Below are 87,821 nucleotides of genomic sequence, written 5' to 3' on the forward strand. Positions count from 1 at the left end.
GGCTGATCGCGAAACGGCTCGGCATCCCGTTCCACCTGTCGCCCGAGCTCATCGCGGGGTTGAACGAGCACGTCGTGCCGCACGCCGACGAGTGGCGCCAATGGGGTGTGTTCCCGCCGGCGATCGAACCGCCCGCGGGTGCCGACGACGAGACGCGGCTGCTGTGCGCGGTGGGGTACTGGGAGTCCTGAGCCTCAGCGTTCGTGCACGGCGAGCACGTTGCCGGCCGGGTCGCGGAACCATGCGATCACCGGCCCGCCCGTCTCGCGCATGATGCCCTTCGAGTCGGTGGGCATGTCGTCGTAGATCGCGGTCTCGACACCCTTCGCGTTGAGCTCGTCGACGGCGGCGTCGACGTCGTCGACGGGGAAGTTGAGGATCGTGAAGTCGGCGGGCCCGTGGTGCGGCTTCGCATAGATGAGCACAGCGGCTCCCGACGCCAGGCGGAGCTGCAGGAAGCCGTTGTCGAGTGTGACGACCTCCAGGCCGAGGGTGTCGGCATAGAACTCTCGCGCCGCCTCGATGTCGTCGACCGCGAAGCCGCTGGACGCGCCGTCTACCCGGAACATGGTCGTCTCCTTCGCCGAGGTGTGCGACCAGGGTCCCGCTGCGGCTGGGAGTTATCCAGGGTCAGTCGTTGCCGTTCTCGGCGTCGCTCGGTGAGGAGAAGACGGGCACGGATGCCGGTCGTCCTGAGGCGACAGCGAGGAGCGCGACGATGCCGAGACCGAGGGTGCCGGCGAGGAAGCCGATCATCCCGAGGGCGGAGACGAGTCCGACGGTCTGCATCGCGGTCGCCTGATCCATCATGAGGAGCTGGCCGAGGGCGACCGATGCCACCTGCACACCGAGGGCGATCGCCGGCATCCACCGCCACCGGCGCGGGACGACGCCCGCGCGTGCGATCTGAACGACGGCGACGAGGCTGAGCGCGAGCGGGACGAGGATCGTGACCTCCCACGGGACGATCGGCGTCGGGTTCGTCGGGTCCTGGAACAGGCCGATGACCCGCATCGCGGGCGACCAGAGCGCGAGGAGGATGAGCGCGATCGTGCCGAGCGGCCTCCGCGCGGTGACGCTGTCGTGCGACGACGAGCCGATCGCGAACACGAGGACCGACTCTGCCCACAGGATGTCGACGAGGAGGGCGAGGGTGCCGGTGAGGGGCGTTCCCAGGGCGGCACCCTGCAGCATCCCGGCGACACCCGCGGCGATCAGTCCGACGCCGCCGATCGTCCAGGTGAGTCTGCGCCCGCGCATGCCTGCACGCTAGCGCGTGCCGTCGCGGAGAGGTGTGGTTCGGGCAGGGGCGGCGTTCCCCTGTCGCAACACGCCGCGGTGGCCTGCGGCACTTTGGGACGGGGGAAGGCGGGGGGCGTGGTTCGCTCGCCTGTCGCAACATGCCGCGGTGGCCTGCACTTCGTGACAGGGGAGCGGTGGTGGAGAGGCCCGGTGCCGTTCAGGGGAAGGGGGATGCCGGGGGCGGCGAGGCTGGCGGTTCGGGGTGTCGAGCGCGAGGCCACGGTGCCGAAAGCGATGTCGGAACCCCCTCCTAGTCTGGGACTATGTCCAGTTCGGTTGAGGGTCGCGATGAGGTCCCGGAGGGGATCCCGTCGACGCTGGACTGGGTGGTGATGTGCGCCGATATGGCGACCGTGCACGCCGCGCAGCGGTACGCGTGCATCGTCGAGTTGTGGGATGACGCGATCGCCGACGCCCGCCGCCGGGAGGAACCCGTCGCGTTCGTGGAACGGGCGGTGCGGCTCGAAGTCGCAGCCGCGTTGCGGATCACCGAGCACGCCGCGGGACGGTTGATGGGTGTCGGGCACGCGCTGATGCGTCGGTACCCGCAGGTGTGGGAGGCGATGAGCCGCGCGGACATCACCGACACCCACGCGACGATCATCGTCGACGGTTTGGATCAGCTCGACGACGTGACGGCGGGGTTGGTTGCTGAGGTGCTGAGCCTTGCGGAGGAGTTGCCGACGGGTCCGTTCCGGCGGGCGATGAAACGCATCGTCGACCGGGAGCAGGAAGCGACCCTCGCTGAGCAGCACGCCGCCGCGGTCGCGCACCGGTACGTGCGGGTGGATGCGGGGGTGGATGGGATGGCGTGGCTGAGCGCGCACCTGCCCGCGGTGGAAGCGCACGCGATCGCCGGCAGGCTCACCGCGATCGCGAAGACCCTCCACTCCGCCGACGATGAGCGCACCCTGGACCAGAAACGCGCGGACGTGTTCGGAGACCTCCTCCTCGACGGTGAGACCGACGCGCTCCCCGATACCGCGCGAGGGATCCGCCCGACTGTGGCGGTCACCGTGCCCGCCCTCACCCTCCTCACCGGCGACGGCCCTGCCGCCCAGGTCGACGGCGTCGGCCCCATCCCAATCGACCGCGCGAGGGAACTGTGCGGAGCAGCATCCGGGTGGATGCGGGTGCTCACCCACCCCGAAACCGGTGTCGTCCTCTCTGTCGGGCGAGACACCTATCGCCCACCGGCAGACCTGCGACGGCTGGTCACCTGGCGGGCCGCCCGGTGCATGGCACCCGGCTGCGGGATCCCCGCCGACCGGTGCGACCTCGACCACACCATCGACTGGCACCACGGCGGGACCACCGCCGCCGACAACCTCGCCCCGCTGTGCCGCGGGCATCACACCCTCAAACACCACTCCGACTGGCAGGTCAGAGCCAAACCCGGCGGCGCACTCGAATGGACCTCACCCGCCGGCCGGGTCTACCTCGTGAGGCCCGAGCGCCGCATCCCCACCTTCGCCACCGACCCACCCGGACCGCCACCGTTCTAGCCGAGGGTCAGTCCGTCACCTCTACGGTCACGATGAAGCCATCGTCAGATACGTCGATGAGGCGGTCGGTGTACAGCTCGATGACGTCACCCGCGTCGTCTTCGTCCATCCCGCGGAGGGCGCGCCCGCTGGGCACTCGTGCGATCGTCGTACGCGAGCCATCTCGCTCGATGGCCTCCAGCTCCACGATCGTGCCGGTGACGTCGGTGACCTTGAGGCCCTCCGTCTCATCCAAGCCGTGATGCGTCTCGACGAGCCGGCCATCGGGCGCTGCCATCACGGTCCACTCCACGTTCGTGAACCGGACGAGCTCAGGGCCGCAGCAGCCGTGCTCCCAGCCACCGACCTCGATCTCGAGGCGCATCAGGCCCCTCAGGCCCGGTGGTCGCGGTAGTACTCCAGCAGCGCCTTGGTCGAGGCATCCTGCGACTCGAACGCGTCGCTGTCGCCCTCGATCGCCGGTGCAATCTGCATCGCGAGCTGCTTGCCGAGCTCCACACCCCACTGGTCGAACGAGTTGATGCCCCAGATCACGCCCTGCGTGAAGGTGATGTGCTCGTACAGCGCGACGAGCTCGCCGAGCACCCGCGGCGTCAACGACGGCGCGAAGATCGACGTCGTCGGACGGTTGCCCGGGAACGTCCGCGCCGCGACGAGCGCGCCGGTCGTGCCCTCGGCCTCGACCTCCTCGGCCGTCTTGCCGAACGCCAGCGCCTTCGTCTGCGCCAGGAAGTTCGCCAGGAACAGCCCGTGCACGTCACGATCACCGTCCGTCAGCGCGTACGCCGGGTTCGCGAACGCGATGAAGTCCGCCGGGATCAGCCGCGTGCCCTGGTGGATCAGCTGGTAGAACGCGTGCTGCCCGTTCGTCCCCGGCTCACCCCAGAACACCTCGCCGGTGTCGGTCGTGACGGGGGAGCCGTCCCACCGCACCGACTTGCCGTTCGACTCCATCGTCAGCTGCTGCAGGTACGCGGCGAACCGACTCAGCTGCTGCGCGTACGGCAGCACCGCGTGCGACTGCGCGCCCAGGAAGTTCGTGTACCAGACGTTCAACAGCCCCATCAGGACCGGGACGTTCTGCGCCAGCGGCGTCGTCCGCACGTGCTCGTCCACGGCGTGGAACCCGGCCAGCAGCTCGCGGAACGTGTCGGGTCCGAACTCGATCACGAGCGACAGCCCGATCGCCGAATCCACCGAGTAGCGGCCACCCACCCAGTCCCAGAAGCCGAACGCGTTCGCCGTGTCGATCCCGAACTCCGCGACCTTGTCGAGCGCCGTCGACACCGCGACGAAATGGTGGGCGACGGCATCCTTCTTCTGCTCGTCGCTGCCGTCGATCGCCCCCGCCGACGCGAGGCCCTCCCACAGCCAGTCCCTCGCGAGGCGCGCGTTCGTCAGCGTCTCGAGCGTCGTGAACGTCTTCGACGCGACGATGAACAGCGTCGTCTCGGGGTCGAGGTCCTTCGTCTTCGACGCGATGTCGAACGGGTCGATGTTCGAGACGAAGCGTGCCGAGATGCCGGCATCCGCATACGGCTCCAGCGCCGCCGAGATCATCACCGGGCCGAGGTCCGACCCGCCGATACCGATGTTGACGACCGTCTCGACCTTCTTGCCCGTGATGCCGGTGAACTCACCCGACCGCACCCGTCCGGCGAACTCCGCCATCGCGTCGAGCACGCCCTGCACATCGGCGTCCACGTCCTGGCCATCGACCGTCAGCGACGGCACGGCGTCGGCCGGACGGCGCAGCGCGGTGTGCAGCACGGCGCGGTCCTCGGTCGTGTTGATGTGCTCGCCCGCGAGCATCGCGGCGTACCGCTCGGCGACACCGGTCTGCTCGGCGAGACGCACCAGCGCGGCGACGACCTCGTCGGTCACGAGGTTCTTCGACAGGTCGACGTGCAGATCCGCGACGTCGTGCGTCAGCTTGGCGACGCGCTCCGGGTCCGACGCGAACCAGCCGCGGAGGTCCGGGGTGAAGCCCGCCTTCAGCGACTCGAGTTCAGCCCAGGCGGAGGTGGTGGTGGCATCGATCGGAGCGTTGGTCACCCCTCAACGCTACTCACGTTCTCGAGGCTCCGTCCACGCATGACAGACGCGCCGATCCGGCCCTCCGCCAGTGTCACCACCTCATCGACCTCCCCGAGTTCGCCGAGGTCGTGCGTCACGACGACGACCGCCGCGCCCCTGCCCGTCGCGACGCGCAGAGCGGATGCCGCGGCCCGCCGCGACGCGTCGTCGAGACCGCTCGTCGGCTCGTCGAGCAGCAGCAGAGCCGCGTCCTGCGCGAGGGCCTCGTCGTCGTCGACCTCGAGACGGACGAGATCGTGCACACCGTCGCCCCCGACCACGTCCCCAACGAGATCGCCGTCGTGGGCTGACCCGCACAGCGTCGAGCCGACGCGAAGTGCTGCCTCCACGGGGTGTGGAGCGCACGTCGCGTCGGCTCGTGGCGCGAGGCGGGTCAGTCGGCGGGGCGGAAGGTGGCGGAGCCGGCCGAGACCTGCACGTCGACGGTGCGGGTGGCGCCGTCGGACGTGTCGAGCTGGTTGTCGAACGAGCCCGCCGAGACGTCGGAGGTCACGTCGTACGGCTCGTTCGGGACGGTCGCAACGAGGGTGCCGGCGCTGACGTCGGCTCGGATCTCGTCGAGCGCAGTGCCCGTCAGGTCGGCGATGATCTGGCCGGCGCCGATCGTGAGGTTCGCGCGCGCGGCGCCGTCGACGCGCACATCCGCCTCGCCGGCGCTCACGTCGACCCGCACGTCGTCGGCGGTGCCCGAGACGTCCGCATCGCCCGCGCCGACGTGCAGCTCCAGGCGCCCGTAGGTGCCATCGGCGGTGAGCGAGCCCGCCGAGACGTCGAAGTCCGCGTCGAGCCGCTGCTGCTCCATCGCGGCGGGGAGGGTCAGGGTGGCCCGGTTGTCGTCCCAGCCGAACCCGACCTGGAACGCCCACCAGGGGCGGTCGTTGCTGAGGCTGAGGGTAGCGTCGCGACGCTCGAGTCTCCAGTTCCCGTCGCCGCCGGCGACGTCGAGGATCGCCTGGTCGACGTCGGCGTACTGCACCACCACGTGGCCCGCCGAGACGTCGAGCGACAGGGCGTCCACCCCGCTCGTGTCGGCGGTTCCGCCGCCGGTGCCGCGAACGGACGCGGCGTAGGCGATCGAGCCGATTCCCGACACCAGTGCGCCGAGCAGCAGCACGCCGCCCAGGCACATCGCGATGATGGCGACGATCTGCGCCGACGGGCGCGGCGGCTGGGGCTGCGGCGGCTGCGTGCCGGTGGGTGCCGACGCGGTGGGCGGGGGAGTGAGGTCGATGCTCATCGGAGTGTTCCGTTCTGATCGGGATGCCCGGGGGCGGGCGGTGCGCTGTGTTCGAGGTGGACGAGCGCCGCGAGCACCCGTCGGTTGCCGTGCTCGTCCTGTTCGAGGCCGAGCTTCTGGAAGAGGGAGGTGATGTACTTCTCGACGCTCGCCTCCGAGACGAACAGCGCCGCCGCGATCGCGGCGTTGCTCTTGCCCTCGGCGATGAGCGCGAGCACCGAGCGTTCGCGATCGGTGAGGCGCGACATCCGCTCATCCCGGGCGCGGCGCGTCAGCAGTTGCGCCACCACCTCTGGGTCGAGGACCGTCGCGCCGGCGGCGATCCGATCGATCGAGTCGAGGAAGTCCCGCACATCGGCGACACGGTCCTTCAGCAGGTACCCGAGGGCGGCGTTCTGGCCGGTGATGAGGTCGCTCGCGTACCGTTCCTCGACGTACTGGCTGAGCACCAGGACGGGGAGGGTCGGATGCTGCGCCCGCAGCGTCAGCGCGGCCCGGATGCCCTCGTCGGTGAAGGTCGGCGGCAGCCGCACGTCGAGGATGCAGAGCTCGGGCCCGGTCTCGGTCACCGTGTCGACGAGGGCGTCGGCGTGGGGGAGGGCTGCGACGACGGTGTGACCGGCGTCCTCGAGCACGCGCACCAGGCCTTCGCGCAGCAGCGTGGAGTCCTCGCAGATCAGGATGCGCACGGGACCGTCACCTCCAGGGACGTCGGCCCACCGGCCGGGCTGTCGAGTGTCGCGGTGCCGCCGGCGGCGAGCACCCGGTTCATGATCCCGTCGAGGCCGCCGCCGGGGAGCACACGCGCTCCGCCGATGCCGTTGTCCTCGACGCGCGCCCAGATGAGCCGGCCGGTCTGGGCGTCGCCGCGGCTGCGGACCACGACGCGCACCTCGGTGGCGCGGGCGTGCTTGGCGGCGTTGGTGAGGGACTCGGCGATGACGAAGTAGACCGCCGCCTCCGAGGTGGCGCTGCACCTCTCGTCGAGGCGGACGTTGAGGGCGACGGGCACGTGCGACCGTGCCGCGAGGGCCGAGAGGGCGGCATCCAGTCCCCGGTCGTCGAGGACGGACGCATGGATGCCGCGGGCCAGCTGTCGTAGCTCGGTGATGGCGGCCTTCGTCGAGGTGTGCGCCTCGTCGATCAGCGCCTTCGCGGCGACCGGGTCGGAGTCGATCTTCTGCTGCGCGAGCCCAAGGGTCATCCCGACCGAGACGAGCCGCGGCTGGACGCCGTCGTGCAGGTCGCGTTCGATGCGGGTGCGCTCGACCTCGCTGGCCCGCACGGCGCCGGCCCGCTGGGCTCCCGCGGTGCGTGCCTGTTCGGCGAGGACGGCCTCCCGCGAGGGGACGAGGATCGACCGGGTCAACAGGTCGTCGAGGAGCGAGATGCCGAACAGGATGCCGAGGCCCACCAGGGCCGCGACGATGCCCCCGGCGACGGCCCAGCCGTCCGCGACGGCGATCCCGGTAAGGGGCAGCGTGCCGCCCGCATCCCCGGTCAGCGGTGAGAACGCGAGGCTGACCGACCCGATGACCGCCCACGTCGCCCCGATGACGATCCAGCCGAGGACGGTGGCGATCGCGAGGCTGCCGATGCCGCGCCACATCCCGCCGTCGACGAACTGCAGCCACAGGGTGCGGAGCAGTCCGCGGAACCCGGGCTGCCCGCTCGTGCGGATCCGGAGCGGCGGGATGCCGTGCCGGTACAGGCCCTCGGCGCGCTCGTGCTCGAGCCACGACGCCGCCCACGCGAGGTACAGCGCCGCGATGAGGAAGAGGATGCCGATGCCGAGGACGAGCACCGTACCGATCCCCGTGCTGACCAGGGTGACGACGGTGGTGAGGATGCCGGTGCCCGCCACCGCGACGGCGGCCAGCTGCGCGAGGGCGCCGAGGCGCCGCAGCGGCCGGAGCCGTCGGGGCGGGACGGAGGTGTCGGAAGTCATGTCACCACGCTAGGGGCGGGGTCCGCGGGCCACATCGGGGCCGTCCGGAGACCTCCGTTCGGGTTATCCCCCGGCCTGGGCGAGGCCGTCGGCGTGGCCGCGGGCGTACGCCTCGCGCGTTCCCTCACCGAACAGGTCCCGCTCGGCGGGCCGCACGATCGAGCGGGCGCCGGGCAGGTCGAGGTCGCCGACGAGGTCGCCGCGGCCCCGGACGACGGCCACCGGCATCCCGCTCGACTTGCGCTTGACGAGGTCGGCCGCGCCGGCGAGCTCGTCGGCGACGCAGGGGAGCGTGACGGCGAGGGGGCGGCCCGAGGCATCCGTCGCGCCGCGCAGGTCCTCGATGACGACCACTCCGGCCGCGCCGATCGCGCTGTCGGTCTGGCCTTCGCGCCACGCGCGGCCCAGGGTGTCCGAGACGATCACGCCGATGCGGGCGCCGGTCCGTTCGCGGATGCCGGCGGCCAGCGCGCGCCCCGAGGCGTCGGGGTCTTCGGGCAGCAGCAGGATGAGCCCGTCGGGGGTGTTGCTCGCGTCGACGCCCGCTGCGGCGGCGACGATGCCGAGGCGGCTCTCGACGATGCGGACCGTGCCGGCGTCGTTCTCGGCCACGATCCGCACGGTCTCCTCAGCGATCGCGGCATCCCGCTCGGCGGCGGGACGGTAGCGGCCCTCGGCCTTGGAGACGATCTTGCTCGTGACGACGAGGATGTCGCCGTCCGCGAGCGTGCCGGCCGCGGCCCGGACGATCTCGTCGACGAGGTCCACGCCGGGCGTGATCTCGCCGATGCCGACGAGCGGCCAGACAGTGAGCGGGGCGGGGGTGTCGGGCATCGGCCCAGGATACGGCGACCGTACCCTGGGGGAGTGCCCCCGACTGCTGCGCCCCGCGTCGTCCTGCTCGCCGGCGGTGTCGGCGGCTCGACCTTCGCCACCGGCCTCCGCGACGAGCTCCGGGCTCGGGGCGGCGAGCTCGCCGTCGTCTGCAACACCGGCGACGACCTGTGGCTGAGCGGGCTCCGCCTGCAGCCCGACGTCGACTCGATGCTCTACGCGCTCGCCGGCGTGAAGGACCTCGCGCAGGGGTGGGGGCGCGCCGGCGACTCGCGCCGCGTCGCCGATGAACTGGCCGCGTGGAACGTCGGCTGGGAGTGGTTCCTGCTCGGCGACCTCGATCTCGGCGCGCACATCGCCCGCACGTCGTGGCTGCGCGAGGGCCTCACCCCGACCGAGGCGATCGCGCGGCTGCAGGCCCGGTGGGACCTCGGCGCGACCCTCCTGCCGATGACCGACACCGAGGTCGACACCCACGTCGTGCTGGATGCCGGGCGCATGCACTTCCAGGAGTGGTGGACCCGCCACCGCGCCAGGCTCGAGCCCGTCCGCTTCGAGAGCCCCGGCATCGATGCGTCCGTCCCCGCGCCCGGCGTGCGGGACGCGATCGCGGCGGCCGACGCGATTCTCGTCGCCCCCTCGAACCCCATCGTCTCGATCGGTCCGATCCTCGCCGTCCCCGGCCTGGCCGACGCGCTCCGTGCCGCGTCCGCGCCGGTCGTCGGGGTCTCGCCGATCATCGGCGACGCGCCCGTCCGCGGCATGGCCGACGTGTGCCTGCGCGTCGCGGGCGTGCCCTGCACGGCGGCCGGCGTCGCCGGCCACTACGGCGCGCGCGGCGGCGGCGGCGTCCTCGACGCGTGGCTCATCGCCGAAGAGGATGCGGCGGCCGCGGCATCCGTCGACGCCCTCGGCATCGCGGCGCATGTCGAACCGCTCTGGATGTCGGATGCCGCCCGCACCCGCGCGCTCGCCGTCGCCGCGCTCGGCGCCGCGGGGCTCTGAGCGCGAACGCCGCCCTCAGCCCACCGCCGGGGCCTGCGCCGCCTCGGCCAGCGCCTCGGCGACCAGGCGCACGTTCGCGGTGAGGGCACCCGCGGTGACCCGGATGTGCGGCGTGGTCACCTCGTCGGTCGGCGCGCGGTAGGGGGCGCCGGCCGAGACCGCGATGCCCGAGACGGCGAGCCGCATCCGGGCGGCGCGCTCGTCGACGACCGGCACCCACAGGTTGATGCCGTCCGGGTCGCCGACGTCCACGCCGAACCGTCGGAGTGCAGAGGCCATGCTGTCGAGGCGGTCGCGGTAGATCAGTCGTGCGGTGCGCACCCGCGCGACCGCGCCAGGGTCGGTGAGCAGGCCCAGCAGCACGGTCTGCAGCAGGCGCGAGGTCCACCCGGGGCCCAGCATCCGCCTCGCCACGAGACGCTCGACCACGCGCGCCGGGCCGCCCAGGGCGGCGATGCGCAGGTCGGGGCCGTGGGATTTCGAGAAGCTCCGGACGTGCACGACCTGCCCCGGGATCCATCGTGCGAGGGTCACATCGGGGGCCGACGATATGAGGGCGGAGTGGTCGTCCTCGATCACCGTCACGCGACGCCCGTCGGGGGTGTTCATGATGAGCTGCGCGAGCACGCGGGCGCGCTCGACGGTCATCGAGATGCCGGTCGGGTTCTGCGCCCGCGGCTGCAGCACGATCGCGGTGGGCTTCCGGGCGAGCGCTCGCGAGAGCGAGCCGGGCGTCACGCCGTCGCGGTCGAGGGCCAGCGGGATCGGCTCGGCGCCGAGGGCATCGAGCAGGTCGAAGAAGTACGGGAAGCCGGGGGACTCCACCGCGACGCGGTCACCGAAGCGGACGACCTGCTCGAGGGTCCGCGAGATGCCGTCGAGGGCCCCGTCGACGACGGTGAAGGTCTCGATGCCCGGCGCCGGCCACGTCTCGGCGATGTGCGCGTGGAGCTCGGGCAGCACCGGCAGGTCGTGGTAGCGACCGGTGTCGGCGCGGGGCGCCACGTGCGAGAAGGCGTTCTCGAGCGCCGGGAGCATCGCCGGGTCGGGTGTGCCGTGCGAGAGATCCAGCCGCACCGGCTGTGCGCTCCCGGCGAGGCCCTGCACGCGCGGGCTCAGCCACTCGCGCGGTTCGGCGCGCACGAAGCTGCCGGCGCGACCGCGCGAGACGATCGTCCCGGCATCCGACAACGCGCGCCACGCGGCCGCGATCGTGCCCGCCGAGACACCTAGGGCCGCCGCCATCTCGCGCACCGTCGGCAGACGCTCGCCCGGCTCGAGCGAGCCGTCGGCCACGAGACGCGCGATCTCGCCCGCCATGCCCAGCGGGGTGCGGGACTCGAGCGACTCGGGGCGCAGCATCCGTCGTCCTCACGTACGGGGAGGTGTCCAGAGGATTAACGACCGCGACACATCCGGAAACTGTCGAGAAATGTTCAAGCAGGACAGTAACAGAACCGAGGGAAGGAAGACCGAGATGGCAACGGTGAGAGCGGCGATCACGCAGACGACGTGGACCGGCGACAAGGAGTCGATGCTCGACAAGCACGAGCAATTCGCGCGGGAGGCCGCAGCGCAAGGCGCTCAGGTCATCTGCTTCCAGGAGCTCTTCTACGGTCCGTACTTCGGCATCACGCAGGACAAGAAGTACTACCGCTACGCCGAGCCCGTCGACGGCCCCATCGTGCAGCGCTTCGCCGCGCTCGCGAAGGAGCTGAACATGGTCATGGTCCTCCCCATCTACGAAGAGGCGCAGACCGGCGTGTACTACAACACGGCGGTGGTGGTGGATGCCGACGGCACGATCCTCGGCTCGTACCGCAAGCACCACATCCCGCACGTCGAGAAGTTCTGGGAGAAGTTCTACTTCCGTCCGGGAAACCTGGGGTACCCCGTCTTCGACACCGCGGTCGGCAAGGTCGGCGTCATCATCTGCTACGACCGGCACTTCCCCGAGGCGTGGCGCGAGCTCGGTCTCAACGGCGCCCACCTCGCCTTCAACCCGAACGCCACCAAGCCCGGTTTGTCGAACCGGCTGTGGGAGGTCGAGCAGCCCGCCGCCGCCGTCGCGAACGGCTACTTCGTCCTCGCCCCCAACCGCGTCGGCCGCGAGGACAACGAGTACGGCGACGAGGCGGTCACCTTCTACGGCACCAGCCAGATCGTCGACCCGCGCGGCAACTACGTCGGCGCGCTCGGTTCCGGCACGGACGAGGAGATCCTCATCCGCGACCTCGACATGGACCTCGTCCGCGAGATGCGCGACGACTGGCAGTTCTACCGCGACCGCCGCCCCGACTCGTACGCCGAGATCGTCGCCCCGTAATCCACGGCCCATCGGAGGACCCATGCCCACCACGCTCATCACCGGCGGCACCGTCGTCTCGTCGACCGGCCGCGGCCCCGCCGACGTCCTCATCGACGGCGAGACGATCGTCGCCGTGCTGACGCCCGGCTCCACCCTGCTCGGGCACGACCTCGCGGCGTCCGTGGACACCGTCATCGACGCGACGGGGAAGTACGTGATCCCCGGCGGCATCGACGCGCACACGCACATGCAGCTGCCCTTCGGCGGCACGAGCGCCTCCGACACCTTCGAGACCGGCACTCGCGCCGCCGCCTGGGGCGGGACGACCACGATCGTGGACTTCGCCGTGCAGCGCCAGGGCGAGCGGGTCGAGGACGGCCTCGCCGCCTGGCATGCGCTCGCCGCGGGGGAGTGCGCGGTGGACTACGGCTTCCACCAGATCATCGGCGGGGTGGACGAGCACTCGCTCGCCGCGCTCCCCACCCTGATCGATGAGGGCATCACGAGCTTCAAGATGTTCATGGCCTACCCGGGGGTCTTCTACGCCGACGACGCGCAGATCCTGAAGGCCATGCAGGTCTCGGCCGAAACGGGACTGCTCACGATGATGCACGCCGAGAACGGCCCGGTCATCGACGTCCTCGCCGAACAGCTCGTCCGCGCCGGCAACACCGACCCGTACTTCCACGGCAAGGCACGCGTGTGGCAGGCCGAGGAGGAGGCGACCCACCGCGCGATCATGCTGTCGAACATCACCGGTGCACCGCTCTACGTCGTGCACGTGAGCGCGAAGCAGGCCGTCGAGCAGCTCGCCTGGGCGCGCGACAAGGGGCAGAACGTCTTCGGCGAGACCTGCCCGCAGTACCTCTACCTGTCGCTCGAGGAGCACCTGGGCGCCAGGAGCGAGGAGTGGGGGTCGTTCGAGGGCGCCAAGTACGTCTGCTCGACGCCGCTCCGCTCCCGCGCCGAGGGCCACCAGGACCACATGTGGCAGGCGCTGCGAACGAACGACCTGCAGATGGTCTCGACCGACCACTGCCCGTTCTGCATGAAGGACCAGAAGGAGCTCGGCAAGGGCGACTTCCGGGCGATCCCCAACGGCATCGGGTCGGTCGAGCACCGCATCGACCTCATGTACCAGGGGGTCGTGACGGGCGAGATCACCCTCGAGCGCTGGGTCGAGCTCACCAGCACGACCCCGGCGCGCATGTTCGGCATGTACGGCAAGAAGGGCGTCATCGCCCCGGGTGCCGACGGAGACGTCGTCATCTACGACCCCAACGGTCACACCTCGATCGGCTACGAGAAGACCCACCACATGAACATGGACCACTCCGCGTGGGAGGGCTTCGAGATCGACGGGCACGTCGACACCGTCCTCTCGCGCGGCAAGGTCATCGTCGACGACGGCGCCTACCTCGGGCGCAAGGGCGACGGCCGCTTCGTCAAGCGCGGTCTCAGCCAGTACCTCATCTGACCCGAACACCCGAAAGAGGACCCATGGACTTCGGCGTCGTCCTGCAGACGAACCCACCCGCCTCGCGCACCGTGCAGCTGTCGACGCTCGCCGAGGCGCACGGCTTCAGCCACGTCTGGACCTTCGACTCGCACCTCCTCTGGGAGGAGCCGTACGTCGTCCACTCCGCGATCCTCAACGCGACCAAGCGCATCACCGTGGGGCCGTTCGTCACGAACCCCGCCACCCGCGACTGGACCGTCACGGCATCCGTCTTCGCGACCCTCAACGAGATGTACGGCAACCGCACGATCTGCGGCATCGGCCGCGGGGACTCGGCGGTGCGCGTGACCAACGGCAAGCCGGTGACGATGCGGGAGCTGCGCGAGTCGATCCACGTCATCCGCGAGCTCGCCAACTCCCGGCCCGTCGAGTACAAGGGGGCGACGCTCCAGTTCCCCTGGAGCCGCGGATCCGAGCTCGACGTTTGGGTCGCCGCCTACGGCCCGATGGCGCTGAAGCTCACCGGCGAGGTCGGGGACGGGTTCATCCTGCAGCTGGCCGACGTCGACATCGCCGCGTGGATGATCAAGGTGGTGCGGGATGCCGCCGAGGCCGCCGGCCGTGACCCCGATTCGATCGCGTTCTGCGTCGCCGCCCCGATGTACATCGGCGACGACTGGGAGCACATGCGCGACCAGTGCCGCTGGTTCGGCGGGATGGTCGGCAACCACGTCGCCGACATCGTCGCGAAGTACGGCGCGGACGGCGATGTGCCCCAGGCCCTCACCGACTACATCGCGGGCCGCACCGGGTACGACTACAACTCGCACGGCAAGAGCGACAACGACCACGTCGACTTCGTCCCCGACGAGATCGTCGACCGGTTCTGCCTGCTCGGCACGGCCGAGGACCACATCGCCAAGCTCGAGCAGCTCAAAGCGCTCGGCGTGACGCAGTTCGCCGGCTACCTGCAGCACGACAACAAGGAGGAGACGATGCGGGTCTACGGCGAGACCGTGATCCCCGCGCTCTCCGACCACATCGCGGCCAAGTCATGACGCGACGCACAGCAGCCGCGTGGGGGTGGGGCGTCGTCGGCGTCCTCGCCCTCGTCGCGCTGTGGGAGGCGTACAAGTGGCTCGGACCCGCCGACGGTCTCGTCCTCGGTGGCGAGGACGGCCTGCGCGTCCTGCCGCGCACCCACGACCGTGCGATGCCCCACGTCACCGACATGATCGCGCGGCTGTTCGACCCCACCAGCGGCGCCGCGACGCCACCGCTGTGGGCGACCGTCGCGAGTGCCGGCCTGCTCACCCTCGGCATCGCGCTCGTCGGGTGGGTCATCGGCGTCGTCGTCGGCGTCGGCTTCGCCCTGCTGATGCAGCGCTGGCGCATCGTCGAGCGCGGACTCCTGCCCTGGATCGTCGTCTCGCAGACCGTGCCGCTCATCGCCTTCGCCCCCCTCGTCGCCCGCATCGGGTCGCAGATCGACCGAGCCGGGCTGCCCTGGCCGGAGTGGCTGTCGGTGGCGGTGATCGCCTCGTACCTGGCCTTCTTCCCGGTCTCGATCGGTGCGCTCAAGGGCCTGTCGTCGCCCGACGCGATCCATCTCGACCTCATGCGCAGCTACGCCGCCGGTTACGGCCAGACCCTGCGCCGGCTGCGCTTCCCCGCCGCGGTCCCGTACCTGATCCCCGCAGCCCGTCTCGCCGCGGCGAACGCCGTCGTCGGCGCCATCGTCGCCGAGGTGTCCATCGGCATGCGCGGCGGCCTCGGACGGATGCTGCTGCAGGCCGCGCAATCCGCCTCCGCCGACCCCGCACTCCCGTGGGGCCCCATCTTCGGCGCGGTCCTGCTCGGCCTCCTCGTCGCCGGGGTCGTCGCGCTGCTCGCGACGGGACTTCGCCGTTACCGCCGCGGGGAGGCATCCGCATGATCCCCCACCCTCACCCGAGAGGAACGTCCGCATGAGCGAGATCGCCGTCCGCGCCACCGGCGTCGGCCGCACCTTCGGAGGCCGCCGCACCGCTGAGGTGCACGCCCTCACCGGGGTCGACCTCGAGATCGCGGCAGGCGAGTTCGTGTCGCTGATCGGTCCGTCCGGATGCGGCAAGTCGACGCTCATGCGGCTGATCGCCGACCTCGATCAGCCCACGGCGGGCTCGCTCGAGGTCTTCGACAAGACGCCGAAGAAGGCGCGCCTCGACCAGGACTACGGCATCGCCTTCCAACAGGCCGGGCTCTTGCCGTGGCGGACCGTGCTCGAGAACATCGTGCTGCCCCTCGAGCTGCACGGCGTCGGCGGCGCCGAACGACGGGCCCGCGCGGCAGAGCTCGCCGAGCTCGTCGGCCTCACCGACTTCGGCAAGCGGTACCCCGACGAGCTGTCCGGCGGCATGCAGCAGCGCGTCGCGATCGCTCGCGCCCTCGCCGCGCGGCCGAAGCTCCTCCTCATGGACGAGCCGTTCGGCGCGCTCGACGAGATGACGCGCGAACGGATGCAGACCGAACTCACCCGCATCACCGGGGAGACCGGCGCCGCCGTCGTTTTCGTGACGCACTCGATCCCCGAAGCCGTCTACCTGTCCGACCGCGTCGTCGTCATGTCGCCGCGACCGGGCCGCATCACCGATCTCGTCGCCGTGCCGTTCGGGCACGATCGTCCCGACCTCCTGCGGGAGTCGCCGGAGTTCTTCGAGAAGGTGACCGAGGTGCGCGAAGCGCTCCACGGCACGCCCGTCGCCCGAGCGAACGAGCGGTGACGGCATCATGACCGCGACCGAGCGGATCGCCCGCATCGCTGCACCGGTGGCCACCGGCATCCTGCTCCTCGTCCTGTGGCAGGTGCTCTCGGGCGTCAAGATCGGGCGGCTCGCGCTGATCCCCGCCCCCGCCGACGTCGCCGAGACCGCCTTGCGGATCGGCGGCGTGGTCGCCGAGGACGCGCTGGTCACCGGGGGCAACACGCTCGTCGGGCTCGTCGCCGGTACGGTGCTCGGCGTCGCCCTCGCGGCGCTCGCCGCGTGGCTGCGTCCGGTCGACGGCATGCTCGCGCCCCTCGTCGCGGCGATCGCGGTCGTTCCGATCGTCGCGCTCACCCCGCTGCTGAACACGATGCTCGGGGCCTCGGCGCAGACGGGACGCCAGGTGGTCGCCGCGGTCGCCGCCTTCGTGCCGGTCTTCGTCAACGTCCTCCGCGGCCTGCGGCAGTCCCGCCCCGTGCAGCGAGACCTCTTCCTCGCCTACGCGGCGACTCCCGGCCAGCAGTTCCGCGGCCTCACGCTCCCCGTCGCGCTGCCCTACCTCGTCACCGGCATCCGCATCGCCAGTTCGGTCGCCGTCATCTCCGCGCTCGTCGCCGAGTATTTCGGCGGTCCCACCGACGGCCTCGGCACGGCCATCGCCAGTTACGCCAAGACCGGGAACGCGGCCGTCGCCTGGACCTACGTCGGCGCGGCCATCGCCGTCGGTCTCGTCTTCTTCCTCGTCACCGTGCTCCTCGAACGCATCGTGACCAGGCGGAGGCCGGTCTGACACCCGTCGGCCCGGTCCGCTCCACCCACCCACCGCACCACCCGCACCATCCGAACCCGAAAGGAACACCATGCGTCACAGCACCCGACGCCGGTTGGCAGTCGTCACGACCCTGACCGCCGGCGCCCTCGCCCTGTCCGCGTGCGCGGGCACCACGAGCACCACACCCACCGCCGGCGGTGATGACGCCGACTTCACGCCGATCACCGACATCAAGCTGCAGCTGCAGTGGCTGCCGCAGGCGCAGTTCGCCGGCTACTACGTCGCGCAGGAGAAGGGCTACTTCGAGGAGGAAGGCTTCGACAACGTCGAGATCGTGCCCTCGGGCGGCGACATCGTGCCGCAGGACGCGCTCGCCGCCGGTGACGTCGACTTCGCCGTCGCCTGGGTCCCCAAGGTGCTCGGGACCATCGAGTCCACGGGCGTCGAGCTCACCGACATCGCGCAGGTCTTCCAGCGCTCGGGCACGACGCAGGTCTCATGGAAGGGCGACGGGATCACCGACGTCGCGGACTTCGAAGGCAAGCGCATCGGCTCGTGGGGCTTCGGCAACGAGTGGGAGATCTTCGCCGCGATGGCGGCGGACGACCTCGACGCCTCCACCGTGTCGATCACGACGCAGGACTTCTCGATGAACGCCCTGCTCGACGGCGACGTGGATGCCGCGCAGGCGATGACCTACAACGAGCTCGCCCAGGTGCTCGAGGTCGTCAACCCCGATACGGGCAAGCTCTACACGCTCGACGACCTCGACGTCATCTACTACGAGGACACCGAGGGGGCCATGCTGCAGGACGCCATCTGGGCCGACACGCAGCGGCTCGCCGACGACCCGGCCTACGCCGATGCGGCGGTGCGGTTCCTCAAGGCGGTCGCGAAGGGCTGGCTGTACGCGCGTGACAACGTCGAGGACGCCGCCTCGCTCGTGTGGGACGTCGCCTCCAATGCAGAAGCGGCCTTCCCGGTCGGACCGGTGCACCAGCTGTGGCAGCTCAACGAGGTCAACAAGCTCATCTGGACCGACGCGCCCTTCGGGACCGTCGAGCAGGACAAGTGGGACCAGACGGTCGACGGAGCCCTCGCCGCGGTGAACCAGGACGGCATGAACCTCATCACCGAGGAACCCCCGGCATCCGCGTTCTCGAACGAGTACATCGAGAAGGCGATCGCCGAGCTGGAGGACGAGGGCGTCAGCCTCGACGGGGAGTACACGCCCATCGACGTGACCCTCACCGAGGGTGGACAGTAGCAGCACCACCACGACGGTCCCGGGGTGCGAGCCCCGGGACCGTCCTGACAGAGAGCACTCCTCAGATGACCTCCGAAGACCTTGATCTCCGTACCCGCGAACTCGACCGCGCCCACGTCTTCCACTCCTGGTCGGCGCAGGCGCTCATCGACCCGTTCCCCCTCGCGGGCGGATCGGGGGCGACCGTGTGGGACCACGCCGGCACACGCCTGCTCGACTTCTCGAGCCAGCTCGTCAACGTGAACATCGGGCACCAGCATCCCGCCGTCGTCGACGCGATCAAGGCGCAGGCCGACATCATGACCACCGTCGCCCCCTCGACCGCCAACCTCGCCCGGGGCGAGGCGGCGAAGCGGATCGTGGATCTGGCGCCCGACGGGTTCTCGAAGGTGTTCTTCACGAACGGCGGAGCGGACGCGAACGAGAACGCGATCCGGATGGCGCGGTTGCACACCGGGCGGGACAAGGTGCTCTCGCGCTACCGCAGCTACCACGGCAACACCGGGGCGGCGATCGTCGCGACGGGGGATTGGCGCCGCATCCCGAACGAGTACGCGCGGGGCCACGTGCACTTCTTCGGCCCCTACCTGTACCGGTCGGAGTTCTGGGCGACCACCCCGGAGGAGGAGTGCGAGCGCGCGCTGCACCACCTGCGTCGGGTCATCGAGGCGGAAGGCCCGAGCTCCATCGCGGCGATCCTGCTCGAGTCGGTGCCGGGGACGGCGGGCATCATGATCCCCCCGCCCGGCTACCTCGCGGGGGTGCGGCGTCTGGCCGACGAGTTCGGCATCGTCCTGATCCTGGACGAGGTGATGAGCGGGTTCGGCCGAACGGGCCGGTGGTTCGCGTTCGAGGGTCACGACGTGGTCCCGGATCTGATCACGTTCGCGAAGGGCGTGAACTCGGGGTACGTCCCGATCGGTGGGGTGATCATCTCGGATGAGATCGCGGCGACGTTCGACGAGCGGGTGTTCCCGGGCGGGTTGACCTACTCGGGGCATCCCCTCGCGGCCGCATCGGTCGTCGCGACGCTCGACGCGATGCGGGAGGAGGGCATCGTGGAAGGCGCCCGCCGCATCGGGGAGACCGTCCTCGGTCCCGGGCTGCGCGCTCTCGCCGAGAAGCATCCGATCATCGGGGAGGTGCGGGGTGAGGGGGTCTTCTGGGCTCTCGAACTGGTCGCCGACCCCGTCACCCGCGAACCCGTCGCCCCGGCCGTGATCGGCGCGCTGAAGAAGGACCTCATGGCCCGGGGCCTGTTGCCCTTCACCGCCGACAACCGCCTCCACGTCGTCCCGCCCTGCGTCGTCACCGACGACGAGGTGCGACGCGCGCTCGAGATCTACGACGCGGCGCTCGCCGCGCTCTGACCCACCCCATCGGAGGAACCATGACCGACCAGCCTGATGTCGCCGTGCTCGAGCACTGGGTCGACGGCGCCGCGTGGAGCGGCGAGTCCGACCGCACGGCCCCCATCCACAATCCCGCCACCGGAGTCGTCAGCGGCCGGGTCCGCCTCGCGAGCACTGCCGACGTGGGCGCCGCGGTCGACCGTGCCGCCGCCGCCCTGCCGGCGTGGCGCGACGCGAGTCTCGCGAAGCGGCAGGGCGTCATGTTCTCGTTCCGCGAGATCCTGAACGCGCGCAAGGACGAGCTCGCCGCGATCCTCACGGCCGAGCACGGCAAGGTGCTCTCCGACGCCCTCGGCGAGATCGCCCGCGGGCTCGAGGTCGTCGAGTTCGCCTGCGGGGCGGGTCACCTCCTCAAGGGCGAGTACTCCGAGAACGTCTCCACGGGCGTCGACGTCTACTCGGTGAAGCAGCCCGTCGGCGTCGTCGGGGTCATCAGTCCCTTCAACTTCCCCGCGATGGTGCCGCTCTGGTTCCTTCCGATCGCGCTCGTCTCGGGCAACACGGTCGTGCTGAAGCCGAGCGAGAAGGATCCGTCGGCGTCCGACTGGATCGCGCGTGCCCTCGTCGAGGCGGGGCTGCCGGCTGGCGTGCTCAACGTCGTCCACGGCGACAAGGAGGCCGTCGACGCGCTCCTCGACCACCCCACGGTGCGCGCGATCTCGTTCGTCGGGTCCACCCCGATCGCCCGCTACATCTACGAGCGGGCGAGTGCGCAGGGCAAGCGCGTGCAGGCCCTCGGCGGCGCGAAGAACCACATGCTGGTGCTTCCGGATGCCGACCTCGACCTGGCCGCCGACGCCGCCGTCAACGCGGGGTTCGGGTCGGCGGGCGAGCGCTGCATGGCGATCTCGGTGCTGCTGGCGACCGAGCCGATCGCCGACGCCCTCGTCGCGAGGATCGCCGAGCGCGTCGCGACGCTGCGCACCGGCGACGGCACGCGTGGGTGCGACATGGGACCGCTCATCACCCGAGAGCACCGTGACAAGGTCGCCGGATACCTCGCGATCGCCGAGACCGACGGCGCCGAGATCGTCGTCGACGGCCGCGACGTGATCCCGGATGCCGACGGTGATGGCTTCTGGCTCGGTCCCACCCTCATCGACAAGGTGCCGACCTCGTCCTGCGTCTACACCGATGAGATCTTCGGGCCGGTTCTCTCGGTCGTGCGGGTGGCGGGGTACGAGGAGGGTCTCGCGCTCATCGAGGCGAGCCCGTACGGCAACGGCACCGCGATCTTCACGAACGACGGCGGTGCCGCCCGCCGCTTCCAGCGCGAGGTGAGCGTCGGCATGGTCGGGGTCAACGTCCCGATCCCGGTGCCGGTGGCCTACCACTCGTTCGGCGGCTGGAAGGCGTCGCTGTTCGGCGACGCGAAGGCGTACGGTCCGCAGGGGTTCGCGTTCTTCACCCGCGAGAAGGCGGTGACCTCGCGCTGGCTCGACCCGTCGCACGGCGGCCTGAACCTGGGCTTCCCGCAGCACGACTAAGGCCGCCGATGTCCCACCCCACCGACGACATCCTCACCGACCCGGTCGAGGCCGAGCGCCTGCTGGCCTCGACCGGGCGCGAGCTCGAGATGCTCCTGGCGCGCGCCGCCGCCGTCCGCAACGAGGGCCTGGCCACCGCGGGCCGTCCCGGCGTCGTGACCTACTCGCGCAAGGTCTTCCTCCCGCTGACCACGCTCTGCCGGGACCGTTGCCACTACTGCGCGTTCGTCGACACCCCCGCCCAGCTCCTCCGCAAGAAGGCGCCCGCCTACCTCGACGACGCGCAGATCCTCCGGATCGCGCGCGCGGGCGCGGCGCAGGGCTGCAAGGAGGCCCTGCTCACCCTCGGCGACCGGCCCGAGGACCGCTGGCCCGAGGCGCGGGCGTGGCTCGACGCGCACGGCTTCGCCTCGACGATCGACTACGTCGCCCATGCGGCGCGGCTGGTCACCCGTGAGACCGGGCTCCTCGCGCACGCGAACCCGGGGGTCATGTCCGCCGCCGAGCTCGCGGCGCTCCGCCCGGTGTCGCCGTCGATGGGGATGATGCTGGAGACGACCTCGCGCGCCCTGTTCGAGACCCCGGGCGCCGCGCACCACGGCTCTCCCGACAAGGATCCCGCCCTCCGTCTCGCCGTGATCGAGGATGCGGGGCGAGCCCGCATCCCGTTCACCACCGGCATCCTGGTCGGCATCGGCGAGACCCTCGCCGACCGCGCGGCCTCGCTCTTCGCGCTGCGCGACGCGCACGCCCGTCACGGGCACGTGCAGGAGGTCATCGTGCAGAACTTCCGGGCGAAGCCCCGGACGGCGATGGCGGCGGTGGCGGATGCCGATCGCGACGCCTACCTCGCGGCGATCGCCGTCGCGCGACTCATCCTCGGACCCGGCATGCGCATCCAGGCGCCGCCGAACCTCTCCGATCCAGCGGAGCTCGCGTCGCTGCTCGCTGCGGGGGTCGACGACTGGGGTGGGGTCTCGCCGCTGACCGCCGATCACGTCAATCCGGAGCGGCCGTGGCCGCATCTCGACGACCTCGCCGCCCACACCGCTGCGGCAGGCTTCACGCTCGTCGAGCGGCTGACCGCCCACCCCGAGTACGTGCGGGCGCCCGCCGCCTGGATCGACCCCGCCCTCCACGCCGCCGTCGCCTCGCTCGCCGAGCCGGGGACGGGTCTTGCGGGCCGCGCGCGCGCCGCGACGTCACGGCGTCGTCGCGGCACGGCGCTGCTCGAGACGGCGGCGACGACCCCGCGCGAGCTCGATGCGGCCGACTGGGAGCACCTGCTGACGGCGACCGGCGATGATCTGGAACGACTCATCCGCACCGCCGACGACCTGCGGCGCACGACGATCGGCGACACCGTGAGCATCGTCGTCAACCGCAACCTGACGTCGTCCGGTCTGCACCGCGCACCCGTCGGTGCGGGGGCGTTCGGGCTCGCCGACGTCGAGGCGATCGCGAGGGATGCCGCGTCCCTCGGCGCGACCGAGCTCTGCATTCAGGGGCGGCTGGACCCCAGGGAGGACCCGCGCCTGTACGTGGACCTCGTGCACGCCGTGCGCGCGGCCGCGCCGTCGCTGCACCTGCACGCCTTCCGCCCGCAGGATGTCGCCGACCTGGCCGACCGCACGACCATCGGTGTGCCGCACGCCATCGCCGCCCTCCGCGAGGCGGGCGTGGGGACGATGCCCGGAACGGGGGTGAAAGTCCTGGACGACGACATCCGGCGCCGCATCGCCCCCGGCGACCTCGACGTCGATCGGTGGCTCGAGATCATCCGCGCCGAGCATGCGCACGGCATGCGAACGAGCTCGGTCCTCTTCTACGGCCACATCGAATCGGCGGCCGACCGCGTGGCCCACCTGCTGACACTCCGCGGACTGCACGACGAGACCGGCGGGTTCACCGAGTTCGTGCCGATCCCGCTCCCCGGCGGCGGCACGCGCACCGCCGAGCGATCGGACCTCGATGAGCACCGTGCGATGGTCGCCGTCGCGCGCCTGCTCCTGAACGACGGCATCCGCCACATCCAGATCCCCTGGACCCGACACGGGCGGGCGATCACCGCGGAGCTGCTGCGCAGCGGCGGCGACGATCTGGGCGGCACCCTCCTCGACGGGCGCATGCGCCCCGACACAGGGGTCGAGCGGGGGCTTGAGCTGCCCTTCGGTGACGCCTCCCGCTTGGCCGGGTCGCTGCGCCGCCGGCTGCGCGAACGCACCACGACCTACGGGACACCGGCGGAGGCGGCCGCATGAGCGGCCACGCCGAGGTCGTCGTCGTCGGCGCGGGTTTCGCGGGCATCGCGGCCGCGATCGAGCTGCGCGAGGCCGGCCACGACGTGGTGGTGGTCGAGCGGGCGGATCGGGTCGGCGGGACGTGGCGCGAGAACGTCTATCCGGGCGTCGCGTGCGACGTCCCGGCGCACCTGTACAGCCTCGAGCGTCACCCCCACCCCGGCTGGTCGGCCGAGTTCGCCCCGGGCGCCGAGATCGCCGCCTACCTCGAGGGGGTCGTCGACCGCGAGGGTCTGCGGAACGCGATCCGCTTCGGGACGGCACTGACGGATGCCGAATGGGACCCCGTCGCCGAGCGCTGGCGGCTCGGCTTCTCGGCCGGCGGCCCCGACTCGGCCGATGTGCTGGTCCTCGGCTGCGGGCGGTTGTCCGAGCCCCGCATCCCCGACGTCCCCGGTCTGCCCTCTTTTCCCGGAGCAGTCGGCCACACGGCGCGCTGGGACGCGACCGGGTCGGTCGCCGGCACCCGCATCGCCGTCGTCGGGACGGGGTCCAGCGCCGCCCAACTCGTTCCCGAGCTGGTCCGCTCGGGCGCCGAGGTGGTCCTCTTCCAGCGCTCTCCGGCGTGGGTGCTTCCGCGCGGTGGGCGCCGGTACGACGCGCGCGACGCCGAGCTGTTCTCGGCGCCCGGGGCGATCGCGCGCGAGCGGCGGAGGCTCGCGGCGGGCGACGACGAGCGGTTCGCCGCGCGATCGGGGCGGGGCGCGGCATCCGCCCGGGCGCGGCGCGCGGCACTCGCGCACCTGGCCGCGAGCGTGCCCGACCGCGGCCTGAGACGAGCGCTGACGCCCGGGTATCCGTTCGGCTGCAAGCGCGTCGTGCTCTCGGACACGTTCTACCCCGCCGTCGCGGGCGAGGCCGTGACGCTCGAGGCCTCGGCGCTGGCGTCCGTCGCCGGAAACCGTCTCACCGGGGCCTCGGGCGCGGTCCACGACGGGATCGACCGGATCGTCCTGGCCACCGGGTTCGAGACGACGCACCAGCCGTACGCCGGCATCGTGCGCGGCGAGAACGGCGTGACCCTCGCGGAGCACTGGGCGGGCGGCATGAGCGCCGTCGCCTCGACCATGGTCGCGGGCTTCCCCAACCTCTTCGTCATGAACGGGCCGCACTCCGCCCTGCCGCACGCCTCGTCGCTGCTCGTCCTCGAGCGGCAGGCGGACTTCATCCGCCGCACGATCGCGGGCGGCGGCGTGGTCCGGGTCGACGCGGATGCCGAGGCCCGCGCGAGCCTCGATGTCGCCGCACGCGCGGCCGGCACGGCGTGGCTCGGCGGCTGCGAGAGCTGGTATCTCGACGCCCGGTCGGGCGGGGTGGGCGTCCTCTGGCCGGGGACGGTCGCCGAGTTGGCGGCGGCGATGGCGGATGCCGCACGCAGCGCCGTGTCGCGGACCGAGCGGTCCGCGCTGACAGGAGGAGCACGATGAGCGTCCCCATCCGATTCGGGTACAAGGCGTCGGCGGAGCAGTTCGGGCCGGTCGACCTGCTCGAGTTCGCCGTCGCGGCGGAGGATGCCGGGTTCGACAGCGTCTTCATCTCCGACCACTTCCAGCCGTGGATGCACGACGGCGGTCACGCGCCCGCCGCACTGCCGTGGCTCGGTGCGCTCGGCGCCCGGACCTCCCGCATCCTCATGGGGACCTCCGTCCTCACGCCGACCTTCCGTTACCATCCGGCCGTCGTCGCCCAGTCGGTCGCGACCCTCGCGGTGCTGAACCCGGGGCGCATCGTGCTGGGCGTCGGGACCGGCGAGGCGCTCAACGAGGTGACCCTCGGGCTCGACTGGCCCGACCCGCCGGAGCGCTTCCAGCGGCTCAAGGAGTCGATCGCGCTCATGCGCGACCTCTGGGACCGCGAGCGTGTCACGTTCGACGGGGCGTTCTGGAAGGTCGAGGACGCCACCGTCTATGACCGGCCGGACCAGCCGGTGCCGATCTACATCGGTGCAGCAGGTCCCGCCGCGGCGCGCCTGGCGGGGCGGGTGGCCGACGGATTCATCACGACGAGCGGCAAGGCCCGCGGCCTCTACACGGACACGCTGCTGCCGGCCGTGGCCGACGGTCACGCCAAGTCGGAGCGGGGCGACGAGATCGACCGCATGATCGAGGTCAAGGTGTCGTACCATCCCGATCTCGACGTCGCTCGGGAGCGCACCCGGTTCTGGGCCCCGCTCGCGCTCTCCGCCGAGGAGAAGATGGGCATCCACGATCCGCGCGAGATGCAGCGTCGGGCGGCAGCGCTGCCGATCGATCGCGCGGCCTCGCGATTCATCGTCTCCGACGACCCGGACGAGCACGTCGAGCGGATCGCGGAGTACGTCGACATGGGGTTCCGGCACCTGGTCTTCCACGATCCCGGCGCCGACCAGCGCGCCTTCCTGCAGCGGTACGCCGACGACATCCTGCCGCGACTGCGCCGGAGGTTCGCGTGAGGGATCGCGGCTGGGCGGTGATGATCCCGGTCAAGCCGGCTGCCGCGGCGAAGTCGCGCCTCGGCGACGACGCGCGCCGCGGCGACATCGCCCGGGCGCTCGCCCTCGACACGATCGACGTCGCCACCCGGGCGGCGGGGGTGGCGCGCGTCCTGGTCGTGACGGCGGATGCGGCCCTCGCGGATCTCCTCCCCGGTGGCGTCGAGCTCATCCGGGAACGCGCCGCGACCGGGATCGACGCGGCGCTGGCCGCCGCATCCGCCCGCGTCGGACTGCGCCGCCCTCGCGCGGCGCTCCCGGCGGACCTCGCCGCCCTCGCCCCCGCGGAACTGTCGGCCGCACTGGCGATGGCGTCGGCGGCGCCGCGAGCCGTGATCCCGGATGCCGCAGGCACCGGCACGACGCTCCTCACCGCGCGCGCGGGTGTGCCCTGGGCGTCGGCGTACGGTCCCGATTCGTTCGCACGCCACCTCGCGCTCGGCTGCCGCCCGATGCCGGTGCGGGCGACATCGGGGCTGCGGTGGGACCTCGACACGCCCGACGACCTGGCCGGACTGCTGCCGCGAGCGGGGGAGCGCGTGCGGGGCGTAGCGTGAACGTATGGTCACCATTCCCACGGTCTCCCTGAACGACGGCACCGCCTTCCCCCAGCTCGGCCTCGGCACGTACAACCTGCGTGGCGAGGACGGCATCCGCTCGATCGTCGCGGCCGTCGAGGGCGGGTACCGCCTGCTGGACTCGGCGGTCAACTACGAGAATGAGCGCGAGGTCGGCGAGGCCGTGCGGCAGAGCGGCATCCGCGACGACCTCATCGTGACGACGAAGGTCCCCGGCCGGGACCACGGCTACGACGAGACCCGCCGCAGCGCCGAGGGCTCGCTCGAACGGCTCGGGCTCGACCGGATCGACCTGTACCTGATCCACTGGCCCAACCCGAGCGTCGACAAGTACGTCGACACCTTCCGCGCCATGGTCGAGCTGCAGAAGGAGGGCCGCGTCGGATCGGTCGGCGTCTCGAACTTCACCGAGCCGATGCTCTCCCGCGTCATCGACGCGACGGGTGTCGTCCCTGCCGTGAACCAGGTCGAACTGCACCCCTACTTCCCGCAGGCGGCGCTGCGCGCCTTCCACGTCTCGCAGGGCATCCGCACCGAGAGCTGGAGCCCGCTCGCGCGACGCTCCGAATTGTTGAGCGAGCAGATCGTGCTCGACGTCGCCGCCGCCCACGGGGTGACGCCGACGCAGGCGGTGCTGCGCTGGCACGTGCAGCTCGGCAGTACCCCGATCCCGAAGTCCGCCGATCCCGTCCGCCAGGTCGAGAACGCCGACGTCTTCGGGTTCTCGCTCACGGACGACGAGGTGGCGGCGATCTCGGCCCTCGAGCGCGGCCGGCTGTGGGACGGCGACCCCGACACCCACGAGGAGATGTAGGGGCCGCCGCCCGGAGGGATCGCCGGTCAGTCGCCCTTCACGTTGACGAGCTGGCGCAGCGTGTGCCGGATCTCGACGAGGTCGGCCGCGTCGGCCATGACCCGGTCGATCGGCTTGTACGCCTGCGGGATCTCGTCGATGAACGCGTCCGTGTCACGGAACTCGATGCCCGTCATGGCCTCCCGCAGCTGCTCGTGCGTGAACGTCCGACGTGCTGCCGACCGCGAGTACTCCCGCCCTGCGCCGTGCGGTGAGGAGTTCAGCGAGAGCGGGTTGCCGAGTCCGGAGACGACGTACGAGGCCGTGCCCATCGACCCCGGGATGAGCCCGGGCCGTCCCTTGTCCGCCTGGATGGCGCCCTTCCGCGACACCCACACCTCCTTGCCGAAGTGCTTCTCGCGCTCGGTGAAATTGTGGTGGCAGTTGATCCGCTCGTGCTCGACGACGTCCTCTCCCATCACCTCGGAGAGTTGCCGCGAGACCCGGTCCATCATCTCCTCCCGGTTGAGGAGGGCGAAGTGCTGGGCCCACCGCAGCTGGCGGATGTACTCCCAGAACTCGTCCGTCCCCTCTACGAGGTAGGCGAGATCGCGATCGGGCAGGTCGATCCACCACTGCGTCGCCAGCCGCTGCGCGACGGCGATGTGATGCGTGGCGATCTTGTTGCCGACGCCGCGCGAGCCGGAATGCAGGAACATCCACACCGCGTCGGTCTCGTCAACCGAGATCTCGATGAAGTGGTTCCCCGACCCGAGTGACCCGAGCTGGTTCCGCCAGTGCCCCGCGTAGGATGCCGGGTCGAACCCGTTCTTCGCGGCGAGCTCCTCCAGCTCGGCGACGCGCGGCTCTGCGGTGGCGACGATCTTGCGGTTGTCGCGGCCGGCCGACAGCGGGATCGCGCGTTCGATCTGCTCCCGCAGGCCCGCGAGGTCGCGCTCCACGAGCTGCGCCTTCGTGAACTGCGTGCGGACGGCGATCATGCCGCATCCGATGTCGACGCCGACGGCCGCCGGCATGATGGCGCCCAGCGTCGGGATGACCGAGCCGACGGTCGCCCCCTTGCCGAGGTGCGCATCCGGCATGAGCGCCAGGTGCGGGTGGATGAACGGCATGCGTGACGAGGTGCGAGCCTGTTCGACGGTCTTGTCGTCGATGATGCTCGCCCACGACAGCAGCCTGTTCGAGAGCTTCTCCATGGTTCCTTTCCTTCGTGGAGGGCCCGGGAGCCTTCGTGCGGAGAGGAACACACGAGAAGACGCCCCGGACCTGTGCGGTGCGGGGCGTCGGACGGTGATGGCGTCAGACGGCGCGCGCCGGAGGGTACGGCTCGTAGCGGAAGGGGACCTTGGTCTCGTTCCGCTGGAGCAGATCACGCTGCTGCGTGGTCATGGCGTCCTCCGGTTTCTCGCCGTGCCGGTCGGCACAGCCCTGCTACGTTAGCGGCCCGGGCGTGTCGCGTCAAAGGTCGATCGTGCGCATGCCTGCGACGTGTGGCAGGGACGCCGCTGACCGTCGCTCCCGCGTGGGGTAGGTCTTGAGCGCGGTAGCCCCAGCATCCGTCACGGAGGCTGACCGCCCCGCACGTGCTCACCGTGGGCGTCGTCAGTGGGGCGCGTGGTACTCGGCCTCGCCGCTCTTCCAGTAACCCTTCACGACCACCTGGTCGGATGCCAGACCCCACCGCTCGAGCAGCAGGCGTCGCCCGGACTTCATGATCCCTTGTTCGGCGGCGACGAAGCCGAACACGTCGCCGTCGGGGCGATCCTGCTCTGCGAAGCGGTCGAGTTCGGCGGCGAGGGCCACACCCGGGAACGCGTCGCCACGGTGCACGAAGCCGACGTCCACCCCGCGCGGCGTCGCCACGGGCAGCTCGTGGGCGGCATCCGTCACCTCGATGAGGATGCGGCCGACCGCGTCGGCGTCCATCAGAGCGGCGAACCGGCGGATCGCGGGCACGGCGGTCTCGTCGCCGGCGAGGAACCAGGCGTCGGGACGGCCCGCGATCACCATCGAGCCGCGGGGTCCGCCCACACCGATCGTCGAGCCCAGGGGAGCGGATGCCGCCCACGGCGCCGCGATGCCCTGATCGCCGTGCACGGCGAACTCGACCTCGAGCCACCCGGCCTCGGCATCCCACGCCAGCGGCGTGTACTCGCGGCTGGGTGACTGTCGGATCGCGTCGAGGTCGACGGCGGACTCGGCGGGGAAGAACAGGCGCATGTGATCGTCGCTGCCGAGCGACGTGAAACCGCGCAGGTCGTCGCCCTCGAGCCGGACGCGCATGTACGTCGATGTCTCCCACGTCCGTGCCGCGAGGACGGCGCGGCGGAAGCGGAGGTTGAGCGGCTGTCGCTCCAGCCGGAAGGAGGGGGCGGATTTGACGAAGCTCACACAGGTAAGGCTAACCTAAAAACTGCCTGGCACTCGCCGGCGATCCCCTTCCGACCGACGGCGCCAGCGTGCTCATACACGCCCGCTCCGTCGACGACAGGAGCAGTCACATGCGCAGCATCCGTCCCCTGACCGCCACTCCGCTCGTCGCTCTCGCGGCGCTCGCCCTTGCGGGGTGCGCCGGCACCGCCGCCGACGCCGAGCCGGCCGCCGAGACCGACACGGTCACCGTCGAGGACAACCACGGCGAGCAGACCGTCACCACCCCGCCGCAGCGGGTCGTCGCCACCGACAACCGCACGATCTCGATGCTCGACTCCTGGGGGGTCCCGGTCGTCGGGGCGCCGCTCGACATCTTCCCCGACGGTCTGTCGTTCAAGGACGACCCCGCCGTCGCGAACCTCGGCAACCACAACGAACCCGACCTCGAAGCGGTGGTGGCCGCCGACCCCGACCTCATCGTCAACGGGCAGCGCTTCGCGAGCTATTACGCCGACTTCGAGACGCTCGTCCCGGACGCCACCATCGTCGAGCTCGATCCGCGCGACGGTGAGCCCCTCGACGAGGAGCTGCGTCGCCAGGTCACGACCCTCGGCGAGATCTTCGGCAAGCAGGAGGAGGCCGCCGCCCTCGTCGCCGACTTCGACGCTGCCATCGAACGGGTCCTGGCCGCCTACGACGACAGCGAGACCGTCATGGGTGTGATCACGTCCGGAGGTGAGATCAACTACGCCGCGCCGACCACGGGTCGCACGCTCGGACCCGTCTACGACATCCTCGGGCTGACGCCGGCGCTGGAGTCCGACGGCTCGACCGATCACCAGGGCGACGACATCTCGGTCGAAGCGCTCGCCGCCGCAGACCCCGACTGGTTCCTGGTGATGGATCGGGATGCCGCGGTCAGCGTCAACACCGATGAGGCCTACACCCCGGCGACCGACATCCTCGCCGGATCCGAAGCGCTGCAGAACGTGACCGCCGTTCGCGAGGGCAACATCGTCTACATGCCGCAGGGCACCTACTTGAACGAGGGGATCGAGACGTACACGACGTTCTTCGAGGACCTCGCGGACGCCCTCGAGAGCCGGTGACCCTCACTCTCGAGCACCCGGTGAACAGGCGCCCGCGCGGGCGCCTGTTCACCGGGCCGCTTCTGCTCGGCGCTGTCGTCGTCGCCGGCCTCGTGGCGCTCTCCCTCTTCGTCGGCGTCTACGACGTGATCGGGGAGGCCGACGGGGCGGAGATGTTCGCGATCACGCGCATCCCTCGGACCGTCGGCCTCGTCCTCGCCGGCGCAGCGCTCGCCATGTGCGGACTGGTCATGCAGCTGCTGACCCAGAACCGGTTCGTCGAACCGACCACCACCGGGACCACCGAGTGGGCGGGCCTGGGACTCCTGCTGGTCATGCTGCTCGTCCCCGACGCGCCCCTCGTGGTGCGCATGATCGGCGCGGTCGCGATGGCCTTCGTCGGGACCATGCTCTTCTTCCTGTTCCTGCGCCGGGTCATGTTGACCTCCTCGGTCATCGTGCCGATCGTGGGGATGATGCTCGGCGCTGTCGTCGGCGCGGTCTCGACCTTCCTCGCGCTGTCGACGAACCTGCTGCAGAGCATGGCGATCTGGTTCACGGGCTCGTTCACCTCCGTCCTCCGCGGGCAGTACGAACCGCTGTGGATCGTGCTCGTCGTCGTCATCGCCGTCTTCATCGCGGCCGACCGCTTCACGATCGCCGGGCTCGGCGAGGACATCGCGACCAACGTCGGACTGGACTACCGGCGCATCGTTCTGCTGGGCACGGTGCTCATCGCCCTCGCCGCCGGCGTCGTCACCGTCGTCGTCGGCAACCTGCCCTTCCTCGGACTCATCGTCCCGAACGTCGTCTCGCTGATCCGGGGGGATGATCTGCGGTCGAACCTCCCGTGGGTCGCGCTCGGCGGTATCGCACTGATCACTGCCTGCGACATCCTCGCCCGCGTCGTCAACGCGCCCTTCGAAGTACCCGTCTCGCTGATCCTCGCGATGGTCGGCGCCGTCGTGTTCATCGGCCTTCTGCTGAGGCAGCGTCGACGTGGCTGAGGTCGTCGCCCTCTCCGGTGCCTTCCCGACGGCGACCCGCGCGCGCCGCTACGCCGTGACCGTGGCGGTGCTCTGTGTCCTCGCCGTGGCGGTGGCGGCCGGCATTCTGCTCTGGGACAACCCTGCCCCTACGGGCAGCGACGGCTTCTGGCGCATCGCACAGTTGCGCGTCACGAGTGTGATCGTGATCGCGATCGTCGCCGTGTGCCAGGGGATCGCCACCATCACCTTCCAGACCGTCACCGCGAACCGCATCGTCACGCCGTCGATCATGGGCTTCGAGTCCCTCTACACCGCGATCTCGACGGCGGCGATCTTCTTCCTCGGGGCCGCCGGTGCGCTCCTCGTGCAGGGGCCCGGTCCCTACCTGCTGCAGATCGCGGCCATGCTCGCCTTCTCGGGAGCCCTGTATGGATGGCTGCTGTCGGGGCGCTATGCCAACGTGCAGATCATGCTCCTCGTGGGCATCATCCTCGGAGGCGCGCTCGCCGCCTTCTCGACGTTCCTGCAACGGTTGCTGACGCCCACCGAGTTCGACCTGCTGACGGCGCGACTGATCGGCAGCGTCGCGAACGCCGACGCGACCTACCTCCCCATCGCGCTGCCGCTCGTCGTCACCGCCGGTGGCCTCCTGGCCTTCGGTGGCGGGCGACTCAACCTCCTCGGCCTGGGGCGCGAGGTCGCGCTGAGCCTCGGGTCGTCCCAGCGGCGCGACTCGATCCTGGCCCTCCTGCTCGTCTCGGTTCTGATGGCCGTGTCGACCTCGCTCATCGGTCCGATGACGTTCTTCGGGTTCCTCGTCGCGATGCTCACGTATCAGCTGGCCGACACCTACGACCATCGGCGGATGTTCGCCCTCTCCGGACTCGTCGGCTTCGTCGTGCTCGGCGGCGCCTACGTCGTGCTCAAGCACGTCTTCTACGCCGCCGGCTCGGTCGGGATCATCGTCGAGATCGTCGGCGGCACGCTCTTCCTCATCCACCTGCTCCGAAAGGGACGCCTGTGATCTCGCTCACCGCCGTCGAGAAGCGCTACAGCACCGAGGTCGCGATCGGCCCGGTCACCCTCGACCTGCCCGCCGGTGGCATCACCGCCCTCATCGGACCCAACGGCGCCGGGAAGTCGACGCTCCTCACGATGGTCGGACGCCTCCTCGCCGCAGACAAGGGATCGATCTCGGTAGGCGGACACGACGTCGCCGCGACGAAGTCCCGTGAGCTCGCGAAGGTCATCGCGATCCTGCGGCAGGAGAACCATTTCGTCACCCGGCTCACGGTGCGTCAGCTCGTCGGCTTCGGACGCTATCCGCACTCGCAGGGTCGCCTCACCGTCGTCGACGAGGAGATCATCGATCGGTCGATCGACTTCCTCGGCTTGCACGGGCTGGAAGGCAGGTACCTCGATGAGCTCTCGGGCGGACAGCGCCAACGGGCGTACGTCGCGATGGTCCTCGCGCAGGACACCGAGTACGTCCTGCTCGACGAGCCGCTCAACAACCTCGACATCCAGCATGCCGTGCAGATGATGAGCCACCTGCAGCGGGCGGCGACCGAGCTCGGACGCACGATCGTCGTCGTCCTGCACGACATCAACTTCGCCGGCCACTACGCCGACCGCGTCTGCGCGATGAAGGACGGCCGGGTCGCCGCCTTCGGCACGCCGGGCGAGATCATCCGCGCCGACGTGCTCACCGACATCTTCGAGACACCTGTCGATGTCGTGGATGGCCCGCGCGGGCCCCTCGCCGTCTACTACTAGAGCTGCGCGCCGTCGTCGTCGCGGTCGTAGATGCCCTCGTTGCGCCCGCGGCGCGACTCGTAGGCGATGAGCCAGCCGATCGAGATCGCCGCGGCCAGCACGAGACCGATCCACACGTTCTGCAGGATCAGTCCGAACAGGATGCCGCCGACGAACAGCAGCACCGTGCCGATCACCCAGAACCGTCGTCCCCGCTGCGGCTGCGCCATGCGCCCAGCCTACGGGCGGGGTCCTCAGCGGGCCCGGTGATCCTCCGGCGCGAGGCGCGGACCGCGCCGCGGCTCCACGACGCCGCTCGCACCGATCAGGCGGATCACCCGCTGCCGGTGGCCCTTCCACGGTTCGAGCAGCTCCCGCATCCCGTCGTCGTCGACGCGCGATCCGGTCAGCGCGTACCCCACCTGGTGGGCGACGTGATAGTCCCCGAAGCTCACGGCGTCGGGGTCGCCGAAGGCGCGGATGCGGGTCTCGGCGCTCGTCCAGACGCCGACGCCCGGCAGGCTCGTGAACACCCTGTCGCGTTCGTCGCCCGTGGTCGCCGCGACGGCGGCGCGTTCGATCGAGGTGCGGCGGCGGGCGGCATCCACGATCGTTCGGGACTGCGGTGGCTCGAGCCCCGCACGATGCCACGACCAGCTCGGGATCATGCGCCAGTCCGCCGGGGGCGCGTACATCGGCCGCGGCGTCGGGCCGGGGGCGAGCTCGCCGTGGTGCGTCAGGATCCAGCGCCACGCGCCGAACGCCTGCAGCCCCGTCACCTTCTGCTCGAAGACACTGCTCGCCAGCGCGTCGAAGACGAGGTCGGTGGCGCCGATCCGCAGGTCGGGTCGCCTATGGTGGGTCGCCGCGATGAGCGGATGCCGCGACGCGTCGAACCCCTCGGGGTCGTCGCCCGCGCCGCACAGCCGCGGCAACTGATCCAGCGTCCACGCCGCGCCAGGACCCCACGCCGCCGCACGCACCGTCCGGAGCCCGGGCCGGATCGCGACCGTGGCGATGCCCTCCGGTGTCCGCGTCGCGCGCCAGATCACGCCGTCGACCGTGGTCTGCGACGGGTCGTGCGCGCCCCGCTGCTGGTAGCGGATCGCGCCCGCCACATCGGTCGGGACCTTCGGTCGGTACTCGGCCTCCAGCGGCTTCACCGACGAGGGCGGCGGCGGATGCGGCATCCGTTCGCGCAGTCCCGTCCTCATGCCGACACCCTACGTCCGGGTGCTGACAGCGCACCCGGCGCGGTGGTCAGAAGCGGTCAGGCGAAGGGGTGCCGTGGCCGTAGCGGATGACGACGTCGGCGTGGCGGTCGAACCGGTAGCCGATTCCGCGCACGGTGCGGACGATGTCCTCGTAGCGGCCGAGCTTCGAGCGCAGGCGGCGCACGTGCACGTCGATCGTGCGCTCGCCGGGAGTGTCGTCGCCGTCGGCGTGGCTCCACAGCGACGAGACGAGCTCGGTGCGCTCGATCGTGCGACCTTCGCGCAGCACCAGGTACTGCAGCAGCTCGAACTCCTTGAACGTGAGCGCGGCGGTCTCACCGTCGATGTGCACGCGACGACGGGAGATGTCGATCGTGACGCCGCCGGGGACGTGCTCGTCGAGCGGCTCTTCGGGCTTCGTGCGGGCGACGGCGGCCGGCTCGTGCAGCGCGAGGCGCACGACGTCGACGTCACGGCCGCCGGCGCCGACGGGGGCGAGGGCGACGGTCGCGTGCGTCTCGGCGGAGGGCGCGAGCTCGGCGATGGTGCGGCGGAGCGCGTCGACGATGACGGAGAGGCTGACACCGTCGGCGGCGGCCTTCAGCTCGTCGAGGCCGACGTAGAGGGCGAAGCCCCGCGGCGCGGTTCCGGCGGGCAGTCCGCTCGCGGACGGCGCGGGGCGGGGCGCGGCGGGGCGGGCCGGAGCGATGTCCTCCACGGCGCGGAGGTGACGGGGGGCGGTGGGAGCGGAGAGGAGAGCGGAGGTCGACATGGCGATGTCCTTCGAAGGGGGGAACCCGGAGCGGGACGCGGGTTCGGGAGTGTTGCGCGGATGGCCTCACTGGGGCCGATGTGCGAGACCACCGGCATCCGCGTTGTGGGCGGAGGAACCGGAGCCTCGGGGGTCGGACGACGCCGTGTTCAGAAACGGCGGCGCGACCCGGCGGGGATCACCGTGTCAGCGACACATTCGGCAACACATGACAGCACGCTGCGGCATCATGATGCCGGCAGTTCCGTTCGCCTCCCGGGCGGACAGAGTGCGTGCGAAGTCAGTCATGTGGCCGATTATGACGAAGCGCGTCGCCATGTGTCAAACCGCCCGCCCTCGACAGCGTCCGCATGACGGAATGTGACAGATTGCTCAATCCGCTGGGCATCGTCCGCGCGTCGCCGGATCGGCGTAGCGTGATCGCATGAGCGACCTGATCTTCACCGATGAGAAGGATGCCGCGCGCTACACCCTGCACCGCGGCAAAGACCTCGTCAGCGTCCTCGATTACAACGACGACGGCCGCACCGTGGCCCTCACGCGCGCCTACACGATCCCCACGTTCCGAGGGTCGGGCTACGCCGGCGAGCTGGTGCGCCGCGCGGTCGACGACCTCGAGCGACGCGGCGACCGTCGTGTCATCCCGGTCTGCTGGTACGTCGCCGACTGGTTCGAGGCGAACCCCGGACACGAGAGGCTCCTGCAGGAGCGTCGCACGGCCTGAGCGATCAGGCCTCGCCGGGTCGCGGATCGCGGATCCGCCACCCGACCCGCTCGAGTGCGCCCTTCAGGCGGTCGGCCGCGGCCCGTGCGACCTCGCCCGACTCGTCCGAGCAGACGTCGATCGCGAGGGGCGGCGGATCGCCGAACTTCGGGATCTGCACCTCGGCCCATGCCCCCGGCGACAGGCTGACGCGCGGGTGGGCGGTGCGCGCATGCTCGACGACACCGTCGCACGCGAACGCGATCGTCTCGAGGGCGTCCGGCTTGGCGATCGGCAGATCGACGACGAGGGTCACCACGAAGGGCCCTCCCGCCGTGTCGCGCCCGTGTCCCGACATCCTGCTCCCTTTCCGTGTCCTCCTCGTTCGTAGCCGTCCCTCGGCGACGCGGTCAAGCCCGTCGACGGCGACGCCGCCGCACCGGACGATGGCTGCACCAGATGACGGAGGAGACGGCCATGGAACACGACGCGGACGACCGGACGAGCGAGACCGCCCCGGCCGGCGGCTGGTCGGAGGACGAGTCCTCCATCGTCGCCGCAGGCGCGGTGACGAACGAGGAGAAGGAACAGCAGGATGCCGCCGACCGCGGTCGCGGTGAGGGTGCGCCCATGCCGGATGCCGCCCCCGACCCGTTCGTCGAGAGCGCCGAGATCCAGCAGGGGCTCGACCCCGACGTGCTGACCGACGAGCAGGCGGAGCGTCGCGCCGAGTGACCCGGGTGGCGGGGGCGGGCGCGCCGCGGCATCCTGAGTGCGCCCGCCTCGAGCCACCGCCGGGCCGGTAGCGTGGGACGGTCATGACATCCCCCGCCACCGCCAGCATCCCCCTCTCCTCCTCGCAGCGCTGGCGGGCCTTCTGGGTGTGCGTCTCGGTGGCGGCGTTCACGATCCTCGACCTCAGCAAGGTCAACGTCGGTCTCCCGGCGATCGAGGCGTCGCTGGGCGCGACGTCCACGCAGCTGCAGCTGGTGGTCTCGGGCTACATCCTCACGTTCGGGCTCGCGCTCGTGCCCTTCGGGCGGCTCGGCGACCAGCGGTCCCGCAAGGCGCTGTTCATCGTCGGGCTGAGCCTGTTCACCGTGACGAGCGCCGTCTGCGCGCTCGCCCCGAGCATCGAGGTGCTCATGGCGGCGCGGCTCGTCCAGGGCATCGCGGCGGGCATCCAAATGCCGCAGGTCATGGGCACGATCCAACAGCTGTTCACCGGCAAGGAGCGCGGCCGCGCGTTCGGTCTGTTCGGGGCGACGATCGGCATCGCCACCGCGTTCGGCCCCACGCTCGGTGGCCTGATGATCGCGATCGGCGGCGAGACCGACGGCTGGCGCGGCATCTTCTGGTTCAACGTGCCGCTGTGCCTGCTCGTGCTCGCCGGGGTGATCTGGATCCTCCCGCAGACCCGTCAGGCCAGCGGCCTGCCGCTGCAGCTCGACCCGGTCGGCATCGTGATCTTCGGCCTGATGATCGTCTCGCTGATGTGGCCGTTCCTGTTCACGACCGGCTCGCCCGACGACGACCCGAACCGCTGGTGGCTGCTGACCGCATTCGTCCTGTTCGCGGCGCTGTTCTTCTGGTGGGAGCGGCGGTACGCGGCATCCGGTCGTCAGCCCCTCATCCCGTTCCGGATGTTCCGCATCCGGTCGTTCCGCAACGGCACGCTCGTGGTCGTCGCCTACTTCACGGCGATCCCGCCCATGTTCCTGCTCGGCACGCTGTTCCTGCAGCTCGGGGTGGGCCTCGAGCCGGTGTTCGCCGGCATGGTCTCCATCGGGTTCGCCGTCGCGAGCGCGGCGAGCTCGTACTACGGCGGTCTGCTCGTGAACCGACTCGGCCGGCAGCTCGTGACGATCGGGCTCGCGACGGTGCTCGTGAGCGTCGTCGCGCTGACGATCGTCGCCTACACGATGCCCCGCGAGACCGTCGCCTACGGCATGGCCGCTGCGCTGCTCGTCGCCGGGGCGGGCGGCGGGCTCGTCGTCTCGCCCAACCAGACCCTGACGCTGTCCGAGATCGCCGTGCGCGAGGGCGGCCTCGCCGGCTCGGTCGGCCAGCTCGGGCAGCGCGTCGGGACGGCGGTGGGCACCGCGATCGGACTGTCGCTGTTCTACGCGTCGATCTACCGCGAGAAGGATGCCGGGCTCGACTCCCTCGCGGTGTACCACGACGCGTACGCCTACGGCATGGCCGCGGTCGGCGTCTTCCTGGCGATCGCGACCCTCGTCTCGGTCGTCGACCTCATCGGGCTGCGACGTCGCGGCACCCTCGTTCCGGGCGCCGACTGACGCGGTCCCGGCACGCCTCGACGGCGATGTCCGAGGCCCGATCTACCGTGTGAGCATGCGCATCCTGCACACCTCCGACTGGCACATCGGGCGGACCTTCCACGGTCACTCCACGCTCGATGCGCTCCGCGGAGTGCTCGACGAGCTGACCGCCCAGGTGCGCGCGCACGACGTCGACGTCGTCGTCGTCGCGGGCGACGTGTTCGACTCCGCGACCCCCGCGGCCGCGTGCTACACCCTGCTCTCCGACGCGCTTCGCGGCATCGCCGACGCCGGCGCCCGGGTCGTCGTCACGAGCGGCAACCACGACTCCGCCGCGCGGCTGGGTTTCCAGGCGGGGCTGCTGCGCGACGGCATCCACGTCCTGACCGATCCGGATGCCGTCGGCACCCCGCTCACGATCGACGACGCCCACGGGCCGGTGCACTTCTACGGCATCCCGTACCTCGAGCCCGCGCTGCTGCGGCACCGGTGGGAGGGGGTCCGCACCCAGGCCGCGGTCCTCGGCCGGGCGATGGACCTCGTCCGCGCCGACCTCGCCGAGCGGGGTGGCCGCTCGGTGGCGATCGCGCACTGCTTCGCCGCGGGCGTCGAGCCGACGCCGCACCTCGAGCGCGACATCCAGCAGGGCGGGCTCGACGTCGTGCCGCTGTCGACCTTCGACGGCGTCGACTACACGGCGCTGGGGCACATTCACGGCCGACAGCGACTGGCCGACCACGTCCGCTACGCCGGGGCGCCGCTGCACTACAGCTTCGGCGAGGGCGACAAACCCCGCGGGTCGTGGCTCGTCGACCTCGCCGCCGACGGACTCTCGACCGTCGAGTGGCTGGCGCTGCCGGTGCCGCGCCGGCTCGTGACCCTCCGCGGCCCCTTCGCCGACATCCTGGCGGACGAGGCGCACGCCGACGCCGAGGACGCCTGGGTGTGCGTCGAGTACACCGACGACCTGCCCGAAGCCGACCCGCTGCGTCGTCTGCAGCAGCGCTTCCCGTTCTGCGCCAAGGTCGTGCACGCCCCCGCCGTGGTGCGGCAGGGCGACCGGCAGAGCTACGTCGAGCGGGTGCGCGCGGCGCGCACCGACCGCGAGCTCGTCGAGGCCTTCCTCTCGCACGTGCGCGAGGGTCAGGGGGCGACCGAGCGCGAGGCCGAGATCCTCGAGGACGTGCTCGACGAGCGCGTGCGCCAGGAGGCGCTCGCGTGAAGCTGCACCGCCTCGAACTGACCGGCTTCGGGCCGTTCCGCGAGCGCCAGAGCGTCGACTTCGACGCGTTCGACGACGACGGACTCTTCCTCATCTCGGGGCGGACCGGCGCCGGCAAGTCCAGCATCCTCGACGGGGTCAGCTTCGCGCTCTACGGCTCGGTGCCCCGGTACGACGGCGGCGACCGCCGGCTGCGCAGCGACCACAGCTTCCTGACCGACCCGACCGAGGTGCGGCTCGAGTTCACCGTCGGCGGCACGCGGTGGCGAGTCACGCGCGCGCCGGAGTACGAGCGTCCCGCCAAACGCGGCGGCGGCCTCACCCTCGAGCCCGCGCGAGCCGAGCTCGAGGAGTGGGTCGACGGCGCATGGGTGGGGCGCGCGGCGAAGCAGCGCGAGGTCGGGATCGCCCTCGACGAGGTGCTCGGGCTCAGCGCGCAGCAGTTCCAGCAGGTGATCCTGCTCGCGCAGAACAAGTTCTCGCGATTCCTCCTCGCACCGAACGCCGAGCGGCAGCAGCTGCTGCGGACCCTCTTCGGTACGAGGCGCTTCGAGACCTACAAGGAGGCGCTCGAGGAGCGCCGCCGTGACGCGCAGAAGCGGCTCGACGAGGGCAGCACCCGCGTCCGGACGCTGCTCGACGTCGCCGAGCGCGAGATCACCGAGCACGGACTCCATCCCGCCGACGGCGGCGAGCCGCCGGCCGAGGTGGACGTGCTCGCGCGGACGTCCGCGGTCGAGCGCGCGCTCGTCCGGGCGGAGTACCGGGTCGAGGCCCGCGGCAACGAACGAGCGCTCGCGACCACTCACGCCGACGCCGCGGTCGCCGAACATCGACGACTCCTCAACGTCGCCCGGCGGCTCGCCGACCTGCAGACCGCGCGGGACGACCTCGCCGCCCGCGAGGCGGAGACCCCCGAGGTCGCCGCCCTCCGCGCGCGGGTCGAGCGGGCCCGCGCCGCCGATGCGCTGCGGGCTCCCGTCGAATCTGCCGTCCGTGCCGCGGGCGAATGGTCCGCCGCGCAGGAGTCGCGCCGTGCGGCCGAGGGGGAGTGGGTCGCCGCGGGCGGCTCCGCGGACGACGACCTGCCCGCCGTGATCGAGGACCTCACCGGCCGCATCGCCCGCGCGCAGGCCGCCGCCGAGGAGGAGCGGGATGCCGCGGCCCTCGCCGACGCGCAGCGTCTGCGCCGCGAGGAGCTGGCCGAGGTCGACGCGGCGCTCGGCGCGCTCGACGCCGCGCTCGCCGCCGTGCCCGAGCGCCGCCAGCGCGTGGCGACCGACCTCGCAGAGACCCGTGCCGTCGCGGGCAGGCACGACGACCTCGCGGGGGCGCGGGCCGAGCTCGCGACCCGCCTCGACGCGGCACGGTCCCTCGAACGATTGACGCCCAGCGCCGCGGCCGCCGACGCGGCCTACGCCGAGGCCAACGCGCGATCCGCGGCGGCCTCCGCGCACGTGGGCGAGCTGCTCCGCCGCCGCCTGCGCGGGTACGCGGGCGAACTCGCGGCATCCCTCGTCGACGGCGAGCCGTGCGCCGTCTGCGGCGCCACCGCGCACCCCCGCCCCGCCGCGCACGACACCGCGCACGTCACCGACGACGACCTCGCCGCCGCCGAGCGCGCCCGCGACGACGTCGCCGCCGCGGAGAGGGATGCCGCGCAGGCGGCCACCGCCGCGCGGGAGGCCGTTGCGGCCGCCGCGGCCGCCGCCGGCGAGCGGGACGTCGACGCCCTCGCGACCGCGCTGGCCGACCTCGACGCCGAGCTCACCGCCGCCCTCGCCGCCCGCGACCGTCTCGACGGTCTCGAGAAGGCCGCCGCTGAGATCGATGAGCTCGAGGCCACCGCCCAGGGCGAGGCGGTGCAGCTGCGCCAGCGCGCCGGCGCACTCCGTGAGGAGATCGCCGCGGCCGAGGGCGCGCTCGCCTCGGCACGGCGAGCCGTCGACGCGGCCCGGGGCGACTACGACAGCGTCGCCGCGCGGATCGCGGCGGACGACGACCACCGCCGGCTCGCCGGTCGCCTGCTCGAGGCCCGACGCCACGAGCAGACGCGTCGAGAGGCCGCGGACGCCGCCGATCGCGACCGCGACGAACGCCTCGCGGACTCCGCGTTCGCCGGCCCGGCCGACGTCCTCGACGCGCTCCTTGCCGCCGCCGAGCTGACCCGGCTCTCGGAGCGCATCGACGCGCACGCCGCCGCCCTCGCCGCCGCGAAGGCACGCGCGTTCGAGCTCGAGCTCGCCGCCGTCGACGAGACCCTCGACCCCGGGGCGGTCGAGGCCGCAGCGGATGCGGCGGCGGCGGCCGACGAGGCGCGCACCGCCGCCATCGCCGCCGAGGCCGATGCCGCGGGCGTGGCGACGGGGCTGCGCGACCTCCTCCAGCGCATCGAGACGGCCATCGGTGCCGTCGCGACGCAGGCCAAGGATGCCGCGGCGGTCACGCGTCTGGCCGACACCGTCGCGGGCCGCGCGCCCAACACGATGAAGATGGACCTCGAGACGTTCGTGCTGGCTGCGGAGCTCGAGGAGATCGTCGCCGCCGCGAACCTCCGGCTCGCCGAGATGTCGTCGGGCCGGTACACGCTGCGGCACTCCGATGCCAAGCAGGCGCGGGGCGCGGCATCCGGTCTGTCCATCGAGGTCCTCGACGCGCACACCGGTCGACTCCGCTCGCCGCAGTCGCTGTCGGGCGGGGAGACCTTCCTCGCCTCCCTCGCCCTCGCGCTGGGACTCGCCGAGGTGGTCACCTCGCGCGCCGGCGGCATCCGGCTCGACACCCTCTTCATCGACGAGGGGTTCGGCTCGCTCGACCCCGAGACCCTCGAGCTCGCGATGCGGACGCTCGACGAGCTGCGCGCCGGCGGGCGGATCGTGGGGGTCATCAGCCACGTCGAGGCGATGAAGGACCAGATCCCCGCCCAACTCGTCGTCGAGGCGACGCCGGAGGGCCCCAGCGTCGTGCGGCAGGAGGCGCTGAGCCCCGCCGCCGGATGAGCGCCACGCCCCTTAGGCTGGGACCATGAAGAAGGGCATGATCTGGACGGTCCTGGGCGTCATCGTCGCGATCGTCATCGCGTGGATCGTCGTCGACGTCGTGCTGAAGCTCGTCTTCTTCGCGGCGAAGCTGGTCGTCGTGGCGATCGTCGCGCTCATCGTCTTCTTCGTGCTGCGCTCGCTCTTCGCGCGCCGCGACGCCTGACGACCGCGGGCTCAGACGCCGTAGAGCTCGGTGATGCGCTCGCGCAGCTGGACGCTGCACGCGGCGACGGCCTCCCGCCAGTCGGTGATCGCGTCGTCCTGCGCGCTGTCGGACACGGCCTTCAGCACCCGGATCGGGACGCCGAACTGCTGCGCCACCCAGATGTACGCGTAGGCCTCCATGTCGACCAGCGTGCCGCCGAGGGAGCGGATCGCCTCGACCGTGTCGGCGTCGTCGACGAAGTGGTCGCCCGTGGCGATCGTCGTCCCCTCGCGCCCCGCGATCGACACCGTCGTCGGGAGCGACACGTGCTGACCGGCGATGCCGTCGACGTCCGACACGTCGTGCTGAAGTGCGGTGGTCACATCGTGCACGCCGACGGCGGCGGCATCCACCGAACCCGCCGTCCCCACGACGACGATCTCGTCGTAGTAGGCCCGGTCGAGCGCGCGCGTCAGGGCGTACGTCGCCTGCAGCTTGCCGGGGCCCGTCACGAGCCGGTCGAAGCCGGGGAGCTCCTCGGGGAAGGCGACGAGTTCGGAATCGAGAGCGGCGACGAGGAGCTTCACCGATCCATCATCCCATCCGGCGATCAGTCCGAAGGGCGGGGGAAGGCGGCATCCAGCTCGGCGAGCCAGGCCGCGGCGTTCCCGTCGGACGGCGCCCGCCAGTCGCCGCGCGGCGACAGCGAGCCCGCGGGCGACACCTTCGGCGCGTTCGGCACCGCGCTGCGCTTGAACTGCGCGAAGCCGAAGTAGCGCTGCAGGAACACCCGCAGCCAGCGCACGATCGTCTCGCGGTCGAAGGCGTACCGCTCCTCCTCGGGAAAGCCCGGCGGCCACGCCCCGGCATCCGCGTCCGCCCAGGCCTGCTCGGCCAGGAACACGATCTTCGAGGGGCGGAACCCGTAGCGCAGCACGTGGAACAGGGTGAAGTCGTGCAGCGCGTACGGTCCGATGGTGCTCTCGGTCGACTGCACCTTGCCGTCGGCGTCCGCCGGCACCAGCTCGGGGCTGATCTCGGTGTCGAGGACGGCTTGCAGCACCTCCTTCGCCCGGTCGGTGAGGGTCGTACCGGATTCGTCGCTGTGCGCGATGACCCACCGGATGAGGTGCTGGATGAGGGTCTTCGGCACGCCGGCGTTGACGCCGTAGTGCGCCATGTGGTCGCCGACGCCGTAGGTCGCCCACCCGAGGGCGAGCTCGGAGAGGTCGGAGGTGCCGATGACGATGCCGCCGCGCTGGTTCGCGAGGCGGAACAGGAAGTCGGTACGGGCGCCCGCCTGCACGTTCTCGAACGTCACGTCGTACACCGGCTCGCCCTTCGCGAAGGGGTGTCCGAGGCCGGCCAGGAGCTCGGTCGCCATCGGCCGGATGTCGATCGTCTCGATCGTCGCGCCGATGGCCTCGGCGAGGGCGATCGCATTCGACTTCGTGTGGTCGCCGGTCGCGAAGCCCGGCATCGTGAAGGCGAGGATGTCGCTCCGGGGACGTCCCATGCGGTCCATCGCGCGGGCGGTGACGAGCAGCGCATGCGTCGAGTCGAGACCGCCCGAGACCCCGATGACGGGCCTCGGCTGTCCGATCGCCCGCAGGCGCTGCTCGAGGCCGGACACCTGGATGTTGAACGCCTCGTAGCAGTCGAGGTCGAGTCGGGCGGGGTCGTCGGGGACGAACGGGAACCGGTCCAGGGGGCGGCGCAGGCCCCGGACCGACGCCGACGGGGCGACGGTGAAGGGGATGCGGCGCACCTGCGCCCCGGTCGTGCGCAGGTTGTCTTCGAAGGTGCCCTGGCGCAGCCGGTCCTGGCGCAGCCGGTCGAGGTCGACGTCGGCGATGGCCCGACGCGGACCGTCGGGGAAGCGCTCGGTCTCAGCGAGGAGGGTGCCGTTCTCGTAGATGATCGTCTGCCCGTCCCACGAGACGTCGTTGGTCGACTCGCCCTGTCCGGCGGCGGCGTAGACGTAGGCGGCCAGGCACCGGAAGGACTGCGACTGCACGAGGATGCGGCGGTCCTCGGCACGGGCGATCGTGATCGGGCTGCCCGAGAGATTGGCGAGCACGGTCGCCCCGGCGAGGGCCGCGTGCGAGGACGGCGGCACGGGCACCCAGAAGTCCTCGCAGATCTCCGCGTGCACGACGAGCCCGGGCACGTCGGTCGCCTCGAACAGCAGGTCGGTGCCGACCGGCACCGCGTCGCCCGCCAGGGTCACGGTCGCGGGCGCGTCATCGCCGCGCGCATACCAGCGCGACTCGTAGAACTCGCGGTAGGTGGGCAGGTGGGACTTGGGGGCGACGCCGAGCACCCGGCCCCGGTGGATGACGACGGCGCAGTTGTAGAGCCGGTTCTCGATCCGCAGGGGCGCGCCGACGATGAGCAGGGGGGAGAGGTCGGCGGATGCCGCGGCGAGCCGCTCGATCGCGACGAGGACCGCGTCGAGGACGACGTCCTGCATCACGAGGTCCTCGATCGCGTATCCGGTGAGGCCCAGCTCGGGGAAGACGGCGACCGCGACGCCGTCGTCGTGGCAGGCGCGCGCGCTCGCCAGGATCGCGTCGGCGTTCGCGGCGGGGTCGGCGATGACGACCGGCACCGTGCACGCCGCGACGCGCGCGTACCCGTGCCGGTACGGGTTCTCGAAGGGCAGGTCCTGGGTCACGCGTCCAGTCTGTCAGGTGGCCCGTCGGCCGCCAGGGGGCTTGTGCGCGTGCGGGAGGCGTGTCGGTGACCGCGGATAGTGTCGATTGCGAGAGGGGATCATGCGATACATCGAAGACGACGGCCGGATCGTCTGGAGCGCGAGCGACCTGAAGGCCGCGGCCGAGTGCGAGTTCGCCTGGCTGCGGGCGATCGACGCGAAGCTCGGCCGGATCGCGGCGGTCGAGGACCCCGAGGACCTCACGCTCGAGCGGGCGGGTCGGCTGGGCACGCAGCACGAGCGTCGCGTGTACGAGGCGTACCGTGCCGCGCACCCCGGGGCAGTGGTCGAGATCCCCGAGACACGGTCGTCGGATGCCGCGGGCCTCGCCGCGGCGGTCGCGGCGACGGATGCGGCGCTCGCCGACCCCGCCGTGCACGTCGTCTACCAGGCGGCGTTCTCGACCGACGAGTTCGTCGGATTCGCGGACTTCCTCGTGCGTGCCGACGACGGCCGGTGGATCGTGCAGGACACGAAGCTCGCCCGGCACGCCCGGGTGACCGCCCTCATGCAGCTGGCGGCATACGTGGACCAGCTCGACCGGCTCGGTGTCCCCCGCGCCGACGAGGTACAGCTGTTGCTGGGCGACGGCACCGTGTCGACCCACGCGGTCCGCGACCTCCTCCCCGTGTTCGGGCTGCGCCGCGCCCGCCTCCGGGCCCTCATCGCCGACCGCGACGTCGCCGCCGGGTCCGCGGGGTCGCCCATCCCGTGGGGTGACGACCGGGGCGACCTGCGCGTCGTAGCGTGCGGACGGTGCGCGACGTGCGACCTCGAGGTCGTCGCGCACCGCGACCTGCTGCTGGTCGCGGGGATGCGGCCGGTCCAGCGCGACCGGCTGCGGGCTGCCGACGTCACGACGATCGACGCGCTCGCCGCCTCCCGCGAGGCACCGCCGCGGATGTCGTGGGACACCTTCTCGGGGCTGCGCACCCAGGCGCGGCTGCAGCTCGAGAGCCCCGCCGGCGGCGTCGACGACGCGCCCGCGCAGACGGGCCCCGCGATCCCGACCTTCGACGTCGTCTTCCCGAAGGCGCTGGGTGCCCTTCCCCGACCCGACCACGGCGACCTGTTCTTCGACTTCGAGGGCGATCCGCTCTACACCGAAGGGGCGGCGGTGCAGTGGGGGATCGACTACCTCTTCGGCTGGGTAGACGAGACCGAGCAGTATTCCGCGCTCTGGGCGCACTCGTTCGCCGACGAGAAGCGGGCGCTCGAGGACTTCCTCGAGTTCGTCGCCGTCCGCCGGCGAGCACACCCGGGCCTGCACATCTACCACTACGCCCCCTACGAGCCCACGCACCTGCTCGCGATGGCGGCCCGGCACGGTGTGGGCGAGGCTGCCGTCGACCGGCTGCTGCGCGACGGCGTCTTCGTCGATCTCTACCCGATCGTGCGCCGCGCGCTGCGGGTCGGGTCGCGCTCGTACTCGATCAAGAAGCTCGAGCCGCTGTACATGGGCGACGAGGTCCGCACGAGCGACGTGCAGCGCGGCGACGACTCGATCGTCCGCTACGTCGAGGCGCGGGCGCTGCAGGACGCCGGCGACGACGCGGCGGCCCGCCGCATCCTCGACGACCTCGCCGATTACAACCGGTACGACTGCGTGTCGACGCGGCGCCTGCGCGACTGGCTCGTCGACCGCGCGCGCGAGGCGAAGCTCGTGCCCTCGCGCGAGCCGGAGGCGGGCGAGGCCGTGTACGAGCCGTCGCCGCGCGCCGAGGCGCTCTCGCGATTCGCGGCGGATGCCGAGGACGAGGCCACCGCGCAGGCGCTGCGCCTGGGCGCGGCGGCCATCGACTACTACCCGCGCGAGGCGAAGACCTTCTGGGCCACGCACTTCCTCCGCCTGCGCGAGCCGGTGTCGGTCTGGGAGGACACCCGCGACGTCGTCGTCGTCGACCGCGACCGGTGCCGCGTCCTGACGGACTGGCACCGCCCCGAGGGGCTCACGGCCGTCCGCCGGGTCGTCGAGATCCGCGGCGAGTTCGCCCCCGGCACCCGGCTGACGGTCGGGCAGAACCCGTACGCCGTCTACGAGCTGCCGGCGCCGTTCCCGATCGAGACCAGCCCGCGGTGGATCCACGCCGCGCGCTCCGTGTCCGTCGTCGACGTCCTCGACGACGGCGTCGTGATCGAGGAGAACGCCTTCCAGGGCTTCACGTGGCAGGAGCTCCCGGTCGCCCTGACACCGCCCGCACCGCCGCGCGCCGGCAGTCAGCAGGCGGCGATCGACGAGTGGGCGGATGCAGTCCTCGCCGCCGCTCCCGCGCTGCCCGCCGATCCCGCCACCGACCTCCTACTGCGTCGCCCGCCGCGGCGCGAGACACCACTGCCGCGCACGGGCGACGACGTCGCCGACATCGCGGCGGCGCTCGCCGGCCTCGACGACGGCTACCTCGCCGTGCAGGGTCCGCCCGGCACGGGCAAGACCTATGTCGGATCGCACGTCGTGGCGCGGCTGGTCCGCGAGCGCGGGTTCCGGGTCGGCGTCGTCGCGCAGTCGCACAACGTCGTCGAGCACATGCTCGATCGCATCGTCGAGGCGGGGCTGGATGCGGCCCAGGTCGCCAAGGCACCCAAGGGTGCGGCGACGGGGGCCGAGCGGTTCACCGCGATCGCCAAGAACCAGCTCGCGGCCTACATCGGGTCGCAGCCCGCCGGCTTCGTCGTGGGCGGCACGGCGTGGGACCTGACCCACACGGGACGGGTGGGCCGCCGCTCGCTCGACCTGCTCGTGATCGACGAGGCGGGGCAGTTCTCGCTCGCCTCCACGATCGCCGTCGCCGCCTCCGCTCGCCGTCTGCTCCTGCTCGGCGACCCGCAGCAGTTGCCGCAGGTCAGCCAGGGCACCCACCCCGAGCCGGTCGACACGTCGGCGCTCGGCTGGGTGATGGAAGACCACGCGGTGATCCCCGCCGACCGCGGTTACTTCCTCGCCCGCACCCGCCGGATGCGTCCGGAGGTCGCCGAGCCGGTGTCGCAGTTGGCCTACGAGGGGCAACTCGAGGCGCACCCCGACACGGCGCTCCGCCGCCTCGACGGCGTCCCCGCCGGGGTCGTGCCCGTGCCGCTCGCGCACACCCGCAACGCGACGCAGTCGCCCGAGGAGGCGGACGAGGTCCTGCGGATCGTCCGCGACATCGTCGGCACCCCGTGGACCGACGGCGCGACCTCACGCCCGCTCGGGCCGGAGGATGTCATCGTCGTGACGCCGTACAACGCACAGCAGGTGCTCGTCGAGGAGGTCCTCACGGCGGCCGGGTTCTCCGGCGTCCGCGTGGGCACGGTCGACCGGTTCCAGGGGCAGGAGGCGGCCGTCGTGATCGTCTCGCTCGCCGCCTCGTCGGGGCGGGATGCGCCACGCGGGCTCGAGTTCCTGCTGCTGCAGAACCGCATCAACGTCGCGGTCTCGCGCGCGATGCACACCGCGTTCGTCGTCTACGGCACCGGCGTGCTCGACGACCTGCCGCGCACCCCCGACGGCGTCGCGCGGCTCAGCGCGTTCGCCCGCCTCGTCGGAGCCACCGGCATCCCATCGGAGGCCGTCGCGGTCCCGCGATAGGCCGCGCGGTGTCAGACCGTGCCGTACAAGCGGTCGCCGGCGTCGCCGAGACCGGGGACGATGTAGCCCTTCTCGTTCAGGCGCTCGTCGAGAGCGCCCAGGACGAGGGTGACGTCGCGGTCGCCGACCTGCTTCTCGATCGCCGCGAGACCCTCGGGCGCTGCGAGGATGCAGACCGCCGTGACGTCCTGCGCGCCGCGCGCGAAGAGGAAGTCGATCGCCGCGCCGAGCGAACCGCCCGTGGCAAGCATCGGGTCGAGGACGAAGCACTGGCGGTCGCTGAGGTCGTCGGGCAGACGCTCGGCGTACGTGTAGGGCTCGAAGGTCTCCTCGTTGCGCGCCATGCCGAGGAATCCGACCTCGGCCGTCGGCAGCAGCGTCGTCATGCCGTCGAGCATGCCGAGGCCCGCGCGCAGGATCGGGACGACGAGCGGCCGCGGCTCGCTAATCTTGAGCCCGGTCGTGCGGGTGACGGGCGTGTCGATCTCGATCTCCTCGACACGCACGCCGCGGGTCGCCTCGTACGCGAGGAGGGTGATGAGCTCGGCCGTCAGCTGGCGGAACACCGGCGACGTCGTGCGCTTGTCGCGCAGCACCGTGAGCTTGTGGGTGATGAGGGGGTGGTCGGCGACGTGCACACGCATGGGTCCAGGCTACCGGGGCTACGCTGACGACGTGAGCCTGCCCGTCCCCGCCGCCGACGACGCGGCGATGGTGCGGGCGCTGGAGCTCGCCGCCCTCGCGTCGGGCCACGGCGACGTCCCCGTCGGCGCGGTCGTCACGCAGGCGGGCCGGGTCGTCGGGGAGGGACGCAACCTCCGCGAACGCGACGGCGACCCCCTCGCTCACGCGGAGGTCGTGGCGCTGCGAGCCGCGGCATCCGCCCTCGGATCGTGGAACCTCGACGACTGCACCCTCGTCGTCACTCTCGAGCCGTGCGTCATGTGCGCGGGTGCGATCCTGCAGACGCGGGTGGCGCGCGTCGTGTTCGGCGCGTGGGACGAGAAGGCGGGTGCGGCCGGTTCCGTCCACGACCTGCTGCGCGACAGGCGGATGCCGCACCGCGCCGAGGTCCTCGGCGGGGTCCGTGCGGGCGAGGCCGCGACCCTGCTGCGCGGCTTCTTCGACGCGAAGCGCTGAGGTGCTGCTCGCTCGTCAGTCGGACGAACTGAGGATGATCGCCTCGGTGGGCGGCGCGGGGGACGCGGGCGAACCGATGTACCCCGTCAATTCGAGCAGCGCGCGCCGGAACACGGCGGGCCGCTCGAGGTGGGGGGTGTGCCCCACGCCGGGCAGGGCGAGCTCGGTCGCGATGCCCCCGGCATCCGTGTAGCGACGGAGCACCTCGCGGGTCTGCGACACCATCGGCTGGGCCGGGGCGACGTCGGCGCCGGGCCAGTCGGGGAGGATCCCGAGCGACCCCAGGTGACCCGGGTCCGAGAAGGACGTGTCGGAGATGAGCGGGTCGAGCACGCCGCGGATCCAGAGGATCGACGGCTTCTCGCGCAGGTCGACGATGCCCGAGACGTCGAAGTTCTGCGGCGCGAGGGCGTTGAGCACACCGAACCGGCCGGGCGCGTAGCCGGGCCAGTGCGGGCTCGGGACGGATTCGCCGGGGTAGTTGCCGGTCGCGGTCGAGGTGGAGAGCATGGCCTCGACCCAGAGGTCTTCGTGCTCGGTCTCGAAACCCTCGGCGACGAAGGAGGCCCGGAAGACGCTCCGCGGCGAGGTGGATGCCTCCGCGCCCGCCTCGCGCGCGGTCAAGCGGCGCACGAACTCGGGGTTCGCGGTCCCCGCGCCGCAGCCGGCGTCGTCGTCGGTCAGGCGCGACCCGTCGAGCCGCGTGCCGCCGAGGCCGAACGGCGAGACGGGGGACTCGAGCAGGATCGTGCGCACCGGGTGGTCGAGCGCGAACTGCAGGGCGACCGCTCCGCCGAGGTCCCATCCGACGAGGTGCGGCGCCTCGATGCCGAGCTCGGTGAGCGTGAGCGCCACGTCGTCGCTCAGGTCGCGGACCCCGCGGGAGGCGTCGACGGGCATGTGCTCGGTGCCGCCGAAACCGCGCAGATCGACGGCGACGACCCGGAACTCCGTGGGGAGGTCCTGCATGAGCTCCTGCCAGACGAGGGCGGAGGACAGGGCGCCGTGCAGCAGGACGACGGTGCGTTCGGGGGCGGCGTCGACCGTGTCGCCGGCGCGCTCGAGGATGTTGACGCTCAGCCGGTCCGTGTCGATGATGCGGGACGTGATTCCGTCGAGGAGGGTCATGAGCCGATGATAAGCCGCGGGGGTGGATGACAGGATGGGGGCATGACGCACCACCTCCCTCCCGTCGCCATCCTCGGAGCCGGTTCGATGGGGGGTGCGATCGCGCAGGGGATCTCCCGCTCGGGCCGGGCCTCGTCCGTCGTGGTGACCAACCGCACGGCCGCGAAGGCCGCCGAGCTCGAGGGGCTCGACGCCGTCTCGAGTGCGGCGCTCGCGGAGGTGCCGTCGGCGAACACGGATGCCGCGGCATCCGCCGACATCGTCCTCATCGGCGTCAAGCCGGCGATGGTCCCCGATCTGCTGCGCGAGATCGCCGGCGCCCTGCGCCCCGGGACGATCGTCGTCAGCCTGGCGGCGGGCGTCACGATCGAGACGTTCGAGTCGATCGTCGGGCCCGAGATCCCCGTCATCCGCTCGATGCCGAACACGCCGGCCGTGGTCGGCAAGGCCGTCACCGGTCTCGCCGCCGGGTCGACCGCGACCGCGGCGCACGTCGCGCTCGTCCGGGCGCTGTTCGAGACCTGCGGCGTCGTCATCGAGGTGCCCGAGGCGCAGATCGACGCGCTCTCGACCATCTCGGGATCCGGCCCCGCCTACGTGTTCCTGCTCGTCGAGGCGCTGACCGAGGCCGCCCGCGGCAAGGGCTTCGAGGAGGCCGACGCCCGCCTCATGGCCGAGCAGACCTTCATCGGTGCGACGGCTCTGCTCGCCGCCACTGGCGACGACCCCGCCGAGCTCCGCCGCCGCGTGACCAGTCCCAAGGGCACGACCGAGCGCGCGATCGGCGTCCTCCAGACAGCGAACCTCGACGGGCTGTTCTCGCAGGCGACGGATGCCGCGCTGGCCCGCGCCCGCGAGCTCGCGACCGGCGTCTGAGGCATCCGCTCAGGCGTCGCCGAGCGTCAGGTCCTCTGCGGTCGTCCGTTCGGTGAGCCGGGCGGTGTGGTCGGCGCGGCCGATGAGCCCCCGGAACGCGAACAGGAGCACGGCGCCGGCGGCCGCCGACAGGGCCGCAGCGGCGTACGGGGCGCCGACGCCGAGGACGGCCAGGGCGGTGCCGACGGGGGCGCCGATCGCGCCGCCGAAGAACCGGAAGCCGGAGTAGGCGGAACTGGCGACGGCGCGGGGGAGCGCGGTAGCCTCCATCGCGGCCTCGGTGAGGATCGTGTTCACAGCACCGATCTCGATGCCGAGCAGCACGACGCAGACCACGAGCAGCGGCCGGGATCCGGCGCTCAGCGCCGCCAGCACGTGCGTCACGGCGAACGCGACGAGGAACCAGAGCAGCACGGTCACGACCGAGAAGCGCCGGGTCAGCCGCGGAGCGATGAGGACGCCCGCGATCGCGAGACCGACGCCGAAGCCCATCATGACCAGGCCGATGCCGACCGCCGGCAGTTCCAGGGCGTAGGGCGTGTACGACAGCGTCACGAAGAAGCCGGCGTTGTAGAGGAAAGCCACGACGCTGATCGCGAGCAGTCCGCGATCGGCGAAGGCACGGAAGGGGGCGCTGACCCGGCTGCGCTCCGCCGCGTGACCCGGATCGCGGACGAGGGTGAGGAGGGCGGCGACCCCCACGGCGAACAGCGACGCCGTGCCCCAGAAGGGCGCGAACCACCCGATCTGGCCCAGCAGGCCGCCCAGCAGCGGGCCGACCGCCAGCCCGATTCCGAGCGCCGCCTCGTAGAAGATCACGGCGTGCTCGCTGCGCCCGCCCGAGGCGGAGACGATCGAGGCGAGCGCCGTCGAGAGGAACAGCGCGTTCCCGAGGCCCCAGACGGCGCGGAAGCCGATGAGGGCGCCGATGCTGGGGGACAGTGCGCAGCCGATCGCGGCGAGGGCGATGACGACGAGGCCGAGGATCATGACCGCGCGGGTGCCGATGCGGGTGGACAGCCAGCTCGTGAAGAACATCGCCGAGGCCGTCACCGTCAGGTAGCTCGTGAACAGCAGCGAGGTCTGCACGGGGGTCGCCTGCAGTGCGGCGGCGACCGTCGGGAGGATCGGACCGACGAGGCCGATCCCCATGAACGCGACCATCGCGGCGAAGGCAATGGCCCAGACGGCGGGCGGCTGCGAGAGCAGCCGCGGTCCGCGTGTCGACGCGGCGGGGACGGTGGGGCGGGTTCCGGTGTCGAGCGCGGTCATTCCTCCGATTATACACAGATGCTTCACCAGTGAAATAAAGGGTTCGCCTCGCTACAGTGGAGCGGTGACCGAGCGCGCCGACTTCATCGCCCGCATCCGTGCCGCGTGGGCGGAGCAGATGCCGGCGATCGACACGTCGCCGATCGACGTGTGGGGCAGGCTCAACCGCGCCTCCGCGTTGGCGACCGCGCAGATCGAGCGGCTGCTGGCCGACAGCGGCGTCTCGCGATCGGAGTTCGACGTCCTCTGCGCGCTGGCCCGCACCGGTCGGCCCCTGCGTGCCAGCGAGGTCACCGCCGAGACGATGCTCAGCGGTGCGGCCACCACGAAGCTCACGAGCAGGCTCGAATCCGCCGGGCTCCTGCGCCGGGAGCGGTCGACGCGCGACGGTCGGGCGGTGGAGCTCTCGTTGACGGATGCCGGTCGTGCCGTCGTCGAGCGGGAGATGCCGCGCGCGCTCGCGCACGACGCCCGCCTGCTCGACGGGCTTAGCGAGGCCGAGCAGCAGACGCTCGCCGACCTGCTCGCCCGGCTGCTGGCGAACGCGCAGCGCGAGGCCTGAGGTCGGGCGGCGGCCGGGCGCTGCGACCTCAGGCGGAGGCGCGGAAGCTCAGACGTGGCGGGTCGAACAGCAGCGCGTCGGCGCCGCGCCCTCGGCGATGCGAGTCGATCCGGTGGATGAGCGACGAGCCCACGGTGAGCGCGATGAATCCGGAGATCATTTTGTCGATGAGCGAGGAGATCAGGTTCGCGGACAGCACCGCGGTCCAGAGGGCATCGCCGAGGTGGAGCAACTGATCCGTGAACGTGACGGTCGCGACATGTGCGGAGTAGCCGCCGTAGACGGCGAGGGTGATCGGTGTCGCCACCAGGGTGCTGGCCAGCGCGACCATCACCGTCAGGACGAAGAACCGCAGGGGCGTCCGTCCGAGGCCCCACGAGCGCGTGCCGTACCCCCACAGCAGCGCACCGACGATCCCGACGGCGGTGAACGGCAATCCGATGGGGCTCGAATGGTAGGCCGCGCCGGTCAGCTGGGTCGCGATCGCGACCAGCACCCCGTACCAGGGACCGAGGACGATCGATGCGACCGCAGTGCCCACCATGTCGAGGAACAGCGGGAGAGACGACCACAGCACGAGCTGGCCCCCGACGACGTTCGCGAGGGTGCAGAGGGCGATGATGATCGCCATCACCCCGACGCGCGAGGCCAGCGTGCGCGGCGGGCGCGGATCGAGCGTCCGTGGCTCGTCGGCGTCGCGCCGCGTCGCGGTGTGACTGCGCGATGGTGTGGGATCGTGCGGCGGTTGCTCGGGGCCGTCTGGGTTCTCCGGGGTCTCCGGGGCGGCAGCGGGCGGGGCCGGTGCCTCGGCGGCCTGCTCCGGTCGGTGTCCGAGGGCGTTCGCGACCGCGGCGTGGCGACGCCAGTGGGCGGCGTCGTGCTCCGCTCCACCGAGGGCGAGGATCACGTCGGCGACGAGGGCGGGGTCGACTCTCGTACGGTCGGGCCGGAAGAGGTCGTAGACGGTCGAACGAGCGACCGTGACGCTGCGGGCGCCACCGACGCGGCTCGCGCGCAGCCGTGTGACCCGTGCGGCTATCTCGGCGTACGACGGCCCGCCGGCGGCGAATCGCATCGACTGCAGCGCCTCATGGAGCCGCGCGTCGTGCGGCGGGGTCGCCCGCTCGGCGTCATCGGATGATGCCATCGATGTGTCCTGGTGTCGCCTGAGCGGGCTCAGCGGTCGAGCGAGGCGAAGCGTTCGATGTCGGAATTCGTCCCCGACACGATGATCAGGTCGTGGTTGGTCACGACGGTCGTCGCTTCGGCGTAGCGGAACGGCTTGCCGGGGCTCTTCACGCCGACGACCGTCACGTTGTACTTCGAGCGGACGCCCGACTCGTTGAGGCCGACGCCCCGGATGAACCGCGGCGGGTACATCTTGGCGAGGACGAAGTCGTCGTCGAAGCGGATGAAGTCGAGCATGCGCCCGCTGACGAGGTGCGCGACGCGCTCGCCGGCTTCGCGCTCGGGGTAGATGACGTGGTTGGCGCCGACGCGGGCGAGGATCTTGCCGTGCGACTGCGAGACCGCCTTCGCCCAGATCTGCGGAACCTTCAGGTCGACCAGGTTGGCCGTGATGAGGACGGATGCCTCGATCAAGGACCCCACGGCCACCACGGCGACCTGGAAGTCCTGCGCACCGATCTGCTTCAGCGCCTCGATGTTGCGCGCATCGGCCTGGACGGCGTGCGTGACGCGCTCGGACCATTTCTGCACGAGGTCGAGGTTGTCGTCGATCGCGAGGACGTCGCGGTCGAGGCGGTCGAGTTCGCCCGCGCACGCGGCGCCGAAGCGACCGAGTCCGATGACGAGGACGGGCGAATCGCTGCGCAACTGCTCAACCAACGATGGGCCTTTCCACGGGCAGCGCGTAGTGCTGCGTTCGGCTGGTCGCGGCCACCGCCGCGGCGAGTGTCACTGTACCAACGCGGCCCATGAACATCGTCAGCGCCATGACGAAGACGGCGGGGTCGGGGAGCTCCTGCGTCAGCCCGGTCGACAGCCCCACGGTGGCGAAGCCCGACACGACGTCGAAGAGGACCTCGTCGAGGGGCGCCTTCGTCAGGTGCGCGATCGTGATGGTCGACAGCGCCACGATCGTCGCGCCCCACGCGACGACCGAGAGGGCGACGCGCTGGACGTCGCTCGGGATGCGGCGCCCGAACGCCGAGACGCTCGGCCGGCCCTTCGCCTCGGACCACACCGCGAGGGCGAGGACGGCGAGGGTTGTGACCTTGATGCCGCCCGCCGTCGAGGCGGATCCGCCGCCGACGAACATGAGCATCGACCCGACGACGATCGAGGATTCGTGCAGCTCGCCGATGTCGATGATCGAGAAGCCGCCGGAACGGGTCATCGCGGACAGGAACAGGGCCTGGAACGTCGTGTCCCAGGCATCCATCGTCCCGAAGGTCTGGGGGTTGCCGTACTCCAGGATCACGAACGCGATCGCGCCCGCAAAGAACAGGACGACCGTCGTGATGAGCGTCAGCTTGACGTGGATCGACCACCGACGGACGTGCCAGTGATGCTTCCAGAGGGCGTAGATGACCGGGAAGCCGATCGAGCCGAGGAAGACGCCCGCCATGAGGACGCTGAGCAGCAGGTAGTTCTGCGCGAACGGCGCCAGGCCCTCGGAGTTGGGCGCGAAGCCCGTGTTCGTGAACGCCATGGCCGCGTAGTACGGGGCCTCCCACAGTGCGGTCAGGGGGTCGATGCCGCTGGCGAGCAGCATGGGGTACAGCAGGACGGCGAGGGCGGCCTCGATGACGAGGGTGGACAGGGCGACGGTCGCCAGCAGCTGACCCACCTCGCCGAGCCGGACGGCCTGGCCCTCGTTGACCGGCCCGCCGTGGGCGCGCATCGGGTTGCTGTCGCCCGCGGCGAGCAGCTTGGCGCGGAGCCCCAGACGCTTGGAGATCACGAGGCCGAGGATCGAGGCGAGGGTCAGGACGCCGAGGGCGCCGACGTTGACACCGATGAAGACCACCACCTGACCGAGGGGCGACCAGTGCGTGGCCATGTCGACGGTCGCGAGGCCCGTGACGCAGATCGTGGAGACCGCCGTGAACAGGGCGTCGGGCAGGGGCGTCACCTGCCCGTCCGAGGCCATCACCGGCAGCGAGAAGATCGCTGTGAACAGCAGGATGAGAACCGAGAAGATGAGCACGGCGAAGCGCGAGGGCGACGCGGTCGCGAGATCGCGCATCGCGGAGAACGCGCGGCGATGCCACGCCGGTCCGCGCCGGGGGGCGCGCTCATCGACGGCAAGGCCCGTCATTCGCGCCCCTTCCTCGTTCGGATCGTTGTCATGGTACTCCCGCGCGCGGGCGGGCTAACCTAATGCCATGGCGGACATCTTCGACGTGATCGCCGACGGGACCCGTCGGGACATCCTCCAGCTGCTCCGTGAACGAGGGGCGTCGGGGGAGAAGGGGACGAGCGTCTCGCAGATCGTCTCCGCCCTCGGGGTCAGCCAGCCGACGGTCTCGAAGCACCTGAAGGTACTGCGGGAGGCATCCCTCGTCTCCGTGCGCGAAGAGGGCCAGCACCGCTACTACAGCCTGTCGCCCGCGCCGCTGGACGCCGTGGATGACTGGCTGTTCCCGTTCTTCGCGGTCGACGAGGACGACGCGCCGGCGGCGCACGCCCTGCCGGACGGCGCAGCGCATGCCGCCGAGGTCGTGGGTCGCGCGGCCGCCGCGGCGAAGCATGCCGTGACGAGCGTGTTCAACAAACTGCCGGGCCGCTGACCCGCCTTCCGCCCCACGAGTCACACAGGTTTACACGCGTCTCGCCCACCCCCTAATGTGGAGGGATTCACGGGGGCTGATAACCACAAAGGGGACACGATGTCGGACATCTCGGATGTGCGCTTTCTCACGGTCGCGGAGGTCGCCGACCTCATGCGCGTCTCGAAGATGACCGTCTATCGCCTCGTCCACTCGGGGGAACTCCCCGCCGTGCGCTTCGGTCGCAGCTACCGGGTGCCCGAAACAGCGGTCACAGCCGCTCTGCAACGTCCCATCGCCGACGTCGGCTAGACTGATCCGAGGCATTTTTCCGTCTTGCCGTTCCCGGACGCCGACACCGCGCGTCCAGACCCCGACTTAGTGAGGTTTACCGTGGGTTCAGTCATCAAGAAGCGCCGCAAGCGCATGGCGAAGAAGAAGCACCGCAAGCTGCTTCGCAAGACTCGCCACCAGCGCCGCAACAAGAAGTAAGCGGCATCGCACACAAGCGCCCCCGTCCGGTCCGCCGGACGTCGGGGCGCTTCGTGTTGCGTCCGCGGCGTGGATGAGCGGGGGAGAATGGATGCCGTGACCGCACTCACCCTCATCTCCAAACCCGACTGCCACCTCTGCGACGTCGCACGCGAGATCGTCGACGCCGTCGTCGCCGAACTCCCCGAGGGGCGGGTCGACGTCGAGGAGTTGTCGATCACCGAGGACCCGGCCCTGTACGCGACATGGTGGGAGAAGATCCCCGTGGTCCTCATCGACGGCGACCTGCACGCGCACTGGCGCGTGTCCGCCGACCGGCTACGCGCCGCGCTCGTCGAGAAGGCCTCCGCATGATCCGCCACGTCGTGATCTGGAAGATGGCGGCCGCCGACGCGGACACCCGTGCCGAGCACGCCGCCGAGGTCGTGCGCCTCTTGCGGGGTCTCGAGACCGCCGTGCCCGTCATCCGCACCCTCAGCGTGGGGACCAACGTCGCCGTCCCCGAGGCGAACGCCGACGTCTCGCTCGTGATGGACGTCGACGACCTCGACGCGCTCGAGGCGTACCAGACGCATCCCGCGCATCAGGAGGTCGCCGCGTACATCCGCAGCGTCGCCGGCGGACGCATGGCCGTCGACTTCGAGGTCTGAGAGCCTCAGCCGCGGGGCCGGACGGGCACCGGGACCGGCGCCACGGCGATGCGGACCCGTTCGCCGTACTCGAGTCGGTCGTCGGCGGGATGCTGCAGCCGCACCAGCGCGCCGTCGTCGGTGCGTACCAGGGTGCGGCGGATGCTGCCGAGGAACGTGCTCTCCTCGACGACGGCGCCGATGCCCTCGCCCGCGCCCACCAGGCGCACGTTCTCGGGGCGGATGAGCGCCTCGACGGGGCCGTCGGGAGCGTCGCCGAGGATCGGGACGGACGTGCCCCAGACCTCGACCGCTCGGGCCGCGGCGGTCCCCGGGACGGCGCTGGAGAGCCCGACGAACCCGGCGACCTCGGGGGTGGCGGGTCGTAGATACAGGTCCTCGGGGGTGCCGATCTGCGCGATGCGGCCCGCTGCCATGACGGCGATGCGGTCCGAGACCGCGAGCGCCTCCTCCTGGTCGTGCGTGACGAACACGGTCGTGATCCCGAGGCGCAGCTGGATGCGGCGGATCTCGTCGCGGAGCTGGACCCGCACCTTGGCGTCGAGCGCCGAGAGCGGCTCGTCGAGGAGGAGCACCCGCGGCTCGGTCACCAAGGCGCGAGCGAGGGCGACGCGCTGCTGCTGTCCGCCGGAGAGCTGGTGCGGGAAGCGGTCGGCGAGGTGGTCGAGGCCGACGAGCTCGAGCGCCTCGCCCGATCGGCGGCGCGCGGTGGCGGTGTCGACGCGCCGCCGGCGCAGCCCGAAGGCGACGTTGTCGACGACGCGCAGGTGCGGAAAGAGCGAGTACGCCTGGAACACCATCCCGATGTCGCGCTTGTTCGTCGGCGTCCGTGAGACGTCCGTTCCGCCGAACGCGACGATCCCGCCGGTCGCGTCCTCCAGGCCGGCGATGACACGCAGGGCGGTGGTCTTGCCGCATCCGGACGGCCCCAGCAACGACACGAACTCGCCGGGAGCGACGTCCAGGTCGACGCCGTGCAGCACGCGGGTCGGGCCGTAGTCCTTCACGATGCCGCGCAGCTCGACCCGCGTCCCCTCGCTCGCGCCGGCGAGCAGGGTGTTGTCGGCGGTGCGGGGGAGGATCCGGGCGGTGGGGGTGGATTCGAGGGTCACGGGGTCTTCCTTCCGGTGCCGACGCGTCCCGCGCGGCCGATGACGAGGAGCAGGACGAAGGCGAACGCGAGGGCCAGCAGCGTGAAGATCGCGGAGGCCCAGGCATCCTGCTTGTTGATGACGACGAGCCCGGTCTGCAGCACCTGCCGGTTCAGCAGCGAGGCGATGGTGAACTCTCCCAGGACGACCGCGACGGAGATGAGGGATGCCGCGAGCAGCCCCTGTCGCAGGTTCGGAGCGACCACGCGCACCAGCACGGTGCCCCACCCCGCGCCGAGGGTGCGGGCGGCCTCGGTCAGCGTCGCGAGGTCGACGGCGTCGATCGCGGCCTGGATCGAGCGGTAGGCGAACGGCAGGACGAGCACCCCGTAGGCGAAGGCGAGGGTCCAGGCGCCCGTCCCGAAGGTGCGGCCGATCTGCAGGTAGATGGGGGCCAAGCCGACCACGAGGACGATCGCGGGGATCGTGATGGGAAGCAGGGCGAGGAACTCGAAAGCGCGGCGCAGGCGCGGGAACCGCAGTTTCACCAGCACCATCGTCGGCGCGAACACCAGAAGGACGATCGCCACCGTCACCGCCGCGAGGATGAGCGAGTTGACGAGGCCCGTCCACACCGGCCGGTACTTCGCCGAGAGCGCCGGGTCGAACAGGGCCGCCCAGCGGTCGAGGGTGAGCGAGCCGTCGGCGGCGGTCAGGGTGAACAGGGCCGTCGCGACGAACGGGACGGCGAAGACCGCCCCGACGAGGAGTCCGATCGCCCAGCGCGTCGCCGCCGACGGGGCGAGGGTCGCGCGGCTCACGACTGCCACCGGGCGGCGCGGCGCTGGATGAGGGTGTACGCGACCATGACGACGGCGACCACGACGATCATCCCCAGGGCGAGCGCACCGGCGAGGTTCTCGCGTCCGAGCACGGTCTCGCTCGTGAGGGCGGTACGGATCTGCAGCGGAACGATCTGCGACCCCTGGCTGGCGAGGGCGGCCGCCGTCGCGTACGACGAGAACGCGTTCGCGAACAGCAGCAGGAAGCTGGCGAGGAAGGACGGGGCGAGGACCGGCATCCCGATCTGCGGCCAGAAGCCGCGCCGGGTGCCGCCGAGGGTGAGGTGCGCCTCGAGCCACTGCGGTTTGAGCGCCGACAGCGCCGGCATGAAGGTGATGACCATGAGGGGCACCTGGAAGATGATGTAGGCCGGGATGAGCCCCGGCAGCGCGTAGATCCACGCCCCGCCGGCGAAGATCTGCAGCCCGAAGAGGTCGCTGAGCAGGCGGGTCACGACGCCCTGCGTCCCGATGGTCGCGATCAGGACGAAGGCGAGCATCACGCCGCCGAACTGCGCGAGGACCCCGGATGCCGCATCCACCGTCGTCCGCACGATCCCGGTCTCGGGGAGCCCCAGCATCGCGAGGCAGACGAGGGCGCCGACCACCGCGCCGATCAGGGCGGTCAGGAGGGACACCCAGGTCGAGTTCGCGAAGGTGGCGAGGACGACCGGATCGACGAGCGCCGCGAGGTTGTCCCCCGTGAGGGCTCCCGCCCCGTCGACGAACCCGGTCGCGAGGGCGAGGACGGTGGGCAGGACGAGGAAGGCCGCCAGGTAGACGGCGAACGGCACGAGGCCGAGCCACGACCAGTCGATGCGGCGCCGCCCGCGAGGGGCCGGAGCGTGCTGCTCCGACCCCTCGGGGGCGCCGTGCGGGACGCCCGTCGCCGGGATCCCCGCCGGTGCCGTGGCGGTCACTGGACCGCGGCGGCCCAGTTCGCGCCCAGCAGCTCGCCCGCGTCGGTCGACTGCGCCTCGGTCGGTACGACGGTCTCGGCCGGGGCTTCGGGGAGCGCGGCGGCCAGCTCGGCGTCGATCGTGCCGGCATCCGTCATCGCCTCCATGCGGACGGGGCGCGCCCCGCCCTTCAGCCACAGGTTCTGCACCTCGTCGCTGTAGAGGAACTCCTGCCAGAGCCGAGCGGCGGCCGGGTTCGGGGCGTCGACGTTGATGGCCTGGTTGTAGTACCCGGCGTAGCCCACACCGTCGAAGACCACCGTCTCCCAGGTGGGGACGTCGGCCTTGTGCGCGGCGTTGAGGTAGTCCCAGTCGAAGACGACGGGGGTCTCGCCGCTCGCGACCGTGGCGCTCGTGACGTCGAGCTTGAGCATGTTGCCGGCCTTGTTCAGCTCGCTGAAGAAGTCGATGCCGGGCTGGAAGTCGTCGAGCGTCCCGCCCGATTGCACGGCGGCCAGGCCCACGGCGGCGAAGGCCGCGCCCGCCTGCGTGGGGTCGCCGTTGATGGCGACCGAGCCGCGGAACCCGTCGCCGAGCAGGTCGTCGAGCTCGGCGGGGGCGTCGAACTTCGCCGAGTCGTAGCCGACCGACATGTACCCGCCGTAGTCGCCCACGAACAGACCCGTCGGCTCCTTGAGCGCGTCGGGGATCTCGTCCCACGTCTGCACCTTGTAGGGGGCGAAGCGGTCGGTGTTCTGCAGGGCGACGGTGAGGCCCAGGTCGAAGACGTCTGGAGCGGTGTCGAGGCCCTCGTTCGTCTCGGCGGCGGTGATCTCCTCGGCGCTCGAGATGTCGGGCGACTGCTCGTTGATCGTGATCTCGGGGTAGCGCTCGGCGAAGAGGTCGAGGATCTCGCCGTAGTTGGCCCAGTCGCGGGGGAGCGCGATGACGTTCAGGTTGCCCTCGGCCTTGGCCGCGGCCTCCAGGTCGGCGAACGAGCCGAAGTCGGTGACGCTCGTCGCGGTGGCGGCCACCGACGTCTCGCCGGCGGCGTTCTCGGCGTCGGGGCTGCCGGCGCAGGCCGCCAGTGACAGCGCGGCGATGGTGGTGAGGCCGACGGCGACGGACGCGCGGCGCGGGAAGGGACGGGACATGCGGTTCCTCTCGGGTGATCCTGCGCGCGCTGATGAGCGCGGCGCACGGGGGGACGAGGGGAAGCTACGACCGCCGGATGGATGGCGGGCCCACGGCGGATGAACGGACGGTGACGCCCAGGCGACGGATGCCCGTTCAGCGCTCGGCGTCGGACTCGCGCACGATCTGGATCGCGTTCGTGAAGGTCGATGCGCGGCGCTCGGCCTCGACGCTGCCCGTGAAAAGACCGTCGTGGGGGCGTGCCGCGGGGTCGTCGGCCGGTGCCGCACCGGCGGTATCCGTCATCCGCACCCGCTGCACGGGCACGGCGTCGGGCAGGGTGCGCTGCACCCAGGTGACCATCGCCTCGCGGACCAGGCAGCGCAGGTCGAAGAGCGTCGGAGCGTCTTTCGCCGTCACGAGGATGCGGACGCGCACGTAGCCGGCGACCGCGTCGGTCACCTGCAGCACGGCCGTGCGCCCGTCCCAGAGCTCGGTCGCCCCCACGACGTCGTGCAGGTGCTCCCGCATCCGGTCGGGGGAGACGTTCCAGTCGAGGTCCATCTCGACGGCGCCGAGGAGCTCCGAGCCCCTCCGGGTCCAGTTCTCGAACGGGGTCGTCGTGAAGTAGGTGCACGGCAGGACGAGGCGGCGGTCGTCCCACAGATCGAGCACGACGTAGCTGAGGGTGATCTCGCCCACGCGCCCCCACTCGCCGTCGGCGACGACGACGTCGTCGACACGCAGCGCATCGCTGAAGACGATCTGCAGCCCCGCGAAGACGTTCGCGAGGACGGACTGTGCGGCGAGGCCCGCGACGATCGACGCGATCCCTGCCGACGCGAGCACACTCGCCCCGATCGCCCGGACCGCGTCGAAGGTCAGAAGGACCGCCCCGATGCCCATGATGACGATGATCGCGATGGCGAGGCGTCGCACGACGAGGGTCTGGGTGCGGATGCGGCGGGCCACCCGGTTGTCGGGCACATCGATGCGGTAGCGGCCGAGCGCGACGTCGGTGGCGACCACGACGAGCGAGGCCAGCAGCCACGCGCTCGCCGCGATGATGAGGATCGTGAGGAGCTGATCCAGGATGCCGCGCCACGTGTCATCGGGGAACGCCGCACGCACGGCGGCCCAGAGGGCGACGACGAGCAGCAGCATCCGGAACGGTGCCCGGGACTGCCGGCTCAGGACCCCCGCCCACCGGCGACGGCGCGCGACGATCGCCAGCACGATCGTCGCGACGACGGCGACGACGATCCCGACCGCGATCCCGACGAGGGTCGCGATCGCGAAGTCCATCCATCCATCCCACATGCAGCTGATCCTTCCATCGGGGAATCAGCCACGATACGACGAGCGCCCGGCCGAAGCCGAGCGCTTGCCGAACGTGCGGGTCTCGCCTTACGGCGCCAGACGGGTGGGTCCGCGGAAGAGGTAGGTGACCTCGCGGATCGAGTCCTGCCCGAGCAGCAGCATGAGGACACGGGCCAGGCCCATGCCGAAGCCGCCGTGGGGCGGGGCGCCGAAGCGGAAGAAGTCGAGGTAGAAGTCGAGGTGCTCGGGGTCGAGACCCTTCTCCTTCGCCTGCTCGATGAGGACGTCGACGCGGTGCTCGCGCTGCGCGCCGGTCGTGATCTCGACGCCGTTGAAGAGCAGGTCGTACGACTTCGTCAGCCCGGTCTCGTCGTCGCGCATGTGGTAGAACGCGCGGATCTCGGGGTGGTAGTCGGTGATGAACACGAACTGGTGACCGTAGGTCTCCTGCACGTGCGCGGCGATCTGACGCTCGCCCTCGGGGTCGAGGTCGCCGTCGGTGCGGGGGATGTCGTAGCCGCGGGCCGCGACGATCTCGCGCGCCTCGGCGAGCGGGATGCGGGGGAACGGCAGCTCGGGGACGACCACGTCGATGTCGAAAAGGGCCTTGATCTCGTCGCCATGCTTCTCGGCGACGGCGCGGATCGCGGTCTGCAGGAGCTCCTCCTGCATGCGCGCGACGTCCTCGTGCGAGTCGATCCAGCTGATCTCGGCGTCGATCGAGGTGAACTCGGTCGCGTGGCGCGAGGTGAAGGAGGGGTCGGCGCGGAACGCGGGGGCGATCTCGAAGATCTTGCCGAAGCCGGCGACCTGGGCCATCTGCTTGAAGAACTGCGGGCTCTGCGCGAGGTAGGCCGTCTTCTCCTCGAAGTAGGGAACCTCGAACAGCTCGGCGTTGGACTCCGAGGGCGACGCCATGAGCTTGGGGGAGTGGACCTCGATGTAGTCGCGCTCGATCCAGTACGAGCGCATCGCGTGCTCGAGGGTCGTCTGCACCCGGAACACCAGGTTGTTGCGGCGCTGGCGCAGGTCGATGAAGCGCCAGTCCATGCGCTTGTCGAGACCCGAGTCGGCCGCGATCGGCGTCTCGGGGAGGGCGGCGGCCGCGATCTCGAGTCCGCTGATCTTGATCTCGACACCGCCGAGCTTGACCCGCTCGTCGTGCTTGAGCTCGCCCGTCGCGGTCAGGAAGGTGCCGGTCGACAGGTTCGAGATCAGGTCGGTGAGCGCCAGGGCCGCGGCATCCTGCTCCGCGCCGTCCTCGGCCGGACGGGTCGCGGGATTCACGAGCTGCACCGCGCCGGTCTCGTCGCGGAGGATGACGAACTGCACCTTCTTCTGATCACGGACGGTCTCGACCCATCCGGAGACCGAGACGGGACCGTCTTCACGGGACTGCAGCTGCTGGACGAGGGTGCGTTCACTCACGAGGGACGAGTCTACGCGGCACCCAGCCGGCGCCCATGCCCGCCCGCTTAAGCTGGAGCACCACAGGGGGCCCGGCCGGGCATCCGATCACCGAGCGCGAGAGAGCACCCGATGACCGACATGTTCCACGCCGCGTCCGCCTCCGGCTCCGGCGGCGGCTCCTGGCTCTCCGCGCTGGCCGACTGGCTCGTGACGCTGATGGAGACGATCGGTCCGATCGGCGCGGCGATCGCGGTCGGTCTCGAGAGCCTGTTCCCGCCGATCCCGAGCGAAGCGGTGCTGCCGGTCGCCGGTCTCGCCGCGTCGCGCGGCTCGTTCACCCTCGCCGAGGCGATCGGCTGGACCACGTTCGGATCGGTCGCCGGCGCCTACCTCCTGTATGGGCTCGGCCGCGTGCTCGGCGCCGAGCGCCTCACGCGCGTCGCCGAGAAGATGCCGCTCATGAAGGGCGAGGACGTCACGAAGACGGTCGCCTGGTTCGACCGTCACGGGTCCGCGGCCGTGTTCTTCGGCCGGATGGTGCCCCTCTTCCGCAGCCTCATCTCGATCCCGGCGGGCGTCTCGAAGATGCCCTGGTGGAAGTTCGGCCTCCTCACCGCGGCGGGCAGCCTCATCTGGAACTCGATCTTCGTGCTCGCAGGCTTCTTCCTCGGCGAGAACTGGCACATCGTCGAGCAGTACGCGGGGGTGTTCCAGAACATCGTCATCGTCGTCGTCGTCCTGCTGGTGGCGTGGTTCCTGTTCGTCCGCATCCGCGCCGCCGTGCGCGACCGGCGCTCAGGCCCGGCATAGGAGGGCCGCACGTAGACTGGAGGGGTGCCCGCCGCCCGCCTCCATCTCGTGCGCCACGGGGAGGTCCATAACCCCGAGCGCGTGCTGTACGGACGCCTCCCGGGTTTCCATCTGAGCGACGACGGCCGCGACATGGCACGCTTCGCGGCCGAGCACCTGAAGGCGCAGGGGCGACCGGTGAAGTCGCTCGTGTCCTCGCCCCTCGAACGGGCACGCGAGTCAGCGGCGCCGATCGCGGAGCTGTTCGGCCTCACGCCCGTCATCGACGCCCGCGTCCTCGAGCCGACGAACGTCTTCGAGGGCAAGCGGATGCAGCGTGCCCTGCGCAACCCGCTCAACTGGTGGCACCTGCGCACCCCCGCCCTCCCCAGCTGGGGCGAGGCCTACCTCGACGTGGTCGAGCGCATGCAGGCCGCGATGCGCGACGCGTGGAACCGGACCCCGTCGGGCGACGCCGTCATCGTCTCGCACCAGCTGCCGATCTGGATCACGCACCTCTCGGTCGCGGGCCTGCCGCTGCGGCACGACCCGCGCCGACGCCGGTGCGACCTGTCGAGCATCACGAGCTTCGAGCTCGCGGGCGACGTGTGGCGCGAGGTCGACTACGTCGAGCCCGCCCCGACCACGGGCGCCGTGGACGTGGGGGCCGTATGAGGCGCCGCATCCTCGCCGCCGTCGCGGCGATCGCGCTCACCGCGGGCCTCGCCGCCTGCTCGGGGCAGAACGATGACCTCGCGAACCTCTACCGCGAAGGCAACACACAGGGTTTCATCTCCAGCGACGGGCGGGTCGAGACGATCCCCGCCGACAAGCGCGGCGAGGCGCTCTCGTTCTCGGGGACCGCCGTCGACGGGTCGACGATCTCGAGCGACGACTTCGCGGGCGACGTCGTCGTGCTGAACTTCTGGTACGCCGCCTGCGGCCCCTGCCGCGCCGAGGCGCCCGTCCTCGAGGAGACGTTCCAGGACACGAAGGCCGACGGCGCCCAGTTCCTCGGCGTCAACATCTACGACGGCCCCGAGCAGGCCACGTCGTTCGACGAGACCTACGGCATCACCTACCCGTCGATCCTCGCCCGCGGCGACGTCGACCTGAAGCTCGCGTTCGCCGACTGGACCTCGCTGCAGGCGGCCCCGACGACCCTCGTCGTCGACCGCGAGGGGCGCGTGGCCGCGCGCCTGTTCGGCCAGCTGCCGGATGCCACGACCCTCCGCGACCTCGTCGAGGACACCCTGGCGGAGGAGCAGTGAACCCCGGCGCGGTCGTCGCGGACGGGGCGCTCTGGATCGCGATCCCGATCGCCGCGCTCGCCGGTCTGGTCTCGTTCCTCTCGCCCTGCGTCCTCCCGCTCGTCCCCGGCTATCTCGGCTTCCTCGGCGGCGCGATGACCCCGAAGGAGGGACGATGGATGCCGGTGGCCCGGGCCGCGGCATCCGGCACCGGCGTCGCCACGGCGACCGCGGCACCCGCCCGTCCCGCCGTCGGACGCGGCCGACTCGTCGTCGGCGTGCTGCTGTTCATCGCCGGGTTCACCGTCGTGTTCCTGTCGATGGGGGTGTTCGCGGGAAGCCTCGGGCGCCTCTTCCTGCAGTACGAAGAGGTCATCACGCGGGTGCTCGGCGCCGTGGTGATCGTCATGGGCCTGATCTTCGTGGGAGTGTTCGGACTCGCGCAGCGCACCTACCGTCCGCCGCTCACGCAGAACCTCGGACTCGTCGGGGCGCCGCTGCTCGGGGTGGCGATGGGCGTCGGCTGGGCGCCGTGCATCGGCCCGACCCTCGCGACGATCCTGAGCATGGCCTACAGCCAGGCCGATCCGACGCGCGCGGGTCTGCTCGCCGTCGCGTACTCGCTGGGCCTCGGCATCCCCTTCGTCCTGCTCGCCCTCGGTGCGTCGTGGGCGACGCGGTCGGTCGCGTTCATCCGCCGCCACATCCGCGTCGTCAACATCATCGGCGGTGCGATGCTCGTCCTCCTCGGCCTCCTCATGGTGACGGGGATCTGGACGACCCTGATGGCCTCGTTCCAGGGGGTGGTGGCCGGTGTCCCGACGTTCCTCTGACCCGCGCGCCGACGTCGTCGACGGCCCGCTCCGACCGGGCGACCACCTCGACCGCACCGAGGACCGCCTCGACCCCGCCGTGCGCGGGCGCGAGGAGTCCGACGGCATCACCCAGCCCGCGCTGGGTTTCGTCGGGTGGCTCCGGTGGGGCTGGCGTCAACTGACGAGCATGCGGACGGCCCTCGTCCTCCTGCTGCTGCTCGCGATCGCCGCAATCCCCGGATCGCTCGTGCCCCAGCGCAGCGCCGACCCGAACGGCGTCACGCAGTGGCGCGCCACGAACCCCGATCTGTACCCGACGTTCGACGCGCTGCAGCTGTTCGACGTGTACATTTCGGTGTGGTTCTCGGCGATCTACATCCTGCTGTTCATCTCGCTGATCGGATGCGTCCTCCCGCGCACGAAGCACCACTGGAAGGCGCTGCGGGCCCGCCCGCCGCGGACCCCCGTGCGGCTCTCGCGGCTCGCCGACCACAGCGAGACGACGGTCGCGGTGCCCGAGGGAAAGGATGCCGCGGGGCACGCCGCGCACGCCGTCGACCTCGCCGAGGCGCAGCTGCGCTCGGCCCGCTACCGCGTCGAGCGCTACGACCGGAACGGCGTCGCCTCGGTCTCGGCCGAGCGCGGCTACCTGCGCGAGACGGGCAACCTGATCTTCCACGGCGCCCTCGTCGGCGTGCTCCTGTCCGTCGGCATCGGCGGCGGCTTCACCTACACGGGGCAGACCGTGATCACCGAGGGCGACGGCTTTGTCAACTCGCTCGGCCTCGGCTACACGTCGTTCAACCCCGGCCGGTTCGTCGACACCGAGGCGCTGACGCCGTACTCGATCACCCTCGATCGGTTCGACGTGACCTACGCGCCCGGCTCGGGGCAGGCGGGCGACTTCGCCGCCCACGTCACGACCCGCTTCCCGGGTCAGGACCCCGAAGACCAGGTGATCGAGGTGAACCACCCGATCACGATGGCTGGCGACCGGGTCTACCTCATGGGCAACGGCTACGCGCCGACGATCACGGTGCGCAACGGCGCCGGCGACGTCGTGTTCAGCGAGTCGGTCCCGTTCCTGCCGCAGAGCGCGACGATGACCTCGCAGGGCGTCGTGAAGATCCCCGACACGGGCGGCGAGCAGCTCGGCATGGTCGGCTTCTTCTACCCGACGGTCGCCGAGCTCGACACCGGTGCGCTGACGTCGGCGTACGGCGACCTCCTCGACCCGCGGCTGACCTTCTTCGTGTACGAGGGTGACCTCGGCATCGACGACGGCACGCCGCGCTCGGTGTACGCGCTCGACACCGACGGCATGACCGAGATCGCGGGCCGCAACGCCGACGCCCCCTCGCTCGAGCTCTCACCCGGGCAGACGATCGACCTGCCCGGCGGCCGCGGCACGGTGACCTTCGAGGATGAGCGCAGCGCAGGCGCACCCGAGTCGGTCAAGCGGTACGTCTCGCTGTCGATCAACAACGACTCGAGCGCCACGTGGGTGCTCGTGTTCGCGATCCTCGCCATGCTCGGGCTGTTCACGGCGCTGTTCGTGCCGCGCCGCCGGATGTGGGTGAAGGCGACCCCGGTCGGCGACGACGAGGTGCGCATCGAGTACGCGGGCTTGGCCCGCGGCGAGGACCCGGCCATCGCCGTCGCGGTCGCCGACCTCGCCCGCCGCCACGGCACCGCGTTGGGTGAGCAACCGGCATCCGCCCCGGTCAGCCCGGCGAACGTAGACTGAAACCACCCATCTCCTCTGGAGGACCCCATGTCGTTCGATGACATCTCCGTCCTGCTGTTGTGGACCGCGATCGCGATCTACACGCTCGGCTTCCTCGCCTTCACCGTCGACCTCGCGCGCCGGTCCGAGCTCGCGATCGCCGCCCAGGACGCCAAGGCCAAGACGCAGGCGCGCACGCTCGTCGCCGCCGGCGGCGGGCAGACGATCGACGAGATCCGCGCGGAGGAGGCCGCCGCGAAGATCGCGCTCGAGGCCGCGCCGTCGCAGCGCGGACGCTACCTGTTCGCGCGACTGGGTGTCGTGCTCACCACGATCGCGTGGCTGTTCCACCTCGGCGCCGACGTGACGCGCGGCATCGCGGCGGGCCGGGTGCCGTGGTCGAACAACTACGAGTTCGCCCTTACCGGCACGCTCCTCGTCGTCGCCGTCTTCCTCACGGTGCTCGTCAGGTACGACCTGCGCTTCCTCGGCGCGTTCATCAACGGCCTCATCGTCGTCCTCCTCGGCGGCGCCGCCCTCGCGTACTACGTCGAGGTCGTGCCGCTGTCCGACCCGCTCAAGAGCGTCTGGCTCGTCATCCACGTCTTCGTCGCGTCGCTGGCGTCGGCGTTCTTCGCGATCGCGTTCGCGCTCTCGGTCGTGCAGTTGCTGCAGTCGCGCCGCGAGCGCCTCGCGCTGGCCGCGGTGGGGTCGGATGCCGCGCCCCGCACCCGCCTGCCGTTCCTGCGCACCCTGCCGAGCGCCGACGTCCTCGAATCCCTCGCCTACCGCTTCGCGATCATCGGGTTCGTGCTCTGGACCTTCACCCTCATCGCCGGCGCCATCTGGGCCAATGACGCGTGGGGCCGCTACTGGGGCTTCGACACGAAGGAGGTCTGGACCTTCGTGATCTGGGTCGTCTACGCCGGGTACATCCACGCCCGCGCGACGCGCGGCTGGCGCGGCACCCGGTCGGCGTGGCTGTCGATCGTGGGCTTCACGTCGGTGCTGTTCAACTTCACGATCGTGAACCAGTTCTTCAAGGGCCTGCACTCCTACAGCGGCCTGTCCAGCTGAGCCTCGTGACGCAGATCCCCGCCACCGTCGTGACCTACCCCGACGGGGACGTCACCGGAACGGCGACCGTCGTGCACGCGGTGCTACTCGCCGACGGGCGGACGGGCATCGTCCTCGATCGCACTCCGTTCCACCCCGTCGACACCGCCTGGCCCGATCAGCCCGCCGACGTCGGCGTGCTGCGAAGCTCGTCCGGCGAGTTCCCCGTCGTCACCGCCCTGACCGGGGGAGTCCGCGAGGGCGACCTCGTCATCGGTTCGGACCTCCCGGTGCGCATGGGCGCCGAGGGCTGGACGTTCGTCGTCGTCCACGTCGTCGACGCGCCTGCCCCCGCCGTCGGCGAGAGCGTAGAGGCGTACGTCGATCCCGAGCTGCGCGCTGCGCTGTCCGCCGGGCACACCGCCTGCCACCTGGCATCCCTCGCCCTCGACGCCGCCCTCGCGGATGCGTGGACGAAGGAGGTTCCGACGGATGCCGCGGGTCACCCCGCGTTCGACATGCTCGCGATCCAGACGTCCCGCATCACGGCGTACGGCTCGACCGACGTCTACCGTATCGGCAAGTCGCTGCGCCGGAAGGGGTTCGACCCCGCTGCGCTCGACGACCTGCGCGCCGTCGAGGAGCGCGCGAACGCGACGCTCGCCGGCTGGGCCGAGACGCCCGGAGCCATCGGCGTCCATCGCGAGGATCGCACCCTCGCCGGTCGGCGCACGTGGCGCTGCGAGCTGCCCGAAGGTGCCGTCGAGCTGCCGTGCGGCGGCACGCACCTGACCTCGCTCGCCGAGGTCGAGGCCATCACGGTCGCCCTGGCCTCGGCCGAGGTCCCCGGTGGCGTCGAGCTGACGATGACCACCGGCATCCGCCTCGCCCACTGACCCGCGCGGTCGTCCCGCGCCCCGCGCCCGCGCCCGCGCCCCGCGCCCGCGCCCGCGCCCCGCGCTCCGCGCGCTCGAGCCGGCCTGTGCGCCGAATCACCACTCGAGCGCCGAATCACCACCGGCCTGCCCGCAATCCGGTGGTGATTCGGCAGCCCGTTGGTGATTCGGCGGATGTGAGCGAGGAGGCTCGCAGTCGCAGTGGCAGTGGCAGTGGCAGGCGCGCGGGCCGGCGCCGCCGCTCAGGCGGGCTGGGCGAGCACCGCGCGGGCGGACGTGGAGCGGTGCCGTGTGACGGCGAGCACGCTCGCGGCGACCGCGAGCACCGTCCAGACGACGAGGGCGATCGCTGCGGGGGCGCCGCCTCCGGCATCCGTCAATGCGGCCAGCATCGCTGTGTACGCGGGCGCCGTCGGCAGGAGCCCGGCGACGTCGAGGAGCGTGCCCGGAACGGTGGAGACGATGCCCGTCGCGACCGCCAGAACGCCCACGAGCACCGAGACCCAGCGCCCGATGCCGCCGAGGAGGGCGACGAGCGCGTGGTTCACCGCGGCGAACGCGACACCGGCGAGGACGCACATCGCCGCGAACAGCGCCCACGCGCCGAGGTCGTACCCGGCGGCGAGCTGGACGACACCCGCGACGAGCACGCCCTGCAGCGCGCCGACCGCGGCGCCCGGGGCGAGCGCTCGCAGCGCCAGGGCCGCGGACGACCGCCGCGACGACAGCGCCGTGCGCGGGATCGCCTGCAGCACGACGAAGGACGCGAGACCGCCGAACCAGAGGGCGAGCGTCGCGAGGAGAGGGACGGCCGAGGCCCCGAACAGCGACGTGCCGGTGCCGTCGGCGACGACGGGCTCGGCCACGACCGCGGCGAGGTCCTTCGCCTGCGCGTCGGTGTAGGAGGGTACGCCGTCGACCGCCTGGTCGAGGCCGCCGGCGAGGTCGCCGGTGCCGTCGGCGAGCTTCCCGACGCCGGTCGACAGCTCGCCGGCCCCGGTCGCCAGCGCGCCCACGCCGTCGGCGAGCTGGTCGGTTCCGTCGGCGGCGGTCCCCGCGCCGGTGGCGAGGGCCTGAGCCCCGGTCGACAGCTGCCCCGCGCCCGAGGCGAGCTGGTCTGCGCCGCCCGCGAGCTGGTCGGCGCCGCCCGCAAGCTGGCGCACACCCGTCGCGGCTTGCCCTGCCCCGTCGGCGAGCCCGGCGGCTCCGGTGGACAGTTGGCCCGCCCCGCCGGCGAGCTGGTCGGCGCCGTCGGCGAGCTGCCCCATCCCGGTCGCGAGCTGCTGGGCCGCGGCGGCGGAGGTCTGCAGCCCCTGCGTCAGGCTCGGTCCGAAGTTCGCGAGGGTGTCGATGTCCTTCGCGAGCTGCTCCGCGTCGCCGACGGTGGCCTGCAGGCCGGGGAGCGCCGTCGTCGCCTGGGCCGCGGCATCCGTCAACGAATCGCACAGCTCGGCCCCCGCCACCGCGGGATCGCAGGCCTCGGCGGCGGCCGAGATCGCCTCGACGGCGGCCCTGACCGCCTCGCGGTTCTGCGCGCCGTCGGCGGTGAGCGCCTTGATCCCGTCGACGATGCCGCTCGGGACCGCGGGGATGGCCGCGGTCTGCTCGGCCGCCTTCGTGAGCCCGTCGGCGAGTTCCTGCGTGCCGGAGGCGATCGGCCGCGCACCGGCGGCCCACTCGTCCAGGCCCGTCGAGGTCTTCGCCGCGCCGTCCGCGAGCTGGTCGGCGCCGTCCGCGAGCCGGTCGATGCCGTCCGCCGCGGTACCGGCCCCGTCGGCGAGGCCGCGGGCGCCGTCGGCGATGCGGGTCGCGCCGGTGGAGAGCGCCCCCGCGCCCGACGCGATGCCGGACGCACCGGACGACAGCTGCCGCACGCCGTCGGCGAGCGAGTAGCCGCCGTCGGCCGCGGTCGTCGCGCCGTCGGCGAGCTGCGCGGCACCGTCGGCGGCGCTCGTCGCGCCGTCGGCGAGCTGCGTCGCACCGTCGGCGGCCTTGCCGAGCTGCTCGTTCAGGGTGGTGAAGCCGAGGAACACGTTCTCGAGGTAGGTCGTGGTCAGCTGTTCGCCGAGGACGGATGCCGCGGTACTCGTCACCTGGTTGGTGATGGCGTCGTCGACGATGCGCGCGTCGGGGGAGGGCGTCAGCTCGATCGTCGCGCGCTCGGGCGTGCCGCCGGGGGCGGTCGAGGTGGCGGCGGCCGAGAAATTCTTCGGGATGGTGACGATCGCGTCGTACGTGCCGTCCTCGAGGCCCTCCGTCGCGTCGTCCTCGTTGGAGATCGTCCACGTCAGGTTGCTGTCGAGGTCGTCGGAGCCCTCGACGAGTCCGGCGGTCAGGAGGCGGCCGAGGGGTGTCAACTGCCCGTTCACCTCGACCGGCTCGTCGTTGTTGACGATGGCGGTGTTCATCGCGTCGAGCCGCTCGGTCGGGTTGTAGAGCGCCGCGACCAGGATGCCGCCGATCACGGCCGGCAGCAGGAGCACGCCGAGCAGCGTGAGCCACGAGACGGGCCGTCGGGTCTGTGCGCGTTCGAAGAGGAGAGTCATGAGGGGATCACCTGGGTGTCGGCGTCGGTCGTGCGGAGGGTGGGGGCGGTGAGGCGCAGGAGCTCGGGCCTCGGCCGGTAGGCGTCGCCCAGGAGGACCCGCGCCGCGTCGAGGTCGCGCGCCGAGGCGACGATCGTCAGCGCACCGGCCTTCGCGGCGACCGCGTTGGCGGCGTCGCGGAGGAGCGCGGCGGCCTGATCGCGGGATGCCCCGGTCAGGGTGTCGAGCCCGGCGATCACGACGAAGCGCGTGCGCCCGGCGAGGGCGCTGCGCAGCTCGCTGAGGGGGGCGTCGGCGCCGGCGAGGTCGGCGACCGAGACGTGGGCGCGGACCCACGGCGCGCGCCCGGGCAGCAGGTGCCCGGAGACCCGGAGCAGTCCGGCCGCCGGCTCGATGCGCCCGGCGACGGTCAGCAGGAACGCCCGCGAGACGTGCGGGTCGTCGGCGGTCACGAGGAGCGTGCCGCCGTCGTCGAGCCGGACGCTCGCGCCGGAGAACAGCACGAGATCGGTGTCGGCGGTCTCGGCGCGGACCTCGAGGTCGTCGGCCGCCAGAGCGCCGCGGTAGTCCGGCTCGGGCCAGTCGGCGTGGCTGCGCTCGTGCTCGACCGCCTCGCCCTCGATGTCGACCTTGGGAAGCAGGCGTTCGAGCCAGCGCGGCATCCACCACGCCTTCTCGCCCAGCAGGGCCATGACGGCGGGGGTGAGGGTCATGCGCACGAGGAAGGCGTCGACGGCGATGCCGACGGCCAGCCCGAGGGCGATCGGTTTGATCGAGCTGTCGCCTTCGGGGACGAACGCCGCGAAGACGGCGAACATGATGACGGCCGCGGCCACGACGACGCGCGCCGAGGCGGTGAAGCCGGAGCGGACGGCGGCGACGGCGGTCGCGCGGTCGGCGCGGCCCCCGCGGGCGGCGTGGACGAAGTCCTCCCGCATGCGCGAGACGAGGAAGACCTCGTAGTCCATCGCCAGGCCGAACAGCACGCCCATGAGGATGATCGGCATGAAGCTGATGACGGGGCCCGTCCGCGTGACGTGGAGGAGGTCGGCGAGCCAGCCCCACTCGAACACCGCGGCGACCGCGCCGAAGGCGGCGAGGATCGACAGCAGGTAGCCCAGGGTCGCCTTGAGCGGCACCCAGATGGACCGGAAGACGATCATCAGGAGGATGAAGGAGAGCCCGACGACGAAGACCCCGAAGGGCAGCAGGGCCGCGCCCAGACGATCGGAGACGTCGATGCCGACGGCGGTGTAGCCGGTCACCTTGAGGTCGACGCCGTACTCCTTCTCCCACTCGTCGTGGTGAGACCGCAGTTCGCGCACGAGATCGGCGGTCGCGGGATCGTCGGGAGCCGTCGTCGGCACGATCTGGATGAGGCCCGTGTCGGCGGTCTCGTTCGGCGTGGCGAGCGCGACCCGCTCGACGCCGGGGATCGCCTCGACCTCCTTCTTCAGGTCTTCCATGAGGCCGAGCGGATCGGTGGAGGTCACGATCGTCCCGGTCATGACGAGGGGGCCGTTCGACCCCGCGCCGAAGTACTCCGCGTTCAGGTCGTAGGCCTGACGCGCCTGGCTCGACGGCGGCTGCACGCCTGCGTTGGGCAGGGCGAGGTGCAGGCTCGCGGACGGGATCGCCATGACTCCGAGACCGACGATGACGGCGACGGTGGCGATGACCGGATGCCGCGTCACGAGCATCACCCAGCGGTTGGGCGGCATGACGGCCGGGGCCGCGGGCGCGGCATCCGTCGTGTCGGCCTCGGCCTCGGTCTCGTCGGCCTCCTTCTTGCGGCGTCGCGTCGGGACGCCGCGCTGCAACATCCGTCCGCCCCAGCCGACCACGCGGCCCCTCGCGAACCCGAGGAGGGCCGGTGTCAGGCTGACGGCGACCGCGACGGCCACCGCCACGGCGACGGCGGCGGCGATGCCCATGGTCGACAGGAACGGGATGCCGGCGATGCTGAGGCCGACGAGGGCGATCATGACCGTCACCCCGGCGAACACGACCGCCGAGCCCGCGGTGCCCACGGCACGGGCGGCGGACTCCTCGGGGTCCATGCCGGCGCGCACCTGATCCTGGTGGCGCGACACGATGAACAGGGCGTAATCGATGCCGACTGCGAGCCCCAGCATCACGGCGAGCATGGGGGTGGTCGACGAGATCGACGCGACCGCGGTCGACATGAAGATGAGGGCGATCGCGAGGGCGACGCCGATGAGTGCGCTGACGAGCGGGAACCAGGCGACGGCGAATGAGCGGAACGTCACGATGAGGACGAAGAGCGCGACGAGCACACCGATCACCTCGACGATCGACAGGGCCGGGAGGGACGTCGCGAACAGGTCTCCGCCGAGCGCCGACTGCGCCCCGGCGGGCAGCTGGTCGTGGAAGTCGGTCGCGGCCTTCTCGACCGCGGCGATCGTCGCATCGGTCACCTCGGTGGACTGACCGTCGAACTGCATCTGGACGAGTGCGGCCCGCGCGTCGTCGGAGACGAGACCGTCGACCATCTCGTCGAACGGCGAGGTCGCCGAGGTGACGCCGTCGATGTCGCCGAGCGTCGTCACCAGGTCGTCGATCTCTCCCCGGAGCGGCTGGTCCTCGACGGTGTCACCCGCGGGCGCGACGACGATGAGCTGCGCGCTCGCGCCGCTCGCCTGCGGGAACGTGCGGTTCAGCAGCTCGAGACCCTGCTGCGCCTCGGTGCCCGGGATCGTGAAGGAGTTGTCGGTGCTCTTGGCGAAGAGGGCGACGCCGCCGCCGACGATCCCGAGCAGGACGATCCACGCGATGAGCACGCGCCACGAGTGGCGGTAGGCCCATCGGCCGAGGGTGAAGAGGATGGTGGACACGGGCGCTCCTGGTCAGAGTCGGACGGGTTCGATACAGCGCTGTATCCGATACACATGTGTATCGTAGACCCGCATGCCGGTGCCGAGCCTGAGGGGTGGGTGTGAGATGACGCGAAGCCGAGAGAACACGCGAGCGCGCCTGCTCGAGGCGGCGCACGAGGTGTTCGCCGAGGTCGGACTGGATGCGGCATCCGTCGAGGCGATCTGCGAGCGCGCGGGGTTCACCCGCGGCGCGTTCTACTCGAACTTCGAGTCCAAGGACGAACTCTTCCTCGCCCTCATCACGCGGCTCTCGGAGGACAAGCTCGACGAGGTGTCGGTGCGCGTCCGGCGGCTCTCCGGCACCGACAGTCCGCTCGATCTCGTCCGGCAGATCGCCGACATGTCGCTTGCGGAACGCATGGAGCCGCAGCTGCTCAGCGAGGTGCGGACGCAGGCGCTGCGCGACCCGCGACTGGCGGAGGCGTTCCTGGCGTGGCGGGCGCAGATGCTGGGCCGCATCGAGACGATCGTCCGCGACGTGAGCGAGCGCCACGGACTGCCGCTGCGGATGCCGGTGGCCGACGCGGCGTCGCTGCTGCTGGACGTGTCGGAGCAGTGCAGCGTGCAGGCGGCCCTCGAGCGGCTGTCGGAGCGCCAGGCGAACCGGGCGATGCAGTCGCGCCTCGAGCCGCTCGTGCCGCTGCTGGTCGGCGAGGCCTGACGCCTACTCGGCGAGGATCGCGTGGCAGCGCTCGAGGCGAGCGAGCCACCAGTCCCGCCGCTCGGCCTCTGCGGCGTGGCCGTCGAGCAGCGCGGCGTCGGGGGTGACGCGACCGACCGGCAGCGCGCCGGAGCGCGGCCGCAGCGGCTCCGCCGCGACGTCGGCGGCGAGCAGCGACGCGGTGCCCAGCCCGCAGTCGAAGGCGAGGTCGGGCAGGGCCGCGGCGAGGGCCGTGCCCATCGCCAGGCCCACCGAGGTGTCGAGGGCGCTCGAGACGACGGCCGGCAGCCCCGCCTCGGCGACGATCTCGAGCGCACGACGCACGCCGCCGAGGGGCTGCACCTTGATCACGAGGAGGTCCGCCGCGCCCGCGCGGGCGACGGCGACCGGGTCGTCCGCCTTGCGCACGCTCTCGTCGGCGGCGATCGGGATGTCCATCCAGCGGATGCGGGTGCGCAGCTCGGCGAGCTCGGGCACCGTCGCGCACGGCTGCTCGACGTACTCGAGGTCGAAGCCGGCGAGGGCGTGCACGGCGTGCTCGGCCTCGTCGACGTTCCACGCGCCGTTGGCGTCGATGCGGATGCGGCCCTCGGGTCCCATCGCGGCGCGCACCTCCCGCACGCGCGCCACGTCGTCGGCGAGGGTCTGCCCGGGCTCGGCGACCTTGACCTTCGCGGTGCGGCATCCGTCGAACCGGGCGAGCACCTCGGGGACGGATGCCGCGGCCACCGCCGGCACCGTCGCGTTCACCGGGACCGTGTCGCGCACCGCCGCGGGCGTGCGCTCCCAGCCGTACTCGATCGCGGCCTCGAGCCACGCCGCCGACTCGCGGTCGTCGTACTCGACGAAGGGCGAGAACTCGGCCCACCCCTCCGGTCCCTCGAGCAGCAGCGCCTCGCGGACGTCGATGCCGCGGAAGCGGGTGTGGAGCGGGAGGGCGACCACCCGCGCGCTCGCGCGCAGGTCGGCCAGCGGAGGCAGGTGCATGCCCCCATCCTGGCCCTCGTCGCGGTCGTGACGCCCGTGGTCGGCGGGCGGGTCCGCGATGCCGCGCCGGAAGTAGACTCGCGCGGGTGAGCAGCCCCCTCGCCCTCCGTCACCCGCTCGACGTCGAGTCCGTCCCGCGCCCCGCCCGGGCGCAGGCGCTGCTGGACGCGCTCGCCGAGCGGGTCGTGATCGCCGACGGCGCGATGGGCACGATGCTGCAGCGGCACGACCCGACGCTCGAGGACTACCGGCAGCTCGAGGGGTGCAACGAGATCCTCAACGTCTCGCGCCCCGACATGATCGCCGCCATCCACGACGAGTACCTCGCCACCGGGATCGACGCCATCGAGACCAACACGTTCGGGGCGAACTGGTCGAACCTGTCGGACTACGGCATCGACGACCGCATCCACGAGCTCGCCGCCGCCGGGGCGCGCATCGCGCGGGAACGCGTCGACGCCGCCGAGGCGCGCGACGGCCGCCTCCGCTGGGTGCTCGGATCCCTGGGCCCCGGCACGAAGCTCCCGAGCCTCGGTCACACGACCTACGACCACCTCAAGCAGACCTTCGCGCTGCAGGCGGAGGGCCTCATCGACGGGGGCGCCGACGCGCTGCTGATCGAGACGTCGCAGGACCTCCTGCAGACCAAGGCCGCCGTCAACGGCTGCAAGCAGGCGATCGTGAGTCGCGGCATCCGTCTGCCGATCCTCGTCGAGGTGACGGTCGAGACGACCGGCACGATGCTCATGGGGTCGGAGATCGGTGCGGCGCTCACGGCGCTCGAGCCCCTCGGTGTCGACGCGATCGGTCTCAACTGCGCGACCGGCCCCACCGAGATGAGCGAGCACCTGCGGCACCTGTCGAAGCACGCGACGGTGCCGGTCGTGTGCATGCCGAACGCCGGACTCCCGGTGCTGACCGCCGACGGGGCGCACTACCCGCTCACCCCGGACGAGCTCGCGACGGCGCACGAGCAGTTCGTCCGCGAGTTCGGGCTGGGACTGGTCGGCGGATGCTGCGGCACGACCCCCGAGCACATGGCCGCCGTCGTCGAGCGCCTGCGCCCGGTCGCCACGCCCGCACCGCGGTCGCCCGTGACCGAGCCGGGGGTCGCGTCGCTGTACCAGCACGTGCCGTTCGACCAGGACACCGCCTACCTCGCGATCGGGGAGCGCACGAACGCGAACGGGTCGAAGGCGTTCCGCGAGGCGATGCTCGAGGGGCGGTGGGACGTCTGCGTCGAGATCGCGCGGAACCAGATCCGCGTCGGCGCGCACCTGCTCGACGTCTGCGTTGACTACGTCGGTCGCGACGGGGTCGCGGACGTGCGCGAGATCGTGTCGCGGTTCGCCTCGGCATCCACTCTTCCGCTCGTCATCGACTCCACCGAGCCCGCTGTCCTGCAGACGGGTCTCGAACTGATCGGCGGGCGTCCGGTCGTGAACTCGGTGAACTACGAGGACGGCGACGGGCCCACCAGCCGGTTCGGGCGGATCATGCCGCTCGTGAAGGAGCACGGCAGCGCGGTCATCGCCCTCACGATCGACGAGCAGGGGCAGGCGCGCACCGCCGTCGACAAGCTGCGCATCGCGTCGCGGCTCGTCGACGAGCTGGTCGGCGAGTGGGGGATGCGGGTCTCGGACATCGTCGTGGACTGCCTCACCTTCCCGATCGCGACCGGTCAGGAGGAGACGCGGCGCGACGCGATCGAGACGATCGAGGCGATCCGCGGACTCGTCGAGAAGTACCCGGGCATCAACACGACCCTCGGCGTCTCGAACGTGTCGTTCGGGCTCAACCCGGCGGCGCGGTCGGTGCTCAACTCGGTCTTCCTGCACGAGGCGACGCAGGCGGGTCTCACGTCGGCGATCGTCGATGCGGCCAAGATCGTGCCGCTCGCCTCGATCCCCGAGGAGCAGCGGAAAGTCGCGCTCGACCTCGTGTGGGACCGGCGCGAGACGGATGCCGAGGGGAACGTCACCTACGATCCGCTCGCCGTCATGCTCGACATGTTCGCCGGGGTCGACACCACCGCCCTGCGCGACCAGCGCGCCGCCGAGCTCGCCGCCCTGCCCGTGGGGGAGCGGCTCGAGCGTCGCATCATCGACGGAGAGCTGAAGGGCCTCGAGGACGACCTCGACCTCGCGCGCGAGGGCGGCATCGCCCCGCTCGAGATCATCAACGACCACCTGCTCGAGGGAATGAAGGTCGTCGGCGAGCGGTTCGGCGCCGGCCAGATGCAGCTGCCGTTCGTCCTGCAGTCCGCCGAGGTGATGAAGACCGCCGTCGCGCTGCTCGAGCCCCATATGGAGCGCACCGACGCCTCGGGCAAGGGCACGATCGTGCTCGCGACCGTCCGCGGCGACGTGCACGACATCGGCAAGAACCTCGTCGACATCATCCTGACCAACAACGGCTACACCGTCGTGAACCTCGGCATCAAGCAGCCCATCGCCGACATCATCGCCGCCGCCGAGGAGCACGACGCCGACGTCATCGGCATGAGCGGCCTGCTCGTGAAGTCCACGGTCATCATGAAGGAGAACCTCGAGGAGCTCGCCTCGCGCGGGCTCGCCGGCCGGTGGCCCGTGATCCTCGGCGGCGCGGCGCTGACCCGTGCGTACGTCGAGGACGACCTCGCCGGGATCTTCCCGGGCGAGGTCCGCTACGCGAAGGACGCCTTCGAGGGCCTCGCGCTCATGGAGCCCCTCGTGAAGATCGCCCGCGGGGCGGACCCGGCATCCGTCGGTCTCCCGCCGCTGAAGAAGCGCATCCACTCGGCGGGGTCGAAGCTCACCCTGACCGAGCCCGAGGCGATGCCCGGGCGGTCGGACGTGGCATCCGACAACCCCGTGCCGGCGCCGCCGTTCTGGGGCACCCGGATCGTGCGCGGTGTCGCGCTCGCCGACTACGCCGCCTTCCTCGACGAACGCGCGACGTTCATGGGGCAGTGGGGGCTGAAGCCCGGTCGAGGCGACGACGGCCTCTCGTACGAGCAGCTCGTCGAGACCGAGGGGCGGCCGCGGCTGCGGTACTGGCTCGACCGCATCCTCGCCGAGGGCATGCTCGACGCGTCGGTCGCCTACGGCTACTTCCCCGTCGTCAGCGAGGGCGACGACGTCGTCGTGCTGCACCACGGCGCGGATGCCGCCGGTCGCCTCGGGGTGCCGGGGTTGCTCGCCCCCGACGGCGGGTCTGGGGGCGAGGTCGGCACCGAGCGGCTGCGGTTCTCGTTCCCGCGCCAGCGGCGCGACCGGCACCTCTGCCTCGCGGACTTCGTGCGCTCCCGCGAGTCGGGGCAGGTCGACGTGCTGCCCGTGCAGCTCGTGACGGCGGGAGCCCGGATCGATCAGGTCACCGCGAAGCTGTTCGCCGAGGACCGGTACCGCGACTACTACGAGCTCAACGGGCTCGTGATGCAGCTGACCGAGGCGCTCGCCGAGTTCTGGCACGCCCGCATCCGTGCCGAGCTCGGCTTCGCCGGCGAGGATCCCGCCGACACGGCCGGGCTGTTCAAGCTCGAGTACCGCGGCGCGCGCTTCTCGCTGGGGTACCCGGCGTGCCCCGACATGGAGGACCGGCGGAAGGTCGTCGAGCTGCTGCATCCCGAACGGATGGGGGTCGAGCTCAGCGAGGAACTGCAGCTGCATCCCGAGCAGTCGACGGATGCCTTCGTGTTCCACCACCCCGAGGCGAAGTACTTCTCGGTCTGACGGGCGCCCGGTGAGCGGGCTTCATAGGCGCGTGTAGCGGGCGCGGAAGAAGGCGTAGACGCCGTACGCGATCCAGCCGGCGCCCACGAGGACGAGCAGGATCTTGCCGGCGGGAAGGTCGGCGATCGTGCGCAGGGCTCCGTCGAGTCCACTGGACTTCTCGGGGTCGTTGGTCGCCGCGGCGAAGAGGAACAGGACGCCGACACCCGCCATCGCGACGCCGCGGGCGATGTAGCCGACGGTGCCGAGGATCCGCACGCCGCGGCCCGCGGTCCCGCCCGGCATGCTCAGGTCGCGCTCGAAGCGTCGCGTGACGCCCTTGACCACGAGGTACCCCGCGATGGCGATCAGCACGATCCCGATGGCGACGACGAGGAACACGCCGCCGGGCGTCGAGAGCAGGCCCGCGGTGAGCGAGGTCGTCGAGCCCGACGAGCTCGACGACCCGCCGACGGCGAACGTGCCCGCCGTGACGGCGAGGGCGAGGTAGACGAGCCCCTTCGCGCCGTTCTTGACGATGTGCACGGCGCGGTCCTTGCCGGAGTCGGCGCTGCGGTCGAGGACGGCGCTCAGCAGATGCCACAGCCCGAGGGCGGCCAGCCCGATCGTCACGGCCCACAGCAGGAAGACGCCGCCGGGGGCTGCGGCGAGCTGCGCGAGGGCGCCCGACTGGTCGGCCTCCTGTCCGCCGGCGCCGCCGAGGGCGATCGAGATGGCGATCACGCCGATGAGGATGTGGACGATCCCGCGCGCGGCGAAGCCCGCCCGGGCGAGGACGTGGACCGCCCGGCTGTTCTTGGCGTCGTGGGCCGCGCTCTTGGCTGTCGAGGTCATGGCGTCAGCCTAGGGATTGCGACCGCCGGCCACGCAGGGGTTGCGCTCCGCTGTACAGTGACGCGCGGGAGGGCGGATGACACCGACGGTGCACGACGTGGCGCGGCTGGCCGGCGTCTCGATCAAGACGGTGTCGAACGTCATCAACGGCCACCCTCATGTGCGGGCGTCGACGCGGGAGAAGGTGCAGCGGGCGATCGCGGAGCTCGGGTACACCCCCAACCTGACCGCCCGGAGCCTCCGCAGCGGACGGACGGGCGTCATCGCCCTCGCCGTGCCGGATCTCTCGTTCAGCTACTTCGCCGAGCTCGCGGGGATGGTCATCGCCCGCGCCGAGGAGCGCGGCGTCGTCGTGCTCGTCGAGCAGACCGGCGGGGAGCGCGACCGGGAACGCGAGCTGCTGCGCAGTCCCCGGCTCGGGCTGACGGACGGGCTCATCCTCAGTCCGCTGGGCCTGGAGGCATCCGACCTCGCCGACCGCCCGCGGACGTACCCGACGGTGCTGCTCGGCGAACGGGTCTACGAGGCGGCCATCGATCACGTGACCATGCGCAATACCGAGGCGGCGCAGGCGGCGACGGCGCATCTTCTGGCCGCGGGCCGTCAGCGCATCGCCGTGCTCGGCGCGCACGACGACGACGGCGCGGCAGGGCTGCGGCTGCAGGGCCACCGCGCGGCTCTCGCCGACGCGGGCGTCGCGCACGATCCGGACCTGATCGTCGAGACCCGGTTCTGGGACCGGGCGGGCGGCGCCGACGCCGTCCGCGACCTGCTCGCACGCGGCGTGGACTTCGACGCGGTGTTCGGACTGAACGACACCCTCGCGCTCGGTGCGATCCGCGCGCTGCAGGAGGCGGGGCGACGCGTGCCCGACGAGGTGGCCGTCGTGGGGTTCGACGACCTCGACGAGGCGGCGTACGCGATTCCGTCGCTCACGACGATCGACCCGGGTCGGCGGTGGATCGCGCAGACCGCGGTTGACACGCTGCTGGGCCGGGTGGGGGATGCCGCGGGCGAGGCGCGCGTGGTGTCGGCACCCTTCGAGCTGCGCGTGCGGGAGTCCGCGCCGGCGCGCTGACGCTCGACCGAGACCTTGACGACCGGCATCCGCGCCGTCATCATGAATTACAACGTTTACCAGTCTGACCAAGAAAGCCCTACATGACCTCCGCACGCCTCATCGTCGACGCCGCAGCCCCCATCGGCGAGGTCCGCCGCAAGATCTTCGGCGGCTTCGTCGAGCACCTCGGCCGGCACATCTACGACGGCATCTTCGAGCCGGGTCATGAGACGGCGGATGCCGAGGGGTTCCGCACCGACGTCATCGACCTCGTCAAGGAGCTCGGGGTCGACACGATCCGCTACCCGGGCGGCAACTTCGTGTCGGGCTTCCGCTGGGAGGACTCGGTCGGTCCCGTCACCGAGCGCCCCCGTCGCCTCGACCTGGCCTGGCACTCGACCGAGACGAACGAGGTCGGTCTGCACGAGTTCTCGTCGTGGCTCGACAAGGTCGGCAGCGACCTGATGATGGCGGTCAACCTCGGCACGCGCGGCACGCTTGAGGCGATCGACCTGCTCGAGTACTGCAACATCCGCTCGGGGACGGCTCTCAGCGACCGTCGCGTCGCGAACGGCGCGACCGAGCCTTTCGACGTGCGCATGTGGTGCCTCGGCAACGAGATGGACGGCCCCTGGCAGCTGGGTCACCGCTCGGCGGAGGACTACGGCAAGCTCGCGTCGCGGACGGCGAAGGGGATGCGGCAGCTCGACCCGTCGATCCAGCTCGTCGTCTGCGGCTCGTCGGGTGCGACGATGCCGACGTTCGGCGAATGGGAACGGGTCGTCCTCACCCACACGTACGACGACGTCGACCTGATCTCGTGCCACGCCTACTACGAGGAGAAGGACGGCGACATCGACAGCTTCCTCGCCTCGGCGGTCGACATGGACCGCTTCATCGAGACGGTCGTCGCGACCGCCGACCACGTCGCGGCCGTCAAGCGGTCGTCGAAGAAGATCGACATCTCGTTCGACGAGTGGAACGTCTGGTACCTCTCGCGGTGGGAGAACGTCGAGAAGATCGACGGCATCGACAACTGGCCGGTCGCGCCGCGACTGCTCGAGGACGTCTACTCGGTGGTGGATGCCGTGGTGTTCGGCAGCCTCATGATCTCGCTGCTCAAGCACGCCGACCGCGTCGCGAGCGCGTCGCTCGCGCAGCTCGTGAACGTCATCGCGCCGATCATGACCGAGCCGGGCGGACCGGCGTGGCGCCAGACGACATTCTTCCCGTTCTCGCTCACGTCGCGCCTCGCGCAGGGCGAGGCGATGCGGGTGCTCGTCGACGCGCCGTCGTACGAGACCGCCGTGTTCGGCGAGGTGCCGCTCGTCGACGCCGTCGCCACGCACGACGACGCCACGGGGCGGAGCGCCGTGTTCCTCGTCAACCGCAGCACGACCGAGTCGATCGAGGTCACCGTCGACGTGTCGGGCCTCGGTGCCACCTCGATCGCCGAGACGCACACGCTCTCGGACGACGACGTCTACGCGAAGAACACGCTCGACGACCGGGAGCGTGTCGCGCCGCGCGCGAACGACTCCGCGGCCCTGGACGGTGTCACGCTGAGGATCACGCTGCCCCCGGTGTCGTGGACGGCGGTCGGGCTGGGCTGAGACGGATGCCGCAGGTGCGACACTCTCGGGTGAGGGGGTCGACATGAAGCGTGCGGGTGTCGTGGTGGTTCTTCTGGTCGCCGCGTCTCTGACGGGGTGCACCTCGCAATCGTGCGCGAGCTGGGTGAATTACGAGTCCGACGAGGATCGTGCGCGCGACGCCGACGTCGTCGTGCTCACGGACGACATCGAACCGGACGGAACGATGAACATCCTGGGGTTCGACGCCAACGCCTACCGTGTGACCGTCGCCGACGTGGAGAAGGGCGATGTCGCGGTCGAGGAGGAGATCCGCGTCGGCTCGACGGCAGACAACTGTTCGGACGCGCCGTACGGTCCCCGCGATCCGATGTCGCAGGACGGCCGGCTCCGACTGTTCCTGCACGTGGGGGAGACCGGGTTGCGCACGTTGACCCCCTTCGACGGCGTGCGACCCGCCGCGTGAACCTCGTCTTCCACCAGCGGGTCGACCTCGTCGGCGAGGCGCTCGTCCCGGCATCCGAATTGGCGATGCTCGACCCGACCGCACACGCGCGGGCGATGGCGAAGTACGACGACACCTCGGAGCGGCGGCGGTTGCGCGAGACCGCGATCCCCGGCACGGGGCGATCGTGGACCGAGGTGGTGTTCCTCAGCCCGGTACACCCGCACGCGATCTGGCGCGCTTGGCGTGAGGTGCGAGGCAAGGAACTCCCGCGCACGGAGTTCTGGGCGATCCCCGCCGCGGACCTGCCGCCGGGGACCGTCGTCCTGGACCGCACGGTGTCGGCGGTCGGCGACGCGATCGACCCGTCGGAGGTGGTGCCGTTCGAGGTGGCATCCTTCGTCACCGCGACCGAGATCCCGCCGGCCAACCGCGCGTGGCTCGAGGAGATGGTGCGGCGCGGCGTGAGCGGGGCGTGGTTCCATGGCATCCCGCACGTGCTAGCTGTACTGACCTCGACCGTTGTTGATTCGGTCGATGGGTGGGTGGCCTCCGATGCCGAGATGGTGCCTGTCTAGGTTGTAGTGGTCGAGCCAGGCC

83 protein-coding genes (1 of these 83 cut by a window edge) are annotated in these 87,821 nt (G+C 71.5%); 49 read left to right on the forward strand and 34 right to left on the reverse strand.

Features of this window, described 5'->3' with window-relative positions; genetic code table 11:
* A protein-coding gene (locus tag ACPEH2_RS05960; protein WP_359920040.1) for a hypothetical protein crosses the window boundary here: on the forward strand, window positions 1-191 show its end. It extends 391 nt beyond the left edge of the window; only the last 191 of its 582 coding nucleotides appear in the window; the start codon falls outside the window, past its left edge; it ends in the stop codon at window positions 189-191.
* 3 nt (window positions 192-194) lie between these two features.
* Here the strand turns inward: ACPEH2_RS05960 and ACPEH2_RS05965 are convergent, their stop codons facing one another.
* Window positions 195-569, reverse strand: a complete 375-nt coding sequence (locus ACPEH2_RS05965; RefSeq protein WP_359920038.1) for a VOC family protein — start codon at window positions 567-569, stop codon at window positions 195-197.
* 61 nt (window positions 570-630) lie between these two features.
* Window positions 631-1,260, reverse strand: coding sequence for a hypothetical protein (locus ACPEH2_RS05970; protein ID WP_359920035.1), 630 nt, complete (start codon window positions 1,258-1,260; stop codon window positions 631-633).
* A gap of 305 nt (window positions 1,261-1,565) precedes the next feature.
* Between ACPEH2_RS05970 and ACPEH2_RS05975 the strand changes: the two genes are divergently transcribed.
* Window positions 1,566-2,807 carry an HNH endonuclease signature motif containing protein gene (locus tag ACPEH2_RS05975; protein WP_359920032.1) on the forward strand — a complete coding sequence of 414 codons (1,242 nt, stop codon included), beginning with the start codon at window positions 1,566-1,568 and terminating at the stop codon, window positions 2,805-2,807.
* 7 nt (window positions 2,808-2,814) lie between these two features.
* Here the strand turns inward: ACPEH2_RS05975 and ACPEH2_RS05980 are convergent, their stop codons facing one another.
* The 7 genes from ACPEH2_RS05980 to cofE form a co-directional block, all read right to left on the reverse strand.
* Window positions 2,815-3,171 carry a hypothetical protein gene (locus ACPEH2_RS05980; RefSeq protein ID WP_359920029.1) on the reverse strand — a complete coding sequence of 119 codons (357 nt, stop codon included), beginning with the start codon at window positions 3,169-3,171 and terminating at the stop codon, window positions 2,815-2,817.
* Window positions 3,172-3,179: 8 nt separating this feature from the next.
* On the reverse strand, window positions 3,180-4,862 hold the full coding sequence (gene pgi, locus ACPEH2_RS05985; protein ID WP_217529290.1) for a glucose-6-phosphate isomerase: 1,683 nt from the start codon (window positions 4,860-4,862) through the stop codon (window positions 3,180-3,182).
* Window positions 4,859-5,164: a hypothetical protein gene (locus ACPEH2_RS05990; RefSeq protein WP_359920026.1), complete on the reverse strand. Its 306-nt coding sequence runs from the start codon at window positions 5,162-5,164 to the stop codon at window positions 4,859-4,861. The genes pgi and ACPEH2_RS05990 overlap by 4 nt, the downstream gene beginning before the upstream one ends.
* Before the next feature lie 113 nt (window positions 5,165-5,277).
* Window positions 5,278-6,141, reverse strand: a complete 864-nt coding sequence (locus tag ACPEH2_RS05995; RefSeq protein ID WP_217529289.1) for a hypothetical protein — start codon at window positions 6,139-6,141, stop codon at window positions 5,278-5,280.
* Window positions 6,138-6,830 (reverse strand): response regulator transcription factor, encoded by a 693-nt coding sequence (locus ACPEH2_RS06000; protein WP_217529286.1) that lies wholly within the window; start codon window positions 6,828-6,830, stop codon window positions 6,138-6,140. The genes ACPEH2_RS05995 and ACPEH2_RS06000 overlap by 4 nt, the downstream gene beginning before the upstream one ends.
* Window positions 6,818-8,089 carry a sensor histidine kinase gene (locus ACPEH2_RS06005; protein ID WP_359920022.1) on the reverse strand — a complete coding sequence of 424 codons (1,272 nt, stop codon included), beginning with the start codon at window positions 8,087-8,089 and terminating at the stop codon, window positions 6,818-6,820. Before ACPEH2_RS06005 ends, ACPEH2_RS06000 begins: the two co-directional genes overlap by 13 nt.
* A 63-nt stretch (window positions 8,090-8,152) precedes the next feature.
* The gene (cofE, locus tag ACPEH2_RS06010) at window positions 8,153-8,923 is read right to left on the reverse strand and encodes a coenzyme F420-0:L-glutamate ligase (protein ID WP_311285321.1); all 771 of its coding nucleotides are present in this window, start codon (window positions 8,921-8,923) and stop codon (window positions 8,153-8,155) included.
* A 33-nt stretch (window positions 8,924-8,956) separates the two neighbouring features.
* Here cofE and cofD point away from each other — a divergent pair, with 33 nt between their 5' ends.
* Window positions 8,957-9,928 (forward strand): 2-phospho-L-lactate transferase, encoded by a 972-nt coding sequence (gene cofD, locus ACPEH2_RS06015; RefSeq protein ID WP_359920019.1) that lies wholly within the window; start codon window positions 8,957-8,959, stop codon window positions 9,926-9,928.
* 15 nt (window positions 9,929-9,943) lie between these two features.
* On the opposite strand, the gene ACPEH2_RS06020 is transcribed toward cofD, so the two are convergent.
* Entirely contained in the window at window positions 9,944-11,290 is a 1,347-nt protein-coding gene (locus ACPEH2_RS06020; RefSeq protein WP_359920016.1) for an aminotransferase class I/II-fold pyridoxal phosphate-dependent enzyme, read from the reverse strand.
* A 115-nt stretch (window positions 11,291-11,405) separates the two neighbouring features.
* On the opposite strand from ACPEH2_RS06020, the gene ACPEH2_RS06025 reads away from it, so the two are divergent.
* The 14 genes from ACPEH2_RS06025 to ACPEH2_RS06090 all read left to right on the forward strand — a co-directional run bounded on the left by ACPEH2_RS06025 (window position 11,406) and on the right by ACPEH2_RS06090 (window position 27,539).
* Window positions 11,406-12,254, forward strand: a complete 849-nt coding sequence (locus tag ACPEH2_RS06025; RefSeq protein ID WP_359920013.1) for a nitrilase-related carbon-nitrogen hydrolase — start codon at window positions 11,406-11,408, stop codon at window positions 12,252-12,254.
* A 22-nt stretch (window positions 12,255-12,276) separates the two neighbouring features.
* Window positions 12,277-13,713 (forward strand): dihydropyrimidinase, encoded by a 1,437-nt coding sequence (hydA, locus tag ACPEH2_RS06030; protein ID WP_359920010.1) that lies wholly within the window; start codon window positions 12,277-12,279, stop codon window positions 13,711-13,713.
* A gap of 23 nt (window positions 13,714-13,736) precedes the next feature.
* Window positions 13,737-14,753 (forward strand): TIGR03842 family LLM class F420-dependent oxidoreductase, encoded by a 1,017-nt coding sequence (locus tag ACPEH2_RS06035; RefSeq protein WP_311285325.1) that lies wholly within the window; start codon window positions 13,737-13,739, stop codon window positions 14,751-14,753.
* Window positions 14,750-15,631, forward strand: coding sequence for an ABC transporter permease (locus ACPEH2_RS06040; RefSeq protein ID WP_359920007.1), 882 nt, complete (start codon window positions 14,750-14,752; stop codon window positions 15,629-15,631). Before ACPEH2_RS06035 ends, ACPEH2_RS06040 begins: the two co-directional genes overlap by 4 nt.
* Window positions 15,632-15,662: 31 nt before the next feature.
* Window positions 15,663-16,457, forward strand: coding sequence for an ABC transporter ATP-binding protein (locus ACPEH2_RS06045; protein ID WP_359920004.1), 795 nt, complete (start codon window positions 15,663-15,665; stop codon window positions 16,455-16,457).
* A gap of 7 nt (window positions 16,458-16,464) precedes the next feature.
* Entirely contained in the window at window positions 16,465-17,229 is a 765-nt protein-coding gene (locus ACPEH2_RS06050) for an ABC transporter permease (RefSeq protein ID WP_359920002.1), read from the forward strand.
* Between the two features lie 70 nt (window positions 17,230-17,299).
* Complete coding sequence (locus tag ACPEH2_RS06055; protein ID WP_359919999.1) at window positions 17,300-18,478, forward strand: ABC transporter substrate-binding protein; 1,179 nt, start codon at window positions 17,300-17,302, stop codon at window positions 18,476-18,478.
* Window positions 18,479-18,543: 65 nt separating this feature from the next.
* Window positions 18,544-19,848, forward strand: coding sequence for an aspartate aminotransferase family protein (locus ACPEH2_RS06060; protein WP_359919997.1), 1,305 nt, complete (start codon window positions 18,544-18,546; stop codon window positions 19,846-19,848).
* A 20-nt stretch (window positions 19,849-19,868) separates the two neighbouring features.
* Complete coding sequence (locus ACPEH2_RS06065) at window positions 19,869-21,377, forward strand: CoA-acylating methylmalonate-semialdehyde dehydrogenase (protein ID WP_423718451.1); 1,509 nt, start codon at window positions 19,869-19,871, stop codon at window positions 21,375-21,377.
* Window positions 21,378-21,385: 8 nt separating this feature from the next.
* Window positions 21,386-23,638 (forward strand): 7,8-didemethyl-8-hydroxy-5-deazariboflavin synthase CofG, encoded by a 2,253-nt coding sequence (gene cofG / locus ACPEH2_RS06070; protein WP_359919991.1) that lies wholly within the window; start codon window positions 21,386-21,388, stop codon window positions 23,636-23,638.
* Entirely contained in the window at window positions 23,635-25,104 is a 1,470-nt protein-coding gene (locus ACPEH2_RS06075; RefSeq protein ID WP_359919988.1) for a flavin-containing monooxygenase, read from the forward strand. The genes cofG and ACPEH2_RS06075 overlap by 4 nt, the downstream gene beginning before the upstream one ends.
* A complete protein-coding gene (gene fgd / locus ACPEH2_RS06080; RefSeq protein WP_311285333.1) occupies window positions 25,101-26,108 on the forward strand; it encodes a glucose-6-phosphate dehydrogenase (coenzyme-F420) in 1,008 nt (335 codons plus the stop codon). The genes ACPEH2_RS06075 and fgd overlap by 4 nt, the downstream gene beginning before the upstream one ends.
* A complete protein-coding gene (cofC, locus tag ACPEH2_RS06085; RefSeq protein ID WP_359919985.1) occupies window positions 26,105-26,704 on the forward strand; it encodes a 2-phospho-L-lactate guanylyltransferase in 600 nt (199 codons plus the stop codon). Before fgd ends, cofC begins: the two co-directional genes overlap by 4 nt.
* A gap of 4 nt (window positions 26,705-26,708) precedes the next feature.
* Entirely contained in the window at window positions 26,709-27,539 is an 831-nt protein-coding gene (locus ACPEH2_RS06090) for an aldo/keto reductase (protein ID WP_359919982.1), read from the forward strand.
* Between the two features lie 26 nt (window positions 27,540-27,565).
* Here the strand turns inward: ACPEH2_RS06090 and ACPEH2_RS06095 are convergent, their stop codons facing one another.
* Both ACPEH2_RS06095 and ACPEH2_RS06100 read right to left on the reverse strand, forming a co-directional pair.
* Entirely contained in the window at window positions 27,566-28,735 is a 1,170-nt protein-coding gene (locus ACPEH2_RS06095; protein WP_359919979.1) for an RtcB family protein, read from the reverse strand.
* Window positions 28,736-29,141: 406 nt separating this feature from the next.
* Window positions 29,142-29,930, reverse strand: a complete 789-nt coding sequence (locus tag ACPEH2_RS06100; RefSeq protein ID WP_359919976.1) for a siderophore-interacting protein — start codon at window positions 29,928-29,930, stop codon at window positions 29,142-29,144.
* A 110-nt stretch (window positions 29,931-30,040) separates the two neighbouring features.
* Between ACPEH2_RS06100 and ACPEH2_RS06105 the strand changes: the two genes are divergently transcribed.
* The 4 genes from ACPEH2_RS06105 to ACPEH2_RS06120 are packed head-to-tail and all read left to right on the forward strand — an operon-like array spanning window position 30,041 to window position 33,765.
* On the forward strand, window positions 30,041-31,021 hold the full coding sequence (locus tag ACPEH2_RS06105) for a siderophore ABC transporter substrate-binding protein (protein WP_359919973.1): 981 nt from the start codon (window positions 30,041-30,043) through the stop codon (window positions 31,019-31,021).
* On the forward strand, window positions 31,018-32,007 hold the full coding sequence (locus ACPEH2_RS06110) for an ABC transporter permease (RefSeq protein ID WP_359919971.1): 990 nt from the start codon (window positions 31,018-31,020) through the stop codon (window positions 32,005-32,007). The genes ACPEH2_RS06105 and ACPEH2_RS06110 overlap by 4 nt, the downstream gene beginning before the upstream one ends.
* Complete coding sequence (locus ACPEH2_RS06115) at window positions 32,000-33,013, forward strand: iron chelate uptake ABC transporter family permease subunit (RefSeq protein WP_359919968.1); 1,014 nt, start codon at window positions 32,000-32,002, stop codon at window positions 33,011-33,013. Before ACPEH2_RS06110 ends, ACPEH2_RS06115 begins: the two co-directional genes overlap by 8 nt.
* On the forward strand, window positions 33,010-33,765 hold the full coding sequence (locus ACPEH2_RS06120; protein WP_311285341.1) for an ABC transporter ATP-binding protein: 756 nt from the start codon (window positions 33,010-33,012) through the stop codon (window positions 33,763-33,765). Before ACPEH2_RS06115 ends, ACPEH2_RS06120 begins: the two co-directional genes overlap by 4 nt.
* On the opposite strand, the gene ACPEH2_RS06125 is transcribed toward ACPEH2_RS06120, so the two are convergent.
* The 3 genes from ACPEH2_RS06125 to ACPEH2_RS06135 all read right to left on the reverse strand — a co-directional run bounded on the left by ACPEH2_RS06125 (window position 33,762) and on the right by ACPEH2_RS06135 (window position 35,730).
* Window positions 33,762-33,974 carry a hypothetical protein gene (locus ACPEH2_RS06125; protein ID WP_359919965.1) on the reverse strand — a complete coding sequence of 71 codons (213 nt, stop codon included), beginning with the start codon at window positions 33,972-33,974 and terminating at the stop codon, window positions 33,762-33,764. The two genes, ACPEH2_RS06120 and ACPEH2_RS06125, sit on opposite strands and share 4 nt — an antisense overlap.
* Window positions 33,975-33,998: 24 nt before the next feature.
* A complete protein-coding gene (locus ACPEH2_RS06130) occupies window positions 33,999-34,934 on the reverse strand; it encodes a DNA-3-methyladenine glycosylase family protein (RefSeq protein ID WP_359920146.1) in 936 nt (311 codons plus the stop codon).
* Window positions 34,935-35,004: 70 nt separating this feature from the next.
* A complete protein-coding gene (locus ACPEH2_RS06135) occupies window positions 35,005-35,730 on the reverse strand; it encodes a winged helix-turn-helix domain-containing protein (RefSeq protein WP_359919962.1) in 726 nt (241 codons plus the stop codon).
* A gap of 424 nt (window positions 35,731-36,154) precedes the next feature.
* Between ACPEH2_RS06135 and ACPEH2_RS06140 the strand changes: the two genes are divergently transcribed.
* Window positions 36,155-36,454 (forward strand): GNAT family N-acetyltransferase, encoded by a 300-nt coding sequence (locus ACPEH2_RS06140; RefSeq protein WP_311285343.1) that lies wholly within the window; start codon window positions 36,155-36,157, stop codon window positions 36,452-36,454.
* A 4-nt stretch (window positions 36,455-36,458) separates the two neighbouring features.
* Here ACPEH2_RS06140 and ACPEH2_RS06145 read toward each other — a convergent pair whose 3' ends face one another.
* Window positions 36,459-36,791: a hypothetical protein gene (locus ACPEH2_RS06145; protein WP_359919960.1), complete on the reverse strand. Its 333-nt coding sequence runs from the start codon at window positions 36,789-36,791 to the stop codon at window positions 36,459-36,461.
* A gap of 119 nt (window positions 36,792-36,910) precedes the next feature.
* Here ACPEH2_RS06145 and ACPEH2_RS06150 point away from each other — a divergent pair, with 119 nt between their 5' ends.
* The 5 genes from ACPEH2_RS06150 to ACPEH2_RS06170 all read left to right on the forward strand — a co-directional run bounded on the left by ACPEH2_RS06150 (window position 36,911) and on the right by ACPEH2_RS06170 (window position 43,141).
* Entirely contained in the window at window positions 36,911-37,168 is a 258-nt protein-coding gene (locus ACPEH2_RS06150; protein ID WP_359919957.1) for a hypothetical protein, read from the forward strand.
* An 83-nt stretch (window positions 37,169-37,251) separates the two neighbouring features.
* On the forward strand, window positions 37,252-38,733 hold the full coding sequence (locus ACPEH2_RS06155; protein WP_359919954.1) for an MFS transporter: 1,482 nt from the start codon (window positions 37,252-37,254) through the stop codon (window positions 38,731-38,733).
* A 55-nt stretch (window positions 38,734-38,788) separates the two neighbouring features.
* Window positions 38,789-39,937: an exonuclease SbcCD subunit D gene (locus tag ACPEH2_RS06160; RefSeq protein WP_359919951.1), complete on the forward strand. Its 1,149-nt coding sequence runs from the start codon at window positions 38,789-38,791 to the stop codon at window positions 39,935-39,937.
* Complete coding sequence (locus tag ACPEH2_RS06165) at window positions 39,934-42,936, forward strand: SMC family ATPase (RefSeq protein WP_359919948.1); 3,003 nt, start codon at window positions 39,934-39,936, stop codon at window positions 42,934-42,936. Before ACPEH2_RS06160 ends, ACPEH2_RS06165 begins: the two co-directional genes overlap by 4 nt.
* A 25-nt stretch (window positions 42,937-42,961) precedes the next feature.
* Window positions 42,962-43,141 (forward strand): hypothetical protein, encoded by a 180-nt coding sequence (locus ACPEH2_RS06170; RefSeq protein ID WP_064003890.1) that lies wholly within the window; start codon window positions 42,962-42,964, stop codon window positions 43,139-43,141.
* Window positions 43,142-43,152: 11 nt separating this feature from the next.
* Here the strand turns inward: ACPEH2_RS06170 and ACPEH2_RS06175 are convergent, their stop codons facing one another.
* Both ACPEH2_RS06175 and ACPEH2_RS06180 read right to left on the reverse strand, forming a co-directional pair.
* Window positions 43,153-43,710 carry a nucleosidase gene (locus ACPEH2_RS06175; protein WP_359919945.1) on the reverse strand — a complete coding sequence of 186 codons (558 nt, stop codon included), beginning with the start codon at window positions 43,708-43,710 and terminating at the stop codon, window positions 43,153-43,155.
* 23 nt (window positions 43,711-43,733) lie between these two features.
* Window positions 43,734-45,800: an NAD(+) synthase gene (locus ACPEH2_RS06180; RefSeq protein ID WP_359919942.1), complete on the reverse strand. Its 2,067-nt coding sequence runs from the start codon at window positions 45,798-45,800 to the stop codon at window positions 43,734-43,736.
* A gap of 100 nt (window positions 45,801-45,900) precedes the next feature.
* On the opposite strand from ACPEH2_RS06180, the gene ACPEH2_RS06185 reads away from it, so the two are divergent.
* Entirely contained in the window at window positions 45,901-49,404 is a 3,504-nt protein-coding gene (locus ACPEH2_RS06185) for a TM0106 family RecB-like putative nuclease (RefSeq protein WP_359919939.1), read from the forward strand.
* Between the two features lie 11 nt (window positions 49,405-49,415).
* Here the strand turns inward: ACPEH2_RS06185 and upp are convergent, their stop codons facing one another.
* Window positions 49,416-50,048: a uracil phosphoribosyltransferase gene (gene upp, locus ACPEH2_RS06190; RefSeq protein ID WP_217530605.1), complete on the reverse strand. Its 633-nt coding sequence runs from the start codon at window positions 50,046-50,048 to the stop codon at window positions 49,416-49,418.
* A 67-nt stretch (window positions 50,049-50,115) separates the two neighbouring features.
* Between upp and ACPEH2_RS06195 the strand changes: the two genes are divergently transcribed.
* Complete coding sequence (locus ACPEH2_RS06195; RefSeq protein WP_311285572.1) at window positions 50,116-50,544, forward strand: nucleoside deaminase; 429 nt, start codon at window positions 50,116-50,118, stop codon at window positions 50,542-50,544.
* Between the two features lie 15 nt (window positions 50,545-50,559).
* On the opposite strand, the gene ACPEH2_RS06200 is transcribed toward ACPEH2_RS06195, so the two are convergent.
* Window positions 50,560-51,672: an alpha/beta fold hydrolase gene (locus tag ACPEH2_RS06200; protein WP_359919936.1), complete on the reverse strand. Its 1,113-nt coding sequence runs from the start codon at window positions 51,670-51,672 to the stop codon at window positions 50,560-50,562.
* Window positions 51,673-51,714: 42 nt separating this feature from the next.
* Here ACPEH2_RS06200 and proC point away from each other — a divergent pair, with 42 nt between their 5' ends.
* Window positions 51,715-52,548: a pyrroline-5-carboxylate reductase gene (gene proC, locus ACPEH2_RS06205; RefSeq protein ID WP_253035496.1), complete on the forward strand. Its 834-nt coding sequence runs from the start codon at window positions 51,715-51,717 to the stop codon at window positions 52,546-52,548.
* 9 nt (window positions 52,549-52,557) lie between these two features.
* Here proC and ACPEH2_RS06210 read toward each other — a convergent pair whose 3' ends face one another.
* Entirely contained in the window at window positions 52,558-53,820 is a 1,263-nt protein-coding gene (locus tag ACPEH2_RS06210) for an MFS transporter (RefSeq protein ID WP_359919933.1), read from the reverse strand.
* A gap of 64 nt (window positions 53,821-53,884) precedes the next feature.
* On the opposite strand from ACPEH2_RS06210, the gene ACPEH2_RS06215 reads away from it, so the two are divergent.
* The gene (locus ACPEH2_RS06215; RefSeq protein WP_311285354.1) at window positions 53,885-54,382 is read left to right on the forward strand and encodes a MarR family winged helix-turn-helix transcriptional regulator; all 498 of its coding nucleotides are present in this window, start codon (window positions 53,885-53,887) and stop codon (window positions 54,380-54,382) included.
* A 28-nt stretch (window positions 54,383-54,410) separates the two neighbouring features.
* Here ACPEH2_RS06215 and ACPEH2_RS06220 read toward each other — a convergent pair whose 3' ends face one another.
* From ACPEH2_RS06220 to ACPEH2_RS06230, 3 genes are read right to left on the reverse strand one after another with little or no spacing between them, the layout of a single operon-like run.
* Window positions 54,411-55,529 carry a hypothetical protein gene (locus tag ACPEH2_RS06220; RefSeq protein WP_359919930.1) on the reverse strand — a complete coding sequence of 373 codons (1,119 nt, stop codon included), beginning with the start codon at window positions 55,527-55,529 and terminating at the stop codon, window positions 54,411-54,413.
* Between the two features lie 29 nt (window positions 55,530-55,558).
* Complete coding sequence (locus tag ACPEH2_RS06225) at window positions 55,559-56,230, reverse strand: potassium channel family protein (RefSeq protein WP_217530617.1); 672 nt, start codon at window positions 56,228-56,230, stop codon at window positions 55,559-55,561.
* Window positions 56,223-57,665 carry a TrkH family potassium uptake protein gene (locus ACPEH2_RS06230; protein ID WP_217530620.1) on the reverse strand — a complete coding sequence of 481 codons (1,443 nt, stop codon included), beginning with the start codon at window positions 57,663-57,665 and terminating at the stop codon, window positions 56,223-56,225. The genes ACPEH2_RS06225 and ACPEH2_RS06230 overlap by 8 nt, the downstream gene beginning before the upstream one ends.
* A 67-nt stretch (window positions 57,666-57,732) precedes the next feature.
* On the opposite strand from ACPEH2_RS06230, the gene ACPEH2_RS06235 reads away from it, so the two are divergent.
* The 5 genes from ACPEH2_RS06235 to ACPEH2_RS06255 all read left to right on the forward strand — a co-directional run bounded on the left by ACPEH2_RS06235 (window position 57,733) and on the right by ACPEH2_RS06255 (window position 59,258).
* On the forward strand, window positions 57,733-58,137 hold the full coding sequence (locus ACPEH2_RS06235) for an ArsR/SmtB family transcription factor (protein ID WP_217530622.1): 405 nt from the start codon (window positions 57,733-57,735) through the stop codon (window positions 58,135-58,137).
* Window positions 58,138-58,236: 99 nt separating this feature from the next.
* Complete coding sequence (locus ACPEH2_RS06240) at window positions 58,237-58,428, forward strand: helix-turn-helix domain-containing protein (protein WP_018186843.1); 192 nt, start codon at window positions 58,237-58,239, stop codon at window positions 58,426-58,428.
* 81 nt (window positions 58,429-58,509) lie between these two features.
* Window positions 58,510-58,608, forward strand: a complete 99-nt coding sequence (locus ACPEH2_RS06245; RefSeq protein WP_003792170.1) for a 30S ribosomal protein bS22 — start codon at window positions 58,510-58,512, stop codon at window positions 58,606-58,608.
* A gap of 96 nt (window positions 58,609-58,704) precedes the next feature.
* Window positions 58,705-58,962 carry a glutaredoxin family protein gene (locus ACPEH2_RS06250; RefSeq protein WP_197471660.1) on the forward strand — a complete coding sequence of 86 codons (258 nt, stop codon included), beginning with the start codon at window positions 58,705-58,707 and terminating at the stop codon, window positions 58,960-58,962.
* Window positions 58,959-59,258 (forward strand): Dabb family protein, encoded by a 300-nt coding sequence (locus ACPEH2_RS06255; protein WP_359919924.1) that lies wholly within the window; start codon window positions 58,959-58,961, stop codon window positions 59,256-59,258. The genes ACPEH2_RS06250 and ACPEH2_RS06255 overlap by 4 nt, the downstream gene beginning before the upstream one ends.
* Window positions 59,259-59,263: 5 nt before the next feature.
* Here ACPEH2_RS06255 and ACPEH2_RS06260 read toward each other — a convergent pair whose 3' ends face one another.
* The 6 genes from ACPEH2_RS06260 to aspS all read right to left on the reverse strand — a co-directional run bounded on the left by ACPEH2_RS06260 (window position 59,264) and on the right by aspS (window position 65,972).
* Entirely contained in the window at window positions 59,264-60,370 is a 1,107-nt protein-coding gene (locus ACPEH2_RS06260) for an ABC transporter ATP-binding protein (RefSeq protein ID WP_359919921.1), read from the reverse strand.
* Window positions 60,367-61,170 carry an ABC transporter permease gene (locus ACPEH2_RS06265; protein WP_359919918.1) on the reverse strand — a complete coding sequence of 268 codons (804 nt, stop codon included), beginning with the start codon at window positions 61,168-61,170 and terminating at the stop codon, window positions 60,367-60,369. The genes ACPEH2_RS06260 and ACPEH2_RS06265 overlap by 4 nt, the downstream gene beginning before the upstream one ends.
* Window positions 61,167-62,111 (reverse strand): ABC transporter permease, encoded by a 945-nt coding sequence (locus ACPEH2_RS06270; protein WP_423718452.1) that lies wholly within the window; start codon window positions 62,109-62,111, stop codon window positions 61,167-61,169. Before ACPEH2_RS06270 ends, ACPEH2_RS06265 begins: the two co-directional genes overlap by 4 nt.
* Window positions 62,108-63,244: an ABC transporter substrate-binding protein gene (locus ACPEH2_RS06275; RefSeq protein WP_359919916.1), complete on the reverse strand. Its 1,137-nt coding sequence runs from the start codon at window positions 63,242-63,244 to the stop codon at window positions 62,108-62,110. The genes ACPEH2_RS06270 and ACPEH2_RS06275 overlap by 4 nt, the downstream gene beginning before the upstream one ends.
* A 136-nt stretch (window positions 63,245-63,380) precedes the next feature.
* Window positions 63,381-64,544: a mechanosensitive ion channel family protein gene (locus ACPEH2_RS06280; RefSeq protein WP_359919913.1), complete on the reverse strand. Its 1,164-nt coding sequence runs from the start codon at window positions 64,542-64,544 to the stop codon at window positions 63,381-63,383.
* A gap of 87 nt (window positions 64,545-64,631) precedes the next feature.
* Window positions 64,632-65,972 carry an aspartate--tRNA(Asn) ligase gene (gene aspS, locus ACPEH2_RS06285; protein WP_359919911.1) on the reverse strand — a complete coding sequence of 447 codons (1,341 nt, stop codon included), beginning with the start codon at window positions 65,970-65,972 and terminating at the stop codon, window positions 64,632-64,634.
* A gap of 111 nt (window positions 65,973-66,083) precedes the next feature.
* On the opposite strand from aspS, the gene ACPEH2_RS06290 reads away from it, so the two are divergent.
* Genes ACPEH2_RS06290 through ACPEH2_RS06320 form a run of 7 tightly spaced genes read left to right on the forward strand, consistent with a single transcriptional unit; the run spans window position 66,084 to window position 72,486 of the window.
* The gene (locus ACPEH2_RS06290) at window positions 66,084-66,764 is read left to right on the forward strand and encodes a DedA family protein (protein WP_359919909.1); all 681 of its coding nucleotides are present in this window, start codon (window positions 66,084-66,086) and stop codon (window positions 66,762-66,764) included.
* 24 nt (window positions 66,765-66,788) lie between these two features.
* On the forward strand, window positions 66,789-67,418 hold the full coding sequence (locus ACPEH2_RS06295; protein ID WP_359919906.1) for a histidine phosphatase family protein: 630 nt from the start codon (window positions 66,789-66,791) through the stop codon (window positions 67,416-67,418).
* On the forward strand, window positions 67,415-68,014 hold the full coding sequence (locus tag ACPEH2_RS06300) for a TlpA family protein disulfide reductase (RefSeq protein ID WP_311285365.1): 600 nt from the start codon (window positions 67,415-67,417) through the stop codon (window positions 68,012-68,014). Before ACPEH2_RS06295 ends, ACPEH2_RS06300 begins: the two co-directional genes overlap by 4 nt.
* Window positions 68,011-68,826 (forward strand): cytochrome c biogenesis CcdA family protein, encoded by an 816-nt coding sequence (locus ACPEH2_RS06305; protein WP_359919903.1) that lies wholly within the window; start codon window positions 68,011-68,013, stop codon window positions 68,824-68,826. Before ACPEH2_RS06300 ends, ACPEH2_RS06305 begins: the two co-directional genes overlap by 4 nt.
* Window positions 68,807-70,555 carry a cytochrome c biogenesis protein ResB gene (gene resB, locus ACPEH2_RS06310; RefSeq protein WP_359919900.1) on the forward strand — a complete coding sequence of 583 codons (1,749 nt, stop codon included), beginning with the start codon at window positions 68,807-68,809 and terminating at the stop codon, window positions 70,553-70,555. The genes ACPEH2_RS06305 and resB overlap by 20 nt, the downstream gene beginning before the upstream one ends.
* Before the next feature lie 27 nt (window positions 70,556-70,582).
* Entirely contained in the window at window positions 70,583-71,611 is a 1,029-nt protein-coding gene (gene ccsB, locus ACPEH2_RS06315) for a c-type cytochrome biogenesis protein CcsB (protein WP_253035512.1), read from the forward strand.
* A 5-nt stretch (window positions 71,612-71,616) separates the two neighbouring features.
* Window positions 71,617-72,486, forward strand: a complete 870-nt coding sequence (locus ACPEH2_RS06320) for a metal-dependent hydrolase (RefSeq protein ID WP_311285368.1) — start codon at window positions 71,617-71,619, stop codon at window positions 72,484-72,486.
* Window positions 72,487-72,728: 242 nt separating this feature from the next.
* On the opposite strand, the gene ACPEH2_RS06325 is transcribed toward ACPEH2_RS06320, so the two are convergent.
* Together ACPEH2_RS06325 and ACPEH2_RS06330 are read right to left on the reverse strand one after the other, a co-directional pair.
* Complete coding sequence (locus ACPEH2_RS06325) at window positions 72,729-75,032, reverse strand: YhgE/Pip domain-containing protein (protein ID WP_359919896.1); 2,304 nt, start codon at window positions 75,030-75,032, stop codon at window positions 72,729-72,731.
* Entirely contained in the window at window positions 75,029-77,887 is a 2,859-nt protein-coding gene (locus tag ACPEH2_RS06330) for an MMPL family transporter (RefSeq protein WP_359919893.1), read from the reverse strand. The genes ACPEH2_RS06325 and ACPEH2_RS06330 overlap by 4 nt, the downstream gene beginning before the upstream one ends.
* A 106-nt stretch (window positions 77,888-77,993) precedes the next feature.
* Between ACPEH2_RS06330 and ACPEH2_RS06335 the strand changes: the two genes are divergently transcribed.
* A complete protein-coding gene (locus ACPEH2_RS06335) occupies window positions 77,994-78,590 on the forward strand; it encodes a TetR/AcrR family transcriptional regulator (protein WP_359919891.1) in 597 nt (198 codons plus the stop codon).
* 3 nt (window positions 78,591-78,593) lie between these two features.
* On the opposite strand, the gene ACPEH2_RS06340 is transcribed toward ACPEH2_RS06335, so the two are convergent.
* Entirely contained in the window at window positions 78,594-79,577 is a 984-nt protein-coding gene (locus tag ACPEH2_RS06340; RefSeq protein WP_359919888.1) for an o-succinylbenzoate synthase, read from the reverse strand.
* Window positions 79,578-79,663: 86 nt separating this feature from the next.
* Here ACPEH2_RS06340 and metH point away from each other — a divergent pair, with 86 nt between their 5' ends.
* Window positions 79,664-83,290, forward strand: coding sequence for a methionine synthase (gene metH / locus ACPEH2_RS06345; protein WP_423718456.1), 3,627 nt, complete (start codon window positions 79,664-79,666; stop codon window positions 83,288-83,290).
* Window positions 83,291-83,311: 21 nt separating this feature from the next.
* Here metH and ACPEH2_RS06350 read toward each other — a convergent pair whose 3' ends face one another.
* A complete protein-coding gene (locus tag ACPEH2_RS06350) occupies window positions 83,312-84,124 on the reverse strand; it encodes a DUF1206 domain-containing protein (protein ID WP_359919884.1) in 813 nt (270 codons plus the stop codon).
* Between the two features lie 76 nt (window positions 84,125-84,200).
* Between ACPEH2_RS06350 and ACPEH2_RS06355 the strand changes: the two genes are divergently transcribed.
* From ACPEH2_RS06355 to ACPEH2_RS06370, 4 genes are all read left to right on the forward strand, one after another.
* Window positions 84,201-85,202, forward strand: a complete 1,002-nt coding sequence (locus ACPEH2_RS06355) for a LacI family DNA-binding transcriptional regulator (RefSeq protein WP_359919881.1) — start codon at window positions 84,201-84,203, stop codon at window positions 85,200-85,202.
* Window positions 85,203-85,285: 83 nt separating this feature from the next.
* Entirely contained in the window at window positions 85,286-86,797 is a 1,512-nt protein-coding gene (locus tag ACPEH2_RS06360) for an alpha-N-arabinofuranosidase (RefSeq protein ID WP_359919878.1), read from the forward strand.
* A 43-nt stretch (window positions 86,798-86,840) separates the two neighbouring features.
* On the forward strand, window positions 86,841-87,242 hold the full coding sequence (locus ACPEH2_RS06365) for a hypothetical protein (protein ID WP_359919876.1): 402 nt from the start codon (window positions 86,841-86,843) through the stop codon (window positions 87,240-87,242).
* Complete coding sequence (locus ACPEH2_RS06370) at window positions 87,239-87,799, forward strand: hypothetical protein (protein ID WP_359919873.1); 561 nt, start codon at window positions 87,239-87,241, stop codon at window positions 87,797-87,799. The genes ACPEH2_RS06365 and ACPEH2_RS06370 overlap by 4 nt, the downstream gene beginning before the upstream one ends.
* Window positions 87,800-87,821: the final 22 nt, after the last annotated feature.

Origin of the sequence: Microbacterium sp. NPDC064942 (genome assembly GCF_049545525.1) — a bacterium.
In the GTDB taxonomy this organism is placed as follows: domain Bacteria; phylum Actinomycetota; class Actinomycetes; order Actinomycetales; family Microbacteriaceae; genus Microbacterium; species Microbacterium gawkjiense.

What these genes read in the sequence shown, in the direction of transcription:
- ACPEH2_RS06150 (WP_359919957.1), top strand. Translation starts at nt 36,911, where the DNA reads ATGGAACACGACGCGGACGACCGGACGAGCGAGACCGCCCCGGCCGGC.
- ACPEH2_RS05975 (WP_359920032.1), top strand. Translation starts at nt 1,566, where the DNA reads ATGTCCAGTTCGGTTGAGGGTCGCGATGAGGTCCCGGAGGGGATCCCG.
- ACPEH2_RS06155 (WP_359919954.1), top strand. Translation starts at nt 37,252, where the DNA reads ATGACATCCCCCGCCACCGCCAGCATCCCCCTCTCCTCCTCGCAGCGC.
- ACPEH2_RS05965 (WP_359920038.1), bottom strand. Translation starts at nt 569, where the DNA reads ATGTTCCGGGTAGACGGCGCGTCCAGCGGCTTCGCGGTCGACGACATC.
- ACPEH2_RS06045 (WP_359920004.1), top strand. Translation starts at nt 15,663, where the DNA reads ATGAGCGAGATCGCCGTCCGCGCCACCGGCGTCGGCCGCACCTTCGGA.
- ACPEH2_RS06095 (WP_359919979.1), bottom strand. Translation starts at nt 28,735, where the DNA reads ATGGAGAAGCTCTCGAACAGGCTGCTGTCGTGGGCGAGCATCATCGAC.
- ACPEH2_RS06140 (WP_311285343.1), top strand. Translation starts at nt 36,155, where the DNA reads ATGAGCGACCTGATCTTCACCGATGAGAAGGATGCCGCGCGCTACACC.
- ACPEH2_RS06300 (WP_311285365.1), top strand. Translation starts at nt 67,415, where the DNA reads ATGAGGCGCCGCATCCTCGCCGCCGTCGCGGCGATCGCGCTCACCGCG.
- proC (WP_253035496.1), top strand. Translation starts at nt 51,715, where the DNA reads ATGACGCACCACCTCCCTCCCGTCGCCATCCTCGGAGCCGGTTCGATG.
- ACPEH2_RS06160 (WP_359919951.1), top strand. Translation starts at nt 38,789, where the DNA reads ATGCGCATCCTGCACACCTCCGACTGGCACATCGGGCGGACCTTCCAC.
- ACPEH2_RS06105 (WP_359919973.1), top strand. Translation starts at nt 30,041, where the DNA reads ATGCGCAGCATCCGTCCCCTGACCGCCACTCCGCTCGTCGCTCTCGCG.
- ACPEH2_RS06230 (WP_217530620.1), bottom strand. Translation starts at nt 57,665, where the DNA reads ATGACGGGCCTTGCCGTCGATGAGCGCGCCCCCCGGCGCGGACCGGCG.
- ACPEH2_RS06195 (WP_311285572.1), top strand. Translation starts at nt 50,116, where the DNA reads ATGGTGCGGGCGCTGGAGCTCGCCGCCCTCGCGTCGGGCCACGGCGAC.
- ACPEH2_RS06350 (WP_359919884.1), bottom strand. Translation starts at nt 84,124, where the DNA reads ATGACCTCGACAGCCAAGAGCGCGGCCCACGACGCCAAGAACAGCCGG.
- upp (WP_217530605.1), bottom strand. Translation starts at nt 50,048, where the DNA reads ATGCGTGTGCACGTCGCCGACCACCCCCTCATCACCCACAAGCTCACG.
- ACPEH2_RS06280 (WP_359919913.1), bottom strand. Translation starts at nt 64,544, where the DNA reads ATGTGGGATGGATGGATGGACTTCGCGATCGCGACCCTCGTCGGGATC.
- hydA (WP_359920010.1), top strand. Translation starts at nt 12,277, where the DNA reads ATGCCCACCACGCTCATCACCGGCGGCACCGTCGTCTCGTCGACCGGC.
- ACPEH2_RS06340 (WP_359919888.1), bottom strand. Translation starts at nt 79,577, where the DNA reads ATGCACCTGCCTCCGCTGGCCGACCTGCGCGCGAGCGCGCGGGTGGTC.
- ACPEH2_RS06090 (WP_359919982.1), top strand. Translation starts at nt 26,709, where the DNA reads ATGGTCACCATTCCCACGGTCTCCCTGAACGACGGCACCGCCTTCCCC.
- ACPEH2_RS06125 (WP_359919965.1), bottom strand. Translation starts at nt 33,974, where the DNA reads ATGGCGCAGCCGCAGCGGGGACGACGGTTCTGGGTGATCGGCACGGTG.
- ACPEH2_RS06025 (WP_359920013.1), top strand. Translation starts at nt 11,406, where the DNA reads ATGGCAACGGTGAGAGCGGCGATCACGCAGACGACGTGGACCGGCGAC.
- ACPEH2_RS06065 (WP_423718451.1), top strand. Translation starts at nt 19,869, where the DNA reads ATGACCGACCAGCCTGATGTCGCCGTGCTCGAGCACTGGGTCGACGGC.
- ACPEH2_RS06055 (WP_359919999.1), top strand. Translation starts at nt 17,300, where the DNA reads ATGCGTCACAGCACCCGACGCCGGTTGGCAGTCGTCACGACCCTGACC.
- ACPEH2_RS06185 (WP_359919939.1), top strand. Translation starts at nt 45,901, where the DNA reads ATGCGATACATCGAAGACGACGGCCGGATCGTCTGGAGCGCGAGCGAC.
- ACPEH2_RS06255 (WP_359919924.1), top strand. Translation starts at nt 58,959, where the DNA reads ATGATCCGCCACGTCGTGATCTGGAAGATGGCGGCCGCCGACGCGGAC.
- ACPEH2_RS06005 (WP_359920022.1), bottom strand. Translation starts at nt 8,089, where the DNA reads ATGACTTCCGACACCTCCGTCCCGCCCCGACGGCTCCGGCCGCTGCGG.
- ACPEH2_RS06135 (WP_359919962.1), bottom strand. Translation starts at nt 35,730, where the DNA reads ATGTCGACCTCCGCTCTCCTCTCCGCTCCCACCGCCCCCCGTCACCTC.
- ACPEH2_RS05995 (WP_217529289.1), bottom strand. Translation starts at nt 6,141, where the DNA reads ATGAGCATCGACCTCACTCCCCCGCCCACCGCGTCGGCACCCACCGGC.
- cofE (WP_311285321.1), bottom strand. Translation starts at nt 8,923, where the DNA reads ATGCCCGACACCCCCGCCCCGCTCACTGTCTGGCCGCTCGTCGGCATC.
- ACPEH2_RS06355 (WP_359919881.1), top strand. Translation starts at nt 84,201, where the DNA reads ATGACACCGACGGTGCACGACGTGGCGCGGCTGGCCGGCGTCTCGATC.
- ACPEH2_RS06210 (WP_359919933.1), bottom strand. Translation starts at nt 53,820, where the DNA reads ATGACCGCGCTCGACACCGGAACCCGCCCCACCGTCCCCGCCGCGTCG.
- cofG (WP_359919991.1), top strand. Translation starts at nt 21,386, where the DNA reads ATGTCCCACCCCACCGACGACATCCTCACCGACCCGGTCGAGGCCGAG.
- ACPEH2_RS06235 (WP_217530622.1), top strand. Translation starts at nt 57,733, where the DNA reads ATGGCGGACATCTTCGACGTGATCGCCGACGGGACCCGTCGGGACATC.
- ACPEH2_RS06060 (WP_359919997.1), top strand. Translation starts at nt 18,544, where the DNA reads ATGACCTCCGAAGACCTTGATCTCCGTACCCGCGAACTCGACCGCGCC.
- ACPEH2_RS06050 (WP_359920002.1), top strand. Translation starts at nt 16,465, where the DNA reads ATGACCGCGACCGAGCGGATCGCCCGCATCGCTGCACCGGTGGCCACC.
- ACPEH2_RS05980 (WP_359920029.1), bottom strand. Translation starts at nt 3,171, where the DNA reads ATGCGCCTCGAGATCGAGGTCGGTGGCTGGGAGCACGGCTGCTGCGGC.
- fgd (WP_311285333.1), top strand. Translation starts at nt 25,101, where the DNA reads ATGAGCGTCCCCATCCGATTCGGGTACAAGGCGTCGGCGGAGCAGTTC.
- ccsB (WP_253035512.1), top strand. Translation starts at nt 70,583, where the DNA reads ATGTCGTTCGATGACATCTCCGTCCTGCTGTTGTGGACCGCGATCGCG.
- ACPEH2_RS06130 (WP_359920146.1), bottom strand. Translation starts at nt 34,934, where the DNA reads ATGCCGCATCCGCCGCCGCCCTCGTCGGTGAAGCCGCTGGAGGCCGAG.
- ACPEH2_RS06170 (WP_064003890.1), top strand. Translation starts at nt 42,962, where the DNA reads ATGAAGAAGGGCATGATCTGGACGGTCCTGGGCGTCATCGTCGCGATC.
- ACPEH2_RS06035 (WP_311285325.1), top strand. Translation starts at nt 13,737, where the DNA reads ATGGACTTCGGCGTCGTCCTGCAGACGAACCCACCCGCCTCGCGCACC.
- ACPEH2_RS05970 (WP_359920035.1), bottom strand. Translation starts at nt 1,260, where the DNA reads ATGCGCGGGCGCAGACTCACCTGGACGATCGGCGGCGTCGGACTGATC.
- ACPEH2_RS06240 (WP_018186843.1), top strand. Translation starts at nt 58,237, where the DNA reads ATGTCGGACATCTCGGATGTGCGCTTTCTCACGGTCGCGGAGGTCGCC.
- ACPEH2_RS06220 (WP_359919930.1), bottom strand. Translation starts at nt 55,529, where the DNA reads ATGGCATCATCCGATGACGCCGAGCGGGCGACCCCGCCGCACGACGCG.
- ACPEH2_RS06040 (WP_359920007.1), top strand. Translation starts at nt 14,750, where the DNA reads ATGACGCGACGCACAGCAGCCGCGTGGGGGTGGGGCGTCGTCGGCGTC.
- ACPEH2_RS06075 (WP_359919988.1), top strand. Translation starts at nt 23,635, where the DNA reads ATGAGCGGCCACGCCGAGGTCGTCGTCGTCGGCGCGGGTTTCGCGGGC.
- ACPEH2_RS06200 (WP_359919936.1), bottom strand. Translation starts at nt 51,672, where the DNA reads ATGACCCTCCTCGACGGAATCACGTCCCGCATCATCGACACGGACCGG.
- ACPEH2_RS06365 (WP_359919876.1), top strand. Translation starts at nt 86,841, where the DNA reads ATGAAGCGTGCGGGTGTCGTGGTGGTTCTTCTGGTCGCCGCGTCTCTG.
- ACPEH2_RS06360 (WP_359919878.1), top strand. Translation starts at nt 85,286, where the DNA reads ATGACCTCCGCACGCCTCATCGTCGACGCCGCAGCCCCCATCGGCGAG.
- ACPEH2_RS06290 (WP_359919909.1), top strand. Translation starts at nt 66,084, where the DNA reads ATGACCGACATGTTCCACGCCGCGTCCGCCTCCGGCTCCGGCGGCGGC.
- ACPEH2_RS06325 (WP_359919896.1), bottom strand. Translation starts at nt 75,032, where the DNA reads ATGACTCTCCTCTTCGAACGCGCACAGACCCGACGGCCCGTCTCGTGG.
- ACPEH2_RS06335 (WP_359919891.1), top strand. Translation starts at nt 77,994, where the DNA reads ATGACGCGAAGCCGAGAGAACACGCGAGCGCGCCTGCTCGAGGCGGCG.
- ACPEH2_RS06020 (WP_359920016.1), bottom strand. Translation starts at nt 11,290, where the DNA reads ATGCTGCGCCCCGAGTCGCTCGAGTCCCGCACCCCGCTGGGCATGGCG.
- ACPEH2_RS06275 (WP_359919916.1), bottom strand. Translation starts at nt 63,244, where the DNA reads ATGTCCCGTCCCTTCCCGCGCCGCGCGTCCGTCGCCGTCGGCCTCACC.
- ACPEH2_RS06145 (WP_359919960.1), bottom strand. Translation starts at nt 36,791, where the DNA reads ATGTCGGGACACGGGCGCGACACGGCGGGAGGGCCCTTCGTGGTGACC.